The sequence below is a fragment of the Streptomyces sp. NBRC 109706 genome (assembly GCF_000974485.1).
Classification (GTDB): Bacteria; Actinomycetota; Actinomycetes; order Streptomycetales; family Streptomycetaceae; genus Streptomyces.
In genome coordinates this window covers 285563-400905 of sequence record NZ_BBOM01000005.1, presented here as the reverse complement: position 1 = coordinate 400905, position 115343 = coordinate 285563, and the positions used below count along the sequence as shown (strand labels likewise).

General features: G+C 72.1%; 99 protein-coding genes (2 of these 99 running past the window's edge). 64 read left to right on the top strand and 35 right to left on the bottom strand.

What is annotated here, in order from left to right:
- On the bottom strand, window positions 1-40 hold the 5' portion of the coding sequence (locus tag AOM46_RS06705; RefSeq protein ID WP_234313661.1) for a DUF6542 domain-containing protein. The gene continues 410 nt to the left of window position 1, outside the view; only the first 40 of its 450 coding nucleotides appear in the window; it begins with the start codon at window positions 38-40; the stop codon falls past the left edge of the window.
- A gap of 205 nt (window positions 41-245) precedes the next feature.
- Here AOM46_RS06705 and ychF point away from each other — a divergent pair, with 205 nt between their 5' ends.
- Window positions 246-1334 carry a redox-regulated ATPase YchF gene (gene ychF, locus AOM46_RS06700; RefSeq protein ID WP_062206989.1) on the top strand — a complete coding sequence of 363 codons (1089 nt, stop codon included), beginning with the start codon at window positions 246-248 and terminating at the stop codon, window positions 1332-1334.
- 162 nt (window positions 1335-1496) lie between these two features.
- On the opposite strand, the gene AOM46_RS06695 is transcribed toward ychF, so the two are convergent.
- Window positions 1497-2201 (bottom strand): sigma factor, encoded by a 705-nt coding sequence (locus AOM46_RS06695; RefSeq protein ID WP_062206988.1) that lies wholly within the window; start codon window positions 2199-2201, stop codon window positions 1497-1499.
- Window positions 2202-2382: 181 nt separating this feature from the next.
- Here AOM46_RS06695 and AOM46_RS06690 point away from each other — a divergent pair, with 181 nt between their 5' ends.
- The 3 genes from AOM46_RS06690 (at window position 2383) to AOM46_RS06680 (ending at window position 5468) form a co-directional block, all read left to right on the top strand.
- The gene (locus AOM46_RS06690; RefSeq protein WP_062206985.1) at window positions 2383-3135 is read left to right on the top strand and encodes a GntR family transcriptional regulator; all 753 of its coding nucleotides are present in this window, start codon (window positions 2383-2385) and stop codon (window positions 3133-3135) included.
- A 142-nt stretch (window positions 3136-3277) separates the two neighbouring features.
- On the top strand, window positions 3278-4087 hold the full coding sequence (locus AOM46_RS06685) for an ABC transporter ATP-binding protein (protein WP_062206983.1): 810 nt from the start codon (window positions 3278-3280) through the stop codon (window positions 4085-4087).
- 10 nt (window positions 4088-4097) lie between these two features.
- Complete coding sequence (locus AOM46_RS06680) at window positions 4098-5468, top strand: ABC transporter permease (protein ID WP_234313660.1); 1371 nt, start codon at window positions 4098-4100, stop codon at window positions 5466-5468.
- Window positions 5469-5496: 28 nt separating this feature from the next.
- Here the strand turns inward: AOM46_RS06680 and AOM46_RS06675 are convergent, their stop codons facing one another.
- Together AOM46_RS06675 and AOM46_RS06670 are read right to left on the bottom strand one after the other, a co-directional pair.
- On the bottom strand, window positions 5497-7974 hold the full coding sequence (locus AOM46_RS06675) for a SpoIIE family protein phosphatase (protein WP_062206979.1): 2478 nt from the start codon (window positions 7972-7974) through the stop codon (window positions 5497-5499).
- A gap of 86 nt (window positions 7975-8060) precedes the next feature.
- Window positions 8061-8288, bottom strand: coding sequence for an SPOR domain-containing protein (locus AOM46_RS06670; protein WP_062206976.1), 228 nt, complete (start codon window positions 8286-8288; stop codon window positions 8061-8063).
- Between the two features lie 418 nt (window positions 8289-8706).
- Between AOM46_RS06670 and AOM46_RS35800 the strand changes: the two genes are divergently transcribed.
- The 7 genes from AOM46_RS35800 to AOM46_RS06635 all read left to right on the top strand — a co-directional run bounded on the left by AOM46_RS35800 (window position 8707) and on the right by AOM46_RS06635 (window position 20298).
- Window positions 8707-11931: an ABC transporter substrate-binding protein gene (locus AOM46_RS35800; protein WP_062206974.1), complete on the top strand. Its 3225-nt coding sequence runs from the start codon at window positions 8707-8709 to the stop codon at window positions 11929-11931.
- A gap of 321 nt (window positions 11932-12252) precedes the next feature.
- The gene (typA, locus tag AOM46_RS06660) at window positions 12253-14121 is read left to right on the top strand and encodes a translational GTPase TypA (RefSeq protein WP_062206973.1); all 1869 of its coding nucleotides are present in this window, start codon (window positions 12253-12255) and stop codon (window positions 14119-14121) included.
- A 390-nt stretch (window positions 14122-14511) separates the two neighbouring features.
- Window positions 14512-16140, top strand: a complete 1629-nt coding sequence (locus AOM46_RS06655; protein ID WP_062206970.1) for an ABC transporter substrate-binding protein — start codon at window positions 14512-14514, stop codon at window positions 16138-16140.
- Window positions 16141-16231: 91 nt separating this feature from the next.
- Window positions 16232-17161, top strand: a complete 930-nt coding sequence (locus tag AOM46_RS06650) for an ABC transporter permease (RefSeq protein ID WP_062206968.1) — start codon at window positions 16232-16234, stop codon at window positions 17159-17161.
- Window positions 17154-18143, top strand: coding sequence for an ABC transporter permease (locus AOM46_RS06645; RefSeq protein ID WP_062206965.1), 990 nt, complete (start codon window positions 17154-17156; stop codon window positions 18141-18143). Before AOM46_RS06650 ends, AOM46_RS06645 begins: the two co-directional genes overlap by 8 nt.
- A gap of 27 nt (window positions 18144-18170) precedes the next feature.
- Entirely contained in the window at window positions 18171-19193 is a 1023-nt protein-coding gene (locus tag AOM46_RS06640; RefSeq protein ID WP_062206963.1) for an ABC transporter ATP-binding protein, read from the top strand.
- Window positions 19186-20298, top strand: a complete 1113-nt coding sequence (locus AOM46_RS06635; protein WP_062206961.1) for an ABC transporter ATP-binding protein — start codon at window positions 19186-19188, stop codon at window positions 20296-20298. The genes AOM46_RS06640 and AOM46_RS06635 overlap by 8 nt, the downstream gene beginning before the upstream one ends.
- 9 nt (window positions 20299-20307) lie before the next feature.
- Here AOM46_RS06635 and AOM46_RS06630 read toward each other — a convergent pair whose 3' ends face one another.
- Window positions 20308-21537, bottom strand: coding sequence for a hypothetical protein (locus AOM46_RS06630; RefSeq protein WP_062206959.1), 1230 nt, complete (start codon window positions 21535-21537; stop codon window positions 20308-20310).
- A 177-nt stretch (window positions 21538-21714) separates the two neighbouring features.
- Between AOM46_RS06630 and AOM46_RS06625 the strand changes: the two genes are divergently transcribed.
- The 14 genes from AOM46_RS06625 to AOM46_RS06560 all read left to right on the top strand — a co-directional run bounded on the left by AOM46_RS06625 (window position 21715) and on the right by AOM46_RS06560 (window position 37574).
- Complete coding sequence (locus AOM46_RS06625) at window positions 21715-23349, top strand: ABC transporter substrate-binding protein (RefSeq protein WP_062206956.1); 1635 nt, start codon at window positions 21715-21717, stop codon at window positions 23347-23349.
- Between the two features lie 33 nt (window positions 23350-23382).
- Window positions 23383-24306: an ABC transporter permease gene (locus tag AOM46_RS06620; RefSeq protein WP_062206954.1), complete on the top strand. Its 924-nt coding sequence runs from the start codon at window positions 23383-23385 to the stop codon at window positions 24304-24306.
- A complete protein-coding gene (locus AOM46_RS06615; protein WP_062206952.1) occupies window positions 24299-25243 on the top strand; it encodes an ABC transporter permease in 945 nt (314 codons plus the stop codon). The genes AOM46_RS06620 and AOM46_RS06615 overlap by 8 nt, the downstream gene beginning before the upstream one ends.
- 22 nt (window positions 25244-25265) lie before the next feature.
- Window positions 25266-26243: an ABC transporter ATP-binding protein gene (locus tag AOM46_RS06610; RefSeq protein ID WP_062206950.1), complete on the top strand. Its 978-nt coding sequence runs from the start codon at window positions 25266-25268 to the stop codon at window positions 26241-26243.
- Window positions 26236-27276, top strand: coding sequence for an ABC transporter ATP-binding protein (locus AOM46_RS06605; protein ID WP_199823930.1), 1041 nt, complete (start codon window positions 26236-26238; stop codon window positions 27274-27276). Before AOM46_RS06610 ends, AOM46_RS06605 begins: the two co-directional genes overlap by 8 nt.
- A 362-nt stretch (window positions 27277-27638) precedes the next feature.
- Entirely contained in the window at window positions 27639-28610 is a 972-nt protein-coding gene (locus AOM46_RS06600) for an ABC transporter permease (RefSeq protein WP_062206946.1), read from the top strand.
- A 31-nt stretch (window positions 28611-28641) separates the two neighbouring features.
- Complete coding sequence (locus tag AOM46_RS06595) at window positions 28642-30468, top strand: ABC transporter substrate-binding protein (RefSeq protein WP_062206944.1); 1827 nt, start codon at window positions 28642-28644, stop codon at window positions 30466-30468.
- Window positions 30469-30554: 86 nt separating this feature from the next.
- A complete protein-coding gene (locus tag AOM46_RS06590; protein ID WP_062206942.1) occupies window positions 30555-31532 on the top strand; it encodes an ABC transporter permease in 978 nt (325 codons plus the stop codon).
- A gap of 12 nt (window positions 31533-31544) precedes the next feature.
- A complete protein-coding gene (locus tag AOM46_RS06585; protein WP_078856545.1) occupies window positions 31545-32618 on the top strand; it encodes an ABC transporter ATP-binding protein in 1074 nt (357 codons plus the stop codon).
- Between the two features lie 77 nt (window positions 32619-32695).
- Window positions 32696-33808, top strand: a complete 1113-nt coding sequence (locus tag AOM46_RS06580; protein WP_062206937.1) for an ABC transporter ATP-binding protein — start codon at window positions 32696-32698, stop codon at window positions 33806-33808.
- A 166-nt stretch (window positions 33809-33974) separates the two neighbouring features.
- Window positions 33975-34169 carry a hypothetical protein gene (locus AOM46_RS06575; RefSeq protein ID WP_062206934.1) on the top strand — a complete coding sequence of 65 codons (195 nt, stop codon included), beginning with the start codon at window positions 33975-33977 and terminating at the stop codon, window positions 34167-34169.
- 40 nt (window positions 34170-34209) lie between these two features.
- Window positions 34210-35079, top strand: coding sequence for an N-acetyl-1-D-myo-inositol-2-amino-2-deoxy-alpha-D-glucopyranoside deacetylase (mshB, locus tag AOM46_RS06570; RefSeq protein ID WP_062206932.1), 870 nt, complete (start codon window positions 34210-34212; stop codon window positions 35077-35079).
- A complete protein-coding gene (locus tag AOM46_RS06565; RefSeq protein ID WP_062206930.1) occupies window positions 35076-35441 on the top strand; it encodes a DUF6113 family protein in 366 nt (121 codons plus the stop codon). The genes mshB and AOM46_RS06565 overlap by 4 nt, the downstream gene beginning before the upstream one ends.
- A 276-nt stretch (window positions 35442-35717) precedes the next feature.
- On the top strand, window positions 35718-37574 hold the full coding sequence (locus tag AOM46_RS06560) for a hypothetical protein (RefSeq protein WP_062206928.1): 1857 nt from the start codon (window positions 35718-35720) through the stop codon (window positions 37572-37574).
- Between the two features lie 106 nt (window positions 37575-37680).
- Here AOM46_RS06560 and AOM46_RS06555 read toward each other — a convergent pair whose 3' ends face one another.
- On the bottom strand, window positions 37681-38673 hold the full coding sequence (locus AOM46_RS06555) for a GNAT family N-acetyltransferase (RefSeq protein ID WP_078856544.1): 993 nt from the start codon (window positions 38671-38673) through the stop codon (window positions 37681-37683).
- 123 nt (window positions 38674-38796) lie between these two features.
- Here AOM46_RS06555 and fdxA point away from each other — a divergent pair, with 123 nt between their 5' ends.
- Both fdxA and dapC read left to right on the top strand, forming a co-directional pair.
- The gene (gene fdxA / locus AOM46_RS06550; protein WP_062206926.1) at window positions 38797-39123 is read left to right on the top strand and encodes a ferredoxin; all 327 of its coding nucleotides are present in this window, start codon (window positions 38797-38799) and stop codon (window positions 39121-39123) included.
- Between the two features lie 77 nt (window positions 39124-39200).
- Entirely contained in the window at window positions 39201-40301 is a 1101-nt protein-coding gene (gene dapC, locus AOM46_RS06545; protein WP_062206924.1) for a succinyldiaminopimelate transaminase, read from the top strand.
- A 61-nt stretch (window positions 40302-40362) separates the two neighbouring features.
- On the opposite strand, the gene AOM46_RS06540 is transcribed toward dapC, so the two are convergent.
- Together AOM46_RS06540 and AOM46_RS06535 are read right to left on the bottom strand one after the other, a co-directional pair.
- Window positions 40363-40623: a hypothetical protein gene (locus tag AOM46_RS06540; RefSeq protein ID WP_062206922.1), complete on the bottom strand. Its 261-nt coding sequence runs from the start codon at window positions 40621-40623 to the stop codon at window positions 40363-40365.
- A gap of 474 nt (window positions 40624-41097) precedes the next feature.
- A complete protein-coding gene (locus AOM46_RS06535) occupies window positions 41098-42018 on the bottom strand; it encodes a hypothetical protein (RefSeq protein ID WP_062206920.1) in 921 nt (306 codons plus the stop codon).
- Between the two features lie 57 nt (window positions 42019-42075).
- Between AOM46_RS06535 and dapE the strand changes: the two genes are divergently transcribed.
- A complete protein-coding gene (gene dapE, locus AOM46_RS06530) occupies window positions 42076-43209 on the top strand; it encodes a succinyl-diaminopimelate desuccinylase (RefSeq protein WP_062206918.1) in 1134 nt (377 codons plus the stop codon).
- Window positions 43210-43340: 131 nt separating this feature from the next.
- Window positions 43341-44120, top strand: a complete 780-nt coding sequence (locus AOM46_RS06525) for a TIGR00730 family Rossman fold protein (protein ID WP_078856543.1) — start codon at window positions 43341-43343, stop codon at window positions 44118-44120.
- A 129-nt stretch (window positions 44121-44249) separates the two neighbouring features.
- Here the strand turns inward: AOM46_RS06525 and folP are convergent, their stop codons facing one another.
- Window positions 44250-45110, bottom strand: coding sequence for a dihydropteroate synthase (folP, locus tag AOM46_RS06520; protein WP_062206917.1), 861 nt, complete (start codon window positions 45108-45110; stop codon window positions 44250-44252).
- Window positions 45111-45257: 147 nt separating this feature from the next.
- On the opposite strand from folP, the gene AOM46_RS06515 reads away from it, so the two are divergent.
- Window positions 45258-45611 (top strand): DivIVA domain-containing protein, encoded by a 354-nt coding sequence (locus tag AOM46_RS06515; protein ID WP_062206915.1) that lies wholly within the window; start codon window positions 45258-45260, stop codon window positions 45609-45611.
- A gap of 16 nt (window positions 45612-45627) precedes the next feature.
- Here the strand turns inward: AOM46_RS06515 and AOM46_RS06510 are convergent, their stop codons facing one another.
- Complete coding sequence (locus AOM46_RS06510) at window positions 45628-46413, bottom strand: enoyl-CoA hydratase/isomerase family protein (protein ID WP_062208588.1); 786 nt, start codon at window positions 46411-46413, stop codon at window positions 45628-45630.
- Window positions 46414-46631: 218 nt separating this feature from the next.
- Between AOM46_RS06510 and AOM46_RS31635 the strand changes: the two genes are divergently transcribed.
- Window positions 46632-46799: a DUF3117 domain-containing protein gene (locus AOM46_RS31635; RefSeq protein WP_019434894.1), complete on the top strand. Its 168-nt coding sequence runs from the start codon at window positions 46632-46634 to the stop codon at window positions 46797-46799.
- Window positions 46800-46916: 117 nt separating this feature from the next.
- On the opposite strand, the gene AOM46_RS06505 is transcribed toward AOM46_RS31635, so the two are convergent.
- Window positions 46917-47630 carry an O-methyltransferase gene (locus tag AOM46_RS06505; RefSeq protein WP_078856542.1) on the bottom strand — a complete coding sequence of 238 codons (714 nt, stop codon included), beginning with the start codon at window positions 47628-47630 and terminating at the stop codon, window positions 46917-46919.
- Between the two features lie 124 nt (window positions 47631-47754).
- Between AOM46_RS06505 and sigE the strand changes: the two genes are divergently transcribed.
- The 5 genes from sigE (at window position 47755) to AOM46_RS06480 (ending at window position 52570) form a co-directional block, all read left to right on the top strand.
- Window positions 47755-48564, top strand: coding sequence for an RNA polymerase sigma factor SigE (gene sigE / locus AOM46_RS06500; RefSeq protein ID WP_078856541.1), 810 nt, complete (start codon window positions 47755-47757; stop codon window positions 48562-48564).
- Window positions 48561-49436, top strand: a complete 876-nt coding sequence (locus AOM46_RS06495; protein ID WP_062206909.1) for an anti-sigma factor — start codon at window positions 48561-48563, stop codon at window positions 49434-49436. Before sigE ends, AOM46_RS06495 begins: the two co-directional genes overlap by 4 nt.
- 23 nt (window positions 49437-49459) lie before the next feature.
- Window positions 49460-51016, top strand: a complete 1557-nt coding sequence (locus tag AOM46_RS06490) for a S1C family serine protease (protein WP_078856540.1) — start codon at window positions 49460-49462, stop codon at window positions 51014-51016.
- Window positions 51017-51161: 145 nt separating this feature from the next.
- The gene (locus AOM46_RS31630) at window positions 51162-51755 is read left to right on the top strand and encodes a sec-independent translocase (protein ID WP_062206907.1); all 594 of its coding nucleotides are present in this window, start codon (window positions 51162-51164) and stop codon (window positions 51753-51755) included.
- Between the two features lie 131 nt (window positions 51756-51886).
- Window positions 51887-52570, top strand: coding sequence for a hypothetical protein (locus tag AOM46_RS06480; protein WP_062206905.1), 684 nt, complete (start codon window positions 51887-51889; stop codon window positions 52568-52570).
- 39 nt (window positions 52571-52609) lie between these two features.
- Here the strand turns inward: AOM46_RS06480 and AOM46_RS06475 are convergent, their stop codons facing one another.
- Window positions 52610-53785: an Mrp/NBP35 family ATP-binding protein gene (locus tag AOM46_RS06475; RefSeq protein WP_062208582.1), complete on the bottom strand. Its 1176-nt coding sequence runs from the start codon at window positions 53783-53785 to the stop codon at window positions 52610-52612.
- Between the two features lie 180 nt (window positions 53786-53965).
- Here AOM46_RS06475 and AOM46_RS06470 point away from each other — a divergent pair, with 180 nt between their 5' ends.
- Window positions 53966-54658 (top strand): hypothetical protein, encoded by a 693-nt coding sequence (locus tag AOM46_RS06470; protein WP_078856671.1) that lies wholly within the window; start codon window positions 53966-53968, stop codon window positions 54656-54658.
- Between the two features lie 18 nt (window positions 54659-54676).
- Here the strand turns inward: AOM46_RS06470 and AOM46_RS06465 are convergent, their stop codons facing one another.
- Entirely contained in the window at window positions 54677-55210 is a 534-nt protein-coding gene (locus tag AOM46_RS06465) for a hypothetical protein (protein WP_062206901.1), read from the bottom strand.
- 25 nt (window positions 55211-55235) lie between these two features.
- On the bottom strand, window positions 55236-56036 hold the full coding sequence (locus AOM46_RS06460; protein ID WP_078856539.1) for a ferritin-like fold-containing protein: 801 nt from the start codon (window positions 56034-56036) through the stop codon (window positions 55236-55238).
- A 383-nt stretch (window positions 56037-56419) separates the two neighbouring features.
- Between AOM46_RS06460 and AOM46_RS06455 the strand changes: the two genes are divergently transcribed.
- Together AOM46_RS06455 and AOM46_RS06450 are read left to right on the top strand one after the other, a co-directional pair.
- Window positions 56420-57988, top strand: coding sequence for a DEAD/DEAH box helicase (locus tag AOM46_RS06455; RefSeq protein WP_107080005.1), 1569 nt, complete (start codon window positions 56420-56422; stop codon window positions 57986-57988).
- A gap of 905 nt (window positions 57989-58893) precedes the next feature.
- Window positions 58894-59754, top strand: coding sequence for an alpha/beta fold hydrolase (locus tag AOM46_RS06450; RefSeq protein WP_062206897.1), 861 nt, complete (start codon window positions 58894-58896; stop codon window positions 59752-59754).
- Here AOM46_RS06450 and AOM46_RS06445 read toward each other — a convergent pair.
- From AOM46_RS06445 to AOM46_RS06415, 7 genes are all read right to left on the bottom strand, one after another.
- Window positions 59744-60586, bottom strand: coding sequence for a PHP domain-containing protein (locus tag AOM46_RS06445; protein ID WP_062206895.1), 843 nt, complete (start codon window positions 60584-60586; stop codon window positions 59744-59746). The genes AOM46_RS06450 and AOM46_RS06445 overlap by 11 nt on opposite strands.
- Before the next feature lie 31 nt (window positions 60587-60617).
- Entirely contained in the window at window positions 60618-61259 is a 642-nt protein-coding gene (locus tag AOM46_RS06440; protein ID WP_062206893.1) for a DUF6758 family protein, read from the bottom strand.
- Between the two features lie 43 nt (window positions 61260-61302).
- The gene (locus AOM46_RS06435) at window positions 61303-61911 is read right to left on the bottom strand and encodes a suppressor of fused domain protein (RefSeq protein ID WP_234313659.1); all 609 of its coding nucleotides are present in this window, start codon (window positions 61909-61911) and stop codon (window positions 61303-61305) included.
- Window positions 61880-62863 carry a DMT family transporter gene (locus AOM46_RS06430; protein ID WP_078856538.1) on the bottom strand — a complete coding sequence of 328 codons (984 nt, stop codon included), beginning with the start codon at window positions 62861-62863 and terminating at the stop codon, window positions 61880-61882. Before AOM46_RS06430 ends, AOM46_RS06435 begins: the two co-directional genes overlap by 32 nt.
- A gap of 130 nt (window positions 62864-62993) precedes the next feature.
- Window positions 62994-63221, bottom strand: a complete 228-nt coding sequence (locus AOM46_RS06425) for a DUF3107 domain-containing protein (protein ID WP_062206890.1) — start codon at window positions 63219-63221, stop codon at window positions 62994-62996.
- 138 nt (window positions 63222-63359) lie between these two features.
- The gene (locus tag AOM46_RS06420; protein WP_062206888.1) at window positions 63360-63986 is read right to left on the bottom strand and encodes a TetR/AcrR family transcriptional regulator; all 627 of its coding nucleotides are present in this window, start codon (window positions 63984-63986) and stop codon (window positions 63360-63362) included.
- Window positions 63987-64119: 133 nt separating this feature from the next.
- Entirely contained in the window at window positions 64120-64392 is a 273-nt protein-coding gene (locus tag AOM46_RS06415) for a hypothetical protein (RefSeq protein ID WP_062206886.1), read from the bottom strand.
- A gap of 148 nt (window positions 64393-64540) precedes the next feature.
- Here AOM46_RS06415 and AOM46_RS06410 point away from each other — a divergent pair, with 148 nt between their 5' ends.
- From AOM46_RS06410 to moeZ, 6 genes are all read left to right on the top strand, one after another.
- Window positions 64541-65500: an alpha/beta hydrolase gene (locus AOM46_RS06410; protein ID WP_078856670.1), complete on the top strand. Its 960-nt coding sequence runs from the start codon at window positions 64541-64543 to the stop codon at window positions 65498-65500.
- A 9-nt stretch (window positions 65501-65509) separates the two neighbouring features.
- Complete coding sequence (locus AOM46_RS06405; RefSeq protein WP_062206881.1) at window positions 65510-66667, top strand: DUF3152 domain-containing protein; 1158 nt, start codon at window positions 65510-65512, stop codon at window positions 66665-66667.
- A 211-nt stretch (window positions 66668-66878) separates the two neighbouring features.
- A complete protein-coding gene (locus AOM46_RS06400) occupies window positions 66879-67985 on the top strand; it encodes a DUF3492 domain-containing protein (protein ID WP_062206879.1) in 1107 nt (368 codons plus the stop codon).
- On the top strand, window positions 67982-69139 hold the full coding sequence (locus AOM46_RS06395; RefSeq protein WP_062206877.1) for a hypothetical protein: 1158 nt from the start codon (window positions 67982-67984) through the stop codon (window positions 69137-69139). The genes AOM46_RS06400 and AOM46_RS06395 overlap by 4 nt, the downstream gene beginning before the upstream one ends.
- Window positions 69140-69194: 55 nt before the next feature.
- On the top strand, window positions 69195-70145 hold the full coding sequence (locus AOM46_RS06390) for an NAD-dependent epimerase/dehydratase family protein (RefSeq protein ID WP_062206875.1): 951 nt from the start codon (window positions 69195-69197) through the stop codon (window positions 70143-70145).
- 143 nt (window positions 70146-70288) lie between these two features.
- Window positions 70289-71467 carry an adenylyltransferase/sulfurtransferase MoeZ gene (moeZ, locus tag AOM46_RS06385; protein ID WP_062206873.1) on the top strand — a complete coding sequence of 393 codons (1179 nt, stop codon included), beginning with the start codon at window positions 70289-70291 and terminating at the stop codon, window positions 71465-71467.
- Window positions 71468-71559: 92 nt separating this feature from the next.
- Here moeZ and AOM46_RS06380 read toward each other — a convergent pair whose 3' ends face one another.
- The 7 genes from AOM46_RS06380 to AOM46_RS06350 all read right to left on the bottom strand — a co-directional run bounded on the left by AOM46_RS06380 (window position 71560) and on the right by AOM46_RS06350 (window position 82218).
- Window positions 71560-73185, bottom strand: a complete 1626-nt coding sequence (locus AOM46_RS06380) for an alpha/beta hydrolase (RefSeq protein ID WP_062206871.1) — start codon at window positions 73183-73185, stop codon at window positions 71560-71562.
- A 2-nt stretch (window positions 73186-73187) separates the two neighbouring features.
- On the bottom strand, window positions 73188-74783 hold the full coding sequence (locus tag AOM46_RS06375) for an alpha/beta hydrolase (RefSeq protein WP_062206869.1): 1596 nt from the start codon (window positions 74781-74783) through the stop codon (window positions 73188-73190).
- An 88-nt stretch (window positions 74784-74871) separates the two neighbouring features.
- Complete coding sequence (locus AOM46_RS06370; protein ID WP_234313658.1) at window positions 74872-76464, bottom strand: alpha/beta hydrolase; 1593 nt, start codon at window positions 76462-76464, stop codon at window positions 74872-74874.
- An 894-nt stretch (window positions 76465-77358) separates the two neighbouring features.
- Complete coding sequence (locus AOM46_RS06365) at window positions 77359-78201, bottom strand: ABC transporter permease (protein WP_078856537.1); 843 nt, start codon at window positions 78199-78201, stop codon at window positions 77359-77361.
- On the bottom strand, window positions 78198-79052 hold the full coding sequence (gene modA / locus AOM46_RS06360) for a molybdate ABC transporter substrate-binding protein (RefSeq protein ID WP_234313657.1): 855 nt from the start codon (window positions 79050-79052) through the stop codon (window positions 78198-78200). The genes AOM46_RS06365 and modA overlap by 4 nt, the downstream gene beginning before the upstream one ends.
- A complete protein-coding gene (locus AOM46_RS06355; RefSeq protein ID WP_062206865.1) occupies window positions 79049-79450 on the bottom strand; it encodes a molybdopterin-binding protein in 402 nt (133 codons plus the stop codon). The genes modA and AOM46_RS06355 overlap by 4 nt, the downstream gene beginning before the upstream one ends.
- Before the next feature lie 86 nt (window positions 79451-79536).
- Window positions 79537-82218: a lysylphosphatidylglycerol synthase transmembrane domain-containing protein gene (locus AOM46_RS06350; protein WP_062206863.1), complete on the bottom strand. Its 2682-nt coding sequence runs from the start codon at window positions 82216-82218 to the stop codon at window positions 79537-79539.
- Between the two features lie 89 nt (window positions 82219-82307).
- On the opposite strand from AOM46_RS06350, the gene AOM46_RS06345 reads away from it, so the two are divergent.
- From AOM46_RS06345 to nudC, 4 genes are all read left to right on the top strand, one after another.
- Window positions 82308-82742, top strand: a complete 435-nt coding sequence (locus AOM46_RS06345) for an MGMT family protein (RefSeq protein ID WP_234313656.1) — start codon at window positions 82308-82310, stop codon at window positions 82740-82742.
- Between the two features lie 123 nt (window positions 82743-82865).
- Window positions 82866-86132: an ATP-dependent DNA helicase gene (locus AOM46_RS06340; RefSeq protein ID WP_062206861.1), complete on the top strand. Its 3267-nt coding sequence runs from the start codon at window positions 82866-82868 to the stop codon at window positions 86130-86132.
- 44 nt (window positions 86133-86176) lie between these two features.
- Complete coding sequence (locus AOM46_RS06335; RefSeq protein WP_062208571.1) at window positions 86177-89581, top strand: ATP-dependent DNA helicase; 3405 nt, start codon at window positions 86177-86179, stop codon at window positions 89579-89581.
- 9 nt (window positions 89582-89590) lie between these two features.
- A complete protein-coding gene (nudC, locus tag AOM46_RS06330; RefSeq protein ID WP_062206859.1) occupies window positions 89591-90538 on the top strand; it encodes an NAD(+) diphosphatase in 948 nt (315 codons plus the stop codon).
- 28 nt (window positions 90539-90566) lie between these two features.
- On the opposite strand, the gene AOM46_RS06325 is transcribed toward nudC, so the two are convergent.
- Window positions 90567-90821, bottom strand: coding sequence for a mycoredoxin (locus AOM46_RS06325; protein ID WP_062206857.1), 255 nt, complete (start codon window positions 90819-90821; stop codon window positions 90567-90569).
- A 183-nt stretch (window positions 90822-91004) separates the two neighbouring features.
- On the opposite strand from AOM46_RS06325, the gene AOM46_RS06320 reads away from it, so the two are divergent.
- From AOM46_RS06320 to AOM46_RS06305, 4 genes are all read left to right on the top strand, one after another.
- The gene (locus AOM46_RS06320; protein ID WP_107080004.1) at window positions 91005-93386 is read left to right on the top strand and encodes an ATP-dependent DNA helicase UvrD2; all 2382 of its coding nucleotides are present in this window, start codon (window positions 91005-91007) and stop codon (window positions 93384-93386) included.
- A gap of 141 nt (window positions 93387-93527) precedes the next feature.
- Window positions 93528-93845: a hypothetical protein gene (locus tag AOM46_RS06315; RefSeq protein WP_062206854.1), complete on the top strand. Its 318-nt coding sequence runs from the start codon at window positions 93528-93530 to the stop codon at window positions 93843-93845.
- A gap of 125 nt (window positions 93846-93970) precedes the next feature.
- Complete coding sequence (locus AOM46_RS06310) at window positions 93971-94321, top strand: WhiB family transcriptional regulator (protein WP_062206853.1); 351 nt, start codon at window positions 93971-93973, stop codon at window positions 94319-94321.
- The gene (locus tag AOM46_RS06305) at window positions 94318-94662 is read left to right on the top strand and encodes a hypothetical protein (protein ID WP_067225969.1); all 345 of its coding nucleotides are present in this window, start codon (window positions 94318-94320) and stop codon (window positions 94660-94662) included. Before AOM46_RS06310 ends, AOM46_RS06305 begins: the two co-directional genes overlap by 4 nt.
- A 78-nt stretch (window positions 94663-94740) precedes the next feature.
- On the opposite strand, the gene AOM46_RS06300 is transcribed toward AOM46_RS06305, so the two are convergent.
- Both AOM46_RS06300 and AOM46_RS06295 read right to left on the bottom strand, forming a co-directional pair.
- On the bottom strand, window positions 94741-96279 hold the full coding sequence (locus AOM46_RS06300) for an AarF/ABC1/UbiB kinase family protein (RefSeq protein ID WP_078856535.1): 1539 nt from the start codon (window positions 96277-96279) through the stop codon (window positions 94741-94743).
- Window positions 96280-96329: 50 nt separating this feature from the next.
- A complete protein-coding gene (locus AOM46_RS06295; protein WP_234313655.1) occupies window positions 96330-97415 on the bottom strand; it encodes a ThiF family adenylyltransferase in 1086 nt (361 codons plus the stop codon).
- Window positions 97416-97633: 218 nt separating this feature from the next.
- Between AOM46_RS06295 and AOM46_RS06290 the strand changes: the two genes are divergently transcribed.
- The 4 genes from AOM46_RS06290 to AOM46_RS06275 all read left to right on the top strand — a co-directional run bounded on the left by AOM46_RS06290 (window position 97634) and on the right by AOM46_RS06275 (window position 101433).
- On the top strand, window positions 97634-98236 hold the full coding sequence (locus tag AOM46_RS06290; RefSeq protein ID WP_062206849.1) for a M48 family metallopeptidase: 603 nt from the start codon (window positions 97634-97636) through the stop codon (window positions 98234-98236).
- 83 nt (window positions 98237-98319) lie between these two features.
- Window positions 98320-99969, top strand: a complete 1650-nt coding sequence (locus AOM46_RS06285; protein WP_062206847.1) for a TerD family protein — start codon at window positions 98320-98322, stop codon at window positions 99967-99969.
- 12 nt (window positions 99970-99981) lie between these two features.
- Complete coding sequence (locus tag AOM46_RS06280) at window positions 99982-100668, top strand: AIM24 family protein (RefSeq protein WP_062206845.1); 687 nt, start codon at window positions 99982-99984, stop codon at window positions 100666-100668.
- Window positions 100669-100683: 15 nt separating this feature from the next.
- Complete coding sequence (locus tag AOM46_RS06275; protein ID WP_062206843.1) at window positions 100684-101433, top strand: AIM24 family protein; 750 nt, start codon at window positions 100684-100686, stop codon at window positions 101431-101433.
- Between the two features lie 35 nt (window positions 101434-101468).
- Here AOM46_RS06275 and AOM46_RS06270 read toward each other — a convergent pair whose 3' ends face one another.
- Together AOM46_RS06270 and AOM46_RS06265 are read right to left on the bottom strand one after the other, a co-directional pair.
- The gene (locus AOM46_RS06270; protein WP_062206841.1) at window positions 101469-101993 is read right to left on the bottom strand and encodes an NUDIX hydrolase; all 525 of its coding nucleotides are present in this window, start codon (window positions 101991-101993) and stop codon (window positions 101469-101471) included.
- Window positions 101990-103459, bottom strand: a complete 1470-nt coding sequence (locus AOM46_RS06265; protein WP_062206839.1) for a zinc-dependent metalloprotease — start codon at window positions 103457-103459, stop codon at window positions 101990-101992. The genes AOM46_RS06270 and AOM46_RS06265 overlap by 4 nt, the downstream gene beginning before the upstream one ends.
- A gap of 154 nt (window positions 103460-103613) precedes the next feature.
- On the opposite strand from AOM46_RS06265, the gene AOM46_RS06260 reads away from it, so the two are divergent.
- The 4 genes from AOM46_RS06260 (at window position 103614) to AOM46_RS06250 (ending at window position 106639) form a co-directional block, all read left to right on the top strand.
- Window positions 103614-104777, top strand: coding sequence for an SDR family oxidoreductase (locus tag AOM46_RS06260; RefSeq protein ID WP_062206837.1), 1164 nt, complete (start codon window positions 103614-103616; stop codon window positions 104775-104777).
- 28 nt (window positions 104778-104805) lie between these two features.
- Window positions 104806-105279 (top strand): molybdenum cofactor biosynthesis protein MoaE, encoded by a 474-nt coding sequence (locus AOM46_RS06255; protein ID WP_062206836.1) that lies wholly within the window; start codon window positions 104806-104808, stop codon window positions 105277-105279.
- Window positions 105280-105342: 63 nt separating this feature from the next.
- A complete protein-coding gene (locus AOM46_RS34530; protein ID WP_199823929.1) occupies window positions 105343-105519 on the top strand; it encodes a hypothetical protein in 177 nt (58 codons plus the stop codon).
- 25 nt (window positions 105520-105544) lie between these two features.
- A complete protein-coding gene (locus AOM46_RS06250; protein ID WP_062206834.1) occupies window positions 105545-106639 on the top strand; it encodes a PDZ domain-containing protein in 1095 nt (364 codons plus the stop codon).
- Between the two features lie 60 nt (window positions 106640-106699).
- Here AOM46_RS06250 and AOM46_RS06245 read toward each other — a convergent pair whose 3' ends face one another.
- Entirely contained in the window at window positions 106700-107263 is a 564-nt protein-coding gene (locus tag AOM46_RS06245) for a PPA1309 family protein (protein WP_062206831.1), read from the bottom strand.
- A gap of 115 nt (window positions 107264-107378) precedes the next feature.
- Between AOM46_RS06245 and AOM46_RS06240 the strand changes: the two genes are divergently transcribed.
- Together AOM46_RS06240 and AOM46_RS06235 are read left to right on the top strand one after the other, a co-directional pair.
- Entirely contained in the window at window positions 107379-110351 is a 2973-nt protein-coding gene (locus AOM46_RS06240) for a UPF0182 family protein (protein WP_370592650.1), read from the top strand.
- Between the two features lie 350 nt (window positions 110352-110701).
- Window positions 110702-112354, top strand: a complete 1653-nt coding sequence (locus tag AOM46_RS06235) for a tetratricopeptide repeat protein (protein WP_062206829.1) — start codon at window positions 110702-110704, stop codon at window positions 112352-112354.
- An 889-nt stretch (window positions 112355-113243) separates the two neighbouring features.
- On the opposite strand, the gene AOM46_RS06230 is transcribed toward AOM46_RS06235, so the two are convergent.
- Complete coding sequence (locus tag AOM46_RS06230; RefSeq protein WP_062208564.1) at window positions 113244-113870, bottom strand: TetR/AcrR family transcriptional regulator; 627 nt, start codon at window positions 113868-113870, stop codon at window positions 113244-113246.
- 52 nt (window positions 113871-113922) lie between these two features.
- On the opposite strand from AOM46_RS06230, the gene AOM46_RS06225 reads away from it, so the two are divergent.
- On the top strand, window positions 113923-115343 hold the 5' portion of the coding sequence (locus tag AOM46_RS06225; RefSeq protein WP_062206827.1) for a carboxyl transferase domain-containing protein. Its footprint extends 196 nt past the window's final position; 1421 of the gene's 1617 nt are visible here — the first part of the coding sequence; it begins with the start codon at window positions 113923-113925; its stop codon lies beyond the right edge, outside the window.

Sequence of the window (115343 nt, the reverse complement as noted above, 5' to 3'; positions counted from 1 at the left end):
CCCGGGCCGAGGCCGGCGTCGCCCCTGCGGGTCGAGGCACCCGCCGGCGCGCCACGGCGGAATGTTGCCGAGGGTGCCGAGTTGTGTGCGTGCTGTGTTCCACCGGTCCAACGTAAGCCGCTGGTGGGGCCGCGCCTGGCGGGACACGCTTAACGGTCGATATGACCGCGCCCGGCGGGTGCTCCCCGGGGCGCCCGTAGACTGGTGAGCCGCGTCCACCCCTCACTCGTTCCGGGAAGTCTCACGTGTCGCTCACGATCGGAATCGTCGGCCTGCCCAACGTCGGCAAGTCCACGCTGTTCAACGCCCTGACCAAGAACGACGTGCTCGCGGCCAACTACCCGTTCGCCACCATCGAGCCCAACATCGGCGTGGTCGGCGTCCCCGACCCCCGGCTCCACAAGCTGGCCGAGGTGTTCTCCTCCCAGCGGGTGCTCCCGGCCACGGTGGACTTCGTCGACATCGCGGGCATCGTGCGCGGCGCCAGCGAGGGCGAGGGCCTGGGGAACAAGTTCCTGGCCAACATCCGTGAGTCGGACGCGATCTGCCAGGTGATCAGGGCCTTCCGTGACGAGAACGTGGTCCATGTGGACGGCAAGGTCTCGCCCAAGAGCGATATCGAGACCATCGACACCGAGCTGATCCTGGCCGATCTCCAGACCATCGAGAAGGTGCTGCCCCGGCTCCAGAAGGAGGCCAGGGTCAAGAAGGACAAGCAGCCGCTGGTCCGCGCGGTGGAGGAGGCGCAGGCGATCCTGGAGGAGGGGCGCACCCTCTTCGCCGCTGGCATCGCCCAGGGCAGCGAGCGCGCGGAGCCGCTGCGCGAGCTGCATCTGCTGACGGTGAAGCCGTTCCTCTATCTCTTCAACGTGGACGAGGACGAGCTGACCGACGAGGCGTTCAAGGAGGAGCAGCGGGCGCTGGTCGCGCCCGCCGAGGCGATCTTCCTCAACGCCAAGCTGGAGGCCGACCTCGCCGAGCTGGAGGAGGACGAGGCGCTCGAACTCCTCCAGACCGTCGGCCAGGACGAGCCGGGCCTCGCCACCCTGGCCCGGGTCGGCTTCGCCACCCTCGGCCTGCAGACCTACCTCACGGCCGGGCCCAAGGAGGCCAGGGCCTGGACGATCAAGCAGGGCGCCACCGCCCCCGAGGCCGCCGGCGTGATCCACACCGACTTCCAGAAGGGCTTCATCAAGGCCGAGGTCATCTCCTTCGACGACCTCGTCGAAGCCGGCTCCGTCACCGAGGCCCGCGCCCGCGGCCGGGCCCGGATGGAGGGCAAGGACTATGTGATGCGCGACGGCGATGTGGTGGAGTTCCGCTTCAACGTGTAGCGGGCGCGCGTCACCACCTCGCCGGTGCGGCGAACAGAGGGCCGTCAAGGGACTCTCCGGAACGGGCCGGTGCCGTCCCCCGGCGAACCCTCGACATGGGCACGGTCTTCCAGGACATGGTCGACCACCGAGGCGGCCTGCCTCCCTGCGAAGCCTGCGGCGTCATGCCGCGCCGTTGCCCTGGCCGGGGCGTTGTTTCTGCTCGTCGACCACGCCCAGTTCGAGCAGGGCGTATTCGTCCAGGAGCGTGCCCGCCGGGATGTCGTTGTGTTCCGTGGCCTGGATCTGCTGGAAGCCGAGGTAGCGGAAGGTCTCGGGGTCGAGGAGATAGGCGGACCGGGTGCCGGCCTCGGCGTCGGTGCGGGCCAGGCCCACGGCGGCGCGTCCCGCGGCGTCCTCGGTGTCCTCCAGCACTTCGATCCCCGGCACGCGGCCCAGCGCCTCGTAGACGCCGTCCTCGATGCCGGGCGGCAGCAGATCGGAGAACGCCAGGGCGCGGCGGGCCGCCGCCACCCGGCCGGCGTCCGTGATCCGGCCGACCACCTCGTCGGCGATGTCGGGCGCCGCCCGGGCGCTCGGCAACCGGGCCAGGGCGTGTTGGTAACGGCGTCTGGAACGCGAGGAGTTGCGCAGGGTGTTGAGGGCTGTTCCCATCAGCCAGGGGCGGAGGCTGGGGCCCTCGTCCCTGACCTGCTCGCGGAGCCGCCATGCCTCCAGGAAGGTCAGGGACACCACGTCCTCGGCCAGTGTCGGATCGCCGGTCGCGCGCAGGGCATAGCCGTCGATCAGCCGCGCATGAGCGCGGAACAGCTCCCGGAAGGCCTCCGGATCGCCGGCTCGTACGAGTGCGTGCTTCGTTGGTTCCACACCTGTACTTGTCCGCCCGGGGGATTGGCGTTACGCGTGACGTCGCGTCAGGTGTCCGGCTGCCGGACCGGCGGTCATCACTTCGAGTGAAACTCTGGCCGTCCCTTGCGGTTGGCAACTTTCTGTTGTCAAGCTGTTGCTGTTTGTCAGCATAAATCGGAAGCAACTGTGGGAGGGGCCTGTGTCATTCGGTGAACAGCCCGCGTATCTCCGGGTCGCGGACGACCTTCGGCAGCAGATCACCGACGGCAGCCTGCCACCACACACCCGGCTCCCCTCGCAGGCCAGCATTCGGGCCTCGTACGGGGTCTCCGACACGGTGGCGCTGGAGGCCAGGAAGGTGCTCATGGCCGAGGGCCTGGTCGAGGGGAGGTCGGGATCGGGCACCTATGTGCGGGAGCGCCCGGTGCCGCGCACCATCGCACGCAGCGGATACCGCACGTTGGGGGAGTGCTCGCCCTTCCGGCAGGAGCAGGCCGACGAGCGGGTGCGCGGCACCTGGGAGGCGCAGAGCGAGCGGGGCGAGGCCTCGCCAGGGGTCGCGGAGCGGCTGCGGGTGGAGCCGGGCGATCCGGTGATGTGCACGCGCTATGTGTTCCGGGTGGGGACGGAGCCGGCGATGGTCTCCACCTCCTGGGAGCCGCTGGGGCTCACCGGCCGCACGCCGGTGGTGCTGCCCGAGCAGGGCCCGCTCGCCGGGCGCGGGGTGGTGGAGCGGATGGCCGCGATCGATGTGATCGTCGACAACGTCGCCGAGGAGGTCGAGGCCAGGCCGGCCCTGGCCGCGGAGGCCCGGGTGCTGGGGGGCCTGCCGGGGCATCCGGTGCTGGTCATCCGCCGTACCTACCGGGCCGGCTGTCTGCCGGTGGAGACGGCGGACGTGGTGGTGCCGGCCGATCGGTTCCGCGTCGCCTACCACCTGCCGGTGCGCTGAGGGGTGGGCCCGGCCGGTCCCCGGCGGGGTGGTGCCAGCGCCACCCCGGTTCGGTGTCCGCCCCCATCGTTCCGGCCTCTGCCGCTCCGTAGCGTCAAGGGTGATGGCGCGGACGGGCGTTGTCAGAGCAGAGGAGTGGGCGATGTTCCGAGGAACGGACACGGGGGCGGCCGGTTCGGCCGAGGCGCTGCGCATGGTCTCCGTGCACAAGGTGTACGGCGGCCACGGCGCGGCCGGTACGGCGGTCAGGGCGCTGGACGGGATCACGCTGTCGCTGCCCACGGGAAGCTTCACGGCGGTGATGGGGCCTTCGGGCTCGGGGAAGAGCACGCTGCTGCAGTGCGCCGCCGGGTTGGATCAGCCGTCCGGCGGCCGGGTCGTGGTGGCGGGCGCCGAGTTGGCGGGCAGCGGCGAGGCGGAGCTGACCAGGCTGCGCCGGCAGCGCATCGGCTTCGTCTTCCAGCAGTTCAACCTGCTGCCCACGCTGACCGTGCTGCAGAACGTCACGCTCCCGCTGCGGCTGGCCGGCCGCAAGGTCGATCGGCGGCGGGCGGTGCGCACGCTGGAGCAGTTGGGCCTCGGGGAGCGGCTGCGGCATCTGCCCGCGCAGCTCTCCGGCGGCCAGCAGCAACGCGTCGCCATCACCCGGGCGTTGGTGACGGAGCCTGATGTGATCTTCGCCGACGAGCCCACCGGCGCGCTGGACACCCGTAGCGCCCGCGAGGTGCTCGGTCTGCTCGGCGAGGCGGTGCGGGTCCATGGCCGCACGGTGGTGATGGTCACCCACGATCCGGTGGCCGCCGCCTGTGCGGACCAGGTGCTCTTCCTCGCCGACGGCCGGCTGGTCGGCACGCTGGTCCGGCCCAGCGCCGAGGCGGTGGCCGAGCGGATGACGAGGCTCGGCGCCTGGGACGCGGCCGAGGCAGCCGACACGATCGCCGCGGGGGCCTGAGATGTTGCTGATGGCGATGCGTTCGCTGGCCAAGCGGCCCGGCGGCTTTGTCGCGGGGTTTCTCGCCGTGTTCTTCGGCGCGGCCATGGTGATGGCGTTCGGCTCCCTGCTGGACACCGCGGGCGGGCCCGGGGTGCCGGAGAGCAGCGTCGAGACGCTGGAGACGATGGCCTTTGTGGTCGGGGGCTACGGCCTGGCCCTGGTGATCTTCGCGGTCGTGTCCACCATGTCGCTGACGGTACGACAACGCGCCAGGGAGATGGCCCTGTTGAAGAGCGTGGGGGCCACCCCTGGCCAGGTGCGGCGGCTGATCGTGGGGGAGACGATGCTGCTGGCGCTGGCCGCCGTGGCGCTGGCGGTCCCCGCGTCGATGCTGTTGGGGCGGCTGCTCTTCGCGGCCCTGCGGGAGACCGGCCAGGTGGATGCGGGGATCGAGCATGTCTTCGGCCCGGCCGCGGTGTCCATGGGCGTGGCCAACGGGCTGACGGCGGCCCTGGTCGGCGCGCTGTTGACGGCCCGTCGGGCCACCCGGATGCGGGCCGTGGAGGCGATGGTCGACGCGGCGGGCGCCGGGGAAGCCGGGCCGTTGATGGGGCGGTGGCGCTGGATCGGCGCGCTGTTGGGCCTGGCCGCCACCGCCGGCGCCGTGGTGACCACGCTGACCGTGATGGACGGCGAGGGCGTGGACGTCTTCATGTCCGCCGGGCCAGGAGTGGTGGCCGCCGCGCTCACGGTGGCGCTGCTGGCGCCCGTGCTGCTTCGGGTGACGACGGTGCTGCTGGGCTGGCCGGTGCGGCTGCTGGGCGGCGTCAGCGGCCAGTTGGCGGTGGGCAACGTCCGCCGGCGCACGGGGGAGTTGGCCAGGGCGGTGATGCCGGTGACGCTGTTCACCACGGTCACGGCCGGCACGCTCGCCATGCAGCGGCTGGAGAACGTCCAGCTCAAGGCCGAGGGCGCGGTGGTGCTTGAGGAGAGCCGGACGATGGAGACGATGAACTATGTGGTGGTCGGCATCATCGCGGCCTTCTGCTGCATCATGCTGGTCAACACCCTGGTCGCGGCGACGGCCTTCCGCCGTCGGGAGTTCGGCCAACAGCGGCTGGCCGGGGCCACGCCCGGGCAGGTGCTGCGCATGGTGGGGGCCGAGTCCGCTCTGGTCGCGGGCGCGGGGGTGGTCTTCGGGCTGCTGGCCTCGCTGACGGCGCTGGTGCCGTTCGCCCATGCGCGGGCCGGCGTCTGGTTCCCGTCGGACGGCTGGGTCTGGGGCATCCATGGCGCGGTGGCTGGGTTCGCGGTGCTGATCACGCTGGTCGCCAGCGTGGGCACGGCGCGGCGGTTGATACGTCGCTCCTCGGCGGTGGAGGCGGTGTTGGCCGCCTGAGCCGGCCGGCTCAGGCCATGGCCATGGTTCAGGGCGCCGTGGTCAGTTCGAACCAGACGGTCTTCCCGGTGGATCCGCGCCTGGTGCCCCAGCGGCGGGCCTCCCGGGAGACCAGTGACAGCCCTCGACCACCCTCGTCCTCGGGGGTGGTCGTGCGTTCCCGTGGGGGGTCGAGCGCGGGGTCGGTGACCTCGATCAGCAGGGTTGAGCCGCGCACCACCCGCAGCTCCACCGGCCCGTGGGCATGGCGCACGGCATTGGTGACCAACTCGCTGACCAGCAGTTCTGCCTGGTCGATCAGGGCGTCCAGACCCCAGCCGCGCAGCGTCTCCACGACCACCCGGCGCGCCTCGCGCACCACCTGACGCTCCGCGGGGAACGTCCAGGAGGCCAGCCGGTCCGGCGGCAGGCCGCCGAGCCGGGCGATCAGCAGCGCGATGTCGTCCGAGTCGTGGTCCTTGACGTTGGGCCGCAGGGCCCCGATCAGATGGTCGCAGATCAGGCCGAGCGGGGCGTCCGATCCCGAGATGCGCTCCAGCAGCTCGCAGAGTCGCCCGACGCCGACGCCGAGATCCTCGTCCCTGGTCTCGATCAGGCCGTCGGTGTAGAGCACCAGCAGCGTGTCCTCGGGGACCTCGACGCGTGCCTCCTCGAACGGCATCCCGCTGACCCCCAGCGGCATTCCGGACGGCAGATCCAGCGGCTCGGCCCGCCAGCGTTCCGTTTTCGGGTCGTGGCTGACCAGCACGGGCGGGAGATGGCCCGCCTTGGCGATGGTGCAGATCCGGCTGGCGGGGTCGTAGACGGCATAGGCGCAGGTGGCCATCATCGGGTCGTCCGGGTGCTGGGCGATCTCCTTGCCCAGGTCGTTGATCCGGCGCAGCAGTTCGGCGGGCGCCAGATCGAGGGTGGCCAGGGTGCGCACGGCGGTCCGCAGCTGGCCCATGGTGGCGGCGGCGCGCAGCCCGTGTCCGGTGACATCGCCGATCACAAACGCCATCCGGCCGCCGGCGAGCGGGATCACGTCGAACCAGTCCCCGCCGATCTCGGCGCCACTGGCGCTGGGCACGTAGCGGTGGCTCACCGTGACGCCGGGCAGGTCGGGCAGCCACTGGGGCAGGAGGCTGCGCTGCAGCATCAGCGCGCCCTCGCGTTCCCTGGCGTAGAGGCGGGCGTTGTCCAGGAAGATCGCCGCCCGGGTGCCCGTCTCGGTGGCCAGCGCCAGGTCCTCGCGATCGAACGGGGTGCGTCGTTCGGCGCGGCTGATCAGCAGCAGGCCGAGCGTGGTGCCCCGGGCGCGGAGCGGCACGGTCAGCATGGACCGGATGCCCAGGCCCCGGACCGATTCGACCATCGGCGACTCCTCCGGCAGTCCCTCGGTGATCGTCTGCTGGTTGTCGGCCAGATGCGGGGAGCCGTGGGCCAGCACCGAGGCGAGGATCGGGGTGGGCGCGAAGGCCATGGTCTCGCCGACCTGCAGCAGGCGGTCGATGGTCGGGGTGTGGCGTTTGGCGGCGACGCCGAGCTGGACCAGCCGCACCGAGTCGAGATCGTCGACGGGTTCGGGTTCGTGGCCGTCGACGAGGGAGGCCAGCAGCAGCACGCTGGAGAAGTCGCCGAACCTGGGGACCAGTTGGCGGGACAGGGTCTCGGCGATCCGGCGCACGTCCAGCAGATCGCCGAGGGCGTTGCCGACGTCGTTGAGCAGGGCCAGCCGCTGCCGGGCGCGCTCGATCTTGGCAAGCGCCTCCCGTCGTTCGCTGATATCCATCACGGTGCATCCGACGCCCAGCGGCCGGCCCGTCCGGTCCGTCAGGCGGCCCAGCGAGACGGAGAGCGCGCCGTCGCCGCCGGGCGACGAGGTCACCAGGTCGATCACGGATCGGCCGGTGTCCAGCACCTCCCGCTGGAGCCGGTACAGCTCCTGGGCGGCGGGGCTCGGCAGCACATCGAGCACGGTCTTGTCCCGCAGATCCCGGTCGCCGAGGGAGTGGAGCCGGAGCAGGGCGTCGTTGACCCGGGCATAACGCAGCGAGGTGTCGAAGATGGCGACGCCGAGCGGGAAGGCGGTGAACAGCCCGTCGAGGGCCGCCAGGTCCTCCTCCACACCTCTGAGACGGTCCACTTCGACGAGATTGGCCAGAATGAGCGGGGTGTCGTCGGCACCCCGCAGCACGCTCGCCCGGCATTCGAGCGCGACGGTCCTGCCGTCCAGGTGACGCATCGGCAGCACGCCGTGCCAGTCGCCGGTTTCGAGCACATGACGGTGGCTGAGGAGGGGGCCGGAGTCCTCTTCGGGGGCCAGGAGTTCGGCCAGCCGGGTGCCTACGGTCTCCCGCTGGGAGCGGCCCAGGATCGCGTCGAGCGCTTCGCTCCACAGCACGACCCTGTCCGTGGAGTCCAGCGTCAGAAAACCGACCCGCAGCACGTCCAGCAGCGAGTGTTGACTGGCCCCGCCTGGGGAGGCCCTGAGCCGGCCTCCCGGGCGGGCAGGTTCTGTGTGCAACGCTCCATGTCCCCCGTCGGGTGCCTTCACCGGCCGGGTCCGGCAAAGCAGGGCTGAATGTCCCTTATACCCGATTGTGCATGGCGTCAGCGGCGCCCGCGCCCTCCGGCCTCAACGCGCTCGACCCGCTCGACGAGATAGCGCGCCTCCATCTCGGCCGGTATCGCCTCGGCCTCGATGGTCGCGCTCTCCGGACGTAGTCGCTTGATGAGCCGCTGGGCCTCGGCCCTGGTGGCGCAGTGGCCTATTCGGTAGCGGCTGCCGTTCTTGTCCTGACGGATCACCTGCCAGGGGTGCAGGTTGCTGCCGTTCATCACTCACCCCACCTCCGCATATGCCAGACCTTACGCCAGTGCCTTACCCAGCGCACACGGATCAGGCCATAGCGTTGGTGTTATGCGCCGGCGCACACAATGTGCTCCCCCTGTGCGCCGTTTCGGTGAGCCGGTTCCTTCGTTCTTCTTCCGGCGCGGGATCGGTGTGCGGGACCCGTGCGCCGGGCCGGGCCGCCGGCTCTTGGCGACGGCCGGCCACCCACCTTTTCTCGGACGGCCCGTCATCGGACGGCCCGTCACCGAACCTCGAACGGTGGGCCGGGCGGGTGGTCTCGCCGGGGTTTGGCATGCGCTCTCGCCGTGTCGTCACGGTCCTCGGGCTGCGGTCGCCTTGAGTGCTGGATACGTGTGATGAACGGGTAAGCGGATCGCGCCCGGTGGGTCGGAGGGACAATCGATGGCAGGCGTCGGCACGGGAACCGAGCACGCGGCGAGATGGAGCGGACACCCGACGGGACGCGCCCCACGCCCACGCGCCGCACCGTGGCTCGCGGCGCTCACCACCGGCGCGCTCCTCGTCCCCGCGCTGGCCGGCTGCGGCGGCGGCGCCACCCCCGATGTGCTCGCCGACGGCGCCGCCCAGTCGGTGGCCACCGCCCAACGCGCGGCGCTCCGCCAGGGCGGCAGCGCCGGCTGGGCGATCGACCGACTCCCCACCACCCTCAACGCGTTCCAGTACGAGGCCGACGAGGTCACCGAACAGATCGCCGCCGCCACCCTGCCGACCCTCTTCACCATCGACGCCCAAGGCCAGCCCCAGCGCAACCCCGACTATCTGCGCTCCGCCGAGATCACCGCCAGGGAACCCAAACAACAGGTCGTCTACACACTGCATCCCGATGCCGCCTGGAACGACGGAAAACCCATCACCGTCGACGATTTCATCGCCCAATGGAAGGCACTCAAAGGAGACGACCACGCCTACTGGTCCGCGCGCGCCCAGGGCTACGACCGCGTCGAGAAGATCGCCGAAGGCCCCGAGCCCCACCAGGTGGAGGTCACCTTCGCCCAGCCCTACGCCGAGTGGCGATCCCTCTTCAGCCCGCTCTACCCCGCCGGGGTGACCGGCGACCCCGAACGCTTCAACGAGGGCCTGCGCACCGAACTCCCCGTCTCCGCCGGCCCGTTCCGCATCGATTCGCTGGACGAGGAGGCCGGAACCGTCACCCTGGCCCGCGACGACGCCTGGTGGGGAGACCCGGCGCTGCTGGACGAACTCGTCCTCACCGCCGTCCCCCGCGCCCAGCGCCGCGCCGCCCTGCTGGACGGCACGGTGGACATCGCGGAGGTCACCCCCGCCGACGCCAACCGCATCGACGCGGCCGGCGCCGACCAGGACGACGACGGGAAGGGGGAGGGGCTGGGGGAGAACGACCTCGCCGCCGCCCAGGGACCCTCGACGGCGCTGGACGCGCTCCACGAGATGGCCACCGCCCGGCTCAGCGGCGAGGCCGACAGCGAGACGGCCGACCAGCGCTATGCGGCGGCCGTGGCCCGCGCCGAACAGACCCGAGAGCGCACCTTCGCGACCCGCGAGGAGGCGCTTAGGGAACAGCTGAGCGGCTTCACCGTGCATCGTGCCTACCATCCCAGCTACACCCAACTCACCCTCAACGGCAGCTCCGAACTGCTGGCGGACGAACAGGTCCGCTGGGCCGTCGCCCGCGCACTCGACCGCGAGAAACTGGCCAAGGACGTTCATGGCCCGGCGGGCCTCCCGGTACGGCCACTCGGCAGCCATGTGCGGATTCTCGGCCAACACGAGTACCAGGACAACAGTGAGGCGATCGGCGACGCGGGCGCCCGCCGACCGGCCGATCTGCTGGACGAGGTCGGCTGGCGCCACCAGGCGGCCGACGCGGCCGACCCGGCCACCGACGGCAAGTCCGCGTCCACCCCCACCCACGCCCAACCCCTGAGCCCCCGCCTCCCCACCGCCCACCAACGCGCCGCCCTCCTCCACCAAGCCGCCTCCTTCCTCCCCACCCCGCCCACCCCTGAAGGGGAGGCAACCCAACCCGCCGACCCGGCTGTTGCGCCGACACCAGCCGCGGCAGGGCTACCCGCCCAGGACGCCGCTGCGGCCGCCGGCACGGCGGCCGTGCCGGCGCGTGCCGCGTCCGGCGTGGTTGCAGTGGGTGGTGCCGCCGCCAACTGGGCGGCGAGCGCGGGCCCTTCGCCGGCCGCCAGCGGGATGGCCGGGGCAGCGCCTGCCGTTCCCGGGCCGTCCGGTCAGGACGCCGTTGTGGGGGCTGCGTTTCCTGGCGGCGCGACCTCGCCGGCCGCCGGCGCGGCGGCCGTGCCGGCGCGTGCTGCCTTCGCCGTCCCTGGGCGGTCCACCAGAGACGCCGCTGTGGGGGTTACCGCCATCGTTTCGCGGGGCGTTGACGTGGCGGCCGTGCCGGCGCGTGCCGCGTCCGGCGCGGTTGCCGAGGACGCTGCCGTGGGTGGTGCTGCCGCCAACCGGACGGTGAGCGCGGCCACTTCGCGGGCCGCCAATGTGACGGCCGCGTCAGCCGTTCCTGGGCCGTCCGCCGAGGGCGCCGTTGTGGGGGCTGCGGCCCCGGGCGGGGCGCCCGGCGGCGCCACTTCGCGGGCCGCCAATGCGGCGGCTGCGTCAGCCGTCCCTGGGCCGTCCGCCCAGGGCGCCGTTGTGGGGGCTGCCGCCCCGGGCGGCGCGCCCAGCGGCACCGCTTCGCCAGCCGCCAATGCGACGGCCGCGTCTGCCGTTCCCGGGCCGTCCGCCCCGAAGGCCGTTGTGGGAGCTGCGGCCCCTGGCGGCGTGACCTCGCGGGCCGCTGGCGCGACAGCCGTGTCAGCTTCTGCCGCCCCGGGCGAAGCGCCCAGCGCCAAGGCCGCGTCAGCGCTTGCCGCGTCCGAGTCGTCCGCCCAGGAGGCCGCTGAGGCCGCCGGCGGGGCGCCCGGCGGCACCGTTTCGTGGGCCACCAACGCGCCGGCCGGCGGCGCGGTGGACGTGCCTGCCGTGCCTGGGCCGTCCGCCCAGGACACCGCCCAGGACACCGCCCAGGACGTCGCTGAGGAGGCGGTGCGGGAGGTCGCGCGGTTGGAGGCGGCTGCTGCCGCGCCCGTGCGGGCCAAGGACGGGGAGGAGTTGAGCCTCCGCTTCGTGGTGCCGGACGGCGCCGACGCCGAGCCGTTGCGGCGGGTCGCCGGGCGGATCGCGGCGATGCTCGCGACCGCGGGGATCGGCACGGAGTTCGTCGAGGCGCCGGCCGAGGAGTTCTTCGACGGCTATGTCGTCTCCGGCGCGTTCGATCTGGCGCTCTACTCCTGGCCGGCCACCGCCTTCCCGGCGACCGACGCGACGCCGCTGTTCACCAAGCCGCAGTCCATCCCGGGTGGGCAGCTGCTGATCGAGCAGAACTACGCCCGGGTCGGCACCGACCATATCGACCAGCTGTTGGACCGGGCCGCGGGCGAGCTGGACGAGAGCGAGTACCACCGGCTGTTGGACCAGGCTGACGCCAGGATCTGGGCGGCGGCCGGCTCGTTGCCGCTGTTCCAACGGCCTCAGCTGGTCGCGGTCAACGGCGAGTTGGCCGGCGTGGGCGCGTTCGGTCTGGCCACCCCCAGGTTCCAGGACATCGGCTTCCGTGCCTGAGGACGGGCCTGAGGACGGGCCTGAAGGCGCACTCGGCGATATGCCTGTAGGCACAGTCGAGAACGCGCCGCGTCGGTGACGGAGAGCGGGTGCGGTCCCTCGTGGCTCTCCGTGGCTCTCCGTGGCCGGGGTGGACACCGGGGCCGTGCCCGGTCCGCCGGCCGGCGTGCCGCGCGGGTGGCGCGGCGGGCCCCGTACCATGGCAGTCGAGGCCGGAGCCACGGCCTGTCTGGTGCGGGGCTGGGGGGCCCAGCGGTTCGCCGGGCATGGCCCTTGTCTGCCGAGCCGTCTCAGCCACGAACTCGGGAGTACAGCCCAGCCATGCCTACGCGCCACGACATTCGCAATGTCGCCATCGTCGCCCACGTCGACCACGGCAAGACCACGCTGGTGGACGCCATGCTCCGGCAGGCGGGGGCGTTCGCCGCACACCAGCAGATGGACGACCGGATGATGGACTCCGGGGACCTTGAGCGGGAGAAGGGCATCACCATTCTCGCCAAGAACACCGCGGTCCGTTACCACCCCAAGGGCGGTGGCGACCCGGTGGTGATCAACATCATCGACACGCCCGGCCACGCCGACTTCGGCGGCGAGGTGGAGCGTGGGCTCTCGATGGTGGACGCGGTGGTGCTGCTGGTCGACGCCTCCGAGGGGCCGCTCCCGCAGACCAGGTTCGTGCTGCGCAAGGCGCTCCAGGCGCGGCTGCCGGTGATCCTGTGCATCAACAAGACGGACCGTTCCGACGCCCGGATCTCCGCGGTGGTGAACGAGACCTATGACCTCTTCCTGGATCTGGACGCGGACGAGGAGCAGATCGAGTTCCCCATCGTCTACGCCTGCGCCCGGGACGGCGTCGCCTCGCTGACCCAGCCGGCGGACGGCACCGTGCCGGACGACAGCGACAGCCTGGAGCCGTTCTTCACCACGCTGCTGGAGTCGGTGCCGGCTCCGGTGTACGAGGAGGACGCGCCGCTGCAGGCGCATGTCACCAACCTGGACGCGGACAACTTCCTCGGCCGGATCGCGCTCTGCCGGGTGCGGCAGGGCAGCCTCCGCAAGGGGCAGACGGTGGCCTGGCTGCGGCGCGACGGTTCCTCGTCCCAGGTGCGGATCACCGAGCTGATGATGACGGAGGCCCTTACCCGCAAGCCGGCCGAGGTGGCCGAGCCGGGGGACATCTGCGCCGTCGCCGGTATTCCGGACATCATGATCGGCGAGACCCTGGCGGACCCGGAGCGGCCCGAGGCGCTGCCGTTGATCACCGTCGACGAGCCGGCGATCTCCATGACCATCGGCACCAACACCTCGCCGCTGGTCGGCCGGGGCGGCAAGGGGCACAAGGTCACGGCGCGGCTGGTCAAGGACCGGCTGGACCGCGAGCTGGTCGGCAACGTCTCGCTGCGGGTGCTGCCGACCGAGCGGCCCGACGCCTGGGAGGTGCAGGGTCGGGGCGAGCTGGCGCTGGCCATCCTGGTGGAGACGATGCGCCGGGAGGGCTTCGAGCTGACCGTGGGCAAGCCCGAGGTGGTCACCCGGGAGATCGACGGGAAGGTGCACGAGCCCGTCGAGCGGATGACGATCGACGCTCCCGAGGAGCATCTGGGGGCCATCACCCAGCTGATGGCGTCCCGCAAGGGCCATATGGAGACGATGACCAACCACGGCTCCGGCTGGGTGCGGATGGAGTTCCTGGTGCCGTCGCGCGGGCTGATCGGCTTCCGGACGGAGTTCCTCACGGAGACCAGGGGCACCGGCATCGCGCACAGCATCTTCGAGACCCACGAGCCCTGGGCGGGCGAGCTGCGCACCCGGAAGAGCGGTTCGCTGGTGGCCGACCGGGCCGGTGTCGCCACCCCGTACGCGATGTTGAACCTCCAGGAGCGCGGCGTGATCTTCGTCGAGCCGGGCACGGAGGTCTACGAGGGCATGATCGTCGGGGAGAATTCCCGATCCGACGACATGGACGTCAACATCACGAAGGAGAAGAAACTCACCAATATGCGTGCCGCCGCCTCCGACACCACGGAGAACCTGGTGCCGCCGCGCCGTCTTTCGCTGGAGCAGTCCCTGGAGTTCTGCCGCGAGGACGAGTGCGTCGAGGTGACGCCGACGGAGGTGCGCATCCGTAAGGTGACGTTGGACCAGCGGGCGCGTGGCAGGGCCACGGCGCGGGCCAAGCGGCAGTGAGCCGGCGGCTGTTGAGCCGGCGTCGGTGAACCGGACGCCGAGAGCGTGTCGGCGGGATCCGCACATTGCGGGGCATCGGCGGCATTGGGCCGCACATGTCAAACGACTTTCTGGCCCGCTATGAGGTGGCTCGTCCGTTATCCGGACCATGGGGCGCGATTTACGTCACATCGGTCCGGATAACGGAGAGGTCCAGTGGGTGATTTGTCCGTTTTTGACCCCTATCCCCTTGCTATCTTCATCAAAATGAAATGGGGGGGCGGTGGTTAGCGCGGGGTTTATGCCCAATAGTTGTGGGCATTGCGAACCGGACGCGAGTGACGCGGGTAGACGTCTCCGTGATCCGGGCTTCTCAAGCAGTGACATTGAACTCCCAAGGAGGCAAAGCCCATGCGTGGTGCGCGTAGCGCCAAATGGGTCGCCAGTGCGATAGTCGTGGCTCTTGCCGCGACCGCCTGTGGTGGCAGTGACGACGACGACTCGACGAGCGATGGCGCTTCCGACGGGAACTCGGGAGGCGGCATCGTCCGGGTCGACGGCGGCGAGCCGCAGAACCCGCTGATCCCCTCCGACACCAGCGAGGCCTACGGCGGCCTGGTGATGGACAACATCTTCTCGAAGCTCCTGGAGTTCGACGACAGCGGTGAGATCGAGCTGCTCGCCGCCGAGTCGATCGAGCCCAACGAGGACGCCACGGTGTGGACCGTCACGTTGAACTCCGGCTGGACGTTCCACGACGGCACCGACGTGACCGCCCAGCACTACGTCAACGCGTGGAACTGGGCCGCCAACGTCGACAACAACCAGTCGTCGAGCTTCTGGTTCGCCGACATCGCGGGCTACGAGGACGTCCACCCGGAGGAGGGTTCGCCCACCGCCGAGGAGATGTCCGGTCTGAGCGTGGTGGACGATCTGACCTTCGAGATCGCCCTGTCGCACCCGGTCTCGTACTACAACTACAAGCTGGGTTACACCCCGTTCACCCCGCTGCCCGACAGCTTCTACGACGACCCCGAGGGCTTCGGCGAGGCCCCGGTCGGCAACGGCCCGTACCGGCTGGACGAGTGGAACCACAACACGTCCATCAAGCTGAGCACGTACGAGGACTACGCCGGTAGGAACGCGGCGAAGAACGACGGCGTCGAGATCATCGCCTACACCGGTCTGGACGCGGCCTACCAGGACCTGCTCTCGGACAACCTCGACGTCATCCGTCAGGTGGACCCGAAGGACCTGCCGGTCTACGAGACCGACCTCGGCGACCGCGCCATCTCCCAGGCGTACAACGGCATCCAGTCCATCGTCCCCGTCAAGTACGGCGACTGGGAGAACGTGGACCCGCAGGTCATCCAGGGCATCTCCAAGGCCATCGACCGGGAGACCATCACGCAGACCGTGCTCAACGGCTCGCGTACCCCGGCCGACAGCTTCGCTCCCCCCGGTGTGCTGGGCTACCAGGAGGGCGCCGACGGCGGCATCGCCGAGTACGACCCCGAGGCGGCGCGCGACCTGGTCGAGGCCGGCGGTGGCGTCCCGAACAACGAGATGGTGCTGCAGATCAACGGTGACGGTGGCCACCAGGAGTGGGCCGAGGCCGTCTGCAACAGCATCATCGACGCGCTCGACATCGAGTGCACGCTCGACATCAAGCCGGACTTCGACACCGACCTGGAGGCGCGTGCCGCCAACGAGGTCCAGTCGTTCTACCGCGGTGGCTGGCTCGCCGACTACCCGCTGAACGCCAACTTCATGAGCGAGCTGTACCACTCGCGCTCGTCCACCAACTACGGCCGCTTCGACAACCCCGAGGTCGACGCGCTGTTCGAGCAGGGTGACCAGGCCGCCTCGCTGGAGGAGACCGTCACCGCCTACCAGGAGGCCGAGCAGGTCCTCTGGGAGGAGATGCCCGCCATCCCGCTGTGGTTCCAGAACGTCAACGGTGGCTACTCCAACAACGTGGAGAACGTCGCCTTCGACACCGCCGGCATGCCGATCCTGACCGAGGTCACGGTCAAGTAAGGCCAGCACGACACCAGCAGTGCAAGGGGGCCGGCGGGCCACTCCGTCAAGGAGCGGCCCGTCGGCTCCGCCGACTTACCTGGAGGAACCCATGGGGCGCTATGTCGTGCGGCGACTGCTCCAGATGATTCCGGTGTTCATCGGTGCGACGTTCATCATCTTCATGATGATGTACAGCCTGCCCGGTGACCCGATTCGGGCCCTGTGGGGCGAACGCGCCCCGGACGAGGCCCAGATGGCCGCGATGAAGGAGAGCCTGGGGCTCGATCAGCCCATTCTCAAGCAGTACTGGGACTACCTGACAGGGTTGCTCCAGGGCGACTTCGGCACCCAGATAGCCAGCCGCCGCGAAGTCTGGGACGTGATCACGGAGGCCCTGCCGGCAACGGTCAGACTCACGCTTCTCGCCTTCACGATCACCGCGGTGGTGGGGGTCTCCATGGGCCTGATCGCGGGGCTGCGGGCCGGTGGCAAGATCGACCGCGTCATCCTCTTCGTCACGCTGCTGCTGATCTCGGTGCCGGTCTTCGTGATCGGTTACCTCTACCAGACCTACTTCGGGGTCCGCTGGGGGCTGGTCAAGCCCTCCGTGCAGGACTCCGAGAGCTGGGGGCAACTACTGCTCCCCGCCGTGGTGTTGGCGTCGCTGTCGCTGGCCTATGTGGCCCGGCTGACGCGCACCTCCATCGCGGAGAACAAGCGCGCCGACTACATGCGGACCGCCCGCGCCAAGGGACTCTCCAAGTCGCGCGCGGTGCGGGTGCACCTGCTCCGCAACTCGCTGATCCCGGTGATCACCTTCCTCGGCGTGGACCTGGGCAGCCTCTTCGCCGGTGCCATCGTCACCGAGGGCATCTTCAACATCCACGGCATCGGGCGCACCGTCTATCTGGCTCTCACCTCGCGCGAGGGAGCGACGGTGGTGGGGGTCGTCTCCTTCATCATCCTCGTGTATCTCGTCGTCACGCTGCTCGTCGACCTGCTGTACGCGGTCCTCGACCCAAGGATTCGCTATGCCTGAGTTCGAAGCCACCGAGGTCAGCACGTCCCTGAAGGCCGGAGTGCCGAAGCAGGTCGATGTCGGGGTCACCGCCGACGGCGAGCCGCCGGTCATGGCCGAGTCGGGGCCGGTGCCCGGCAAGCCGCGCAGCCTCTGGTCCGACGCGATCCACGATCTGGTGCGCAAGCCCAGCTTCCTGATAGCGGCGGTGATCATCCTCTTCCTGCTGGTGATGGCCGCCTTCCCCGGCTGGTTCACCAGTGTCAGCCCGCGCGCCGCCGACCTGCAGAACCGCTATCTGGAGAAGCCGCAGCTGACCCACTTCTTCCAGCCGGAGTGGCTGGGCTACAACCAGCAGGGCCAGAGCATCTACGCGCGGATGATCTACGGCACCCGCGCCTCGATCATCATCGGCATCTGTGTGACCGGGCTGGTGCTGATCACCGGCGGTCTGATCGGCATGCTCGCCGGCTACTTCGGCGGCTGGCTGGACGCGGTGCTCTCCCGGATCACCGACACCTTCATGGGCATCCCCTTCCTGCTGGGCGCCATGGTGATCCTGGTGTCGTTCGACACCAGGACCATCTGGACGGTGACGCTGGCACTGGCCTTCCTGGGCTGGACCACCATCGCGAGGGTGATGCGCGGTTCGGTGATCGCCATCAAGCAGTCGGACTATGTGACGGCGGCCCGTTCGTTGGGGGCGGGCACCTGGCGCATTCTGTTGCGCCATGTGCTGCCCAACGCGGCGGCGCCGGTGATCGTGGTGGCGATGATCGCGCTCGGCGGCTACATCACGGCCGAGGCGGTGCTCTCCTTCCTGGGCATCGGGCTCTCCGACCCGGCGATCTCCTGGGGCGGCGACATCAACCGGGCGCAGAAGCAGATCCGGGTGGCGCCGCATGTGCTGCTCTACCCGTCGATCCTGCTGAGCATCACCATCCTGTCCTTCCTGATGCTGGGGGACGCCGTGCGTGACGCCCTCGACCCCAAGCTGCGCTGAGTTGGAGATACGCGCGTGTCGATTGAAATGACCAAGGCGGATATCCCCGGCGTTCCGCTGCTCGAAGTCCGGGACCTGCACGTCGAGTTCCACACCAGGGAGGGTGCGGCCAAGGCGGTCAACGGGGTCAGCTACACGGTGGACGCGGGGGAGACCCTGGCGGTGCTCGGCGAGTCGGGCTCCGGCAAGTCGGTGACCGCGCAGACCATCATGGGCATCCTGGACATGCCGCCGGGGAAGATCACCGGCGGCGAGATCCTCTACCGCGGCCAGGACATGCTCAAGATGTCAGAGGACGAGCGGCAGTCGCTGCGCGGCGACAAGATCGCGATGATCTTCCAGGACGCGCTCTCCTCGCTCAACCCGGTGCTGAGCGTGGGCTACCAGCTGGGCGAGATGTTCCGGGTGCACCGGGGCGACAGCCGCAAGGTGGCCAAGGCCAAGGCCGTCGAGCTGATGGACCGGGTGCGCATCCCGGCCGCCAAGGAGCGGGTCAACGACTATCCGCACCAGTTCTCCGGCGGTATGCGGCAGCGAATCATGATCGCGATGGCGCTGGCCCTGGAGCCCGACGTGATCATCGCGGACGAGCCGACCACGGCGCTGGACGTCACCGTGCAGGCCCAGGTGATGGACCTGCTGGCCGAGTTGCAGCGGGACTTCCAGATGGGACTGATCCTGATCACCCACGACCTGGGCGTGGTCGCCGACGTCGCCGACAAGATCGCGGTGATGTACGCGGGCCGGATCGTGGAGACCTCCCCGGTGCACGAGCTGTACAAGCGGCCCGCGCACCCGTACACCAAGGGTCTGCTGGAGTCGATCCCGCGCCTGGACCACAAGGGCAAGGACCTCTACGCGATCCAGGGCATGCCGCCCAGCCTCACCGCGATCCCCGAGGGCTGCGCGTTCAACCCGCGCTGCCCGCTGGCGGAGGACATCTGCCGCGCGGAGGCGCCGCCGCTGTCCGAGGTCCTGGAGCAGGACGGCGGCCCGATCGGCGGCCGGCGGAGCGCGTGCCACTTCTGGAAGGAGACGATCCATGGCTGACCGGGGCGAGCCCATCCTGGAAGTGACCAATCTCGTCAAGCACTTCCCGCTGACCCAGGGCATCCTGTTCAAGCGGCAGATCGGCGCGGTCAAGGCCGTGGACGACGTCTCCTTCGAGCTGTACCAGGGCGAGACGCTGGGCATCGTGGGGGAGTCGGGCTGCGGCAAGTCGACGGTGGCGAAGCTGCTGATGAGCCTGGAGACGCCGACGTCGGGCACGATCCGCTACAAGGGCGAGGACATCGCCCGGCTCTCGGGGCGGGCGTTGAAGGCGGTGCGGCGGAACATCCAGATGGTGTTCCAGGACCCGTACACCTCGCTCAACCCGCGGATGACGGTGGGCGACATCATCGGGGAGCCGTTCGAGATCCACCCCGAGGTGGCGCCCAAGGGAGACCGGCAGGCGAAGGTGCGGGAGCTGTTGGACGTGGTCGGGCTCAACCCCGAGTACATCAACCGCTATCCGCACCAGTTCTCCGGCGGCCAGCGGCAGCGCATCGGCATCGCCCGTGGGCTGGCGCTCAACCCGGAGATCATCATCTGCGACGAGCCGGTCTCCGCGCTGGACGTCTCGGTGCAGGCCCAGGTGATCAACCTGATGGAGCGGCTGCAGAACGAGTTCAACCTCTCCTATGTGTTCATCGCGCACGACCTGTCGATCGTGCGGCACATCTCCGACCGGGTCGGCGTGATGTACCTGGGGAAGCTGGCCGAGGTCGGTACGGACACCGAGATCTACGACCACCCGACCCACCCGTACACCCAGGCGCTGCTCTCCGCCGTGCCGCAGCCGGACCCGGAGGTGCGGGAGGCGCGCGAGCGGATCATCCTGGCCGGCGATGTGCCGTCCCCGGCCAATCCGCCGTCCGGCTGCCGCTTCCGCACCCGCTGCTGGAAGGCGCAGGACCGGTGTTCCGAGGAGGTGCCGCTGCTGGCGGTGCCCGAGCGGTTCCGGCCCAAGGGCGCCGACGACGCCGAGGCGGCCGAAGGCTCAGTGGCCGCCGAAGGCTCCGGGGCCACCCTGGCGAAGGCCGACGAGCCGACCGGTGCCGCGCACCCTTCGGCCTGCCACTTCGCCGAGGAGCGGGACGTGGTGCACGTCTGACGGCGGGTCTCAGCCGGCGCCGCCGGGATCCCGTCCACCGAGGATCACGGTGCGCCAGGTGAACCCGTCGGCCGAGAGCCGGTAGTGCCCGGGTTGGCCCAGGTCGGTGAGGAGATGACCGGCCGGCGTCAGCTCGGGCAGCTCGGGCGGCGCGCCCTGCCGGGTGACGGCGAAGCTCAGCGCCCGGTCGGTGCTGGTGTAGATGGCGTCGAACGAGTAGACGGTGAGGCTGCCGTCGGCGCCGGCGATCGGGGTGCCCACCAGCGACTGCGGCCCCGGCCCCGATCCGGCCGACCAGGTCGGCCGCCAGCTGGCGCCCTCGTCGGAGCTGCGGTAGACGGTGAGCACGCTGGTGGTCAGCGCCGCGCCGCCGGTGCCGACCGCCGCGTTGCCGCTGGCCAGCACGTACCAGTCGGTGGGGCCCGCGGCCAGCACCAGGGAGTTGACGTCGTGTGGATGCGGCGTCGGGGCGGCGTCGAGCAGCCCGAGCCGCTGCCAGCCGCGTCCGGCGTCCCGGGTGACGGCGATATCCGGCTCCGCCGTCTCCGGATCGAGCCCGGCCACCCACCAGCCGCCGCCCGGCAGCGGTCCCGGGCGGCCCAGCTCGGTCAGCGGTGGCTGCTCCGCCAGCCGGCGTGCCTCGGCGGTCTCCGGCAGCAGCACTTCGAGGGCCCGGTCGTCGGCGCTCAGCCCGGCCGGTCTCGGCACGGCGCCAGGGGGGATCTCGGGAACGGTCTCCGGCGCGGTGGGCGGGGCGGGGGCCCAGTGCAGGCCGCCGTCGGTGGAGACCCAGTCCCGATCGCCGCTGGAGACCCGCAGCGCCCCGGTGCCCACCGCCTCCACGGTGTACAGGCTGCCGCCGCCCGGGGTGGTGGGCAGCGGGGTCTCCCTGATCCCCCAGCGGTCGCCTTCGAGAACGGCGACGCGGTAGACGCAGTGGCCCCGAGCGGCGGAACCGTTTTCCGGGCCGTCGGGGCCGTCGGTGCCGTCCGTGGGGGCGCAGTCGATCAGTAGGGCGGCGGCGTGGTCGGGTCCGGCGAGACTGAGCTGCGTCACCTGGCCGGAAAGCTCCGGCGCCGAGGGGATCGGCGGTGGGGTGCTGGACGGAACGGCGCGGGGCGTCGGGGTGGGCGCCTCGGATGCGGCGGGGTCGTCGGTCGGCTGTTCGGTAGCGGTGCAGCTCAGCAGTGCCAACGTGGCGAGCAGCAGCACCTTGGGGAGGGGGGACCTGCGTGCCATGGCCGGACGATAACGCAGCGGGCTGGTCCGGCATATGGGGGTTTTCGGGCAACACTCCGGGATGCTGCGCATCTGATTGGCTGTAAATAGGGATACAAGGGACGGACGCGGCGTGAACCCGGGAGTACTCCCCAGGGCGCCGGACAACCGCATTCACTCCCCTCGCAGGAGGCGCCCATGCCCGGCAGCATCCGTCTGCGCTCAGTCCTTGTCGCGGTGACGGCCATCGCGCTGGTCGCCACGGGTTGCGGCGGCGACTCAGGAGGCGACGGCGGCGGCTCGGGGGTGATCCGGGCCTCCTGGGGCGACCCGCAGCATCCGCTGGAGCCGGCCAACACCAACGAGGTGCAGGGCGGCAAGGTCCTCGACATGATCTTCCGGGGGCTCAAGCGCTACAACCCGGAGACCGGCGCGGCCGAGGACATGATGGCCGAGTCGATCGAGACCGAGGACCAGCGCACCTTCGACGTCACCATCAAGGAGGGCTGGACCTTCCAGGACGGCACCGAGGTCACCGCCGACTCCTATGTGGACGCCTGGAACTACGGCGCGCATCTGGACAACGCGCAGGTGGCCAGCTACTTCTTCCAGTTCGTCGAGGGCTATGACGAGGTCCACCCCGAGGAGGAGGGGGCCGAGGCCACCGCCGACACCCTCAGCGGCCTTGAGGTGACCGGCGAGCACACGTTCACCGTCCGGCTCACCGAGCCCTTCGCGCTCTGGCCGGAGACCCTGGGCTACGCCGCCTACGCCCCGCTGCCGAAGGCGTTCTTCGAGGACCACGACGCCTGGCTGTCCAAGCCGATCGGCAACGGCCCCTACCAGATCGACTCCTACCAGCGCAGCCAGCGGATGAACCTGGTCCGCTACGAGGACTACAGCGGGCCGGACGACGCGCAGAACGAGGGCGTCGAACTGCGGGTCTACACCGACAACAACACCGCCTACACCGACCTCCAGGCCGGCAACCTCGACCTGATCGACGATGTGCCGGCCTCCCAGCTGAAGAACGCGAAGTCCGATCTCGGCGACCGCTATATCAACCAGCCGGCCGGGATCATCCAGACCGTCAGCTTCCCGCTCTACGACGACGCCTGGTCGGGCGACGACGGGGTCAAGCTGCGCAAGGGCCTGTCGATGGCGATCAACCGGGAGGAGATCACCCAGCGGATCTTCCAGGACACCCGCACCCCCGCCAGCGATTTCACCTCCCCGGTGCTCGGCGACGCCGGCGGCTTCCAGGAGGGGCTCTGCGGCGAGGTCTGCGAGTACCACCCGGACCGCGCCAAGGAGTTGATCGAGGAGGCCGGCGGCCTGCCGGGCGGCCGGGTCACCCTCTCCTCCAACGTGGACACCGGCTCCCACCGACAGTGGCTGGACGCGGTCTGCAACAGCGTCAACAACGCCCTGGAGAGCGAGAACGCCTGCACCGTCAACCCGGTGCCGACGTTCGCCGACTTCCGCAACCAGATCACCAACCGCGAGATGACGGGGATGTTCCGCACCGGCTGGCAGATGGACTATCCGCTGATCCAGAACTTCCTCCAGCCGCTCTACTACACGGACGCCTCCTCCAACGACGGCGACTACAGCAGCGAGGAGTTCGACGCCCTGGTCGACGAGGCCAACTCGGCGGACAACGAGGACGATTCGGTGAGCCTCTTCCAGGACGCGGAGCAGGTGCTGGTGGACGATCTGCCGGCCATCCCGCTGTGGTACCAGAACGGCACCGCCGGCTACTCGGAACGACTGAGCGATGTGCGGCTGAACCCCTTCTCGGTGCCGGTCTTCACCGACATCACCGTCGGCTGACCACCGTCCGCCTCGCTCCCCATCGGAGGCCCCATGGGACGCTACGTCATCCGGCGCCTGCTCCAGATGATCCCGGTGTTCATCGGCGCCACCTTTCTGATCTTCCTGATGGTGTACGCGCTCGGCGATCCGGTGGCCGCGCTCTTCGGGGATCGGGGCCCCGATCCGGCCACCGCCGCCGCGCTGCGCGCCGAGTTCAACCTCGACAAGCCGGTGTGGCAGCAGTACGTGCTCTACATGGGCAAGATCTTCACCGGCGACTTCGGTACCGCCTTCAACGGTGAGCCGGTGACCGATCTGATGGGACGGGCCTTTCCGATCAGTGCCCGACTGATGCTGGTCGCGCTCACCTTCGAAGTGATCATCGGCATCACCCTCGGCGTCATCACCGGACTGCGGCGCGGCCGTTCGCTGGACACCTCGGTGCTGGTGCTGACCCTGGTGGTGATCGCGATCCCGACCTTTGTGCTGGGCACCACGCTCCAGTACTTCCTCGGGGTCGAGTTCGGCTGGATCAACCCGGCGGTGGGGCCCGAGGGCCGGTTCGACGAGCTGATCGTGCCGGGGCTGATCCTCTCGCTGGTCTCGCTCGCCTATGTCACCCGGCTGACCAGGACCTCGGTGGCGGAGAACGTCCGCGCCGACTACATCCGTACGGCCGTGGCCAAGGGGCTGCCGAGACGGCGGGTGACCGTGCGGCATCTGCTGCGCAACTCCCTGATCCCGGTGGTGACCTACCTCGGCGCCGACATCGGCAACCTGATGGCCGGCGCCATCGTCACCGAACGGATCTTCAACATCCAGGGCGTCGGCTACCAGCTCTTCCAGGGCATCCTCCGGCAGAACTCCCCGACCGTCGTCGGCTTCGTGGTGGTGCTGGTGCTGATCTTCCTGCTGGCCAATCTGCTGGTCGACCTCCTCTACGCCGTGCTCGACCCGAGGATTCGCTATGCCTGAACCCACGTCGCAACCACCGTTCGGGGGCCAGGAGGACGCGGGGGCCAAGGCGTTGGGGGTGACCGGCGTCGAGCCGGTGCCGGAGGGGGCGCGCAGCCTCTGGTCGGACGCCTGGCACGATCTGCGGCGCAACCCGATCTTTGTGGTCTCGGCGCTGCTCATTCTCTTTCTGGTGCTGATCTCCCTGTGGCCGTCCCTGATCGCCTCGCGCAGTCCGGTCCACTGCCAGCTGGGCCGCTCCCTCGAAGGACCCAGCGCGGGACACTGGTTCGGCTTCGACACCCAGGGCTGCGACGTCTACACCCGCACCGTCTACGGCGCCCGAGCCTCGATCGCGGTCGGGGTCTGCGCCACGCTCGGCGTCGCCCTGGTCGGCGCGGTGGTCGGCAGCCTGGCCGGCTTCTACGGCGGGTTCTGGGACACCCTGCTCTCCCGGCTGACCGACGTCTTCTTCGGCATCCCCATGGTGCTGGGCGCCATCGTCTTCCTGAGCATGATCACGCTGCGCGGGATCTGGCCCGTGGTGCTGGTGATCGCCGCGCTGGGCTGGCCACAGATCGCCCGCATCGCCAGGGGTGCCGTGATCACCGCCAAACAGAACGACTACGTGCAGGCGGCCCGCGCGCTCGGCGCCAGCAACACCAGGATGCTGCTGCGGCACATCATGCCCAACGCGATCGCCCCGGTGATCGTGATGGCGACCATCATGCTGGGCACCTTTATCGCGCTGGAGGCCACGCTCAGCTATCTGGGCGTGGGCCTGCGGCCGCCCACGGTGTCCTGGGGCGTGGACATCTCGGCCGCCTCGGACGGCATGCAGTTCCGCAACGCGCCCCACATCCTGCTCTATCCGGCCGCCGCGCTGAGCATCACGGTGCTGGCCTTCATCATGCTGGGCGACGCGGTGCGCGATGCCCTCGATCCCAGGCTGCGCTGAGGGGCGAAGGAAAGGGAACGCGATGCTGCTCGAAGTCCGCGATCTGCGCGTGGAGTTCCAGACCAGGGACGGGCTGATCCAGGCGGTCAACGGGGTCAGCTACTCGGTGGACGCCGGCGAGACCCTGGCGGTGCTGGGGGAGTCGGGCTCGGGGAAGTCCGTCACCGCGCAGGCGGTGATGGGCATCCTGGACTCGCCGCCGGGCCGGATCGCCGGCGGTGAGGTGCGCTTCCAGGGCCGGGACCTGCTCACCCTGCGCGCCGAGGAGCGGCGCCGGATCCGGGGCGAGAAGATCGCGATGATCTTCCAGGACGCGCTCTCCTCGCTCAACCCGGTGCTGACGGTCGGCTACCAGCTGGGCGAGATGTTCCGGGTGCACCGGGGCGCCGACCGCAAGGAGGCCAAAGCCAGGGCGATCGAGCTGATGGAACGGGTGCGCATCCCGGCGGCCAGGGAGCGGGTCAACGACTATCCGCACCAGTTCTCCGGCGGTATGCGGCAGCGGATCATGATCGCGATGGCGCTGGCCCTGGAGCCCGAGCTGATCATCGCGGACGAGCCCACCACGGCGCTGGACGTCACCGTGCAGGCCCAGGTGATGGACCTGCTGGCCGAGTTGCAACGCGAGTTTCGGATGGGACTGATCCTGATCACCCACGATCTGGGGGTGGTCGCGGGAGTGGCGGACAAGATCGCGGTGATGTACGCGGGCCGGATCGTGGAGAACGCCCCGGTGCACGAGCTGTACAGCCGGCCGGCGCATCCCTACACCAAGGGGCTGCTGGAGTCGATCCCACGCCTGGACCACAAGGGCGGCGAGCTGCGCGCGATCAAGGGGCTGCCGCCCAACCTGGCGCGCATTCCCGCCGGTTGCCCCTACCACCCGCGCTGTCCGCTGGCCAGGGACGTCTGCCGGGAGGATCCCAGGCCGCCGCTCTACGAGGTCGGCCCCCGGCGGTCGAGCGCCTGCCACTTCTGGAAGGAGACCGTCGGTGAGTGAGCCACATGGCGAGCCGATCCTGGAAGTGACCGACCTTGTCAAGCACTTCCCGCTGACCCAGGGCATCCTGTTCAAGCGGAACATCGGCGCGGTCAAGGCGGTGGACGGGGTGTCGCTCTCCCTCTACCCGGGGGAGACGCTGGGCATCGTGGGGGAGTCGGGCTGCGGCAAGTCGACGGTGGCGAAGCTGCTGATGAACCTGGAGTCCCCCACCTCGGGCACGATCCGCTACAAGGGCGAGGACATCTCCCGGCTCTCGGGGCGGGCGTTGAAGGCGGTGCGGCGGAACATCCAGATGGTGTTCCAGGACCCCTACACCTCGCTCAACCCCCGGATGACGGTGGGCGACATCATCGGGGAGCCGTTCGAGATCCACCCCGATGTCGCGCCCAAGGGAAGCCGACGGGCCAGGGTGCGGGAGCTGTTGGACGTGGTCGGGCTCAACCCCGAGTACATCAACCGCTATCCGCACCAGTTCTCCGGCGGCCAGCGCCAGCGCATCGGCATCGCCAGAGGTCTGGCCCTCAACCCGGAGATCATCGTGGCCGACGAGCCGGTCTCCGCGCTGGACGTCTCGGTGCAGGCCCAGGTGATCAACCTGATGGAGCGGCTGCAGAACGAGTTTGGCCTGTCGTATATGTTTATCGCCCATGATCTTTCGATTGTTCGACATATCTCGGACCGCGTCGGCGTGATGTATCTGGGGCGGGTGGTGGAAATCGGCAGCGACGAGGAGATCTATCGGTTTCCGACCCATCCGTACACCCAGGCGCTGCTCTCGGCGGTGCCGGTGCCCGATCCGGTGGCGAGCAGTCGGCGGGAACGGATCATTCTCGCCGGAGATGTGCCTTCTCCGGCCAATCCGCCCTCCGGCTGCCATTTTCGTACCCGGTGCTGGAAGGCCCAGCAGAAGTGCGCGGATGTGGACCCACCGCTGGTGGTTCCCGGGCATCTGCTGGCCGAGGGGCCGCCCGTGGCGCATCCTTCGGCCTGTCACTTCGCGGCCACCAAACCCGAGGTCAGGGCGGACTGAGCCACCGAACACCCCTGTGGGCGCGGCGAGTTCGGGTACCGAGGCGGTGCGGTCCCATGGCCGCACCGCCTCGGTCTACGGCACCCGCACGGCCGTACCGCCACAGTCTGGGACGTAGGGATATCGGCGCCGGGTCGGGGGCGTTGCCGCCTTGTTAACAGGTCCACTCCCGCCTTATCCGTACATTTCTGATTGTCTCTGATCGAGTCAAGCGCCAACTGGCTTCAATTCGCATAATGTTGGCTCACTCATATACCTTCAGAGGTTTATACCTTTGTTATCCCTTGACGGGAAACTCCACCCCTTGCCACAGTCGCGCTCTACACGCATCGCACGCGAGCGCGCCACCGGGGGGCCAACTGATGTCCAGCGATACCCAGGTCGTCGGCACCGAGTTGGTGGGCCGGTCCCCTGGGCAGCTGATGTGGCGCCGATTCCGTCGTGACCGGGTCGGGGTCGTTTCCGCCTGTATCGTGCTCTCGTTCTTTCTTGTGGGACTGCTGGCGCCCGTCATCTCCTGGCTCTACGGAAAGGATCCCTACACCCGGTACGGGCAGAAGGATCCGAGCCTGCTGAACGAGTTCGGCTATCCGGTCAAGCCCAACGGCGGGATCGACGGGGAGTTCTGGTTCGGCCTCGAACCCGGCCTGGGCCGGGACGTGCTGACCCAGCTGGTCTACGGGATTCGCACCTCGTTGCTGATCGCGCTCGCCGTGACCGTGCTGGCCACCCTGACCGCGATCGTCCTGGGCATCGCCGCCGGCTATCTGGGCGGCCGGACGGACTTTCTGATCAGCCGGTTCATCGACCTGCTGATGGCCTTCCCCAACCAGCTGTTCTTCGTGGCCTTCCTGCCGATCGTGACCACGCTCTTCGTGGACCCGAGGGAGGAGACCCCCACCTATGTGCGGGTGGTCTCGATCGTCGTGGTGCTGTGGGTGCTGGGCTGGATGACGCTCGGCCGCATCCTGCGCGGCGCCACCCTGGCCCTGCGGGAGCGGGAGTTCGTCGAGGCGGCCAAGGTGAGCGGGGCCTCGCCCTGGCGGATCATCCGCAAGGAACTGCTGCCCAACGTCGTCTCGCCGATGCTCGTGCAGTCGACGTACATGTTGCCCAACTTCGTGACCACGGCCGCCGCGCTCTCCTATCTCGGCGTGGGCCTGGTGGAGCCCACCCCCGACTGGGGGCGGATGTTCGCCATCGGTGCCGAGGTCTACCGCGCCGACATCACCTACATGTTCTTCCCCGGAGTGTCGCTGGTGGTCTTCGTGGTCGCCTTCAACCTGCTCGGGGACTCGGTGCGGGACGCGTTCGACCCCAAGACCATCCGCTGACACAACGAAACGGGCAGGTGCGTAAGAACCCATGAGCAAGAGATCACTGCGCCAGGTGCGCCTGACGGGGGCGGCCATCGCCCTGACCGGCGCGCTGGTGCTCAGCGCGTGTAGCAGCGGCGGGGGCGGTGGCGGCGGAGACGGCGGCAACGGCGGCCAGGAGGGCGGCGGACCGGTCGCCGAGGCCCCGGAGGAGATATCCTTCGCCGACGTCGAGGCGTCCACCGGACCCGCCGAGGAGGTGCCGGGCGCCACTCCCGGCGGCACGGTCTATGTGCTCCAGGAGGTCTCGCCCAACCATCTGGACCCGGGACAGATCTACACCGCGGCCGAGTCCACCATCGCCTCCCTGATCCACCGCGGCCTGACCACCGTCCGGATGGACAACGACGGCAACTACTCCGTGGTCGGCGATCTGGCCACCGACGCCGGCACCGTCTCCGAGGACGGCCGCAGCTGGACGTACACCCTCAAGGACGACATCCACTTCAGCGACGGCACGCCGATCACCTCGGCCGACGTCCGCCACACCATCGAGCGCACCTTCGCGCCCTTCGTCACCAACGGCCCGACCTTCGTCCAGCAGTGGCTGGCCGACGCGGAAGGCGCCGAGTACCGCGAGCTGCTGCCCGAGGGGCCCTACGAGGGCGACCACCTGCCGGACACGGTGCTGGAGACCCCGGACGACAAGACGGTGGTCTTCCACTTCGCGCAGCCGCAGACCGACCTCCCCTACGCGCTGGCGCTGGTCGGCTACGCGCTGGTCTCCGAGGACGGGGACACCCGGGAGACCTACGACCAGGAGCCGTTGGCCACCGGCCCCTACACCATCGACGACTTCCGGCCCGACCGCTCGATGACGCTGGTGCGCAATGAGCACTGGGACCCGGCGAGCGACGCGGCGCGCAACGCCTACCCGGACCGGTTCGAGATCACCTTCGGGCACAGCGCGGACGACTCCACCACCCGGCTGATGGCCGACAACGGGGACGACCGCTACGCCCTCTCCTTCAACAACAGCGTGGACCCGGGCAACGCCCCCGAGGTCTCGTCCAATCCGGAGTACCAGGAGCGACTGGTCCAGGGCTACCAGCCCTATGTCGCCGCCCTGGCGATCAACACCGACCGGGTCACTGATGTCAGGGTGCGCCAGGCCATCGCCCACGCCATCCCGTTGAACGGCGTGCTCAACGCCTACGGGGGCGCGTTCGCCGGCGAGTACGCCGGTGGTCTGCTCAGCCCGCTGCTGCCCGGCTACGAGGAGGGCTACGACCCGTACGGGAAGCTGGCCAACCCGCAGGGCGATCTGACACGGGCCAGGGAGTTGCTGGAGGAGGCGGACGCCGTCGGCTACGAGCTGAACTACGTCCACCACACCAACAACGAGGACGCCAGGGCCGCCGTGGCCGTGGAGGACGCGCTGGAGGAGGCCGGCTTCACGGTCAACCGCAGCGATGTGCCACAGACCTCCTACTACGACACGATCGGCGTGGTGGACAACGGCTACGACCTCTACCGCAGCAACTGGGGCCATGACTGGCTCTCCAGCGCCACGGTGATCCCGCCGCAGTTCGACGGCCGGCAGATCCAGGACCAGGCGAGCAACTACACCCATCTCAACGACGAGCACGTCAACGCGGAGATCGACCGCATCCGGGAGATCACCGACCCGGCCGAGGCCGCGGCCGAGTGGTTCGGGCTGAACGAGTACCTCGTCGAGGATCTGGCGGCCCAGATACCGCTCTACTACTACAAGATGAACATCCTGCACGGCTCCCTGATCGGCGGTGCCGACTTCAACGCCAACCAGGGCACCGTGGACATGCAACGCATCTATGTGATCCAGGACGAGAGCTGACGGTCGCTGACCTCCGGGGCGTCCACCGACACGGTGGGCGCCCCGCCCGGACCCCGGCCGACCGATCGTAAAAGGGCTGCTACCCGATGCTCCGATTCCTGCTGCGGCGATCGCTCGGCGCCATCGCCATCCTGCTGATCATCAGCGCCGTCACGTTCTTCCTGTTCTACGCGATCCCGCGCAACCCCGCCCTGCTGGCCTGCGGAAAGACCTGCACGCCCGACCAGTTGGCGATCGTGGAGCACAACCTGGGCATCGACAAACCGGTGCCCACGCAGTACTGGGAGTACATGGTCGGGCTGTTCACGGGCCGGGACTTCCCGGCCGGCTCCTGTCCCGCGCCCTGCCTCGGCTTCTCCTTCACCGACAACCGTCCGGTGCTGGACACCATCCTCGACCGGCTGCCCACCACCCTCTCGCTCTCCATCGGCGGCGCCGTGGTCTTCCTGATCGTCGGCCTCGGCCTGGGCATGCTGGCCGCCTGGCGGCGCGGCACCCTGCTGGACAAGACGGTCAGCTCCGCCTCCCTGGTGCTCAGCTCGGCGCAGATCTACTTCCTCGGCCCGCTGGCCCTGGCGCTGCTGGTGCACAACACCCAGATCCTCAGCCAACCCAAGTACGTGCCGCTCACCGACGATCCGATGGGCTGGTTCAACGGGTTGCTGCTGCCCTGGCTGGTGCTCGCCACCATCTTCACCGCCAACTACACCAGGATGTCCAGGGCGGCCCTGATCGAGCAGCTGCGCGAGGACCATGTCCGCGCGGCCAAGGCCAAGGGCATGTCCCGGCCGACGGTGTTCTTCCGCTACGCCTGGCGCGGCTCGTTGATCCCGATCGTCACCATCTTCGGCATCGACCTCGGCTCGCTGTTCGGCGGCGCCATGATCACCGAGTTCACCTTCAACCTGCCGGGGCTCGGCAGACTCGCCGTGAACTCCGTGACCGAGTCCAACCTGCCCATGCTGATGGGCGTGATGCTCTTCGCCGCGCTGATGATCGTGCTGTTCAACATCCTGGTGGATGCCTGTTACGCGCTGATCGACCCGCGTGTGCGGCTGGCCTAGGAGTGCTTGAACATGACTGCTACCGGCTCAACAACCGGCTCGGAAACCGGCTCCGCAACCGGCTTGGAGACCAGCCCCTTTCTGACCGTGGACGATCTGCGGGTGCACTTCACGACCGAGGACGGCGTGGTCAAGGCCGTCGACGGGCTCTCCTTCGAGGTCGAGCGCGGCCGGACCCTCGGCATCGTCGGCGAATCGGGCTCCGGCAAGTCCGTGGCCACCCAGGCCGTACTGGGCCTGCACGGCCAGTCCACCACCGCCATCTCGGGCCGGATCACCCTGGACGGCGAGGAGTTGACGACGGCGCCCGAGCGGCGTCTGGAACGGCTGCGCGGCAACACCGCGGCCATGATCTTCCAGGACCCGCTCACCGCGCTCTCGCCCTACTACACCGTCGGCCGCCAGATCGGGGAGCCGTACCGCAAGCACCGGGGCGCCTCCCGCCGGGCGGCCAGGGCGCGGGCCATCGAGATGCTGGGCAAGGTGGGCATCCCCAACCCGGCCCGCCGGGTGGACGACTACCCGCACCAGTTCTCCGGCGGGATGCGCCAGCGGGTGATGATCGCCATGGCCCTGATCTGCGACCCCGACCTGCTGATCGCCGACGAGCCGACCACCGCGCTCGACGTCACCGTGCAGGCCCAGATCCTGGACCTGCTGATGGAACTCCAACAGGAGTTCGGCTCGGCGATCATCATGATCACCCACGATCTGGGCGTGATCGCCGGCGTCGCCGACGATGTGCTGGTGATGTACGCGGGCCGCGCGGTGGAGCGCGGCACCGTGCGGGAGGTGCTGTCCGCGCCCCGACACCCCTACACCTGGGGCCTGCTCACCTCCATGCCGCGGCTGACCACCGATGTGGAGAAGGAACTGGTGCCGATCGCCGGCACCCCGCCCAGCCTGCTCTCCCCGCCGCCCGGCTGCCCGTTCGAACCGCGCTGCCGTTTCGTGGCCGAGGTGGCCGACGGGCGTTGCGCCGGCGAACGTCCGGCGCTGCCGGAGGGACGCGGCGCCGCCTGCCATCTCACCGACGAGCAGCAACGGACGCTCTACCGCGAACGGATCCGGCCCGAGCTCGCCTGAGCCCGGCAGCGCACCACCCCCGGGCGGCACCGGCCGGCCGCAGCCAGCGTGAGGCATGAGGCAGAGGACAACCATCCATGAGCACCGTCAGCACATCCAGGGAAGAGCGCGAAGCGCCCCCCGGGGACGCCCTGATGACCGTCGAGGGGCTGACCAAGCACTTCCCGGTCAAGGGCGGCTTCCCCTTCAAACGGACGGTCGGCGCCGTCCGGGCCGTCGACGGCCTCGACTTCACCGTGCACGCCGGGGAGAGCCTCGGCCTCGTCGGGGAGTCGGGCTGCGGGAAGTCCACCACCGGACGGCTGTTGGCCCGGCTGCTGGAGCCGACCGCCGGCCGGATCGTCTACCGCGACCGGGACATCACCCGGGCCGGCCGACGCGAACTGGCCCCCGTCAGGTCCGAGATCCAGATGATCTTCCAGGACCCCTACTCGTCGCTCAACCCCCGGCAGACCGTGGGCTCCATCGTGGGCTCCCCGCTGGAGGTCAACGGCGTGCACCCGCCCGGCGGCCGGGAGGCCAGGGTCCGCGAGCTGCTGGAGACGGTCGGCCTCAACCCCGAGCACTACAACCGCTTCCCGCACGAGTTCTCCGGCGGCCAGCGGCAACGGATCGGCGTGGCCAGGGCGTTGGCGCTGGAACCCAAGCTGATCGTCGCCGACGAGCCGGTCTCGGCGCTGGACGTCTCCATCCAGGCCCAGGTGATCAACCTGCTGCGGCGGGTGCAGCGCGAGCACGGGATCGCGTTCCTCTTCATCGCCCACGACCTGGCCGTCGTCCGGCACTTCTCCCAGCGGGTCGCGGTGATGTACCTGGGCAAGATCGTGGAGGTCGGGGACCGCGAGGCGATCTACGAACGCCCCCGCCACCCCTACACCCACGCGCTGCTCTCCGCCGTGCCCGAGGCCGAGGTGGCACCGGCCGACGACCCGCCACCGACCGAGGCGGGCGACGCGACCGAACCCCAGGTTTCCGCGACCCCGGGTCCCGGACGGGAGCGCATCCGCCTTGAGGGGGACGTCCCCTCGCCCATGGCCCCGCCCTCGGGCTGCCGCTTCCGCACCCGTTGCTGGAAGGCCCAGGACCGCTGCGCCAGCGAGGAACCGCCGCTGGTCCGGCTGGACGGCGACGCCCAAGGGCACCTGACCGCCTGCCACTTCCCGGAGCGGGGCGGCGTTCCGACGGGGTGAGCGGGGGGCGTGCGCCCCTGGTCTGCTCCTGTGCTCCGCGCCATGCGAGGGCCACGGAACGTTATGATCCGTGGCGCATGGCGAGAAGGCGTGTCCTCCTGACGACGGGGGACGCGCCGTCTCACCGTGCCCTGAACCAGGCACGATTCCATGGAGGTGATCTCGGGTGGCGCTCTCCGTCTCAGCGGTGTTGCTGCTTCTGGTCATTGTCGTTCTGCTGGTCAGGCGAGCGGGGCTGAAGGTGTTGCACGCGGTGGTCTGCGTGCTTCTCGGCTTCTACCTCGCCAGCTCCAACATGGCCCCGACCATCGACAACTTCAGCAGCGGCGTCGCCGACATGATCAACTCACTCAGCTTCTGAGCGGCCCCTGGGCCCGTAGGGGGAACGTAGGCTGCCCCCCATGAGTTCCGGTCAGCCCGGCGTGCTGCTGGTGCACGCGCACCCCGACGACGAAACGATCACCAACGGCGTGACCATGGCCGCCTGCGTCGCGGCGGGCGCCAGGGTCACCCTGGTCACCTGCACCCTGGGCGAGGAGGGGGAGGTCATCCCGCCCTCGCTCGGGCATCTCGTCGCCGACCGCGACGACACCCTCGGCGGTTACCGGGCCGGCGAGTTGGCGGCCGCGATGGCCGCCCTCGGCGTCACCGACCACCGACTGCTCGGCGGCCCCGGACGCTACCGGGACTCCGGCATGATGGGCCTGGCCGGCAACGACCGCCCCGACGCCTTCTGGCAGGCCGACCTCGACGAGGCGGCCGACGCCCTCGCCGACATCGTCGTCGAGACCCGCCCCGACGTGCTGATCACCTACGACCCCGGCGGCGGCTACGGCCACCCGGACCATATCCAGGCCCACCGCGTCGCCATGCGCGCCGTCCAACGCGCCGCCGACCGCCACCGGGTGGCCCGGGTGCTGTGGAACTGCCTGCCGGCCGGCGAGGCCGAGGCCGGAACGGCCCGGCTGCGCGCCGAAGGCCCCGGACCCTTCGCGGGCGTGGCCGACGTCCGCGACCTCCCCGGTGTGACCGACGACGCCTCGGTGGCCGTCTCGGTGCGCGGCACGCCCGCCGCCTATGCGGCCAAACAGGCCGCGATGGCGGCCCACGCCACCCAGATCGAGGTCGCGGGCGACACCTTCGCGCTCTCCAACGGGCTGGCCCAACCCCTCTGGGATACGGAGTACTTCCGTCTCGGCGCGGGCCAACCCCCGCCGCCCGACGCCCGGGACGACATCTTCGCCGGACTCGACCAGGGAGCGTCACGATGAGGATCGCCGGCTATCTGGGCCTCGGCCTGCTCGGTCTGGTGGCCGGCATCGCCGGCTCGCTGGTGCAGGGCGGCTGGTTCCCGCTGGGCGCGCTCCTCGCCCTGGCCGGCTGCGGCGGGCTGTTCTGGGGCGGCGCGCTGCTCACCCGCACCCGGATCGGGGCCGCCGCCCCCGCCGGCGGCTGGATGCTGGCGGTGCTGCTGCTCACCGTCAGCCGCCCCCAGGGGGACTTCGTCTACGCCGCCGGCGCGTCAAGCTACCTCTATCTGCTCGGCGGTATGACCATCGCCGTGCTCTGCGCCACCCTGGCCCCCACCGAACGCCCCATGTTCGCCGTGCCCGAGACACGTTCCCCCAGGTAACGGGCGCGTCGGCGAAGGATGTCGGGCACGGGTACGGATGTGCCAATCCTGTGGTGAGGGCGTGGCGACTGTCCGACCCCAGTATCGTGGGGCCAGCCGCCGTCCCCGGTAGTGTCCGGGCCGGCTGGTGAAGCCCAACCGGGAGATCCTGCCTTGAGTCGTGAAACTGACAATCCGCCCAACCCCCGGGGATGGGGTGACCCCCACCGCAACGAGGGGGACGGAGAGGCCCGTCCGGGGACTCCGCCGGCGGAGGAGAAGAAGACCGAGACCACGATGACGACCCGCGCGCGGATCAACATCCCAGGTTCCCGGCCTATTCCCCCGATCGTGGTGCGGGAGACCGTGGACGAGGAGGCGGTGCGCTCCGCTCCGCCCCCGCCCCTGCCGACCCGGAAGAAGTCGGCCTCCGGACCCCGCGCCGACGCGGCCGGCCGCCCCGCCCAGGGCGCCCAGGCGCCGACGGCCGGCGGCGCCGGCGATCCGGGCAAGAAGACGAGTTCCTGGTTCGAGCCGCGCAAGCCGCCGGCGACCGGGGCCATGCCCCAGGTCGACGCGCGGGGCCGCCAGGAGTCGCCGTCCGACGAAGGACCCGCCACCCCGCCCGGCGGGCATCCGCATGTCGCGGACACGCCGCCGGACGGCATGCCGGGAGTGCACCAACAGTCCGCCCCCCCGGCCTGGTTCGCCGGCTCGCCCGAGTCGCAGGGCGACGTGCCGCCGGCGGTCACCCCGCAGGGCCCGCTGCCGCCCCGGCCCGTCGGGCCGACCACAGGACCCGCGCCCGGCACCATGTCGGTGCCACCGGCGCCGCAGCAGGCCGTCACCCCGCAGGGGCTTCCGCCGGACGCGCCGGCGCCCCGGCCCGGGGGCATTCCCCCGCAGGGCGCCGGGCATCCGCAGGTCGCGGGGCATCCGCCGCTCGTCGACGACCCCGCGGGCACCACGATGGACCTCGGCGGTCCGTTCCCGCCCGCGCCGCCCAAGGGCCTGGGCAGCGAGAGCGATCTCGCCGCCACCGGCACGCTGCCCAGCCCGTTCGCGGCCGGCGGCGATCCGGCCGCATCCGGCGCGGGGCCGGCCGTCCCGCCGCCGGGGCCGCGCCCCGAGCCGGGCGCCGAGGGCGAGCGGCCCCCGGCCGAGCCGAAGGCGGCCAAGGCCGCCCCGCGCGGCAGGTCCAAGCTGAAGCTGCTGGCCGTCGCCGTGGTCGGCCTGGGCGTCGTCGCCTATGGCGCGGGGCTCTTCCTCAACCCGGAGGACGTCTCCAAGGGCACCACGGTGCTGGGCGTGGACATCGGCGGGATGAGCACCCAGGAGGCGCAGAGCCAGCTGGAGTCGCGGCTGGACGCGGCCAACAACGATCCGCTGATCCTGCTGGTCGACGGCCAGGAGGTCGAGTTGAAGCCCAGCGTGGCCGGTCTCGCCGTGGACACCGAGGCCACCGCGCGCGCCGCCTCGGGCACGGACTACAGTCCGGTCGCCGTCATCGGTTCGCTCTTCGGCTCCTCAACCGAGGTCGAGGCGGTCTTCTCCGTGGACCGCGAGAAGTTGACGGTGGCGCTCGCCGACCTGACCACGGGGGCCGGCGGCAACGGGCCGGTCGACGGCACCGTCGTCTTCGAGAACGGTCAGGCCATCGGCCGTGCGGGGCAGGCCGGTTCGGCCATCGACCCGCAGGGCGCGGCCGACGCCGTGGAGGCGGCGTTCCGGGAGCGGGCGGCCGGCGGCGGCGACTCCGTCGTCGAACTGCCCGTCACCACGCAGGAGCCGCTGGTCGGCGAGGAGCAGGTGGCGCAGGCGCTGGAGGAGTTCGGCGAGCCGGCGATGTCCGGCTGGGTCTGGCTCTCCGCCGCCGGCATCGAACTGCCCATGAGTCCGGACACGTTGACCCGGGTGCTCAGCATGGAGCCCAGCGACCAGGGCAATCTCCAACCGGTGATCGACACCGACGAGTTGGCCCTGGTGTACGGCGACACATTCAACGGGGTGATGATCGACGCCGGCAGCGGTCTGGTGGAGATGACCCCTGAGCACGCGGCGGCGGCGCTGATCCCGGCGCTGCGCGAGACCGCCGTGGTCGACAACGGCCCGGATCGGCGGGTCGCCGAGGTCGAGGGCGCCACCTTCGGCTGACGTTCCGCTCGCGCCTCCCGCACCTCTCGCACGACGAGGCGGCGTCCACCCTTCCCCGGGTGGGCGTCGCCTCGTTCGTCGTCGGGTCCGGGGCCGCGGGGCCCGGTCAGGCGTCGGGGGCGGTCCGGTAGTGGTAGTGGTGGTGCTCGGCGAAGCCGAGACGGTCGTAGAGCGCGGCGGCCGCCCGGTTGTCGTGCGTCACCTGGAGATAGGCCGCCGAGGCGCCCTCGGCCAGGGCGGCGCGGGCGAGTTCCGCCATCAGCGCGGTGGCCAGCCCCCGGCGGCGGTGTTCGGGCGCCACCTCGATCGCGGCGAAGCCGGCCCAGCGGCCGTCCACCACACAGCGCCCCACGGCCGCCGGCGGTTCGCCGGCCCCGGCCGGCACCAGCGCGAACCAGACGGAGGGGCCGGCGCCCAACACCCGGCGGGCCGTGTCCCGATCGCGCAGCGCCGACGGGTTCGCGGCCAGCCACTCGTCGGTCAGCTCCCGGCCGACACGCACCCGGGGATCGGGCTCCCGGTCCGCCAGCGGCGCCAGCGCGCCGACCCGCAGCGCGGTGAACGCGTCGCCGTGCCACCCCCGTTCCGCCAGCCGCGCCACCAGCGCCTCGTCGGCGTCGGCGCCGCCCGTGGTCAGTTGGACGCGGGGCGGCAGACCGCGGTCCCGGTACCAGGCGCACAGCCGCTCCAGGTCCGGCGCGTCCGGGCCCAGCGGCACCGCCGAGTTGGCCCGCCTGGTCCAGCCGGCGCCGGCCCGCAGCAGCCAGTCGCCTTGTCGTTCGGTCTCCGGCGCCGGCCAGCTCCTGGCGGCGACGGCGACCAACTCGCGCACCCCGGCCGCCGGTATCCCGCGACGTCTGGCCGGCGTCGGGGGCACCACCTTTCCGGCGACCAGCGCGGACTCCGACAGCCGTACCGAGCGCCCCGTTCGGTGTGTGACGTAAAGCACACCGGATCTCCACGCGGTGAGCACGCCCAGGGTGTCCGTGAATCGCCCGGAACGGCCGTCAGGCTCCGCAAGCGTCCGAATCGAGACGCGTTTCCCCACGTCAGCGGGGGTGATACGGACTTCGAGCCGAGCCCCGACCGGGAATTCCATCGTGTGAGCCAACCCCTCAGGTGTGCGCATGGGCCTCAACCGGCGATACTAGGTGCCGAGCATCAGCGGCACCGCGCCATGTGCGCCCGGCGGACCGCCGCCCCAACGAGGAGGACTGACAGCGTGACCTATGTGATCGCCGAGCCTTGTGTCGATCTCAAGGACAAGGCATGCATCGAGGAATGCCCCGTCGATTGCATCTACGAGGGGCAGCGCGCTCTCTATATCCACCCCGACGAGTGCGTGGACTGCGGTGCCTGCGAGCCCGTCTGCCCGGTCGAGGCCATCTTCTACGAGGACGACGTCCCGGAGGAGTGGAAGGACTACTACAAGGCCAACGTCGAGTTCTTCGACGAGCTGGGTTCCCCCGGCGGCGCCAGCAAGTTGGGTCTGATCGAGCGGGACCACCCGCTGGTCGGCGCGCTGCCGCCGCAGAGCCACGACGAGTGAGGCGTGGCCTCGGGTGAGCGCCCGGGGCCCCATGTCACCCTGAGCACCCGATCTCGCACGATCTAGGAGATCCATCCGTGTCGCCCGCCGTCTCCCCCCGACTTCCGGTGTTCCCCTGGGACCGCCTTGAGCCCTACAAGGCGACCGCCGCGGCGCACCCGGACGGGATCGTGGATCTCTCGGTCGGCACCCCGGTCGATCCCGTTCCCGAGCTGATCCGGCGGGCGTTGGCCGAGGCCGCCGACAGCCCCGGCTACCCCACCGTCTGGGGCACGCCCCGGCTGCGGGACGCGCTGGTCGACTGGTGCGCCCGCCGCACCGGCGCGGTCGGCCTCGGGCACCGAGGCGTGCTGCCGGTCATCGGCTCCAAGGAGCTGGTGGCGTCGTTGCCCGCGCAACTCGGCCTCGCCGCCGGGGACCGGGTGGCGTTCCCCGAGCCGGCGTATCCGACCTACGAGGTCGGTGCGCGGCTGGCCGGGGTGGAGCCCGTTCCCTACCGGGGGTCGCCCACCGCGCTGGATCCCGCCGGGCTGCGGCTGCTCTGGCTCAACTCCCCGGCCAACCCCACCGGACGGGTGCTGGGCGTCGCCGAGCTGCGCGCCGTCGTGGACTGGGCGCGCGCGCACGGCGTGCTGGTGGTCAGCGACGAGTGCTATCTGGAGCTGGGCTGGGAGGCCGAGCCCGTCTCGGTGCTGCACCCCGAGGTGTGTGGCGACAGCCATCAGGGCCTGGTCGCCGTGCACTCGCTCTCCAAGCGGTCCAATCTGGCCGGCTATCGGGCGGCGTTCCTGGCCGGCGATCCGGCGGTGCTGGGCGAGCTGCTGGCCGTCCGCAAGCACGCCGGGATGATGCTTCCGGCCCCGGTGCAGGCGGCGATGGTGGCGGCGTTCGGCGACGACGAGCATGTCGTCGAGCAGCGGGCCCGGTACGCGGCCAGGCGGGCCGCGCTCCGCGAGGCGCTGCTCGGCCGTGGCTTCACCATCGAACACAGCGAGGCGTCGCTCTATCTGTGGGCGACCCGGCAGGAGCCCTGCTGGGACACGGTGGCCGAGCTGAGCAAGCTGGGCATCCTGGTCGCCCCGGGGGACTTCTACGGCCCGGCGGGCGAGCGCTTTGTGCGGGTGGCCTTCACCGCCACCGACGAACGCGTCGCCGCCGCGGTGGCCCGCCTCTCCTGAAACCGCCGTACGTCTCCTCGACGACGCCGGGCACGGTCGACGACCGTGCCCGGCGTCGGGGTCAGCGGGTGGTCAGGGCGGCGAGGGCCCGGCCACCTTCGGAGAGCCGGGGCGCCACATCGGCGCCGGCCTCGTTCACCACGCCGACGGCGGCCCGGCCGACGCCGTTCACCGTGTCGGCGAGCACATCCGTGTCGCCGCTGCTCGCGGCCGGCCGGCTGTCGGCGGCCTGGGCCGTGGCCGCCGTGCCCAGCAGGCTCGCGGCGCCGGCGGCGCAGCAGAGGGCGACCCTGGCCAGGGTGTGACGTGCGGGATGCGACATGGGGAATCTCCTTTGCCGGCCGGGCGCGCGCGAAGGCGCTTCACGGCCGCGGGCGTGGCGGGGGCGAACGGGCCCCCGTGGACGCCGTGCCTATCGTCCGTCGTCGGCGATCGGTTGCGGTCGTGACGGGTAAAGAATGCGTAATGCGCCGTACGGCCGAGTGGACGTCCGTCGAAAAAAGACACAACCCCGACTGTTCTCACGGTATTTGACTTCCTGTCAACCGATCGATTCAACGTATCGGGGGAGGAACGGCGCTTTGGCAAGGGCCGGGTAAGGACAAGCCGGGGACAAGTCAAGGGCGTGGAGAGGAGATTCGCGAAGAATCCCGTGCGCACACCGGAAAAAACACGGTCCGACGTTCGGAGTTGACGGATCGGCGCCATGGAATGCGAAGCCGCTGCCTCTCAAGGGCTCGTCGCGTTCGCCAACCGTTCACGCGCCGTCGGACCCCCCGGCGCGCCGGGGCGGATGTCAGAGAGCGGGGAAAAGCGAAAGCCGCACGCCCGACGGGGAATTGGCCGCGGAATCCCCGGCCTCGGCGGAATCCCCCGGTATCGGGCGCCAGCCGTCGTCGGACCGCGCCGACTCCCAGACCTGCCCGTCCCAGGCGATCCGTTCGATGCCCAACTCCGCCGCCCTGGCCACCGACCAGTGCGCGATCCGCCACCCCGGCTCGGCCGAGTCGCCGTCCGGCACCGGCAGCCACAGCTCGTCCTCCTCCGCGTCGCCGACCCGCTCCACCACCAGCTCGGCGCCGAAGTCGCGGACCAGCAGCCGCTCCAGCTCGGCGGCGTCCCCCGCGACCCGGTCGTTGCCCGTGGTGCAGTTGAGCCCGGCCGCCACCCGCCCGGTCAGCGCCCCGGAGAGCAGCGTCGCGTTGGTCTCGTGCTTGGCGTACTCGTCGGGGTGCGCGCTGCGCTGCACCTCCTGCGCCGCGACCGTCAGCGGCAGCGTCAGATAGTCGGGGACCTCGAGCAACACGTCGTAGAACGCGGCCGACGCGTACACCGGGTCGGTGACCTGCTCGGGGGTGCCCCAGCCCATCGAGGGACGCTGCTGGAAGAGGCCCAGCGAGTCCCGGTCCCCGTAGTCGATGTTGCGCAGGCTGGACTCCTGCATCGCGGTGGCGATCGCTATCGTCACCGCCCGCTCCGGTAGCTCGCGCGCGGTGCCGACGGCGGCGATGGTCGCGGCGTTGGCCGCCTGGACCGGGGTGAGCGTATGGCGTGCCTCGTCGTCCTCGGCGCCACGGACCGCGCAGTGCGGCTCACTTCGGGAACCCGACTCGTACTGGAGGGCGACATAGCCGCCAACTCCCAGCAGCACCAGGGTGGCCCCGGCGCCACGCGCCAGGCGCCGTCGTCGCGGTGTGGCGCTCGTCCGTTCGGGCACCCGACGAGGGTAACGGCTGCGTCGAGTCCCACAAGCCACGCGGGTACCGTGACCCCCATGGAACGACCGGCAGCCACCCCCAGCGACCTCGTCCCCCCGCCGGGGACGGCCCAAGCCCCGCGCCTCGACCTGCGGCTCGACGCCGCCGCGCTCACCGCGCGGCTGGTCGACATCCCGTCGGTGAGCGGCACCGAGGGCCCGCTGGCCGACGCGGTCGCCGAGGCGCTGGACGCCGTGCCCTGGCTGCGCGTCGACCGGTTCGGCGACAACGTGGTGGCCCGCACCGAGCTGGGCCTGGCCGAACGGGTCGTGCTCGCCGGCCATCTGGACACCGTGCCGGTCGCCGACAACCTGCCGTCCCGGCTCGACGACGACGGCGTGCTCTGGGGCCTGGGCACCTGCGACATGAAGTCGGGCGTCGCGGTCCAACTGCGCCTCGCCGCCACCCTGCCCCGGCCCAACCGCGATCTGACCTTCGTCTTCTACGACAACGAGGAGGTCGAGGCGGAGCGCAACGGCCTCGGCCGGCTGGCCGGCGCCCACCCCGACTGGCTCGCCGGGGACTTCGCGGTGCTGCTCGAACCGTCCAACGGGCAGGTCGAGGGCGGCTGTCAGGGCACCCTGCGGGTCCTGCTGCGGCTGCCCGGCCAACGTTCCCACTCGGCGCGCTCCTGGATGGGCGTCAACGCCGTCCACGCCGCCGCGCCGGTGCTGACCAGGCTCGCCGAGTACGCCCCCCGGCGGGTGGAGATCGACGGCCTGGAGTACCGCGAGGGCCTGAACGCCGTCCGGATCGAGGGCGGTGTCGCCGGCAACGTGATCCCGGACTCCTGCGTGGTCACCGTCAACTACCGCTACGCCCCCGACCTGGACGAGGAGCGGGCGCTCGCCCATGTGCGGGAGGTCTTCGACGGCTGCGGCATCGCGGAGTTCGTGGTCGACGACCATTCGCCCGGCGCGCTGCCGGGACTCTCGCACCCCGCCGCCCGCGCCTTCGTGGACGCCGTCGGCGGCCGACCGATGCCCAAGTTCGGCTGGACGGACGTCTCCCGGTTCAGCGCCCTCGGCGTGCCCGCCGTCAACTACGGGCCCGGCGATCCCAACCTCGCCCACCGCCAGGACGAACGCGTCGCCACCGAGGCCGTGTTGGCCTGCGAGGAGCGGCTGCGCGCCTGGTTGACCGGCGGCTGACCGCCGCCCGCGCGCGGCCGGCGCGCACAACCCGAGCACCCGCGGGCCACACAGGCCATGCACGTCACACAGGCCACGCGGGCAACGCAACGCACAACGCACCAACAGCGACGACAGGTGAGGAGCGCGCCATGAGCAGCAGCGCGGAGACCACGGGTGGGGACCCGGGAGACCAGCGGCGTTCGGCCGTCGACGAGCCGCCCGAGCAGCGGCTCGGCCCGGTGGTCCGCCGACGGGCCCAGGTGACGGTCGGCACCGCCGACCAGCGGCTGCTGGACTCCAGGGGGCCGTCGGACTGGGTCCACCAGGACCCCTGGCGGGTGCTGCGCATCCAGTCCGAGTTCGTGGAGGGCTTCGGCGCGCTCGCCGAACTCGGCCCGGCCGTCTGCGTCTTCGGATCGGCCAGGACCAGGCCGGGGGCGCCCGAGTACGAGACCGCGCGGCAGATCGGGCAGGGCCTGGTCGAGGAGGGCTTCGCGGTGATCACCGGTGGCGGCCCGGGCGCGATGGAGGCGGCCAACCTGGGCGCCAGCGAGGCCGGCGGGGTCTCCGTCGGCCTGGGCATCGAGCTGCCCTTCGAACAGGGCCTCAACCCCTATGTGGACATCGGGATCAACTTCCGCTACTTCTTCGTCCGCAAGACGATGTTCGTCAAGTACGCGCAGGGCTTCCTGGTGCTGCCCGGCGGCCTTGGCACCATGGACGAGCTGTTCGAGGCGCTGACCCTGGTCCAGACCCAGAAGGTGACCCGCTTCCCGATCGTCCTCTTCGGCTCGGCCTACTGGGGCGGCCTCGCCGACTGGCTCCGGGACACCGTGATCGCCCAGGGCAAGGCGTCCGAGCGCGACGGGGAGCTGTTCCGGATCACCGACGACGTGGCGGAGGCCATCAGCCTGGTCACCAACCCCTGAGCCCACCCGACCGGGCGGCCTGACGTTGTCGGTTGGGGCCGTTCGGGGTCGTTCGGGGCCGTTCGGGGTCGTTCGGGTCGTTTGGGGTCGCTTGGGGGCGCGTGTGATCGCGTGGGGTTTCGCTTGTGATCAGGCGAGACCGCGTCTGGCCACCGCCGGCGGCCGGTGGCCGGCGATCGAGGCCACCATCTCCAGCACCTGCCGGGTCTCGGCCACCTCGTGCACCCGGTAGACCCGGGCGCCGAGCCAGGCCGAGATCGCGGTGGTCGCCAGGGTGCCGATCAGCCGCTCCTTGACCGGCCGATCCAGCGTCTCCCCGACGAAGTCCTTGTTGGAGAGCGAGACCAGCACCGGCCACCCGGTGGCCGTCATCTCGTCCAGCCGCCTGGTGGCCTCCAGGGAGTGGCGCGTCGACTTCCCGAAGTCGTGCCCGGGATCGATCAGCACCCCGTCCCGGCGCACCCCGAGCGCCACCGCGCGCTCCGCCAGGCCGACGGTGACCCGCAGGATGTCCGCCAACACGTCGTCGTACCGCACCCGGTGCGGACGGGTACGCGGCCGGGCGCCGCCCGCATGCGTGCAGACCAGCCCGACGCCGTGCCGGGCGGCGACCTCGGCCAGCTTCGGATCGACGCCGCCCCAGGCGTCGTTGAGCAGATCGGCGCCGGCGGCGCAGGCGGCGTCCGCCACCTCGTGCCGCCAGGTGTCCACGCTGATCACCACGTCGGGATGCCGGCTCCGCACCTCGGCGACGAAGCCCGCGGTGCGGCGGATCTCCTCCGCCGCGTCCACCTCGGCGCCCGGACCCGCCTTGACCCCGCCGATGTCGATGATCGCCGCGCCCTCGTCCACCGCGCGGTCGACCCGCTCAAGGGCGGCTCGCTCCTGGAAGGTGGCGCCCTGGTCGTAGAAGGAGTCGGGCGTCCGGTTGACGATCGCCATGATCACCGGCTCTTCGGCGGCGAACTCCCGCTTCCCCAGGCGCAACATGCGGCTCAGCTCTCCCTCGTTCCGGGTCTCCCGGCTCGGCGCCCCAGGGGTCCTTCCCGCGGGTGCCCGACCTCCGAACCTACCCGGCCCGCGCTGTCAGTGCCCCATGGGAGACTCCGTAGGGAGGCACTCACAGGGGAGATCACGGTGTTCTGGTTCTTGATGGTCGCGATGGTCGTGGTGATCGCGGCGGTGACGCTGGCGGTGCTCAGCAGCGGCGACGGCACGGGCGCGCCGGCCACCGGCGGGCTGCGGGACGCCGATCCGGACCGGCCGGCCGATCCGCTGCCGCTCGACCGGCCGGTGGCGCCGGCCGATGTGGTGCGGGTCCGCCTCCCGGTCGCCCCGCGCGGCTACCGCATGGTCGAGGTGGACGACGTCCTCGACCGGCTCGCCGCCGAGCTGGCCGAACGCGACGCCAGGATCGCCGATCTGCAACAGGCCCTCGCCCGGGCCAGATCCGCCCCCCAGCCGACCCAGGGCCCCGATCCCGGGCCCTGACCGACGCGGTGCCGGTTCAGCCGCCCTCGAAGGTGGGCTGCCGCTTGGCGAGGAAGGCGGCGACGGCGGCGCGGTGGTCCCGGCTGGCGCCGAGCGCCGACTGCAGTTCGGCCTCCTTCGCCAGGCTGGCCGCCAGATCGTGTTCGGCCGTGAAGTCCAGCGCCTCCTTGATCGCCGCATGGGCGAGCGTCGGCCCCCGGGACAGCGCCACCGCGATGCCGCGCGCGCTCGCCGCCAACTCCTCGCCGGGCACCACCCGTTGCGCCAGGCCGAGCTGTTCGGCCTCGGCCGCGTCCACCGCCCGGGGGAAGAGCAGCAGCTCCGTCGCCCGCGCCCGGCCCACGGCGCGCGGCAGCGTCCAGGAGAGCCCGGAGTCGGCGGCGAGGCCGATTCCCGCGAATGCGGTGTGAAAAGAGGCACCCATCGCCATCACCCGGTAGTCGGCGGCCAGCGCGAAACCGAAACCGGCGCCCGCCGCCACTCCGTTGACCGCGGCCACCACGGGTTTCCGCATTTCGATGAGCGTCCGCGCGATCGGCGAGTAGTGCGCGTCGACGGTGGCCAGTGGGTCGCCCTCGGCGTCGAGCGCCGCCGCGTGTTCCCTGAGGTCCTGTCCGACACAGAAGGCGCGCCCGTTTGCCGCGAGCAGAACCGCCCGCACCCGCGAATCCGCCGCCGCCTCGGTGAGCCTGTCGCGCAGCGCCTCCTTGGTCTCGTGATTGAGGGCATTCATCGCCTCGGGGCGATTCAGTGTGACAGTCGCCAGACTCTCGGTCACCTCGTAGAGCACCGTCTCCGTCATGCCGCTCAGCATGACGGGCGGAACACCTCGGGAGAACCCTGCCGGAGCGGGCGATTGCCGAATTGAGTGGTTTTGCGTGTTTGCGTTGCCGAAGGGAGACCGCCCAATGTTGGTCATGGGACCCATTCATGCGGGATAATGAAGTCAAGCAATGTGTTCGACGCCGACGGCGCTCGCGTCATCGGCTGCGACGAGCTGGTTCAGGAAGGGGAACGAGCATGGCGGCCATGAAGCCGCGGACGGGCGATGGTCCGCTTGAGGTGACCAAGGAGGGGCGGGGCATCATCATGCGCGTTCCGCTCGAAGGCGGTGGCCGACTCGTTGTCGAGCTGACCCCTGACGAGGCGGTCGCACTCGACGAGGAGCTGAAGAAGGTAACCGGCTGACGCCGCGCCGTTCCGCGTTGATCCTGTGGCGCCGCCCCGGAGCATGTCTCCGGGGCGGCGCCGTTTGTCGTGCGCCTCGCCCGGGCGCGCGGAACCTTCGTGAAAACTTCACGCGGCTCAGCGGCGGGCGGCGCACAGCAGCCCGTCGCCGACCGGCAGCAGCGCGGGGGCCAGCCGCTCGCTCTCCCGGACGGCGCGCAGCAACTCCCGCAGCCGGCGCACCTCGGTCGGCTGCGCCGCCGAGTCCACGGTGCGCCCGCCGGCGAAGACCCCGGCGAAACAGACCAGTCCGCCGGAGCGCAGCAGCCGCAACGATTCTGCGAGATAGTCCAGGTACTCAAGGCGGTCCCCGTCGCAGAACACCAGGTCGTAGCCGCCGTCGGTGAGCCGGGGCAGCACATCGAGGGCGTGCCCCGGGATGATCCTGGTGCGGTTGGCGGGGAAGCCGGCCAGCCGGAACGCCTGCCGGGCGAACTGCTGCCGGTCGGGCTCGGTGTCCACCGTGGTGAGCACCGCCTCCGGACGCATCCCGGTCAGCAGATGGATGCCGGAGACCCCGGTGCCGGTGCCGATCTCGACCACCGCCCGCGCACCCGAGACCATGGCCAGCAGCCGCAGGGCGTCGCCCGTGCCGGGGGAGACCGCGCGCACCCCGGCCTCCAGCGCCCGCTCACGGGCCCAGGCCAACGCCGTGCCCTCGGCGCTTTCGGCGTCCGGTGCGCCATACGCCTCGGCGAACGCCCAGCTCGTCAGCCGGTTGCCGGTAATGGCCCTCTCCTGTCCCCGTCTGTCACGCGCCTTGACTGTATCGACTTCGGCGGGGAACGGGATGCCCGCCTCTGACGTTGGTCAGGGCAGTTGGTCTGTGGACACACGGTCCTCCGGGCGGTCGTCCGGGGGCTCCACGGAAAAGCAGGCCAAAAATGCTTATCCGGAGCTAACGGGCGAGGTGGCTATGGTAGGGGCTCCACTGGACACCACCAGAGCCGACAGGGGAGGTGCGGCCGCGTCCACCGGCCAGGGAGTGTTCGCGCGCTTCCGGTGGTCCTTCGGCGGGCCGAATTCCGTGACAGACAACGCTGACAGCGACCGAGTGCACAGCACCACCGAGACCGCCGACGGCACCACCAACGCCGTGGCCACCTTCAGCACGGGCGCTGACAGCCAGGGGTGGGCTCCCCCCAGCTGGGAGGAGATCGTCAGCACCCACAGCGCTCGGGTCTACCGCCTGGCCTACCGGCTCACGGGCAACCAGCACGACGCCGAGGACCTCACCCAGGAGGTCTTCGTCCGGGTCTTCCGCTCGCTGTCCACCTACACCCCCGGCACCTTCGAGGGCTGGCTGCACCGCATCACCACCAACCTCTTCCTGGACTCGGTGCGCCGCAAGCAGCGCATCAGGTTCGACGCCCTCGGCGACGACGCGGCCGACCGGCTGCCCAGCCGGGAGCCCACGCCCCAACAGCACTTCAACGACACCCACTTCGACGCCGATGTGCAGCAGGCGCTGGACACGCTCGCCCCCGACTTCCGCGCCGCCGTGGTGCTGTGCGATATCGAGGGGCTGAGCTACGAGGAGATCGCCACCACCCTCGGCGTCAAGCTGGGCACGGTCCGCAGTCGTATCCACCGGGGCCGGTCCCATCTGCGCAAGGCGCTGCGCCACCGCTCGCCGGGGGAGCGCGCCGCGCGGGAGTCCGCGCCCGATCCGGTTCTCGCCGCGGCCCCCGGAGCCTCGGGAGCGACGGAAGGCGCGATGGAGTGACCGCTGCCCCCGAGTCCGGCCCGGACCGTCATCTGGGAGAGAGCCTCGCCGCCCTGGTGGACGGCGAGCTGTCCCATGACCGCAGAGACCGCGTGCTGGCCCATCTCGCCACCTGTGCGCACTGCAAGACCGAAGCCGAGGCGCAGCGCCGGCTGAAGAGCGCCTTCGCCGCGAGTCCGCTCCCCGCGCCGTCCGCCGGCCTGCTGGCCAGGCTGCAGAACGTGCCGGCCGAGAGCGTCGAGCCGCGGCGGCCCCTCGGCGACGACCCCCCGCCGCCCGGCGAGGACGGCCCCCCGTCCGCCGGCACCCCTCCCAAACGTTCGAGCGCGTTCCGGCTGGATCTGCTGCCCGGCGGCCGGGGCCGCTCCTCGTTCCTGTCCCCGGCGGGTCTCGGCGGGGAGCGTGGCTTCCGGATACACGAGTCGCCGGCGCTGAGCCGGACGCATCGCGGCCATCGGATCGCCTTCGCCGCCGCCGGCGCCGTATCGCTCGCGGCCTTCGCGATCGGCGGTGCGGTGAGCAACGCGGGCAGCGGCACCCCGACGGCCGTCGCCTCCGCCCCCAGCACGGTCACCGCCGGCAGCGGTGTCGCCCCCGGTGGCGCCGGGCCGCGCCCAATGACGGCGCGCGCCGACGAGGAGGGCCAGGCGGCCGGGGCGCTGCGCGCCCAGCCGGTCGCCGACGGCGGCGCCGGGCCGTCGGGCTCCCCGCTGCGGCACTTCACCCTGCTGGGCAGCAGCCTGCCGGCGGACCACGGCCCCTCCCCGGTGCCCGAGGCCACCCCGCCGGTCACCACGGCCACGCCGCTGATAGGCCCGCTGCGCCCGGAGCCCACGCCCCCGAGCGCGCTCGGTGCCGTGAGTCCGCGCTGAGATCGCCCGATCGACCTGGTTGAATGCAGCCCGGGGAAGAGGACGGCGCGGACACGATGGGGACGGCGGCCATGGACAAGGGGAACGGCGTCGAGCGGCGGGACGGCTCAGGCCCCCCGTGGGACTCGCCGGACCAGGCCGAGCGCGGCGCGGCGTCCCCGGCGGTGCCGAGTTCCGGCGCCGCCTCGGGTGCCGCCGGCGACATCGAGGACCCCTACAGCACGCCGCCCTACGGCCAGCCGGGGCCCTGGGCGCCGGCGCCGCCCGTGCAGCGCCCCGATCCGACGCCGCCGGCCGGCGTCCGCCTGCCGCCCCCGGCGGATGGCGGCAGCCTCGGCGGCGCGGCCCCGTTGACCGCGTCGGGCGGCGCCGTGCCGTCGCCCGAGGCGCCGTCCGCCCGTTACAACCCGTGGTCCGCCTCCGTTCCCGCGCCCGTCCCGGCACCGCAGGCGCCGTCCGCTTCCCTGGCCGCGCCCGCGGGGGAGCGGCCGCGCTCCCGTGGCCGGGCCGTCAGGCTGGTGCTCGGCGCGGCGCTGTTGGCCCTGCTGGCCGGTGCGCTGGGCGGCGTGGTCGGCGTCCAGCTGGAGCGGAACGGCACCTTCAGCGAGGTGCGGCTGCCGCAGACCTCGGGCGAGGCGGTCGCCGCGCCCGACGGCAGCATCGCCGCCATCGCCAACGCGCTGCTCCCCGGCGTGGTCACGCTGCACGCCTCCGGCGGCCGTTCCGGCACCGGCTTCGTGCTGGACGACCGCGGCCATATCCTCACCAACTCGCATGTGGTCGCCGGCGCTTCGGGCGCCGGCCGGCTGGTCGACGTCACCTTCAGCAGCGGGGACACGGTCAGCGGCGAGGTGGTCGGCGGGCACAGCGGCTACGACCTGGCCGTGGTCAAGGTCTCCGACGTGTCCGGGCTCACCCCGCTGGAGCTGGGCGATTCGGATCTGGTGCGGGTGGGCGATCCGGTGGTGGCCATCGGCTCCCCGTTCGGCCTCGCCGGCACGGTCACCTCGGGGATCATCAGCGCCACCGAGCGCCCTATCACCGCCGGCGGCGAGCAGGGCGACGGCTCCGACATCAGCTATGTGAACGCCCTCCAGACGGACGCCCCGATCAACCCGGGCAACTCCGGCGGCCCGCTGGCCGACGCCAACGGCCGGGTGATCGGCGTCAACAGCGCGATCCGCAGTGTGGACAACGGCGGCGCGGAGGCGGGCAGCGTCGGCCTCGGCTTCGCCATCCCGATCAACCAGGCGAAGGACGTCGCCGAGCAGCTCATCAACACCGGGCAGGCCACCCACCCGGTGATAGGGGTCACCCTGGACACCCGCTACACGGGCGAGGGCGCCCGGGTCGGCAGCTCGACGGACGATCCCTCGGTGGTGCCGGACAGCCCGGCCGACCGGGCCGGCGTCCGGGACGGCGATGTGATCACGGCGGTGGACGGCCAGCGGGTGCTGGGCGCCGACGAGTTGATCATCAAGATCCGCAGCCACCGCCCGGGGGACCAGCTGACGCTGACCATCGAGCGCGGCGACCGGGAGCTGACCCTGGATGTGGTGCTCGGCGAGTCCGCCGGCTGAGGGGGTGGCCGACGGGGGCGGTGCCCCGCTCACCCCGAGCTGTCCGAACCGTCCCTTTACCCGTTGCTGGTTCCGTTGGTCTCCCCCCGGCCAGGCACCCCGGGGTACCGTGGCCATCTACTCGTTTGCGTGAGGGAGCTGTCCGGTGTTCTTCGATATAGGGTCCCTAGAGTTCATCACGCTGATCATCCTGGCCATCCTGGTCTTCGGCCCGGAGAAGCTGCCCAAGATGATCCGCGAGGTGGTCCAGTTCATCCGGAAGATCCGGGAGTTCTCCGACAACGCCAAGCAGGACATCCGCTCGGAGCTGGGCCCTGAGTTCAAGGATTTCGAGTTCGAGGACCTCAACCCGAAGACCTTCGCCAAGAAGCACCTGATGGACAACGACGATCTCGGCCTCCGCGAGCTGGCGAACGATCTCGATGTGCGCAAGGAGCTGCGGGAGGTCACGGACGCGGTCAACGGCCGCACCACCCCCCAGCGCAACAAGCCGGGCGGGGCCCGCCCCACCACCAGCCTCGCCAAGCAGCGCACGCCGTCGACCGGCGAGGGCACGGGACCGGCCAAGGCCGGTGGGAGCGCGGACGGCGCCGTCAAGCTCGCCAAGACCGGCGAGGAAGCGGCCACCACGGTCAAGCTCGCCAAGGACACCACCGCTTCGGACGCACCGCGGGCCGCCGCCTCGGCCGGCGACGCCGCGCCCGCCGAGGCCCCGGCGTTCGACATCGACGCCACCTGACTGGATCGGACCCCTTTGGGGCATATGCCGGCCCCCGCTCACCGGGCGCGCCCGACAGCGCGGAGCGGGATGGCTATCCTCCCTATGTCCGGGGTGTGCCCAGGACGAGGGCAATGAGGAGGCGTCGGCACATGGAGACGACGAGTCGGGCGGAGCCGCACGACGCGACAGGTGACGATTCCGGTAGCGGGGGCAAGGTCCGGGGTGTGCCGGGGGCCCGGCCGGTGCTCGCGGGCTATCTCGCCGCCGATTTTCCCTGGTACGGGCTGGACGACGCGTTCACCGGCCCCCGTTGGCTGACCCAGGTCGGCATGGCGGCCGACGGTTCGGTCGAGCACGGCGCCACGGGCCATGGCCAGGAGCCCACGCTGCGCGCCGAACTCGGCCACGAGGACCAGCGGTTCACCGCCGTGGTCACCGTCGCCGGACGGCCGGTCCGGCGCAGCCCCGACGGCCATGGCGTGCTGGAGGCCACCTCACCGGCCTCGGCGGCCTGGCTGGCCGGCTCGGGCCTGCTGGCCTGCACCTGGCCGGCCCAGATGGAACGGGCGCTCCGCCAGGACTGGCTGGAGCAACAGACGTCCATCGCCTGGGAGTTGGCCGACGATCTGGGGAGCAGCGGCTGGAGCGAGCTGTCCCTCCCGGTGGACGGGGTGCCCACCTCGTTCCACTACCGCGAGTCGGAGTACGGCTGGGTGCTCGCCGGCGCCGCGCCGCACGGCGTGCATATCGGCGCCTACGGTCGGGGCATGAGCGCCTATGGCCTCGGCTTCGCGGTGATCAAGGACATCGAGAGCTACTCGGTGCGCGGCTGATCGCGCTGGGCCGGGCCGGGGCCCGGCCCAGGCGGACCGTCAGAACTTCGCGCGCGGGGTGATCCCCAGCGACATTCCGGCCAGGCCGCGCTGCCGCGCCCCCAGCGCCGAGGCGATCGAACGCAGCGCCACGCCCGCCGGCGATTCCGGGTCGGACAGCACCACGGGCCGGCCGTCGTCGCCGCCCTCCCGCAGCCGCACATCGATCGGGATGCTGCCCAGCACCGGCACCTTGGCGCCCGTCGTCCGCGTCAGGCCCTCGGCGACCCGCTCGCCGCCGCCGGTGCCGAAGACATCCACCAGCTCGCCGCAGTGCGGGCACGGCAGGCCCGCCATGTTCTCCACCACGCCGACGATCTTCTGGTGGGTCTGCACCGCGATGGAACCGGCCCGCTCGGCGACCTCGGCGGCGGCCTGCTGTGGCGTGGTCACCACCAGGATCTCCGCGCCCGGCACCAGCTGGGCCACCGAGATCGCGATATCGCCGGTGCCCGGCGGCAGATCGAGCAGCAGCACGTCCAGATCGCCCCAGAAGACATCGGCGAGGAACTGCTGGAGCGCCCGGTGCAGCATCGGACCGCGCCACACCACGGGCGCGTTGCCCGGCGTGAACATCCCGATGGAGATCACCTTCACGCCATGCGCGGTGGGCGGCATGATCATGTTCTCCACCTGGGTCGGCCGCGCCTCCGTGCCCAGCATCCGGGGCACCGAGTGGCCGTAGATGTCGGCGTCCACCACGCCGACCTTCAGCCCGTCCGCCGCCAGCGCCGCCGCCAGGTTGACCGTGACCGACGACTTGCCGACGCCGCCCTTGCCCGAGGCCACCGCGTAGACCCGGGTCAACGAGCCCGGCTTGGCGAACGGGACCTCCCGTTCGGCCTGGCCGCCCCTGAGCGTGGTGGCCAGCTCCTTGCGCTGCTCGTCGCTCATCACGTCCAGCTCGACCCGAGCGTCCCGCACCCCGGCGACGCCCCGCACCGCCTCCGTCACCTCGGCGGTGATGGAGTCGCGCATCGGGCAGCCCTGGATGGTGAGATAGATCGCCACCGTGACGACGCCGTCCGCGTCGATGGCGATCGACTTCACCATGCCGAGGTCGGTGATGGGACGGTGGATCTCCGGATCGTTCACCCGCCCCAGCGCGGCCCGCACATCGTCCTCGGTGGGCAGGGTGCCGGTGGCGCCGGGCGCTGGGGGAATATCGGTAGCCATGCCCCCGATGGTACGGCGCACCGGACGGGCACAAGGACCGCCCCTTTCCCCGCGTCGCGGGGAGCCCGGTACGCTGCCGCCACACCAGCCCCCATGGGACGAGAGGCAGCCACCGTGATCGCTCGCGCGTCCGCAACACATCCCCGGTGGCGCAGGGTTCTGGCGGGTGTGGTGTCCGGGGTGACACTCCTTGTCGGCTCGGTCGCCTGCACCCCCGAGGGCGAGCCGCCGGAGGAGACCAACGGCGTGGACGAGCTGCCGCCGGAGGAGATAGAGGAGGCGGCCAGGACGGCGGCGGCCGAGGCCACCAGCGTGCGGCTCTCCGGCACCGTGCTCGCCGACGGCGCCTCCTACCGGTTGGACATGCGCCTCGGCCCCGAGGGCGCCGTCGGCGAGGTCTCGGCCGAGGGCGCCACCTTCGAACTGCTGCGGGTCGGCGACGAGATGTACATGCGGGCCGACGCCGCGTTCTGGGAGACCGAGGGCATCCCCGAGGAGCTGGACTCCGACCCCACGCAGAAGCTCGACGGCAAGTACGTGCTGGTCGTCACGGACGATCCGGCCTATGCCGAGCTGAGCGGCTTCACCGAGAAGGACGGCCTGCTGGAGGCGCTGCTCGCCCTGGAGGGCACCAGGGCGGTCGGCGAGCAGAACGATGTGGACGGCGTCCGCACCATCCAGCTCCAGGCGGCCGAGGGCGCCGGCGGCATCATGGACGTCGCCCTGGACGGCACGCCCTATCCGCTGCGGCTGCGCAGGGGCGGCGGCGCGGGCGATCTCAAGCTGACCGACTGGGGCGAGGACTTCACCCTGCACCCGCCGGCCGACGACGAGATCGTCGACTACGGGGACGCGCTGCTGCCCCGTGAATGACCCGGCGTACGGGCCTGGTCAGCGCTTGCGGCGCTGCCGACGGCGGGTGGGCAGCCCGGTCGGGGTGGGCACCCGGGTGCTGGCCGGCGTGGGCAGCGGAGCGGCTGCGCCGCCGTCCTCCGGCATCGCGCCGGGGCGCTGGCTGGTCCCGCCCACCGGCGTGAACCGCAGCACCCGGCACTCCGCGTCCCACCGACTCGCCAGGGCGGCGGTGTCGGGGGCGTTGAGCCGCTTGGCGGCCAGCTCGGCCACCGCCGCCGCCCGCCCCGGATCGTCGCTCGCCGGCTCGGCCACCGCCGCCGGCCAGACCACCAGCCGGCCGCCCTTGTCCTTGCTGCGGCAGCTCACCGTGGCCCGCGCCCCCTCGACCAGGCCGAGACCGTCCAGCGGCTGCTCCCCCGGGCCGCCGACCAGCCAGACGGCGCCCTCGTGCCAGACATGCCACAGCGCGCGCGGCGGCCCCTCGGGGCCGCGCACCCACACCAGCGCGGACTTCTTCGCCGACTCCTCGATCAGGGCCCGGTCGAAGCCGGGTTCAGCCGCTGTCGCCATGGCGCGACTCTAGCCGCGCCGGCCGCTACGCCGACAGGCCGAGAGCGGCCATCCGCTTGGTGTGCGCCTCGGTGATCCGGGAGAACATCCGGCCGATCTCGGCCAGATCGAAGCCGTCGGCGACGCCGCCGACCAGCATGGTGGAGAGCGCGTCCCGGTCCGCGACCACGCGCTGCGCCTGCGACAGCGCCTCGCCCATCAGCCGCCGCGCCCACAGCGCCAGCCGGCCGCCCACCCGTGGTTCGGCCTCGATCGCCGAACGGACCCGCTCCACGGCGAACGAGGCGTGCCCGGTGTCGTCCAGCACCCCCATCACCAGCCGACGGGTGTCGGAGTCGAGACGCGAGGCCACCTCACGGTAGAAGTCGGCCGCGATGGCGTCCCCCACATAGGCCTTGACCAGGCCCTCCAGCCAGTCCGACGGGGCGGTCAGTCGGTGGAACTCGTCGAGCGGGGCGGCGAACGGGCGCATCGCGTCCGTCGGGTCCTCGTCGATCTCCCGCAGCCGCTCGGTCAGCTGCTCGAAGTGCTGGAACTCGGCCGTCGCCATCCGGGCCAGGGCCGCCTTGTCGGTCAGCCCGGGCGCCAGCTTGGCGTCCTCGGCCAGCCGCTCGAACGCGGCCAGCTCCCCGTAGGCGAGCGCGCCCAGCAGATCCACGATGGCCGCCCGGTATCTGGGGTCGGCGGACGCCTCGGCCCAGTCGGTCGCGGCGATCCCGCCCGGTCCCGCCGCGTCCTCCACGGCTGGGTCGGCTGTGGCAGCCGGGTCGACGGCTGGGTCTGCTGAGTCGGCGGCTGGGTCGGCGGGGTTCTGCGGCGTCTCCATGGCCAAGGAGAATAGTCCCAGGGCAGGGAACCGAGGAGCCGGGGAAGACGGCCTCCGAAACGGGGCCTGCCATATGTGCGTGGTTCCGAGGTACAGTGCTATAGAGGCTCGCCCGGACGCGGTGGGTCCCATCCCAAGCTGGAGTTTCCTGGGCCCGGAACACGCGGAGCCCCAGGGCCCCTGCGGATGTCCGGTCGGTGGCCCGATCGGCTCCGACTTGACCAGCCCTCACGCGGATCGTGCGCCCCGCACGAAACGCGGCACGAGGGACCCGCTCGCGCGGTGCTTGCGCTTGAGCGAGACGACCGGGTCCCGCGCCGACTGGCCGGCCCCCCAAGGCCGCCCAGGCAACGACGCGGTACGCAGACCCGCCTCGCCGCCGTGTGCCGCGTCACACAGAAGAGGCAACCACGCTGTCCGCTACCACGACATTTCGAGATCTCGGCATCCTCGCCGAGACCGCCGAGGCTCTTGAAGCCGTCGGCATCACCAGCCCGTTCCCCATCCAGGAGATGACGCTTCCCGTCGCCCTGGCGGGCAAGGACGTCATCGGGCAGGCCAAGACCGGCACGGGCAAGACCCTCGGCTTCGGCCTGCCGCTGCTGGAGGCCGTCACCGTCCCCGCCGATGTCGAGGCCGGCCGTGCCACGGCCGACCAGCTCACGGACGCTCCCCAGGCGCTCGTCGTCGTCCCCACCCGTGAGCTGTGTCAGCAGGTCACCAACGACCTGCTCACCGCGGGCAAGGCCCGCAACGTCCGGGTGCTCTCCATCTACGGCGGCCGGGCCTACGAACCGCAGGTCGACGCGCTCAACAAGGGCGTCGACGTGGTCGTCGGCACCCCGGGCCGGCTGCTCGACCTGGCGGGACAGCGCAAGCTGCGGCTCTCCCAGGTGCGCAGTCTGGTGCTGGACGAGGCCGACGAGATGCTCGACCTCGGCTTCCTGCCGGACGTCGAGAAGATCATCGAGCAGCTGCCGGCCAAGCGGCAGACCATGCTCTTCTCGGCCACCATGCCGGGCCAGGTCATCGCCCTCGCCCGCCGCTACATGAACCAGCCCACCCACATCACGGCCACCGCGCCGGATGACGAGGGCGCCACTGTGGCGAACACCACCCAGCATGTCTACCGGGCCCACTCGATGGACAAGCCGGAGATGGTGGCCAGGATCCTCCAGGCCGACGGCCGTGGCCTGGCCATGGTCTTCTGCCGCACCAAGCGGACGGCCGCCGATGTGGCCGACCAGCTCGCCCGTCGTGGCTTCGCCTCCGGCGCGGTCCACGGCGACCTCGGCCAGGGCGCCAGGGAGCAGGCGCTGCGCGCCTTCCGCAACGGCAAGGTCGACGTCCTGGTCTGCACCGATGTCGCCGCCCGTGGCATCGACGTGGACGGCGTCACCCATGTGATCAACTACCAGACGCCCGAGGACGAGAAGACCTACCTCCACCGCATCGGCCGCACCGGCCGCGCGGGTGCCGCCGGCATCGCGGTCACCCTGGTGGACTGGGACGACATCCCGCGCTGGCAGCTGATCAACAAGGCGCTGGCGCTGTCGTTCCCCGACCCCCCGGAGACGTACTCCACCTCGCCGCACCTCTTCGCCGAGCTCGGCATCCCCGAGGGCACCCGAGGCACCCTGCCGCGCGCCGAGCGCACCAGGGCGGGCCTGGCCGCCGAAGAGGTCGAGGACCTGGGCGGCCCCCAGGCCAAGCGGGGCGGCCGGCGCGGCCAGAGCGCGGCGGCCGAGGCGCCGGCCAAGCGGCCGGCCCGGCCCAAGCGGCAGCGGCGGCGCACGCGCGGCGGCGAGCCGCTGGGCGAGGCGTCCGCCCCGGCGGAGGGCACGGTCCCGGCTCCGGCGGCTGCCCCGGCGGCGGAGGGCGACGCCCCCCGCGCGCCCAGGCGACGTCGCCGCCGCACCCGAGGCGGCGCCGGCACCCCGGCCGGCAGCTGATCGCCTGGCCGGCGGAACGGCACCACGACCTGACCTGTCCGGTCATCGGCCCCCGGGCCGACGACCGGACAGCGGCGTCTCCGGCACCGGCCGGGCTCCGGTCGCCCCGCTTCCCTGCCGTCAGCTGCCCGCCGGCACGTTGAGCGTGCGCGCGGTAGGGCGCTCCGCGCCCGCCAGCCGGCGTTGCGCCCGGCCGCGCCGGCGGCTCGGTCTCGCGATCGGCGCCGTCGCGCTTCGGGCCGGTAGCCGGCCGCCCGCTTCGGCCGTCGCCGGCACGTGCCGGGCCTGTCCGGTTGCCTGTTGTTCGTTGCTTTCCCGGCGGTTGCCGGCCGCGTCTGCCGGTCCGAGTCGCTGCTTCTCCGGCGGTCGCCGGGCGCGGGCGTTGCCCACCCGGGGGTGCGGTCTGCGTTCCCGGGCTCGCGCGTCCTCCGGGGCGCCGGCTTCGGCCGTCCCTGGCGTGCCGCGTCGTGGCTCCGTGCCCTCGCTCCTCCCCGCAGTCGCCGGGCGTCCGTTTCGGTCGCCGTTGGGCGCTTCTTGTCGCCCAGCCCGGTGGCTGGCCGGACGCAGCCGGGGTGCCGGCATGCGTGTCCGGCCCGCGCCCGCCGTTCGGTGTTGTTGTTTCTCCGGTGGCAGTCGGGCGCCGCGCGGCCTGCGTTCCCGGGCTCGCGCGTCCTCCGGGGCGCCGGCCGCCCGGTGCGGCCGTGCCTCCGGTCGGTCGCCGGCCGCCCGCTTCGGCCGTCGCCGGCGCGTGCCGGGCCTGTCCGGTTGCCTGTTGTTCGTTGCTTTCCCGGCGTCTGCCGGTCCGAGGCGCTGCTACATCTGCGGTCGCCGGGCGTGCCGCGTGGCCCAGTCCGGTGGGTGGCTGGACGCAGCCGGGGTGCCGGCATGGCGGTACGGTTCTGGGCGTGAGTAGACCGCCGTTTCTGGTGCCGCCGTCGGGGGTGCGGGCGTATCCGCTGGCCACTCGGCGGGGCGAGTTCGCCGTGTTGGACATCGAGCCCGGCGGGCCTCCGGCCGGGACCGCGCTGTTGGTGCCGGGGTTCACCGGCAGCAAGGAGGACTTCATCGCGCTGCTGGAGCCGATCGCCGCCGCCGGCTACCGGGCGGTGGCGGTGGACGGGCGCGGCCAGTACGAGTCGACGGGGGACCTGGCGCGCCGTTCCTACGGTCTTGGCGCGCTCGCCGAGGACGTGTTGGCGCAGGCCGAATCGTTGTCGGGGGCGGGGTCGGTGACCGCGCCGCATCTGGTGGGGCACTCGTTGGGCGGTCTGATCGCCCGGGGCGCCGTGCTGCGGTCGGCGGCGGCCGGGCGGGTGCCGTTCGCCTCTTTGACCCTGATGGCCTCGGGGGCCGGCCGGGTGGCCGCCGGTCAGCGGTGGCGGGCGCGGGCGCTGTCCTTCGGGCTGCCACTGCTGGGGCAGCGGCGGCTGTGGGGGCTGCTCCAGCCGAAGGCCGACACCTCGGAGTCCTGGGAGTTTCTGCGCCGCCGCTGGCTGGCCAACTCGCCGGCGCAGCTGCGGCACACGGGCCGCACCCTGCGGTACGAGCCGGACCGGGTGGCCGCGCTGGCGGCGACCGGGCTGCCGGTGCATGTGCTGTCCGGGGAACGGGACGCGGCCTGGCCGGTGCCCGAGCTGGATCTGATGGCGGAGCGGCTGCGGGCGCGCCGCACCGTGATCGAGGGCGCTGAGCATTCACCGAACGCGGAGCGTCCGGCGGCCACGGCCGCCGCGCTGGCCGCGTTCTGGGGCTCCGTCAGCGGGTGATCGGGGTGCCGCCTGAGGCGCGTTCCAGCAGGGCGGCGTAGGTGTCGGGGGCCGTGGTGTTGAGGCCGAGCGGGCAGGGCTTGCGGGTGCCGTGGTAGTCGCTTGAGCCGGTGGCCAGCATGCCGACGTCGGCGGCCATCGCGTGCAGCCGGTCGCGGGTCGCCGGATCGTGGTCGTAGTGGTCCGCCTCCACGCCGTCCAGGCCGGCCTCGGCCAGCAGCGGGATGGCGCTCTCCGGGACGCATCGGCCGCGTTTGACGGCGAGCGGATGGGCGAAGACGGCGACGCCGCCGGCCTGGTGGATTAGCCGGATCGCCTCGAAGGCGTCCAGTTCGTGCTTGCCGACATGGGCCCGGCCCCCGTCGCCGATCCACTCCAGGGTGAACGCGGCGGACACGTCCTCGATCACTCCGGCCTCCACCATCGCCGCAGCGATATGCGGCCGGCCGACCGAACCCCTGGCCAGCTCGCGGACCCGCTCCCAGGTGATCGGGACGCCGCGTTCCTGGAGGCGGCGCACGATGGCCTGCGCGCGGGGCACCCGGTCGTCGCGCAACAGCTGGCGTTCCTTGGCGAGTTGGGGCTCGTCGGGGTCGAAGAGGTAGGCCAGCATGTGGAGGCTGACGCCGTCCAGGCGGCAGGACAGCTCGGCGCCCGGCACCAGGGTCAGCCCCCGGGGCAGCGCGGCGGCGGCCTCGGCATGGCCGGCGACGGTGTCGTGGTCGGTGAGGGCCACGACATCGAGCCCCGCCGCGGCGGCCGCCCGCACCAGCTCGGCGGGGGAGGCCGTGCCGTCGGACGCGGTGGAATGGGTGTGCAGGTCGATGCGCACGGGGCTCAGGATAGCCGCCGGACGGGTGGGGTCACTCCAGCAGCCGGGGGGAGAGCGCCCCGCAGGGGACCAGGTCGAGATCGGAGCCCGCCTCGCGCAGATCGGCCAGGACCAGTTCCTCGTGGAGGGTCAGCCCGGACCGCTCGGGCCAGATCACGGCCCAGAGCCGGACGCCCTGGGACTCTCCGACGAAGACCGTCCGGTCGTCGGGGGCGCCGGGCGGCTGACGCAGCGTCATGGGGCGACCGGCGGCCACCACCCTGACCTCGCGGAACGCCTCGTCGTCGGCGGGGGCGCGGCCCGCCGCCGGCTCCGGCACGCCGGCGAAGCGGGCGCCGAGACCGACGCCGAACTCCTCGGCCACCAACAGCAGTTCGCCCGAGCCGCCGAGCGGCCCCGGGCCCCGACAGGCCAGCACCGTGGCCCGGGCCCCGGCGCCGTCCGAGCCGGCGCCGGCGACCCCGGTGAAGAGCCAGCCGACCGGCAGCGGCCAGGGCATCCAGACGGGGACCCGGCTGCGGTTGGCCACCGCGCCGAGCGAGGGCGCGCTGGGCGGGACCACGGGTTGCAACGGGTGGACGGCGCCGTGCGAGGCACACTGCCACGAGTCGGCGAAGAGTCCGGGCGCCCGCACCCGGCCCCCGCACTTCGGGCAACTCGGTTCCCCCCTCATGAGCAACTACAGTCGCGCCGCCGCGCGCCCCCGTCAAGCTGGTTCACTCAGCGAGCGAAACCGCCATTCGGGTGGGATCTCTGAGATCCGTGCCCTGGGAGAGCCAACGCTCCTGCAGCGCCTCCGCGCCGCGCGCCCGTTTCCAGGCCGCCTCGTTGGGCGTCATCGGCAGCAGCGGCAGGAACCGCACGGGGGAGAGCGGCGCCGGCAGTTCGAGATCGGGCACCAGCCCGCCGCCCTCGCCGACCAGCACCGAGTGGAACGGGGCGTCGGGCCAGAGCGGCTGGCCCAGGTCGAGCGAGCCGCCCGGGGCCACCACCACGCCCTCGACCTGGGGCGCGGCGGCGAACGTGGCCAACGCGCGCAGCGCCTGGTCGGTGGGGGCGAGCCCACCGCGCAGGGTCAGCAGCAGCTCGGCGCGCGGGCCGACCTCGGGATCGGCGACCATCGACGTCGGATCGGCCATCGGCGCCGCCGACATGCCGAGCGTGGCATAGCGGACTAGGCCGGCCGAGGCGTCCGCGAAGCGCAGCACCTCGATCCGCTCGGTGCCGAGGAAGGTGACCGAGGCGCTGGCGTCCGGCTCGCCGAGCGCCGAACGCAGCCGCGCGGCCACCAGGTCAAGCGGGGGTGCGGGGGGTGGTGTGGGCACGGGGCGGCTCTCTCGACGGAACGGGCTGGTCGGTGCCGGCAGCGGGGTCGCTGCCGGCGCGTTCGGCCCTGATGACCAGGGTCAGGCCGAGCAGGATCACGGTCAGCGCGGGATAGGCGGCGAGCGGCGGCGACTGGCCCAGCCAGATCGCGGCTATCAACGCCGCCCCTGGCGTCTCCAACAGGATCGCCGTGGAGGTGATCGAGGGGCCGAGGCCGCGCACCACCCGGTTGAGCAGCGAGTGGCCGAGCAACTGGGAGGCGACCGTCAACAGCAGCAGCTTGCCCCAGGTCTCCGCCGAATAGCCGCCCAGGGAGACGCCGGTGGCCAGGGCGGCGACCAGCAGCGGCAGCGCGGCGGAGGTGTAGCAGAGCAGGGTGTAGCTGGCCGTACTCGTGGTGCGGCGCACCTCGGCGCCGATCAGCACATAGACGGCGCCCGCCATGCCGCCGCCCAGGGCCAGCGCGTCCCCGGCGAGCGCCCGCCCGGATATCCCCAGATCGACGCCGGTGAGCAGCAGTACCCCGGAGAAGGAGAGCAGCGTGCCCCACCACACCAGCCGGGGCGGGCGGTGGCCCAGCAGCCGCAGCAGCACCGTGGTCCAGATCGGGGTGGTGGTGACCAGCGCCACCGACGAGGCCACCGAGGTCAGCCGGAGGCTGGGCAGCCAGAGCGCGAAATGCGCGGCCAGCGCGCCGCCGGCGGCGGCCGACAGCAGCACCGTGCGTCGGCTCAGCCGGCCGAGCTCCCGCCGGATCGAGCCGCGCAGCAGCACCGGCGTCAGCGAGGCGACCGCCAGCGCGTTCCGCCAGAAGGCTATGGCCAGCGCCGGCGCGGCCACCGTGGCGATCAGGGGCCCGGAGAGGGAGATCCCGACGATCGCCGTCGCCAGCAGCAGACCATCCAGCGTATGCCCGCCGGCGAGGGGCGCCCGGGCGGCGATGGGACGCATCCTTCCTCCTCAACGCTCGGGATCTCGACGGCTCGGAGACGACCACGTTCAGCGTAAGCGGGGCCACTGACACACCGGACGGCGGTGGCCGGACCATCGGGCCCGGCCACCGCCGTCCGGCGTCGTCAGCTCAGAGCGCTCCGAAGCCCACCCGACGGGCGGTCGGCCGACCGATCTCCACATAGGCGAGGCGATCCCCGGGGATCACCACCTTGCGGCCCTGCACATCGACCAGGGTGAGCAACTTGCCGGTGCCGGAGAGGGCGTCAGCGACCGCGCTCTCCACCTCCTCGGCAGACTGTCCGCTGTCAAGAACGATCTCGCGCGGCGTGTGCTGTACGCCGATCTTGATCTCCACGGCTTGTCCCTCCGCTGGTCATCCACGTGCGCGATGGTCCGCGCCGTTCTGCAGCACAGGTTAGCCGCGTCAACCCGATGGCCGTCGCGGATCTGCCACGCCCTGAGCGAACAGTTGCGCCGCGCGCCGGCGCCCGCCTCAGTGCTGGATGGGGAAGCCGGCGATGCCGCGCCAGGCGAGGGAGGCGATCAGCCCGTGGGCCACCTCGCGCGGCACCTTCTGCCCGGTGCTCAGCCAGTGCCGCGCCGTGACCTGTGCCATCCCGCAGAGGCTGACCGCCAGCAGCATCGCCTGCTCGTGCGGCAGATCGGTGTCCTCCGCGATCACCACGCAGACCAGCTCGGCGCAGTCCAGGGAGACCTGGTCCACCCGCTCGCGCACCGAGGGCTCGTTGGTCAGGTCCGACTCGAAGACCAGCCGGAAGGCGCCGCCCTCGTGCTCGACGAAGGCGAAGTAGGCGTCCACGGCGGCGGCGACCCGCAGCTTGTTGTCGTTGGTCGAGGCCAGGGCCTGCCGCACCGCGGCGACCAGCGCCTCGCAGTGCTGGTCGAGCAGCGCCAGATACAGCTCCTGCTTGCCCGGGAAGTGCTGGTAGAGGACCGGCTTGCTCACTCCGGCCCGCTCGGCGATGTCGTCCATGGCCGCCGCGTGGTAGCCCTGCGCGACAAACACTTCCTGCGCCGCGCCCAACAGCTGGTTGCGGCGGGCTCGGCGCGGCAGGCGGGTGCCACGCGGGCGCGCCTCGGTCTGCTCAGTGGCTGTCACGCCGCCTCCCGGGCTGCTTCTGTGTTGGCGCGCTTGGCGCCGTTCGTGTGGTACCCCGTGCTGTCATCGTACGTTCGAGTCGTCGCACAGCGTGCATCGTGTGGGGATGATTTCACTCTGTGGACACCCTGGCTCAGCGGTACTCGTCATCTCCTGGGTCCACGACGCGCGACTGTTCGGCGGCGTCGGCCGGATCGCTCTCGGCGGTGCCGCGCTCGGTGAGCGGGGTGTCGCGCAGCCGCAGCAGCTCAAGGCGCTGCTCGGCGGCGTCCTCGGCTGGCGTCTCGTCGGAGAGGTCTCCCGAGAACGCTTCGAGTGCGTCGTAACTGTCCCGGTAGCTGTCCCGGTCCGGTGTCTCGTCGAGAAACTCGTCCAGGGACTCGGGGTCGGTTGGCTCCTGGGTCATGGCTCGTCACCTCCGGATGACCGACGGGTAACTCCAGCCTAGGCGCGTGCGGGCCGAGGGGCGAACGGGGAGACCGGGCCGGTTCGACGCGCCAGGCGCCCAACACCGACGCGTGTCATGGGGGATGGGGGCTCGTACTATGGCGTCCATGCCATCCACCGAGGAGCAGCGCGTCGAGGCGGCACTCGCCGCAGCAGAGGGTTGGCCCGGGGTGCGCGCCGGGGAGACCATCAGAACCGTGACGCTGCCAGGGATGACGCTGGCGGTGCGGCGTCGGGCGGCCACCGCCGACGGTCTGGAGCCGGCGCTCCTGGTGCACGGCCTCGGCGGCTCGTCGCGCAACTGGTCGTCGCTGATGGAGCTGTTGGCCGGCGATCTGGAGTGCGAGGCCCTCGACCTGCCGGGGTTCGGTGCCTCCCCGCCGCCGGACAGCGGCGACTACTCGGTGATCGGCCATGCCAGGGCGGTGCTGCGCGAGTTGGAGGCGTCCGGGCGTGGCCCGGTGCATCTCTTCGGCAACTCGCTCGGCGGCTCCGTGGTCACCCGGGTCGCCGCCCTCAGGCCCGATCTGGTGCGCACCCTGACGCTGGTCTCGCCGGCGCTGCCCGAGCTGCCGCCGCAGCGCACCGCGTTGCCCACCGCGCTGCTGGGCGGACCCGGGATGGGACGCCTCTTGCGGCGTATGACGCGCGCCTTGTCGCCGGAGCAGCGTGCCCGTGATGTCCTACATCTGTGCTACGGAGACCCATCGCGGATCACGCCCGAGGAGTTCTCGGCCGCCAAGGCCGAGCTGGAGCGTCGTCAGTCCCTGCCGTACTTCTGGGACTCGCTCACCCGCTCGGCCAGGGGCCTGGTCAACGCCTACACGCTGGGCGGCCAGCAGTCCCTGTGGCGCCAGGCCGAACGGGTCATGGTGCCCACGCTGTTGGTGTACGGGGTGCGGGACCGGCTGGTCTCCTACCGGATGGCCAGGCGGGCCAGCCGGGCGTTCGGCGCCTCGCGTCTCGTGGTGCTGCCCGAGGCGGGGCATGTCGCCATGATGGAGTTCCCCGACCTGGTGGCCGACGCGTTCCGCGAGTTCCGCGCGGCCACCACGCGGGAGGGCTGAGGGCACCGGATGGAACGCCGTGACGGCCGAGTGCCCGCTCCCGACCGGCCCCGGGGTGGGCTTGGCCCCGCCGGAGGACCTGCCGAGGGCCGCGCCGGGGGACCCGCCGGGCCCGGCCGTCCGGGTCCGCGTCAGGACTATCTGGACGCCTTCGACGCCTTTGACGCGTTCGACACCTATGACCCGCTGCGGAAGTCGGCCGAGTCGGCGGATGCCCCCGAGCGGGCGCCCACCGTTCCCGGGCAGCGCTCCGGCGGCCGTCGGGCGCGCCCGGTGAGCCCGGCCGCGTCCGGCAAGGGTCCGGGCCACGGCAGGTCCCGGCAGGGACGGGCGCGTTCGCTGCTCGGGGTGACATCGGCCGCGCTGGTCACGGTGCTGGTGGTGCTGTTGGCCGGGCAGTTGGCGCGTCCGGACGAGGAGGACGCCCCCGGCCGGGCGGAGCGCTTCGCGCTGGAGCCGGACGGTGGCGCGGACGCGCGACCGATGCCGACGGAAGGCGACGACGAGGGGGAGGCGGGCGAGGCGGGCGGCGGCGGTGACGTGGTCGAGGACGAGCCGGAGCCCGACTACGACGAGCTGATGGAGACGACCTTCCCGCTCGACCCCGACCTCACCGGATCGGGTGAGCTGGTCCCCGTGGCGGGGTCCGAGCCCGCATCCGATCCGGAGGCGGTCACCCTGCTGCGCTACCGGGTGGACGTGGAGGAGGGCCTGGGCATCGACGCGGAGTTCTTCGCGGAGGTGGTGCACCGCACCCTGAGCGACGAGCGCAGCTGGGGCAACGCGGGCGAGCGTGGCTTCGCCCGGGTCTCCGAGGGCGACTACGACTTCGTGGTCACCCTGGCCAGCCCGGGCACCACGGCCGACTGGTGTGCCCGCTCGGGGCTCGACACCACCGAGGACAACGTCTCCTGCAACTCGTCCAGCACCGATCGGGTGATGATCAACGCCTGGCGGTTCGCACAGGGGTCGGAGACCTATGGCGACGAGATCGCCGACTACCGCAGGATGCTCGTCAACCACGAGGTCGGCCACCGGCTGGGCTACGGGCACGCGCTGTGCCCGGGCGAGGGCGCGTTGGCGCCGGTGATGATGCAGCAGACGAAGTTCCTCACCATCGACGGCGTCACCTGCGAGGCCAACGCCTGGCCGCATCCCGGCAACTGAGCCGGCGTCGGCCCGGGCACCCGGATTCGTGCAAACGAGTGAACACCTGCGAAGTCACGATTATTCACCCCTTCTGATGGCGTGGCGGACAACCGTCCGGCGAGCCTCGCCGTCCCGGACATAGCGTCTCAGTCGCCGAGGTCCTTCTCTCACGAGGTCCTCACGGCCCGTCGAGATCCTTCCTCCAGAGACGATGTCAGGGGGTGCGCCGGTGCGCGTGGCACTGCTCACCGAGGGTGGCTATCCGTATGCCCAGGGCGAGTTGGTCGGTTGGACCGACCAGCTGGTGCGCGGTCTGCCCTGGCACGACTTCGAGGTCCGCGCGCTCAGCCGGGGCCGGCAGCAGGCCCGCGGGCCGCGCTGCCCCACGCCGCCCCAGGTCAGGCTGGTGCGCACCGCTCCGCTCTGGGGTCCGCCGCCGGGCGACCGGCCGGGGCGTGCCGTGGCCCGTGGCTACGCGGCGGCCTTCGAGGAGTTAACGGTCGGCCTCGCCGAGGAGGAGCCGAGCGGTCCCCACGTCCTGAGGGACCGTTTCACCAACGGTCTGCTCGGGCTCGCCGAACTCGCCGCCGAGCACGGCGGTCTGCCCCGCTGGCTCGCCTCCGACCAGGCGATCGCCGTCCTGGAGAGCGGCTGCCGGCGGCCGGGCGCGCCGCGCGCCGCCGTGGGCGCCGGCGTCGGGGATCTGCTGACCGTCGCCGAACGGCTGGAGCGCGCGCTCCGCCCGCTCTCGCTCGACTGGTACGGCGGCCCTGGCATCGCGCCCGGGCTCGACGCCGTCGATCTCTGCCATGCCGTGGGCGGCGGTCCGGCCGCGCTGCCCGGGCTGCTCGCCCGGCATCTGCACGGCACCCCGCTGCTGGTCACCGAGTTCCGGGTGCGGCTGCGGGAACACCATCTGACCGCCCTGGCCGGCGCCGGCGCCGGGCATGCCGTCTCGCCGTCCGCCGCGCGGGCGCCGGTGCGGGCGCTGCTGGCGGCCTTCCAACTCCGCCTGGCCAGGGCCGTGTACGCCGCCGCCGAGCTGATCACCCCGGGCGACGCACGGGCCGGCCGCTGGCAGCGGCGGTGCGGCGCCGATCCGGCGCGGCAGCGGCCCGTCCGGCAGGGCATCGACCCCGGCCCGCTGCTGGCCGCCGCCTGCCTCGCGCTGCTGCGCGATCCGGGCCGCCGCGCGCTGCTGGGCGCCCGCGCCAGGGCCAGGGCGCTGGAGCTGTTCACCGCCGAGGGCGGCATCGCCGCCGTGGACGCCGGCTATGCCGAGGCCGCGCGCGACGCGCCGCCCGCCGTCGTGGCCGCCGCGGAGGAACGGTCATGAACGCGCCGGCCGATCCGGTGCGCGCGCTGCTGCGCGAGCACGGCGAGCTGTGCGCCCGGGCCGTCGACCCGCTGGAGATCGCCGCCGGCCTTGAGGCGCGCGGCGTCGACGAGGCGACGGCCGCCCGCTGCCGGCACCGCGATGTGTTCTCGCTGGCCGAGGAGTTGCACGCGCGGGCGCCGCGCGCCTCAGGGCCGCCGGCGCCGCCGCCCGCCGGGCGGCGCCGGGGCCCGGCCCTGCTGCCGCCGCTGCTGTTGCCGTTGCTGCCCGGCGCGCTCACCGTGGCCGGGCTCGCGCTGCTGGCCCGGCTGCCAGCCGAGGCCGCCCCGGGACGCGGTGCGTTGACGCTGGCCACCGGGGCGTTGACGGTGCTGGTCGTGCTGGCGCTGCTGGCGCGCCGCTCCCCGCCCGGGCTCGCCGGTCTGCTGTCGCTGCCGCCGGTGGCCTATGCGCTGGCGGGCGACGGGCTGTTGGACGAGCTGCTGCCCGGCCGGCAGCAGGAGACGGGCCCGGCGGCGGCCACCGCGCTGCTGCTGGCGCTGGCCGTGGCGCCCGTCGTCTGGTGTCGGGACGGCTTCGGCCCCCGGGCCGGCCGGCTGCTGGAGCGGCGCCGGCTGCGCGAGTTCCGGGTGGGCGCCAGGGCGCTGTTGGCGCGCACCACCCTGCTGCTGGTCGCGGGGTTGGCCGTCGCGGCCGGGGTGGTGTGGCGCGCGCCCGCCGCGCTCACCGGCGGGGCGCCGTCGAGCCCGGGCCTGCTGGCCGGGGCGGCCCTCGGGCTGCTGCTCGGCCTGGCCGCGCTGCTCGTCGGGCACGGCCGGCGGCGGCTGGCCGCCGGCGGCCTCGCGCTGACCTGCGCGGCCGAGGCGTCGGCGTTGGCGCTGGCCAGCGCCTCCTGGGTGCCGGGGCTCGGCGTGTTGGCCGATCCGGTGGCCGGTCCCGTCGAGGCCGTCGGCCCGGCGGCCGTTCCGCTGCTGTCCTGTCTGGCCGGTTGCTGCTGGCTGCTGGCCGGTGCCGCCGTGGTGCTGCCCCGGGCCAGCACGCATCGCGCGCGGCTGCCGAGGGCGCCCGCGGCGCCCGGCGCGCGTCCATCCGAGCTTTTCCTTCCCACGGCTACGGCCGAACCGTTCACATGCGAGGAGCACGACAAGCGATGACCGCACCACCCCCCACCGCCGTCCCGACCCCCGTGGGTTCTCGGGAGGTCGGCCGATGAGAGTGCTGTTGCTGGGTGCCGGCGGGTATCTGGGCCGCTTCGTGGCCGACCGGCTGTTGGCCGATCCCGCTGTGCAGCTGACCGCGCTGGGGCGCGGCGACGACGCGGATGTCCGTTTCGACCTGTCCACCGGGAGCCCGGGGGCGCTCACCCGTTTTCTCGACGCGGTGCACCCCGGGGTGGTGATCAACTGCGCGGGCGCGATCCGTGGCACGGCCAGCGAGCTGGCCAGGCACAACACGGTGGCCACCGCGACGCTCTGCGAGTCGATGCGGCGCAGCGGCTGCCGGGCGCGCCTGGTGCATGTGGGCTGCGCCGCCGAGTACGGGCCCTCGCAGGCGGGTTCCTCGATCGCGGAGGACGCGGTGGCCCGCCCCGGCGGCCCCTACGGGGTGAGCAAGCTGGCGGCCACCGAGCTGGTGCTCGGCTCCGGGCTCGACGCGATCGTGCTGCGGGTGTTCTCGCCGACGGGCCCCGGCACGCCGGCCGGTTCGCCGCTCGGTCGGCTGGCCGACTCGCTGCGCCGGGCGATGCAGCACGGCGACAGCGAGCTGAAGCTGGGCGGCCTGGGTGTCCAGCGGGATTTCGTCGATGTGCGGGATATCGCCAGGGCGGTGCACGCGGCGACGCTCTCCGCCGCCCAGGGGGTGGTCAACATCGGCACCGGACACGCGGTGCGGTTGCGCGAGGCGGCGGCGGCGCTGGCCCGCATCTCCGGGTACGGCGGCACCCTGCTGGAGTTGGAGGGGCCGCCGGTGCCCCGGCAGCAGCCGGTCGCCGAGGCGGCCGGTGGCCTGCCGTCGCCGGCCTCGCCCTATCCGGACGGCTGCGGCGGCTGGCAGCAGGCGGATGTGCGCACCGCGCGGGACCGGCTGGGCTGGCGGGCCAGGATCGGCTTCGAGGAGTCGCTGGCCGATATCTGGATGGAGGCCGCCTGCCGGATGTGAGGGCCCGGCGGCCCGGCTCGGCCGCCGGGTGCCCGCCCGGTGGCCGAGCCCGTCTCGCGTGCTGGGACCGGTGTCTTGGAATGAGACCGTCCGTGGCAGTGTTGAAGGCAGAACGAGTGTCCCTATGACCATACGGAGTCCCCGTGTCGCTGCCCCCGCTGGTAGAGCCGGCCGCCGAGCTAACCGTCGATGAGGTCCGCAGGTACTCCCGCCACCTGATCATTCCCGATGTGGGGATGGCGGGCCAGAAGCGGCTGAAGAACGCCAAGGTGCTCGCCGTGGGCGCCGGCGGGCTCGGTTCGCCCGCGCTGATGTATCTGGCCGCGGCGGGCGTCGGCACGCTGGGCATCGTCGAGTTCGACGAGGTGGACGAGTCCAATCTGCAGCGGCAGATCATCCACAGCCAGTCGGACATCGGCCGCTCCAAGGCCGAGTCGGCGAAGGACTCCGTGCTGGGCATCAACCCGTATGTCCAGGTCAACCTGCACCAGGAACGTCTTGACTCCTCCAATGTGATGGAGATCTTCGCCCAGTACGACCTGATCGTGGACGGCACGGACAACTTCGCCACCCGCTATCTGGTCAACGACGCCTGTGTGCTGCTGAACAAGCCCTATGTCTGGGGCTCGATCTACCGCTTCGACGGTCAGGCGTCCGTGTTCTGGTCCGAGCACGGCCCCTGCTACCGCTGCCTGTACCCCGAGCCGCCGCCGCCCGGCATGGTGCCCTCCTGCGCCGAGGGCGGGGTGCTCGGCGTGCTGTGCGCCTCGGTCGGTTCGATCCAGGTCACCGAGGCGATCAAGCTGCTGGCCGGCGTGGGCGACCCGCTGGTCGGGCGGCTGATGATCTATGACGCCCTGGAGATGAACTACCGCCAGGTCAAGGTCCGCAAGGACCCCAACTGCGCGGTCTGCGGGGAGAACCCGACGGTCACCGAGCTGATCGACTACGAGGCGTTCTGCGGCGTGGTCTCGGACGAGGCGCAGGCCGCGGCCCAGGACTCGACGATCACTCCCGGGCAGCTCAAGGAGTGGATCGACGGCGACGAGAAGATCGACATCATCGATGTGCGGGAGCCCAACGAGTACGAGATCGTTTCGATCCCGGGCGCGCGGCTGATCCCGAAGAACGAGTTCCTGATGGGCACCGCGCTCAGCGAGCTGCCGCAGGACCGGCGGATCGTGCTGCACTGCAAGACCGGCGTCAGGTCGGCCGAGGTGCTGGCGGTGCTCAAGAACGCGGGCTTCGCGGACGCGGTGCATGTCGGCGGCGGGGTCATCGGCTGGGTCAACCAGATCGAGCCGGAGAAGCCCGTCTACTGAGAAGCCCGTCTACTGAGACGCTCGTCCGGAAGCCGCCACGGCCCGGGACCTCGGCATGAGGTCCCGGGCCGTGGCGCGTTCGGGGGGCTCCTTCAGCCCTGGCAGACCAGGCCGTCCTCGGGGACGTCGCCCGTCAGCAGATGGGCGTTGACCGCCTCCACCACACAGGGGTCGCCGCCGGTGTAGGCGCCGTGGCCCTCGCCGTCGTAGGTGAGCAGCGGCGCGATCCCGGGGCCGCCCATGGCGTCCTGCATCCGCTCGGCGCCGGAGTGCGGGGTCGCCGGATCGCCCGTGGTGGCCACCAGCAGGATCGGCTCGGCCGCCCCCGTCGCGTCGTAGTCCTGCGGCTCGGCCGCCTCCGTCACCGGCCAGTGCTCGCCGCAGCCGGCCAGCCCCCACACCATGTAGCGGCCGAAGACCTCCGAGGTCTCGATGAACTCGTCCTCGTACGCGAGTAGTTCCTCCTCCGACATGCCGCCGGGCCGGTCGGCGCAGCGGATCGCGACAAAGGAGTCGTTCTGGGAGGAGTACTCGCCGGTCGCCGGGTCACGGCCATCGTAGAAGTCGGCGAGGTAGAGCAGCAGGGAGCCGGTGCCCCGCTCCCGCACCTCGTTCAGGCCCATGGTGAGGTACTCCCAGGTCTCCTCGGAGTAGAGCGCGGAGACGATGCCGGTGTAGGCCAGCAGCGAGTTGAGCAGCCGTCCGTCGGGGTCGTCCGTGGGCAGCGGCTCCTCCTCCAGCTCGTCGAGCAGCTGGCTGAGCCAGCGTGCGCCGGCGGCGACATCGTCCCCGGCCGGGCAGCTCGCCCGGTCGACGCAGTCCGCGAGGTAGTGGTCGAGGGCCAGTTGGAAGCCCTCGGCGTCCAGCAGGCTCTGGTGCACCGGATCGGGGTCGGGGTCGACGACCGCGTCCAGCACGGTGCGGCCGACCCGGTCGGGGAAGAGGTTGGCGTAGGCGGCGCCCAGCTGGCTGCCATAGGAGATGCCCACGTAGTTCAGCCGGGTGTCGCCCAGCACATGACGGATCAGATCCAGGTCACGGGCGGTATTGGCGGTGGTGACATGGGGCAGCAGATGCCCCGAGTCGGCGACGCAGCCTTCGACGTACTCCCGGTCCTGGCGCTCGGCGACGGCCCGTTCGGCCTCGGTGTCCGGTATCCCGGTCAGCTCCTGGGAGGCGGCGTCCCTGGCGGGTCCGTCCAGGCACTCGATGCCCTCGCTCTCGCCGACCCCGCGCGGATCGAAGCTCACCAGGTCGAAGCCGCCGGCGCGCAGCTCCTCGTAGTCCTCGGCGGCCAGCGGCAGGGTGGCGACGCCCGAGCCGCCGGGGCCGCCGAAGTTGAAGAGCAGCGAGCCGATCCGGTCCTCGCTCGGGACGGGGGAGACGGCACGGTTCAGGGCCAGCTCGATGGTGTCGCCCTCCGGCTCCGCGTAGTCCAGCGGAACGGTGAGGTCCGCGCACTCCCAGCCGGTGCCGTCCGGCAGGTCGTCCGGCGGCGCGGTGGCCATCGGATCCTGCGAAGGGGACGGGGTGGGGCAGTCGGACCAGTCGAGCGTCTGGGTGCCCAGGGCATCCGGCAGTTCGGGATAGCTGCCCGGCCGCTCGACGTCCGCGCGTGCCGGCGGCCGGCCCGAGCCGTCCGAGCTGCAGGCGGCGGTGAGCACGAGCAGGGTGGTCGCGGCCACGCCGACGGATATGGACTTCCGCGAAATCATCATCGTCAACACACGGTACCGTCGGCCGGCGTGGTGCCGGCGAGCAGATGTGCGAGCACCGTGTCCGTCACACAGCTGTCGCCGCCGCCGAACGCGCCATGACCCTCGCCCTCGTAGGTCACCAACACGCCGACGCCCTCGCCCAGTTCCTCCCGCATCCGCTCGGCGCCGACATACGGCGTCGCGGGATCGCCCGTGGTGGCCAGCAGCAGGATCGGCCGCGCCCCCTCGGCCGCCACCGGGGGCTGCTCCCGTTCCCCGACGAACGGCCAGTCGGCGCAGCTCAACAGCCCCCACACCAGACGTTCGCCGAAGACGGGGGAGGCGGCGAGAAACGCGTCCCGCTGTTCGTGAACGGTCTCGACGGTGGGGCGGGCGGAGAAGTCCGCGCAGTTCACGGCGGTGTTGGCGGAGCCCAGATTGCGGTAACGGCCCTCGCTGTCCCGCCCGTTGTACCGCTCGGCGGCGCGCAGCAGCAGATCGCCCCGGCCGTCCTCCCGCGCCTGGCGGATCGCGTCGGTGAGATAGGACCAGGAGCCCTTGGAGTAGAGCGCCGACAACACCCCGGTGATCGCCAGGTCCTGGGTGAGGAACCGGCCCGAGTCGGTGGGCAGCGGCGCCTCCCGCAGCCCGTCGAAGAGCGCGGTCAACGTCGCGTACCCGGCGGGGCCGCCCTCGCCGGTCGGGCAGTCGGAGACCACGATGGCGCAGTGGTCCAGATAGTTGTCCAGCGCGAGTTGGAAGCCCTCGGCCTGGAGCAGCAGCCGCTCCGGGTGGTCCCTGGTGGGATCGACCACCGCGTCCAGCACGGTGCGCCCCACCCGGCGTGGGAAGAGATGCGCGTAGGCCGCGCCCAGCCTGGTGCCGTAGGAGACGCCGAAGTAGTGCAGCTGCTCCTCGCCCAGCGCGCGGCGCAGCAGATCCAGGTCACGGGCCGCGTCGACGGTGCCGACATGCGCCAGCAGCTCGCCGTTGCGCTCGGCGCAGTCGGTGGCGTAGTCGCTGTTGGCCGCCAGCAGCGCCCGCTCCTCGTCCGGGGTGCGCGGCGGCCCCGGGTACTCCTGCGCGGCCCGGTCCAGCTCCTCGTCGTCCCGGCAGACCACGCCGGCGCTCTCACCGACCCCCCGTGGATCGAAACTGACCAGATCGTAGGCGACCCCGATCGCCTCGTACCGGTCCGCCGAACGCGGCAGGGTGGCGACGCCCGAGCCGCCGGGGCCGCCGAAGTTGAAGACCAGCGAGCCGATCCGGCTGCGCTGATCGGTGGCGGGCGCCATGATCAACGCCAACTCGATGGTGTCGCCCTCGGGTTCGGCGTAGTCGACCGGCACCGTCAGGGTGCCGCACCGCCACGGGTCGCCCGGCGGATCGCCCGAGCCCTGCAGCGGCGAGGGCGCCGGGCAGTCGCCCCAGTCCACGGTCTGCCTGGTCAACCGTTCGGGGAGCGGCGGCAGGCCGCCCTCCGGCTCGGGGCTGCCCGGCGCCGCGTCCGGTGGCGTGTGTGTCGGGGCCGGCGGGGTCGGCGAGCCGGAAAAACAGCCCCCGACCAGCAGCGCGGTCAGGGTCAGTGGGACGACCGCACGTATCCCGCCCCCGCGCATACGCCAACTCCCTGTCTGTTACCACCAGTTTTGACCTCCTTGGAGGCTACCCGCCCGACCGGCCCTCGGGCATGGGCGGGCGGGGCGGTCAGTCGCAGGTGGTGTCGTCGTCCGGCACCTCGCCGTCCAGCAGATAGGCGTTGGTGGCGTCCCGGACACAGCTGTTGCCGCTGTTGTAGGCGCCATGGCCCTCGCCCTCGTAGGTCAGCTCGACCGCCACGTCGTCGCCCAGCGCCTCCGCCATCCGCGCGGTGCCCTGATAGGGGGTGGCCGGATCGCCGGTGGTGCCGATCAGCAGAACGGGATCCGCGCCGTCCGCCGAGACATCCGGATGCGCGGCGGCGCCGTCCACCGGCCAGTACGCGCAGTTGAGCAGCCCCCACGCCATCGGCGGGCCGAACACCCGCGACGACTCCTCGAACTCCTCCAACGCGTCCCGCACATCCCCCTCGGTGTGCCGGCGGTTGGAGTCGGCACAGCCGATCGCGGTGAGCGACGACTGGAGCGTGGTGTAACTCCCGTCCGGGTTACGCCCGTTCATCGCGTCGCCGAGTGCCAGCAGCACCGTGCCGTCCGGCTCCTCGTCCGCCAGCGCGTCGTCCAGGCCCTGGGCGAGATAGGGCCAGAAGTCCTCGGAGTAGAGCGCCTGGGCGATGCCGCCCCAGGCCAACGCCTCGGTCAGCTCCCGACCGTCCGGGTCCTGGGTGGTCAACGGCCGGTCGCGCAGTTCGGCGAGCAGCTCCGCCAGCCGGTCCTCGGCCTCGTCCCGGTCGCCGCCGAGCGGGCAGTCGTCGGACTCGGCGCAGCTGTCCAGGAAGTTCTCCAGGGCCAGTTGGAAACCCTCGGCCTGCCCCCTGGCCCCCTCCTCGGTGCTGCCCGACGGGTCCACCACGGCGTCGAACACCGCCCGGCCCACCCGACGCGGGAACAGATGCGCGTAGACCCCGCCGAGTTCGGTCCCGTAGGAGATGCCGAAGTAGTACAGCCGGTCGTCGCCGAGCACCGCGCGCATCAGATCCAGATCGCGGGCGGTCGCCGTGGTCGTCAGATGCGGCAACAACTCGCCCGACCGCTCCTCGCATCCCTCGGCGAACCGGCGCAGCCGATCCGTGTAGGCGCGCTCGGCCGCCCGGCCACGCGGGGCCAGCTCGGCGGCGAAGTACTCGTCCAACTCGGCGTCGTCCAGACAGCGCACGCCCTCGCTGTCCCCGACGCCCCTCGGGTCGAAGCTCACCAGGTCGAAACGCTCGCGCAGATCGGCGTACTCCTCGCCGAACGCCGGCAGGGTGACCACCCCGGAACCGCCGGGGCCCCCGAAGTTGAACAGCAACGAGCCGATCCGGTCCTCGCCGTCCGCCTCGCTGCGCGCCCGGACCAGGGCCAGATCGATGGTCTCCGCCTCCGGCTCGGTGTAGTCCAACGGCGCGGTCATGGTGGCGCACTCCCATTCGGCGCCGTCCGACAACGGGGTCGGCGTGGCCGCGTCGTCGCCCTGCGAGGTCTCCGGCGGCGGACAGGGCTCCCACCGCAGCCGCTGGTCGGTGAACGACGCCGGTAGGTCGTCGGTGTCGACGGCCCCGCCGTCCCCCTCGTCCTCGGCCTCGGCGCTGCCGCCGGCACAACCGACCAACAGGGCGCCGGCGGCTAGCGCCGCGGGAACGAGCAGGCGGGCACGGATCATGGTGACGGCTCCCATCGCACGCTTCCGACGGCTCCCACGCTGGGCCCCTCGCCGGGGAGGCGCACGCGGACCTCGTTCATCCGAGTGACGCCGCCCCGGCGGCCGCCGGAGCCGGCCCGCCGCCCGAGCCGGTTCGTCGGGGCGGGTTGGGTGGCGACGGTGGCCCGATGGCCGGGTGTTGGTGGCATCGGTCAGCCTTTGCTCGGCGCAGGGGGCAACGCGGCCCTGCCGGTCTTCCGGGCCGGGGTGGGTTTGGTGGATGCCGGCGGCGACTCGGACACGGCCGAGGGCGGTTCCACGGCGGGTCGTGCGGCCACCGCTCGCGGGCTCCCGACCAACTGGCCACCTGCCGGGGGCCTCCTGCTCCCGCCGGGCCTCCGGCCGCCGTTCCCGCCGATGGGTCGGACGGTGGCTGTTCGGGCCGTCCGGTTCTGCGGGTTTCCGCTTCCCGCTTCTGCCGGGTCCGGCCGGCCCGTGCCCGTCCCCCCGCTCAGGCCAGCTGGCCTCCGGCTTCCCGTTCCCGCTCAGACCGGCCGGGCCCCCGGTTTCCCGTTCCGGCCCCGGGCTGCGGGTTCTCGCTCTGGCCAGCGTCGCCCCTGGTTTCCTCTTCCTGCTCGGGCCGCCCGGGCCTCCAGTTTCCCGTTCCCGCCCGGGCCAGCCGGGTCCCCGGCTGTCCGTTCCTGCTTGGGCTGGCCGGGCCTCCGGCTGTCCGTTCCCGCTCAGGCCAGCGTCGCCCCTGGTTTCCTCTTCCCGCCCGGGCCAGCCGGGTCCCCGGCTTCCCGTTCCCGCCCAGGCCAGCCGGGTCTCCGGCTGGCGCCTCCCGCTCAGGCCGGCGTCGCCCCTCGCGTCCTCTCCCCGCTCAGGCCAGCCGGGCCTCCGGCTCCGCTGGAGGGGTCAGCCCCCGCCCCGTTCCGGCCTGCGGCCGCCGCGTGGGGCAGCCGGGCTTCCGGCATCGGTGAGGGCGCCCACCCAGCGGCCGCGGAGGGCGATGAGCACCGCCGCGGCGATGGCCAGCAGCAGCAGGGAGACGGCCGTCGCGCCGGCCGGGTCGCCCTGGAGCAGCAGGTACACCTTGAGCGGCAGGGTCTGCGTCACCCCGGGCAGGTTTCCCGCGAAGGTGATGGTCGCGCCGAACTCGCCCAACGCCCTGGCCCAGCAGAGCGCCGCGCCGGCGGTCAGCGCCGGCCGCAGCATCGGCAGCGTCACCAGCCGGAGGGTGCGCAGCGCGCCCGCGCCCATCGTCGCGGCGGCCTCCTCGAAATGCGGGTCGAGGCCGCTGAGCGCGCCCTCCAGGCTGATCACCAGAAACGGCATCGCCACGAAGACCGCCGCCACCACGGCGCCCGCCGTGGTGAACGACAGCTGTACGCCGAACCGTTCGAGGTGTTCGCCCAGCACGCCACGTCGCCCGAAGCCCTGGGAGAGCGCCACGCCGGCCACCGTCGGCGGCAGCACCAGCGGCAGGATCACCAGGCACCGCACCAGCGTGCGCCCGGGGAACTCGGTGCGGGCCAGCAGCCAGGCCAGCGGCACCCCCAGCAGCAGCGAGATCAGCAGCGCCCAGCCCGAGACCAGCAGCGAAAGCCGCAGCGCCTCCGTGACGGCGGGCTCGGTCAGCCGCTCGACCAGCTCTCCCCAGGGCGCGTCGACCAGCACGCCCAGCAGCGGGACCAGCAGGAACGCCACCGCCAGCAGCGCCGGCAGGGCCAGCGTCAGCGGCGGGCGGCGTCGTCTCACGGGGCCAGGAAGCCGGCCGCGCCGAGCAGTTCCTGGGCGGTCACCCCGGTGAGCCAGGCGACGAAGTCCTCGGCGGCCGCCAGGTTCGCCGCGTCGTTCAGCGTGGCCGCCGGATAGAAGGCCGTCACGTTCTGGTCCTCCGGGATGGGCACCACCGCGACCTCGTCGCCGGCGACGGCCGCGTCCGTGACATACACCAGGCCGGCGTCCGCCTCGCCCAACTGCACCTTGCCCAGCACGGAACGGACGTTGACCTCAAGCGAGTCCGGCTCCGCGTCGATGTTCTCCGCGGCCAGGATCTCCTGGCCGTACCGGCCGGCGGGCACCTCGGGTGCCGCAAGCACCAGCCGCAGCCCGGGATCGGCCAGGTCCGCGAGGCCGGTCACCCCGGCGGGGTTGTCCGGCGGGGTGACGATGGTCAGCTCGTTGCGGGCGATCACCTCGGGCTCACCCGTCAGTTCGGCGACGCCCTCCATCGTCTGGGTGTCGGCGGTGACCAGCACATCGCCCGGGGCGCCCCCGTTGAGCTGGGCGACCAGCTCCTGGGAGCCGGCGAACGAGAACCGCACGGTGGTCCCGGGGTTGGCCGCCTCGTACTCCGCGCCGGCGGCCTCGAAGACATCGGTCAACGAGGCGGCGGCGAGCACCGTGAGCGTGACCTCGGGCTGGTCACCGCCGCCACCGCCGCTCCCGCCCGCGCCGTCGGCCGCGTCCGATCCGTTGTCTTCCGAGCCGCAGCCCGCCAGGCCGATCAGCAGGGGCAGCAGCAGCGCGGCGGACAGCGCGCGGCGCCGTCCACGGGCCGGGGAGGGGCGGGAGGTTCTGGAGGAGAAGGACACGGTGACTCTCACATCCGATCGATATGCACGCTGGTGGCCTTGACCCGCGCGACGGCCTCGTGCCCCACGGCCAGCCCCAACTCCTCGACGGCCTCGCGGGTGAGCAGCGAGACCAGCCGGTGCGGACCGGCCTGGATCTCCACCTGAGCGGCGACATCGCCGACGGTGACCTTGGTGATGATGCCGGGGAAGGCGTTGCGAGCGCTGGTGTAGGGATCGCCCGGCTCGCCCCCGGAGGGTGACTCCGCGGCCAACTCGACGGCGAACGCGGCCAGATCGTCGCCGGCGACCTGCCGTTTGCCGGCCTCGTCCCGTCGGGTGGGCAGCCGACCGGCGTCGGCCCAACGCCGCACCGTGTCCGCGCTCACCCCGAGCAACCGCGCCGCGCGCCCCATGCTGTAGAACCGCATATGCGGGACCGTACGGCCATTCGAGCCGCATCCGCAAGTGAACTCCGGCTATCTGCCTCGTATCTGCCGGCCGAGAGGCGGATGCCTCAGACCTGTTCCTTGCGGGTGAGTTGGGTGAACGCCAGCCAGCCGGGGAGGACGGGCAGCCAGAAGGTCATCAGCCGGAACAGCAGCACCGCGCCCAACGCCACCTGCGGGGGCACCTGGAAGGCGGTCAGGCCCGCGCTCAGGGTCAGCTCGATGGCGCCGATGCCGCCGGGGGTCGGCGCGGCCGAGCCCAGCGCGTTGCCGGCGAGGAAGACCACGGCGATCGTCGGATAGCTCAGCTCGTGGCCGAACGCGCGCAGCGAGGCGTCCAGGCACATCACGAAGGCGAGCGTCATCAGCAGCATCCCGCCGATGCCGGCGAGCAGCTTCTTGGGCCGCTGCACCACGTCCAACATCCGGGGCACCACCCCGGCGAACAGGGTGCGCACCCGCTCCAGGATGGCCTTCCGCAGACTGGGCACCGCGGTCACGATCAGCGCCGCGACGGCCACCGTCAACAGGCCGGCGATCACCGTGCGGGAGGGGGAGAGGTTGGGGGTGTGCTCGGTGCCGGTGAGATAGCCGAAGGTGAGCAGCAGCACCACATGGCTGCCCAGGCCGAACAGCTGGGACGCGCCGACGCTGGCCACCGCATGGCCGGGACGCAGCCCCTGCCGTTGCAGATAACGGGCGTTGAGCGCGGCGCCGCCGATCGCCGCCGGCGCGACCAGCTTGACGAAGGAGCCCGCCACCTGCGCCATCACCGTGCGCAGATAGTTGACCTTCTCGGGCACGAAGCCCAACAGGCTGAGCGCCGCGGCAAAGTAGGTGAGCGCGGAGAAGCCGGCGGCCACGATCACCCAGCCCCAGTTGGCGTCGTCCCAGACCCGCTGGAACTCGGGGTTGATCAGCTGGCTGATCAGGAAGTAGCCGGCGAAGACGGCGGCGATCAGGCTGACCAGCGTGCGCGGTCTGATCCGTTCGATGCGGGCGGGCTCTATCGGCGCCTGCGGCCGGATCAGCAGCACCTGTTGGCGGATGAGCGCCAGCAGATCCGGCTCCCTGGCGTTCTCCAGGGCCTCCTCCATGACCTGCTTCTCGGCCTGTTTCGCGGCCTTGACGGTCTTGCGGTCGGCGTTCTCCGGCAGGCTGCCGCGCGCCTCACGGTAGGTGCGGGTGGCGTCCAGCACGGCCTGCCGCTCCCGCTGGGCGCGCTCCTTGGAGAGCTGCCGCAGGGTGGCCCTGGTGGTGCGGCTGAGCGCGATCGGCTGCAGCAGCGGCAGGCTGTCGGCCACCGCGTCCGGGCCGAGCACCGTGACGGCGGCGGCCACCGCGCGTTCGGCGCCGACCCGCAGCCCGAAGGTGGTCAGCAGCTGCGCCACATCCATCCGCAGCAGCAGATCGCCCGCCGCGATCTCGCCGCCGCGCAGGCTGGTGAGGTAGACCGTGCCGGCGCGGTCGACCAGCAGCGCGCGGCCGTCCAGCCGACGGTGCGCGATCCGGCGCGACTGGAGCGCGGTGACCTGCCGCCAGGCCGCCTCCATCAGCGCGTCGCTGACCTCGTCGTCCGGCAGCGAATCCAGATCGCGGCCCGGGATGTGCTCGTAGACCAGCATCACCGCGTCCGGGCCCAGCTCCGAAGTGGCGATCAGCTTGGGCGCGTTGGCGCCGGCGGCGATCGCCGCATAGGCGAGCAGGGCCTCCTGCTCCAGGGCCTGGCGCAGCGACGGCAGGCTGCGCCGCTGGGTGATGCCGCGCAGCGCGAGCCGACGCCAGGCGCGGTAGAAGAAGCCCCTGGCCTGCTGGGCGCGGTCGACCACCGTGACGTCGAGCGGTGGCCCCGACTCCAGCGTCACCAGATAGCGGCGGGTCGGCTCGTTGCCGCGCTCCCGTTCGCCCTCGTCGGATCCCGGCGGCTCCTCGGCGCGCAGCGCGGTGACCGGGCGGAAGCCGACATGCCGCAGGCCGGCGAGCAGCTGCTGTCCGGTGGCCCTGACGTTGGGCGAGCCGACGGCATAGAGCGTGGCATAGGCGATGGTCCAGCCGATCAGCACCGTGACGACGATGGCGAACGGTGTGGTGTAGCCGGCGACCAGCACGGCCAGCGCGTCCAGCGCCACCACCGACCACATGACCAGCCGCCAGCCTGGGCGATGAGTCATGCCGACGGCCGTGGCGTAGGCGATCACCGGCGCGAGATAGCCGTGCACCGGCTCCGTGAGACCGGCGCCGGGCGCGTCCCTGATCAGCGCGTCCCGCACGGACTCGGGCGCCATCCTGGCGACCCAGAGGCTGAACGACAGCGAGACCCCGTGCGCCAGCACGGCGGCCAGCACCCCGTCCGCGATGCGCAGCCCGTCCCGGCGCATCAGCCGCTCGATGGCGAAGGCCATGGGCACGATCAGGACGGCCACGGCGGAGGCGAAGCCGGCGAAGTCGATCAGCAGCGAGGGTGCCTGCTCGGAGCCCTTGTGGACGTCCCGCTCGATGCCCTCGGTGGTGCCGATCGCGAAGGTGGCCACCGCCAGCAGCGCGCCGATGGCCAGCAGCCCGAGCAGGGTGCGCAGCAGATCGGCCGGCCGGTGCACCCGGGCGGTGAGGATCGGATCGTCCACCTCGACCAGCTCGCTCCTGGTCGGGTCGGCGCGTTCCAGCGCTTCGAGCGGAGGCGGCGCCGCCTCCGGCTGTTCCTCCTCCGAACGCTGGGTCCGGTCTTCCTCGCCCCGTATCACTGGCCGCATCCCTGGAAACGATCTAGCGCTGGAGCGACTGCCACCGACCAGCTCTCCCCCGTACGGGGACGATACTTGCATGAGACACCGACAACGCGGTGCTCTCCGTGAGATACGGCACCATGGTCGGCATGGTCCCCGCCACCCAGGAACCCGCCCCGAAGCCCGCGTCCGAGCCGCGCCGAAGGCCCGGTCGGGCCCCGGCCACCAGCTCCGCGCACCGGTTGACCGACTACGCCGACACGGTGCTCGGCCTGGTGGAACGCATCCCCGAGGGCAGCGCGCTGACGTACGGGGACATCGCCGGTCTGGTCGGCGTCGGCGGGCCACGACAGGTCGGCACCGTGCTGGCCAGATACGGCGGCGCGGTGCCCTGGTGGCGCGTGGTGCGCGCCGACGGGCGGCCGGCGCCGGGGCACGAGCGGCGCGCGCTGGAGCACTACCGCGCCGAGGGCACCCCGTTGCGCCCGGGCTGGGACACCGGCAGCGTCCGGCTGGATCTGCGGCGGGCCCGCTGGGACGCCGCGTCCTGAGCCGCGCGCCGCCGCCGGGCGGCCGGCCCCGAGGGGCCCTGCGGATCGGAAGGATCCGACGAAACGCCCCACCCCGACCGCGCACTGGCGTACCGTCTTCCCCAACCTCCACGAGAATCCGCGATGCACGTGAGCCTCTCCGTCCCGTCAACCGACCGGCCGCCGTCCGCCCCGGGAGCGTACCGACTGGTGCGCACCCCGATCGCCGACGCGCGCGACACCGCTGTGGACGCGAGCCAGCGCGCGGTGGTTGATCACCCCGGCGGTCCGCTGCTCGTACTGGCCGGTCCGGGAACGGGCAAAACGACCACTCTGGTCGCCGCCGTGGCCCGCCGGGTGCGCGCCGGAGCCGATCCGGAGCGGCTGCTGGTCCTCACCTTCAGCCGCAAGGCGGCGACCGAGCTGCGGGACCGGCTGACCGGCGCGCTCGGCGGGCGCGCGCCCCAGGCCACCACGTTCCACTCGTTCGCCTACGCGCTGGTGCGCGCGCACCAGGACCGCGAGCTGTTCGCCGAGCCGCTGCGTCTGCTCTCCGGGCCCGAACAGGACCTCTATCTCAGGGAACTGCTCGCCGGGCACCAGGATCTGGAACGCTCGGGGCGCGGCGTGCGCTGGCCGGACGAACTGCGCGCCTGCCTGACCACCCGGGGGTTCGCCGACGAACTGCGCGCGGTGCTGGCGCGCAGCCGCGAGCTGGGCCTCGGCCCCGACACCCTCGCCGCCTTCGCCCGCCGCACCGGACGCCCCGACTGGGAGGCCGCGGCGCGCTTCATGGCCGAGTATCTGGACGTCACCCAGGCACAGGGCGTCCTGGACTACACCGAACTGCTGCGCGACGCGGTACGGCTCACCGAACAGCCCGACCACACCTCCCGGATCAGGGCCCGCTACGACGCGGTCTTCGTCGACGAGTACCAGGACACTGACCCGGCCCAGGTCGCGCTGCTGCGCGCCATCGCCGGCGACGGCCGGGACCTGATCGTCTTCGGCGACCCCGACCAGTCCATCTACGCCTTCAGGGGCGCCGATCTCAACGGCATCCTCGGCTTCCGCGACGCCTTCCCCACCGCCACCGGAGCGCCGGCGCCCGTCGTCGCGCTCGGCGTGGCCCGCCGCTCGGGCGCGACGCTGCTGGCCGCGACCAGGACGCTGGCCGCCCGGATGCCGCTGGCCAGGCTGCCGGCCGAGGCGGTGCGCCGACACCGGACGCCGAGCGCCACCCGCGAGGGCGGCCGGGTCGAGGCGTTCACCTACCCGTCGGCCGGCGCCGAACTCGCCAACATCGCCGATCTGCTGCGCCGCGCCCATCTGGAGGACGGCCTGCCCTGGGGCGAGATGGCGGTGCTGGTCCGCGCCGGAGCACACACCATCCCGGCCGTCCGCCGCGCCCTGACCGCGGCCGGTGTGCCCCTCGAAGTCGACGGCGACGATCTGCCGCTGCGCCGCGAGCCGGCCGTCGCGCCGCTGCTCACCGCGCTGCGCGTGGTCGCCGAACCACGCGCCGACGACGAGCCGCTCGATCCGGAGACCGCCGCCCGGCTGCTCACCTCGCCGCTCGGCGGCATGGACGCGGCCGATCTGCGCCGCCTCGGCCGCGCCCTGCGCAACGAGGAACGCGCCGCCGGCGGCGGGCCCCCGCCCGCGTCCGACGCGCTGATCGCCCGCGCGCTGGCCGAGCCCGAACGGCTGGTCACCCACGAGCCGAGCTATGCCGCCGGCGCCCAGCGGCTCGGCCTGCTGCTGCGCAAGGCGCGCGAGGCCCTGGCCGGCGGCGGCACCGCGGAGGAGGCCCTGTGGCTGCTGTGGGACGGCACCGGCTGGCCGGGGCGCCTGGAGCGCGCGGCCCGACGCGGCGGCGCCGCCGGGCGCAACGCCGACCGTGATCTGGACGCGGTCTGCGCCCTGTTCGACGCCGCCGCCAGGGCCGAGGAACGGATCGGCGGCCGGGGGGCGCTCAACTTCCTCTCCGAGCTGGAGGCGCACGACATCGTGGCCGACACCCTGGCCGCGCGCCCCACCCGGCTGGACGCGGTCCGGCTGATGACGGCGCACCGCGCCAAGGGCCTTGAGTGGTCCCTGGTGGTGGTCGCCGGCGTGCAGGAGGGGGTCTGGCCCGATCTGCGCCGCCGCGGCTCGCTGTTGGAGGCCGACCGGATCGGCCGGGACGGGCTGGCCGAGCCGCTGAGCCCCGGCGCGCTGCTCGCCGAGGAACGCCGGCTGTTCTATGTGGCCGCCACCCGGGCCAGGGACCGGCTGGTGGTGACGGCCGTCAGGGGCACCGACGACGGCGACCAACCGTCCCGTTTCCTCTCCGAGCTGGGCGTCGAGCCGGTCGAGATCAGCAGCCGTCCGCACCGTCCGCTGTCGCTCTCCGCGCTGGTCGCCGAGCTGCGCGCCACCACCGTCGACCCGGCGGCCTCGCCCGCGCTGCGCGCCGCCGCGGCCGAACGGCTAGCCCGGCTGGCCGCGCTCCGCGACGACGAGGGCCATCCGCTGGCCCCCGCCGCGCATCCGGAGCGCTGGTGGGGGCTGCGCGAACCGACCCGCTCCCAGACCCCGCTGCGCGATCCCGAACGCCCGGTCGCGCTCACCGGAAGCGCCCTTGACCAGCTCGTCAACACCTGCTCCCTGCAGTGGTTCCTGGGCCGCGAGGCGCATGCCGAGGGGCCGCCCAGCACCGCCCAGGGCTTCGGCAACGTGCTCCATGTGCTGGCGGACGAGGTCGCCTCCGGCACCACCCCGGCCGATCTCTCCGTCCTGATGGCCCGCCTCGACACCGTCTGGGACTCCCTCGCCTTCGAGGCGCCCTGGCAGTCCCGCCGCGAACAGGCCGAGGCCAGGGCCGCGTTGGAACGCTTTCTGCGCTGGCATGTGCTGCGCTCCGAAGCGGGCGGCGAACCCCTCGTCAGCGAGCGGGAGTTCGAGGTAACGCTGCCGGCCGGGCCGCACCAGGTGCGGGTGCGGGGCGTGCTGGACCGGGTCGATCGGGACGCCGAGGGCCGCGCCTATGTGGTCGACTTCAAGACCGGCCGCACCCGCCCCACGGCCGACGCCGTCGCCCACCACCCCCAGCTCGCCGTCTACCAGCTCGCCGTCCGGCACGACGAGACCGTCGCCGGGCCCGACGCGGAGCTGGCCGGCGCCGCCCTCGTCCAACTGCGCCAGGGCGCGGCCAAGAAGGACGGCGGCGACGCGCTGCCCGTCGTCCAACGCCAGGACCCGCTGACGGCGGGCGCCGACGGCGCCGACTGGGTCGGCGAACTGCTGGCCGAGGCGGCCGGCCGGGTCCTCGACGAACGCTTCACCCCGCGCACCGGGAACCACTGCGGCGCCTGCGCGTTCAAGGGCTCCTGCGCCGCGCGCCCCGAGGGCCGGCACACCGTGGAGTGAACGCGCCGCGCGGACTGTCGGTGCCGGCGACTACCCTCACCCGGGTGCCAGCGCGACTCAACGATCCCGAGCGGCTCAGCGAGCTGCTGGGGATTCCGTTCACCCCGGAGCAGCTGGCCTGCGCCACCGCACCGCCGGCGCCGCAGGCCATCGTCGCCGGCGCCGGCTCCGGCAAGACCACGGTGATGGCGGCCCGCGTGGTCTGGCTCACCGGCACCGGGCAGATCGCCCCCGACCGGGTGCTCGGCCTCACCTTCACCAACAAGGCCGCCGGCGAGCTGGCCGAGCGGGTCCGCGCCGCGCTGGCCAAGGCCCGGATCGACACCGCCGAGACGGGCGAGCCCACCATCTCCACCTACCACGCCTTCGCCGGCCGGCTCCTCGCCGAGCACGGGCTGCGGCTCGGCATCGAACCCGCCTCCCGACTCCTCGCAGACGCCGGCAGATTCCAGCTGGCCGCCGAGGTGCTGCGCGGCGCCCCCGCCGACTTCGAGCCGCCCAGCCCCGGCTTCACCACCCTGGTCACCGACCTGGTCGCGCTGGACGGCGAGCTGTCCGAGCATCTGGTCCCCCCCGACCGACTGCGCTCCTTCGACCGGGAACTCCTCGACGAGCTGGCCGGGGCCAGGCTGACCAACGCCGCGCTCCGCCAGGTGCCCCTGGCCGCCGAGGGGCGCCAGGCGCTGCTCGGCCTGGTCGAGGAGTACCGGGCCCGTAAACGCGCCCGCGATCTGCTGGACTTCGGCGACCAGATCGCGCTGGCCGCCGCCCTGGCCAGGGAGCGGCCCGAGGTCGGCCAGGCGCTGCGCGAACAGTTCGGCGTGGTCCTGCTCGACGAGTACCAGGACACCTCCGTCGCCCAACGCGTGCTGCTCGCCGGCCTCTTCGGCGACGGCACCGGCCATCCGGTCACCGCCGTCGGGGACCCCTGCCAGGGGATCTACGGCTGGCGCGGCGCCTCCGTGGCCAACCTGGACGACTTCCCCGAGCACTTCGCCACCCGCGACGGCGCCCCCGCCCGGGTGCTGCGGCTCAGCCAGAACCGCCGCAGCGGCGGCCGGCTGCTCGCCCTGGCCAACGCGCTGGCCGCGCCGCTGCGCGAGCGGCATCCGTCCGTCGCCCCGCTGCGCCCCGCCGAGGACGCCGAGGGCACCGGGCTGGTCCGCTGCGCGCTGCTGCCCACCCACGCCGAGGAGCTGGCCTGGCTGGCCGACGCCGTGGCCCACCAGGTCCGCACCGGCACCGAGCCCGGCGAGATCGCGGTGCTCTGCCGCACCGCGACGGACTTCCCCCTGATCCAGAGCGCGCTGGTCGCCCGCGATGTGCCGGTCGAGGTGGTCGGCCTCTCCGGGCTGCTGCACCTGCCCGAGGTGGCCGATCTGGTGGCGGTCTGCGAGGTGTTGGCCGACCCCACGGCCAACGCGGCGCTCGTCCGGCTCCTCACCGGTCCGCGCTGGCGGATCGGGCCGCGCGATCTGGCGCTGCTGGGCCGCCGGGCCCGGCTGCTGGTCCGCCGGGTGCGCGCCGGGGAGGCGGACGAGCCGGGCGGCGAGGCCGCCGCGCTGGCCCGGCTCGCCGACGCGGTCGCCGGCACCGACCCGGCCGAGGTGGTCTCGCTGGCCGACGCGCTCGACACCTTCGTCGGCAGCGGCGGGGGCTCCGGCGCCGACGCCGGCTCGGCCGAGCCCGACGACCGGCTGCCGTTCTCGCCCGAGGCCCGCGTCCGATTCGCCCACCTCGCCGCCGAACTGCGCGATCTGCGCCGCTCGCTGGGCGATCCGCTGATGGACGTCCTGCACCGGGTGCTCACCCACACCGGCCTTGATGTCGAGCTGTCCGCCTCGCCGATGGCCCTGGCCGCCCGCCGCCGGGAGACGCTGGGCGCCTTTCTCGACGTGGCGGCGAGCTTCGCCGCCGGGCGCGCCGGCACCGCCGTGCACGGCGACGCCACCCTTTCGGCCTTTCTCGGCTTCCTGCGCGCGGCCGAGAGCTTCGACCGGGGCCTGGACGGCTCGCTGCCCAGCGGCGGGAACGCGGTGCAGGTGCTCACCGCGCACAAGGCCAAGGGCCTGGAGTGGGACGTGGTCGCGGTGCCGGGCCTGTGCGCCGGCCTCTTCCCCGCCGTCCGCTCCCGGGACTCCTGGCTGCGGCAGGCCAGAACGCTCCCGCACCCGCTGCGCGGCGACGCCGAGACCCTGCCGCCGACCCCGGAGTGGACCGCCGCCGGCTACCAGCGGTATCTGGCCGAGACCGCCGGCGAATTGGCGCTGGAGGAGCTGCGCCTCGGCTATGTCGCGGTCACCCGCCCACGCCGGCTGCTGCTCGGCTCCGGGCACTGGTGGGGGCCCAGCCAGAAGAAGCGGCGCGGCCCGTCCGACTTTCTGACCGCGCTGCGCGAGCACTGCGAGCGCGACCCGGGGCACGGCGAGGTGGAGCACTGGGCCGAGCCACCGCCGGAGGACGCGGAGAACCCGGCGCTGGCCAGGGACGAGGAGGAGCTGGCCTGGCCGCTGCCGCTGGACAGCGAGGCGCTGGCCCGCCGCCGCGAGGCGGCCCTCGCGGTGCTGAACCGCCTGCACCGGATGCCGTCCCCCCGCCCCGAGCAGCCGGCCGCCGAGCCACCGCACCCGGACGAGCCCCCGTACCCCGACCCGGACGAGGCGCCGTATCCGGACGAGGCGCCGGACGTCGGGTCCGCGCCGGACGCCGCCGAGCTGACCCCGGAGGAGCGCCGCACCATGGCCTCCTGGGACCGCGATCTCACGGTGCTGGCCGGCGAGCTGCGGCAGGCCAGGGCCGGGGTGCGGGAGGTGCCGCTGCCCGTCTCGCTCTCGGCCACCCAGCTGCAACGGCTGGCCACCGACCCGGACGGCTTCGCCCGCGAGCTGGCCCGCCCCATGCCCCGCCCGCCCCAGCCGGCCGCCCGCCGGGGCACCCGTTTCCACGCCTGGGTCGAGTCCCGTTTCGACTCGGTGCCGCTGCCCATGCTCGGCCCCGAGGAGCTGCCGGGCGGCGATCCCGACGAGGACGCCGAGATCCGCGACGAACGCGAACTGGCCGCGCTCAAGGAGGCGTTCCAACGCACCCCGTACGCCGACCGCCGCCCCTACCGGATCGAGACGCCGTTCCAGCTCACCCTCGCCGGGCGGGTGATCAGGGGGCGGATCGACGCCGTCTACCGCCTGCCACCCCGCCCGGGGACGGACGGCGAACGCTGGGAGATCATCGACTGGAAGACCGCGCGCCGCCAGGACGCCGACCCGCTGCAGCTGGCGATCTACCGCCTCGCCTGGGCCGAGCGCCACCAACTGCCGCTCAGCCGGGTCACCGCGGCGTTCCTCTATGTGCGCAGCGGCGAGCTGGTGCGCCCCAGCGTCCTGCCCGGGCGCCGTGGCCTGGAGCGACTGCTGATGGGGGAGGACTCCTGGGAGCCGAACGATCCCGGTTAGGCTTTCGGTATGAGTACCACCCCGGCCATCAAGGACAGCGTCGTCCAGCCGATCCCCCTCACCACCCCCGGCGGCATCGACCGGGCCGCCGGTCACCGCATGGACGAGGCGTGGTTGGGGGCGGCCTGGAGCCACCCCAGCACCCGGGTCTTCGTGGTCTCGGGCGGCCAGGCACTGATCGAGGAGACCCCGGACGGCCGCACCGAGCTGGTGATGATGCCGTCCTTCGACGCCCCGCTCACCGAGGCGCACCGCTACTTCCTGGGCATCGACGCGGACGGCGTGCGGTACTTCGCCCTCCAGAAGGACGCCCTCCCGGGACGGATGGACGCCGCCGCCCGCCCGGCCAGCCTGCGGGAGGCCGCGGCCCTGCTGTCCGACCGGGACAACGAGCTGCTGGTGCATGCCGTCGCCCTGGAGAACTGGCAGCGACTGCACCGGTTCTGCTCCCGCTGCGGCGAGCGCACCGTGATCGCGGCGGCCGGCCATATCCGCCGCTGCCAGGCGTGTGGCGCCGAACACTACCCGCGCACCGACCCGGCCGTGATCATGCTTGTCCTCGACGACGACGACCGGGCCCTCCTCGGCCGCCAGCTGCACTGGCCCAAGGGCCGTTTCTCCACCCTGGCCGGCTTTGTCGAGCCGGGGGAGTCCATAGAGCGGGCGGTGGTCAGGGAGGTCGCCGAGGAGGTCGGCGTGGCGATCGGCGAGGTCGAGTACGTGGCCAGCCAGCCATGGCCTTTCCCGTCCAGCCTGATGCTCGGCTTTGTGGCGCGCGCGACCTCGACCGAGGTCACGGTCGACGGCGACGAGATCGACGAGGCCCGCTGGTTCAGCAGGGACGAGCTGCGGGAGGCCATGGCGTCGGGCGAGGTCCTGGCCCCGTCCGGCGTCTCCATCGCCTCCCGCCTGGTCGAACGCTGGTACGGCGAACCGCTGACCACCTCGATCTGGTGACCGAAGGCGCCGCCTGCCACGCCAGCGCTCAGGCGGCCAGCGCTTTCTTGACATCGGCCAACGAGGGGTTGGTCATGGTGGTCTCGGTGCCACCGCCGCCGGTGACCACCACGGTGGGCACGGTCTGGTTGCCGTTGTTGGCGGCCTCGACGAGCTTCACGGCCTCCGGATCCTGCTCGATGTCGATCTCCGTGAAGGCGATGCCCTCGCGGTCCAACTGGCTTTTCAACCGACGGCAGTAGCCGCACCAAGGGGTGCTGTACATCGTCACGTTGCCCTGCATGGGATGACTCCTTCGTAGCTTCACAGCTTCATGACCGGTGTCCGGTACATACAACCCGGTACATACAACGGTGCCTGGTACCCGGTACCCGGCGTCCACAGAACATCGGGCGCGGTATGAGTAATTCCACGGGCTGTGGACAGCTCGCCCCACGCGCCCCGGAGAACCTGGCAGCATGGCGGGGTGACATCAGCACCGCACGCCTCAGCCAACCCGCCGGAGGGCTTCCCGCCCGAGAGCTTCCCGCCGGAGAGTCGAGCGGGCGGCGGCCAGCACGGGACGCTACCGCATGGCGCCTTCCCCGAGCCGCCCAGCACGGCGGACGCCGTCCTCGACGGCCTCGACCCGGAGCAGCGCACGGTCGCCACCACCCTGCAGGGCCCGGTCTGTGTCCTGGCCGGCGCCGGCACGGGCAAGACCCGTGCCATCACCCACCGCATCGCCTACGGGGTGCGCGCCGGTGTCTACCAGCCCAACACCGTGCTGGCGGTTACGTTCACGGCCAGGGCCGCCGGCGAGATGCGCGGCCGGCTCCGGCAGCTCGGCGCCGGCGGCGTGCAGACCCGCACCTTCCACGCCGCGGCGCTGCGGCAGCTGCAGTTCTTCTGGCCCAAGGCGGTCGGCGGGGAGTCGCCCAGGCTGCTGGAGCGCAAGGTCCAGCTGGTGGCCGAGGCGGGCTCCCGCTGCCGGATCCGGCTGGAGCGGCTGGAGCTGCGCGATGTGATGGGCGAGATCGAGTGGGCCAAGGTCACCCAGATCACCCCGGAGGACTATCCGGCCGCCGTGGTCAAGGCCGGCCGGGACGCGCCGCGCGACCCGGCCGAGACCGCCCGGATCTACGCCACCTACGAGCAGCTCAAACAGGACCGTGGCGTCATCGACTTCGACGATGTGCTGCTGCTGATGGTCGGCATCCTCAGCGACCGCCCGGACATCGCGGACACCGTCCGCCGCCAGTACCAGCACTTCACCGTCGACGAGTACCAGGACGTCAGCCCGCTGCAGCAGCGCCTGCTCCAGCTCTGGCTGGGCGACCGGGACAGCGTCTGCGTGGTCGGGGACGCCAGCCAGACGATCTACTCCTTCACCGGCGCCACCCCCGACCACCTCCTCAACTTCCGCACCCAGCACCCGGACGCCACCCTGGTGAAGCTGGTGCGCGACTACCGCTCCACACCCGAGGTGGTGCATCTGGCCAACGGGCTGCTGTCCCAGGCCAGGGGGCGGGCCGCCGAGCACCGACTCGAACTGATCTCCCAGCGCCCCTCGGGGCCCGATCCGCACTTCTCCGAGCACCCGGACGAGCCGGCCGAGGCCGAGGCCACGGCCAAGCGCATCAAGCAGCTGCTCACCCCCGTCGCCCAGGGCGGCTCGGGCGTCCCGGCCAGCGAGATCGCCGTCCTCTACCGGGTCAACGCCCAGTCCGAGAGCTATGAGCAGGCGCTGGCCGACGCCGGGGTGCCCTACCAGCTGCGCGGCGCCGAGCGCTTCTTCGAGCGGCAGGAGATCCGCCAGGCCGGCCTGGCGCTGCGCGGTGCCGCGCGCGCCGGCGGCAACGACGCCGCCCTCGACGGCGCCCAGGGGCTGGCCGGCGAGGTCGGCGCGGTGCTGGCCACTCTCGGGTGGACGCATCAGCCCCCCGCCGGCTCCGGGGCGGTGCGCGACCGCTGGGAGTCGCTGCGGGCCCTCGTCCGGCTTGCGGAGGACTTCCAGCGGGCCCGCCCGGATGCCGTCCTGGCCGATTTCGTCGCCGAGGTCGACGAGCGCGCCGCCGCCCAACACGCGCCCACCGTCGAGGGCGTCACCCTTGCCTCGCTCCACACGGCCAAGGGCCTGGAGTGGGACGCCGTGTTCCTGGTCGGCCTCACCGACGGGATGCTGCCGATCACCCACGCCAAGACGCCGGAGCAGATCGAGGAGGAGCGTCGGCTGCTCTATGTGGGGGTCACCAGGGCGCGGGCGCATCTCTCCCTCTCCTGGGCGCTGGCCCGTTCGCCCGGCGGCCGCGCCAGCCGCCGGCCCAGCCGCTTCCTGGACGGGCTGCGCCCCGGCTCGGCCTCGGACGCGGCGCGCACGCGTGGCGGAGCCGGCGGGGTGGAGCGCGGCGGCACCAGGGGGCGCAAGCCGCGCGGCCCCGTGCCCTGCCGGGTCTGCGGGCGCACCCTCACGGAGGCCACCGAGCTGAAGCTCCGCCGCTGCGCGGACTGCCCCTCGGACATGGACGAGGAGCTGTACGAGCGGCTGCGGGAGTGGCGGCTTGAGCGTGCCCAGGAGCTGGGCCGGCCCGCCTATGCGGTGTTCACCGACGCCACCCTGATGGCCATCGCCGAGCAGGTGCCGGGCAGCGAGCGCGAGCTGGCCAGGATCTCCGGCGTCGGCCCCCACAAGCTGCGCCAGTTCGGCCCCGACATCCTGGCGCTCTGCGCGGGCGAGGAGCTTCCGGAGGCGGCCGAGGAGTCTTCCGAAGAAGGTCCGCCCGAGGACGCCGACGCCTTCTCCGCACGGGACGATGAGCAACTCCCGTCGGCCGATGGGGAATTTTCCGAAGAGGACCCCGAAAAATAGATTGCGTGCGCGTGAGACATCCGCATAGCGTGCTGCACGTGGCGCTGAGGGAGGGTTTCCCTTCCCCCAAAGCCATGTTGTACTGAGAGAACATCCCGGGTAGGAGTGCCTGCCCCCGAGACGCTGAAGGAGGCGATCCCTGTGGTCACGTTGAAGCAGAACAAACTGTCCGGCCCGGCCTTCGCCTGCCATCAGGCTCTCGGTGCGGCGCGCCCGTTTGCCGTGGTCATGCCGTCCGTCCCGTCCGAGCGCCCCAAGTCCGCAGCCCGGGATCTCTCCCGTGGTGAGCGAACGATGTCGGCGCCCGAGCTGGCCGTAGCGGCAGCAGCCGTGGGAGTGGACGCATATGCGACCACCCCGAATCTCGTCGGCGCCGGACACCAGATTTTCGGACAGCAGAGCAAGTCTCACTCGATGTGGGCCCTCCGCGGGCTCGAACCCTGGAGTGATCCCACCTGATCGGCGAGATCAGGTCGGCACCTTCCAGGGCCGCGGAACCCACACCGGGTTTCGCGGCCCTTTTGCTTTCCGCCGCCCGACGACCGTCGAGCGGTTCGACAACTACACGACACGAGGACAACACCGTGCCACTCGCGCCGTACGCCCGACCTGACCTGAACCCGCCACCCGATCCGGAGACTTCTGTGACCCCGCTGTTTACGCTGAACGAGCTCGATGAGGCCATCGAGCGTCTCGGCGAAGGCGTGCCCTGCCGTTCGTACGACCCCGAGGTGTTCTTCGCCGAGTCCCCCGCGGACGTCGAGTACGCCAAGTCCCTCTGTCAGACCTGTCCGTTGCGTGAGGCGTGTCTGGCCGGCGCCAAGGACCGTCGGGAGCCCTGGGGGGTGTGGGGCGGCGAGCTGTTCGTCCAGGGCGTGGTGGTGCCGAGGAAGCGGCCCCGTGGCCGTCCCCGCAAGAATCCGGTCTCGGCATGAACACCCACGGAACCATCGGCCGGCCGGCTCCCTACGGGCCGAGACGGCACAGCCAACTGATCATGAACGACTCCAGCACGGAAGCGGCCACCCGCCGCCGACCTGCCGATGTACGCAAGGCCCGGCAGGAACAGAACAGGACCAGGAAGTTGCAACTCATCCCAGAAGCCATGGCGCGTTCCCATATGGCGGAACGCGCTCGTGAAGCCGAGTCCCAACGGGTCGCCGGCCGTGTCGTTGAGGCTCAGCGGCTCGCTCGCCGGTCCGACCGGCTCCAGCGGCGAGCGGAGCGCGCCTCCCAGCGCGCCCGCCGGGCGCTGGCCAGGGCGGTCATGCACTGATCGCCTGATCGGCTTCCCCGATGTCCCCGCCGCCGGTCGGCCGGGTCGCCTCAGGCGGCCCAGGCCGACCGGCGGCTCTCATATGCCCGGCCGGGCATCGCCCTCGCCGTCGCTCTTGCTCTTGCTGAGATCGGCCTTCCCGCTTCCCCTCGCCGGGGCGGCCCCCTTGGCGGCCTTCTTCGCCGAGGGCGGGCTCCTGCGCTTCGTCTCGGCCACCTTCCTCCCCGGCGCCGAACGCTGAGCCGGCCCGGCCCCGGCAGCCCCGGCGGCCCCGGCGGGCGCGGGCGGCTCCGCGAAACCGGGGAGCCCCGCGGCCATCTCCTCGCGGAGCCGCACTGTCGCACCCAGCTGACAGAGCACTCCGACGATGCTCAGCGTGACGCGGTGGATCAGGAGATACGCCGGCGGCAGATTGAGCTGGCGACCCAACTGGTGTGCCTCGGAGCGGGGATCGGCTATCCGGGCGGCCTGGCCGCGCAGCCACTCCCGACTGAAGGTGAACTCCTCCGCGCGGGCCGGCTCGATGATCGGCGCGAGATACCTCTGCACCTCCTGCGGATCCAGCTCCCTGGACTCGGTGATGAACCCCTCGGCGCGCAGCCGGGCGTACACCTCGTCCGCCGAGTCGTCCAGCGACAGCCGGAGGGCCTGCCCGATGGCCGGCGGCAGCCCGTCGGGCAGCTTGCTGACCGCGCCGAAGTCCAGCACGCCGAGCCGCCAGCGCTCCACCGGCTCGTCCGGGGTCGGCACCAGCCGGAAGTTGCCCGGGTGGGCGTCCGCGTGGAGCAGACCCGTACGGCTCGTGCCGGAGAAGAGGAACCGCGCCAACAGCTGTCCCGCACGATCCCGCTGAGGCTGGTCGCCGTCCGCGATCACCTCGGAGAGCGGTATGCCGGACAGCCAGTCGGTGATCAGCACGCCCTCCCGTTGGAGGACGACATCGGGCACCAGCACATCGGGGTCGTCCCGGAACTCGGCGGCGCAGATCCGCTGGGACGCCGCCTCCAGGGCGTAGTCCAGCTCCTCGGCGACCCGATCCCGCATCTCCTCGACCAGCGGTTTGATCTCCAGGCCCGGCGCCCAGGTGGCCAGGACCCTGGCGAGCCGGCCGAGCTGGGTGAAGTCGGAGAGCAGGGCATCGCCGGCTCCCGGATACTGGATCTTGACGGCCACCTCCCGACCGTCGGCCCAGACCGCCCGGTGCACCTGGCCGATCGAGGCGGCGGCGGCCGGCCGCTCGTCGAACTCCAGAAACAGCTCACGCCAGTCCGGGCCCAGACGGTCGGTCAGCGTTTTGTCGACCGAGGCGGCCGGCATCGGGGGCGCGGCCTCCTGAAGCTTGGTCAGTGCGCCGCGGTAGGGGCCGGCGAAGGCCTCCGGCAGGGCCGACTCGAAGACGGAGAGCGTCTGGCCCACCTTCATGGCGCCGCCCTTCAACTCGCCGAGGACGGAGAACAACTGCTCCGCCGTGCGCTGGCGCAGCTCCTGGCCGACGAGCTCGGCCGAGCGCCCGCCGAGCCTCTTGCCCAGGCCCCAGGTGGCGCGGCCGGCGAGACTCAGCGGCAGAGCGGCCAGCTTGGCCGTTCTCGTCACCGCCTTACGGGGTAGGTCAGACATGTCCCCTCCAACTCCCAGCGAACGCACGGCGAATGCCCTCGGTACGGCTCTCATTGTGGACCCGTTCGGGCGGGGGGCGTGGGGTGTGGGGAGCGCGACCGCGCGGCGCCACAGGGGCAGTCCGGATGGGCGTCGAAGGTGTGGCTCGTCATGGTGGGTCCTGGCAGGACCAGCTCCGTGCGGGTGTGTGGGCTCTGCGGACCGTGGCCGTCGATGAAGGCCAACGCGCTGCAGGCCGTCAACCCGGCCACCGCAGTGGCCAGGGCGCTGTCGCAGGCCGGGACGCCGGGAGCGCGGCCGTTGCGCCACTGGGCGACCAGCAGCGGCCAGGCGGGCTCCCGATCCGTGAGCGTCATCAGCAGGCAGTTGGCGCAGGTGGTGGCGCCGGGGATGACCAGCGGGCCGACGAATCCCGTGGCCTCGACCACCCCTGCGTACAGATGTGGGGTGCCCTCGGCCATCAGCTGCTCGGCGCGCACCGGATCGGGGACATAAGCGGCCAGCCCCTCACGCGGGGCGAGGATCACCAGCCGTGGGCCCGTCGCCTCCTCCCGGCCAGGGGCTCGGCGCCAGGGGGTGACCGCTCGCACCACCGCCCGGGCGGCCGAGGCCCGGCGCTCGTTCACGTTGTCGGGCCGGACCCCGCCGTGCGCGGTGTCCACCGGGGAGATCCGGCCCCCGTCCGCGACCTCGACCCGGCCCACCCCGGCCTGGGCCAGGGCGCCGGCGATGGCCGAGCCGACCCGGCCGGCACCCCGCACCAGGACCTGCGCCGAGCGGCGTGCCAGCAGGGCGCGCAACCCGCCGCCGGGCTTGGAGTAGAGCAGGGAGAGCGAGGCGAGATCGGGGCGCATCGGCTCCGTGACCTGGCTGGCGGCCTCCCGCTCGGCCGTGGCGTCCTCCAGCACGCCGGCCTCCTCCAGCCGTCGCGTCACCCGGTCCGCCGCCTCGGCGCCGAGGCCGAGGGCGGCCGCGGCGTCCCGCAGCGCCGGCAGGCCACGCGTGCCGTCGAGGAGGGACAGGAAATTCTCCGTGGCGTTGTCCAGCGGGCCGAAGAGCACGGAGTGTGCCGGCGTCACTCCATAGCGCACGGTCTCGCGGTCACGCCAGCCGCGGCGGAGCGATGGCTTGATCATCGGATGCATGGGATGAACCCCCCTCGGTCCGTGAGGACCTTCGACGAACTGTCGGGGCTCATCATGACGGGAACGGAGCGGGCGTGTGTGATGTTATCCACAGGAAGCGGAGAAAATAATATAAATGGTGCATTCCTCGGGGTGGTTGACTTTTCACGCCCCCCGTCCGCTGAACGGCAGGCGGGACATATCCGGCTCGTACCGGGTAACGTCGACATGTGCCCGCCGAACCGCTGAACAGCGCCGGCCCGTCGCAGCGAGGTTCCTCGGCGGGACGCACGGTGCTGAACGGAGACAGGTCCGAGCGCGTCGAGGTCCGCCGCAGCTCGCGCCGGCGTCGCACGGTCTCCGCCTATCGCGAGGCGGACCGCACCGTGGTGCTGATCCCCGCGCGGATGACGGCGGAGGAGGAGCGGCGCTGGGTGGCCGTGATGCTGGAGAAGCTGGCGGCCCAGGAGGAACGGCGCGTACTGGACGACAAGGACCTCGCCCGTCGGGCCGAGGAGCTGTCCGCGCGCTACTTCGAGGGGAGCGCGCGGCCGGACAGCGTGCGCTGGGTGACGAATCAGAACGCCCGTTGGGGCTCCTGCACGCCCGCCCTGGGCACCATCAGGCTGTCGCACCGGCTGCAGGGCATGCCGGAGTATGTGATCGACTACGTGCTGTTGCACGAGCTGGCGCATCTGTTGGTGCCCGGCCACGGCCCGGGTTTCTGGGCCCTGTTGGAGCGCTATCCGCGCACGGAGCGCGCGCGGGGCTTCCTTGAGGGCGTCGTCGCTGCTGAGCGGCTTCCGCACAGCCGTTGCCCTCAGGGAGAGTGACGGCGGAGCTACCGCTGTCGGAGGTATTGGCTAGTCTGGCGCAGCAGAACGCGCGGCTAGTGGATGGGGGACGGTCGTTACCAATGGTGACGCATTTCAAAAAGGGGCAGAAGTCTCGACTCAGCGATCTGACCCTGGGCACGGACCTGTATGTGGGTGTACAGATCTCCGGGCCAGGGATGGTCTTCGACATCAGTTGCTTCGGGCTCGACGCGGCCGAACAGCTCTCGGACGACCGGTACTTCATCTTCTACAACCAGCCCAAGTCCCCTGAGGAATCGCTCCAACAGCTGGGCGCCCAGGCGGGGGACACGGAGTCCTTCCGGGTCACCCTCGACCAGGTGCCGGCGAGCATAGACCGGCTCGCCTTCACCGCGACCATCGACGGCGCGGGCACGATGTCGCAGGCCGCGCCGGGGTATCTGCGGATTGTCGCGGGCGGTGAGGAGGTCGCTCGGTACGCGTTCGACGGATCGGAGTTCTCCTCCGAACGCGCGCTGATGATAGGCGACTTCTACCGGAAGGACGGCTGGCGTTTCGCCGCGGTCGGGCAGGGCTTCGACGGTGGTCTGGAGGCGCTGCTCCGTCACTTCGGCGGAGAGGTCGAGGAAGAGGAAGCCCCGGCCCAGCCGGCCACCACCGCGGCGCCCGGCTTCGCCCCGCCCGGCGGCGAGCCGGCGGCGCCGCCGGTGTTCGCGCCCCCCGGTGGCGCGCCAGCCGCACCCGCCGCCCCTGCCCCGCCGCCGGCGCCCGAGCCCACACCGCCACCGGCGCCCGTCGTGCCGACTCCCGCACCGGCTCCCGTCCCTGAGCCCGCGGCGTCCGCACCGCCCCCGGCGCCCGTTCCTCCTGTTGCGCCGCACGCCCCGGGGCAGTACGGCCAGCCTCCCGAGCAGTTCGGGCAGCCGGCGCCAGGGCAGTTCGGGCAACAGCCACCCGGGCAGTTCGGGCAGCCGGCCCCCGCGCAGTTCGGGCAGCAGCCCGGGGCCCCGCAGGCTCCGCCGTTCGGGCAGGTGGCCATGCCTCCGCAGCAGGGCGGCTATGCCGCGCCCCCCGTCCCGCAGACGGTCGGTGACCTCGGCAGCGTTCTCGGTGCCTTCGGGACGGCCGTCGAGGGCCAGCGGTGGAGCTTGCAGAACGCCCAGCTGGTCCGCGCCGATCTGGGCACGGACGGTCAGCCGGTGATGGCCAGGCTCGGGTCCATGGTGCTCTACGAGGGCGATGTCGAGTTCGGCTTCAAGGGGGCCGGGTTCAAGCGCCGGATGGTCGCCGGAGCCACGGGCGAGGGTTTCCCCTCGTTGATGCGCTGCACCGGCAGCGGCCGGGTCTATCTCGCGGAGGAGGCCACTCGGCTGTTCCCCGTGGAGCTGCAGGGCGACGCCATCTGCGTCTCGTCCCAACACGTGCTGGCCTTCGACGAGTCGCTTGAGTACGACGTGCGGCGGATCGACGGCCATGGCCTGCCGGGCGGCAGCCTTTTCGCGCTGCAGTTCTCCGGTCACGGCACCCTGGTGCTCACCGCGCACGGTGAGCCGCTGGTCATGCCCGTCACGGCGATGACCTTCGCGGACGCCAACGCCCTGGTCGCCTGGTCGGCCGCCGCGCAGGTGCTGGTGGCCAACCAGGTCAGGCTGCGCCGACAGCCGTATCCGGGCCATACGGGGGAGACCACCCAACTCCAGTTCCGTGGCGCCCCGGGGAACTTCGTCATCGTCCAGCCCTACGAGATCTGACAGGAGCCCGTGATGGACCAGCGGATGACCGCGGGCTACGCCCCGACCGCCCCCGCGGCGCGGATGGAGAACCACGGCCCCACCATGGCCAAGGTGGCCCTGCGGACCGGGCAGGACGTGCTCGCCCGAAGCGGCTCCATGGTGGCGTACGAGGGATTCGTCCAGTACGAGTCCAACCCCTCCGCCCTCGGGCGTGCCGTCGCCGGCCGCCTGTCGGGGGAGAGCGTGCCCCTGATGCGGTGTCACGGCGACGGCCAGCTCTATCTCGCGGACTACGGCGCCCATGTGGTGTGCCTCCCGCTCAACGGGGAGAACATCTCGGTCAACGCCACCAATGTGCTCGCCTTCGACGCGCATCTGGAGTGGGGCGTGCAGCGGGTCAAGGGCATGGCCAAGTTCGCCGGGCAGGGACTGTTCAACATCGGCATCACCGGCACCGGATGGGTCGCGATCACCAGCCGAGGCACCCCCGTCGTCGTGGACTGTGCCCGCACGCCCGGGGAGACCTATGTGGACCCGGACGCGCTCGTGGCCTGGTCCACCAACCTGGAGGTGCGGGGGAAGCGCAGTTTCAAGGCCACTTCGCTGATCGGGCGAGGCAGCGGTGAGGCCTATCAACTCGGCTTCTCCGGCCAGGGGTTCGTGATCGTGCAGCCCAGCGAGGACAGCGTCGAACGCCTCAGCGGCAAGCAGAACTGACGGGGGAATGGCCAGATGCAGAGCGTGATCTTCAACAACGCGTCCCAGCAGACCGCCGAGCGGTTCTCCAAGCAGGGCGCCCATATGCTGCGGGTCGGCCTCCAGGACGGGGACGACGTGGTGGCCAGGGCGGGCAGCATGGTCGCCTTCGAGGGCATCGTCGAGTTCGACGGCGAGTACCAGTCGCAGCGGCAGCACCACAGCCAGCACATGACGGGCGAGGTACTGCCGCTGATGCGCTGCTTCGGGCAGGGCACGGTCTATCTCGCCAACCTCGCCCAGCACGTTCATGTACTGGACGTCGACCACGAGGGGCTTACCGTCGACAGCTCCTATGTGCTGGCCATGGACGCCCATCTGCACTGGGACGTCGTCTCCGTGGAGAGCCAGTACGGCATCCCGGGGGTGGGCGCCTACAACACCCTGATCACCGGTCAGGGGAAGGTCGCCATCACCACCTCGGGCAGCCCGCTCGTGCTGCGGGTGACGCCGCAGCAGTTGTGCAGCGTGGACGCCGACGCCGTGGTGGCCTGGTCGTCCTCGCTCCGGGTGCAGATGCAGGCGCAGACCAGCAGCAAGTCGATCTGGCGCCGTCGGGGCAACACCGGCGAGGGCTGGGAGCTGAACTTCATGGGCGACGGACATGTGGTGGTGCAGCCCAGCGAGATGCTGCCACCCCAACAGACGTCCTTCGGCCAGCGGTTGCAGTTCCAGCAGGGCGCGGGCCCGGGGCTCGGCCAGGGCGGAGCCTGGGGGCCGCGCTGACGCCGGGCCTCAGGCGGCGGGCCGCGCGGTGCGCCTCAGAGCACCGCGCGGGCCCCGACCACCAGGGCACGCACCGAGGCGTCCGGCAGCCGTTCCGCCTCGTCGAAGTCGAACCACCGCAGGGCCAGGGACTCCTCGCTGATCACCGGGGCGGCGTCGGCCGGCGCCAGCGCCGCGTACTGCACGTCGAGGTGGGTGGCGCAGGGCGTTTCGTGCCGATCGAGACGGACCGGCGCCGCCAGCAGCCGCAGCCCGTCGATCCCTGACTCCTCGCTCGCCTCGCGCAGCGCGGCATCGGCCAGCGAAACGTCCGACGGCTCGCAGTGCCCGCCGGTCTGGAGCCAGCGGCCGAGCTTGGCGTGCAGGGTGAGCAGCACCCGGCCGGCCGTCCGGTCCACCACCAGCGCGCTGGCCGTGATGTGGCCGGCGGCGCAGCGTTTCCACACCCCGTCGGGGTGCGCCGACAGATGCGCGACATAGGCGGCGCGCAGCTCCTCCTGCCGCTCGTCGGGCGCCGGCCAACCGCGCAGCACCCGAGCGGCGTCCTCGTGCAGACTCACGCGCCGCGCCCGCCACCGTCCTCGGGGCCGGCGTCCTCGTCCTTGCCGTCTTCGTGCGCTGAGCCGCCCTCCTTCGCGGAGCCGGGCTCGCCCTGGGAGCCGCGCTCCTTGTCGAGGCGGGGGGACGAACCACCGGCCGCGTCGCCCAGCAGCTGGTCGAGCTCGGAGAAGTCCAGCTGCTCGCGGTGCACAAAGCCGTCCGGATCGTCCAGATCCTGGGCCGTGGGCAGCATGTCGGGATGCGTCCACAGGGCATCCCGGCCCTGCGAACCCCGGGCGTCCGTGAGCGAGGCCCACAGCCGGGCCGCGTCCCGCAGCCGGCGCGGACGCAGCTCAAGGCCGATCAGCGTGGCGAACGTCTGCTCGGCCGGGCCGCCGGAGGCGCGACGCCGGCGCAGCGTCTCGCGCAGCGCGGACGCGGACGGCAGATGCGGCTGGGCCGCCGCGTGCACCACCGCGTCCACCCAGCCCTCGACCAGTGCCAGGGCCGTCTCCAGACGGGCCAGCGCGGCCTTCTGCTCCGGGGTGTCCTCGGGCTCGAAGAGGCCCTGCTGAAGCTTCTCCTGCAACTCCTCGGGGCGACCGGGATCGATCTGCCCGACCAGGCCCTCCAGCTTGCTGGTGTCCACCTGGATGCCCCGGGCGTAGCCGTCGACCGCGCCGAACAGATGGGAGCGCAGCCACGGGACATGGGCGAACAGCCGCTGGTGTGCGGCCTCCCGAAGGGCCAGATACAGCCGGACCTCGTCCTGGGGAACGCCCAGGCCCTCGCCCAGGGCCGCGATGTTCTGCGGCAACAGCGCGGCCTTGCCCGCCGGGCCGAGCGGCAGCCCGATGTCCGTGGAGCCGATGACCTCGCCGGCCAGCGTGCCGACGGCCTGGCCGATCTGGGTGCCGAACATGGCGCCGCCCATGGAACGCATCATGCCCATCAGCGGGCCCGCCATGGCCCGCATCTCCTCGGGCAGCACCTGCCCCATGGCGGCGCCGACCCGCTCGGCCACGGGATCGACCAGCTCACGCCAGACCGGCAGCGTCGCCTCCACCCACTCCGCGCGGCTCCAGGCGACGGCGGATCCGGCGCCCGAGGGCAGCGAGGTGACGCCGTCCAGCCAGAGATCGGCCAGCCGCATCGCCTCCCCGACCTGGGACGCCTCCTGGCTGTTCACCGAGCGGTCGCGGGAGCCGTCGGGCGCGCCTTGGGCCACCGTCTGCCGGGCGACGTTCTGCGCCAGATCCCAGTTGACCGGGCCGCTGTCGTTCGACAGCAGCTGGCCGAGCTGCTGGAACGCCGCCCCCAGATCCTGCGCGTTCATGCCGCCGCCGGCCCCGAACAGGGCGGACAGCGGGTTGTCGGCCGGGCCCCGGCCGCCGGCGTTGTTGCCCGGGTTGTTACCGGATTTGCTGCCGGAATCGCCGTCCTCCGGCTCCTGCGGGAGGCCGAATCCGAATGGGAAGTCACTCACGGGAATCCTCGGGTCTTGTCATCGGATGTCCTCGGACGCTGGCGGAACGGAGCGGACGCGCCGGCCATTCGCTGGTCTCTGCCCCAAGCCTAGACACCTCTCAGGCAGGATGGGCGTGCGCACGTCGTACTGAAACAACCGCTGGAGAGGTCCTGTGAGTTCCCCGGAACCAGCCGTTCGCGCAACGCGAAACGGACCAACCACCCCACTGACCGTCGCGGTGACCGGTGCGGCGAGCGGCCTCGGAGCGCTCCTCACCGAGCGGCTGCTGGACTCCGCCGGGATCAGGCGGGTGCTCGCCCTGGACGAACGGCTGGGCGAGGCCAGGGGCGCCGAGTGGCACACCCTGGACATCCGCGACCCCGCCATCGCCGATCTGCTGCGCACCTCCGGCGCCGCCAGGGACGCCGAGGCCGACGGCGCCCGCGGGACCGAGCCGACCGAAGGACCGGTCGATGTGCTGGTGCACCTCGCACTGGACCTCGATGTCGAGTCCGATCCCGCCGCACGCACCGCGCTCAACGTGCGGGGCACCCAGACCGTGCTCACCGCCGCCGCGGCCGCCGGCGTCCGCCGGGTGGTGCTGTGCACCTCGGCCATGGTCTACGGCGCGCTGCCGGACAACGATGTGCCGCTGGCCGAGGACGCGGAACTGCGCGCGACCGAGGACGCCACCTGCGTCGGCGACCTGCTGGAGATCGAACGGCTCGCCCAGCGCGCGCCCCGCGCGCACCCCGGGCTCAATGTCACCGTGCTGCGCCCCGCCGTGCTGGTGGGCGGCGTCGACACCGCGCTGACCCGCTACTTCGAGTCGCCCCGGCTGCTGGTGGTCGCCGGGTCCCGGCCGAGGTGGCAGTTCTGCCATGTGGAGGACCTGGTCAGCGCGCTGGAGTTCGCGGTGCACGAGAAGGTCGACGGCGAGTTGGCGGTCGGCTGCGACGGCTGGCTGGAGCAGGAGGAGGTGGAGGAGCTGTCGGGGATCCGGCGGATGGAGCTGCCGTCCTCCGTGGCGCTCGGCGCCGCCACCCGCCTGCACCGACTGGGGCTCACCCCCTCGCCCGCCGGCGATCTCGCGTTCACCATGCATCCCTGGGTGGTCAGCGGCAGCAGGCTCTACGAGGCGGGCTGGCGGCCGAGTTGGAGCAACGAGGAGGTGCTGGCCGAGCTGCTGGCCGAGGTGGCCGGCCGACACACCGTCGCCGGGCGTCGGTTGGGCCGCAAGGACGCCGCCACTACCCTGGGCGCGGCGGGCGCCACGGTCGCGCTGGTGGGCACCGCGGCACTGGTGCGGCGCGCTCGGCGGGCCCGCCGCCGTTGACCCGACGGCCATGGGGGATCATGGCGGCATGACGACCGGTGACCCGATTCGGCTGCTGGCCATCCGTGACACACCCCTGTCGGTGGACGAGGTCCGCCTGGCGGTCGGCGACGCGGCGGCCGGCGCCACCGTGCTCTTCGTCGGCACGGTCAGGGACCACGACGGGCACGCCGACGGCGCCGCCGTCACCTCGCTGGAGTATTCGGCCCATCCGACCGCCGAGGCGGAGCTGCGGCGGGTCGCCGAGCAGGTCGTGGCCGAGTTTCCCGGGTGCGCGGTCGCGGCCACGCACCGGGTGGGCGAGCTGGTGGTCGGCGATCTCGCGGTGGTGGTCGCGGTCTCGGCCGGCCATCGGGGCGAGGCGTACGAAGCCTCCCGGCGGCTGATCGACGAGCTCAAGCGGCAGGTCCCGATCTGGAAGCACCAGTGCTTCGCCGACGGAAGCCACGAATGGGTGGGCGCGGACGCGGGCTGTTCGGCGGGCACTACTCCGGTTGCGTAACTCGTACGCGCGGCTGAGCGTTGGAGTGACAACGCCGTGGTGGGCGCAGGTGGGAGGTAGGACATGGCCGTTCTCGTGTGGTTGTTGATCCCGGTCGCCGGGGGCGTGGTGGCCGGCATATGGAGCGCCTGGGCCACCCGACGTGGCAACAGCGGCGGGCGTAACGTGCGGGACAGCGTGGGGGTGCGCGGGTACGAGGCGTTCCGGGCGGCGATGGAACGAGCCCCGGCGGACGGCTGACAGTGCCGTCACGTAATGTCAAGACATGCCACGCCGCACCGCGACACTGCTGACGTCGATCCTGTTGTTGATCGGCATGCTCTGCGCCGGAGTGCTGATCCAGGTGCCCTATGCGGAGATGTCCCCCGGCCCCACGGTGAACACCCTGGGCGAGCACGACGGTGAGCCGGTGTTGTCCGTCGAGGGCGAGGAGACGTTCGACGCGGCCGGGCATCTCAACATGACGACCGTCAGGGTCACCGGGATCAACTACCGGATGAACCTGCTGGAGGCGATGCACGGCTGGCTGGCGGAGGACCGCGCCGTGGTTCCGCACGAGACGCTCTATCCGGACGATGTCTCGGCCGACCAGGTGGAGGAGCGCAACGCCGAGGAGTTCACCCAGTCGCAGGAGAGCGCCAAGGTCGTGGCCCTGCGCGAGTTGGGGTACGAGGTGCCCGAGCAGACGGTGGTGGCCGCAGTCGTGGAGGGCAGCCCGGCGCAGGGCCTGCTGCACGCCGGGGACGCCGTCATGGCGGTGGACGGCACCCCGGTCACCGATCCCGGCCAGGTCGCCGAGTTGGTGACCAGACACCAGCCGGGCGAGGACGTGGTGTTCAGCGTGGTGCCGGCCGAGGAGGCCGAGGTGGCGATGAGCGGCGGCGGTGAACTCCCGGACGAGACAACGGATGTCACGATCACCACGGCCGCCGCCGAGGACGACCGGCGGGCGATCGTGGGCATCCAGGCGGGGCTCGCCTACTCGCTGCCCTTCGAGGTGGAGATCAAGCTGGCCGATGTCGGCGGCCCGAGCGCCGGCCTGATGTTCGCGCTCGGCCTGATGGATCGGCTGACCGAGGAGGACCTGACCGGCGGCGAGTTCATCGCCGGCACCGGGACGATCGACAACTCCGGCGTTGTCGGCCCGATCGGCGGGGTGTCGATGAAGATCATCGCGGCCAGGGAGGCGGGCGCCGAGTACTTCCTGACGCCCGAGGAGAACTGCGCGACGGCCGCCGAGCATGTGCCCGACGGCCTCACCCTGGTCGAGGTCGGCACACTGGACGACGCCCTCGAAGCGCTCCGGCTGATACGCGAGGGCGACACGGACCAGCTGACCACGTGTGACGCCGCCGGCTAGCCGGCCGGCCGTGCCGCCTCCGGTGCCGTGCCCCCCGTCGCGCGGCCAGGGCCCCGGCGGCTACTCCTCGAACGTGGCCGCCAGCGCCCGGGCCAGGCCCGGCACCAGGTCGGGGCCGGTGAGCACCTCGGTGTCGGAGTCCTTCTCCCGCCGGCGCACCGCCGACTCCCGCGCCCCGTCGCGCAGTACGGCCACGGTGAGGCGGACCTCCTGCCGCTGCGGATGCTCGGAGACCCAGCGGGTCAGCTCGCTCTCGCTCAGCCCCTCGGGCACCGCGCCCTCGACGGACGGCGGCAGCATCAGCCGTTCCAGGGTGAGCGCGCAGCCGGCGACCGCGTCCGGCCAGGCGATGGTGGCAAGGAACTCGTCGAGCGGCACGCCCGGCGGCAACTCGTCCTGCTCGACGGGGGTGAGGCCCTCCTCGGCGGTCTCGTCGAGATCGAGGCGTTCGGCCAGGCCGGGCTCCTCGACCCGCAGTCGTGCCGTGTCCACCAGCGCGAACAGCTGGGCGGGCCGGTCCCAGCCGAGGCCGGCGACATAGGAGTCGATCTCCAACACGGTTCGGGTGAGGGGCTGGGCGGCCAGGTGAGCAGAGGCGGGTACGTCGGGGGGAGTGTTGTCCATGGGCATATCGTGCCGTCTCATACCCCGAAAACGGGAACCGAGTAAAGGTTGAGTAAGTTAGTTCAGTGGGCCGTTCCCAGGATTGGCCCGGATTCAGATCCCGCGAATCTTTGAGGTGCGCACCTTGGCTTTCCAGATGCCGGACCGGGGCTCGGGCTCGGGCCGCCCCAACGGTCCGAACGGACCCAGAGGACCAAGAGGCCCTGGCGGGCCGAGGTTCAGCGTCGGGCGCCCGTCCCGAGGCGCGAAGTCCCTGCTGATCACGGCGGCGATCCTGGCCGCGTTGGCGATCCTGTTCGCGATGTTCGCGGGGTTCTGGACGGATTGGTTGTGGTATCGCTCGGTGGATTACACCAGCGTGTACCGCACCCAGATGCTGACCAGGGCCGTGATGTTCGTGATCTTCGGCCTGCTGATGACGCTCGCGGTCGGGTTCAACATCTGGCTGGCGCATCGGCTCCGTCCGCCGCTGAGCGCGATGTCGATGGAGCAACAGAACCTCGACCGGTACCGGATGGGTATCGCCCCCTTCAAGAAGTGGGTGGTGCTGGCGGTCTCGGTGGTGGTCGGCCTGATCGCCGGTGGTTCGGCCTCCAGCCAGTGGCGCACCTGGCTGCAGTGGGTCAACGGCGAGTCCTTCGGGGTCACCGATCCGCAGTTCAACATGGACGTGGGCTTCTTCGCCTTCGACTACCCCTTCTACCGGTTCCTGCTGGGCTTCGGCTTCGCCGTCGTGGTGCTCTCCACACTGGCCGCCGCGCTCACCCACTACCTCTACGGCGGGGTCCGGCTCACCACCCCCGGCAGCCGGATCACCACCGCGGCCACCGGGCATCTGTCGGTCCTGGTCGGTCTCTTCGTGGCGCTGAAGGCCGTCGCCTACTGGCTCGACCGCTACGGGCTGGCCCTCAAGAGCGGTGACTTCCGGGACAACGAGGGCTGGACGGGTCTGCGTTACGTGGACGCCAACGCCTATCTGCCGGCCAAGACGATCCTGGCCATCATCGCCGCGATCTGCGCGGTGCTGTTCTTCGCCACCCTCTGGCGGCGGGTCTGGCAGCTGCCGGTGATCGGCCTGGGCCTCATGGTGCTCTCCGCCGTGCTGATCGGCGGGGTGTACCCGGCGCTGGTCCAGCAGTTCCAGGTCAAGCCCAACGAGGTGGCCAAGGAGACTCCGTACATCCAGAAGCACATGGAGTCCACCACCCAGGCGTACGACATCGACGACGCGCAGTTCGAGGACTACACGGGCACCAGCGACGCGGATCCGGAGGAGCTGCGGAACGCGGTCTCCGACACGGCGAGCATCCGGCTGCTGGACCCGAGCGTGGTCTCGCCGGCGTTCCAGCAGATCCAGCAGGTGCGTGGCTACTACCAGTTCGCCCCGACGCTGGACGTGGACCGGTACGCCATCGAGGGTGACGACCGGGACACCGTGATCGGCGTTCGTGAGATGAACGTCAACAATGTGCCCGAGCGGAACTGGATCAACGACCACTTCCGGTACACCCACGGCTTCGGCATGGTGGCCGCCAGCGGCACCGAGATCCAGTCCAACGGCCAGCCGGACTTCCTGGAGCGCGACCTGCCGCCGGAAGGCGATCTGGGCGACTACGAGCCCCGGATCTACTTCGGCGAGTACACCACCCAGTACTCGATCGTGGGCGGCCCCCAGCAGGAGATCGACTACGCGGGCGAGGACGGCGAGGTCGAGTACAGCTACTCGGGCGACGCCGGCGTCAACCTGGACAACTACTTCAACCGGGCGGCGTACGCGCTGACCCTGGGCGAGCCGCAGATCCTCTACTCCGGCGCCATCGGCGAGGGTTCCCGCATCCTCTACAACCGCACGCCCAAGGAGCGGGTCGAGGCGGTGGCCCCCTGGCTGACGATCGACGGGGACCCGTACCCGGCGGTGGTGGACGGGCGCGTCCAGTGGATCGTGGACGCCTACACCACGACCAACGGCTATCCGTACTCCTCGCGCACCACGTTGGGCGACGCGACCGAGACGTCGTTGACGGAAAACCAGGGCGAGGTGATCGCCCAGGAGAACAACGTCAACTACATCAGGAACTCGGTCAAGGCCACGGTGGACGCCTATTCGGGTGATGTCGTGCTCTACGAGTGGGACACCGAGGACCCGGTCCTGAAGACCTGGCGCAGTGCCTTCCCCGGCACCGTGGTGGACCGTGAGGAGATCAGCGACGAGTTGCTGGACCACCTGCGGTACCCGCAGGACCTCTTCAAGGTGCAGCGCGATCTGCTCCAGCGCTACCACGTGGACAACGCCGGGCAGTTCTACAGCGGTTCGGAGCGTTGGGCGGTGCCCGACGATCCGACGCACGGCGACCAGTCGGTGCCGCCGTACTACCTGAGCATGAAGATGCCCGACCAGGACGAGCAGGTCTTCTCGCTCACCACCACGTTCACGCCGCTCAACCGCGACACCCTGGCGGCCTATATGGCCGTCGAGGCGGACGCGAGAAGCGACGGGTACGGCACGATGAGAATCCTGACCCTGCCGTCCAACACGACGGTCTGGGGTCCACAACAGGTGCAGAGCCGGTTCAACTCCGATCCGACGATCGCCGAGAGCATCAACCTGCTCTCCAGAGGCGACTCCGAGGTCGAGTACGGCAACCTGCTCACCGTGCCACTGGAAGGCGGTCTGCTCTACGCGGAGCCCGTCTTCGTCCGCGGCGCCGGCACCAACTACCCGCTGCTGCGGCGGGTGCTGGTGACCTACGGCGAGAAGACAGCCTTCGAGGACACCCTTGAGGAGGCCCTGGACGTCGTCTTCGGGGTCACCGAATCCGGTGAGGAACCACCTGAGTCCCCGCCACCGGGAGAGGGCGAGGAGGAGCCGCCGCCGGACGGCGCGGGGACCGTCGAGGAGGCCATCGCCGAGGCGCAGGAGGCCTGGGACGACAGCCAGGAGGCGCTGCAGAACGGCGACTGGGAGGCCTTCGGCGAGGCGCAGGCCCGCCTTGAGGAGGCGTTGGAGCGGATGCAGCAGGACGACGCCGCGCGCAACGAGGAGGAGGAGACGCCGCCGGACGAGGAGCCGGCGGACGTCAACTCCTAGCCACGACCGGGGCGTTCCCAGCGCCCAGCGAGGCTCGTCATCCGAGGGCCCGATGCCGTCACCGGCATCGGGCCCTCGGCCGTTCCCGACCGGAGGGGCGTCGGCGCGGGACGGCTTTCGGAGTGGACGCGGCGTCAACCCTGGGCGTGTGTTCGGCGGTTGGCCCGGAACGGCGCTGGCCGGCACTGTCAGTGGGAGGGGCCATACTGCGACACGATTCTCGATAACTCGGCATGTCCAACGGCGTTTGGGTGTATCCATATCGGGAAGTCGATAAACCGCTGAAGTGACTTCACTGGCTGCGGTATACCAGGTGTACGCAGGTTTCAGGTGGTGCGACTATGGACCTTATGGGGGACAAGGCCAGGTTCGGGAGCAGTCGAGCCGCCGCTCGGGAGGGCGCGCGGCTGCTGCGTCTCGGTGACCTGGACGGTGCCGAGGGGCCGCTGCGCGAGGCGGCGGCGGACGGCGAGCGGTCGGCCGCCAACAATCTGGGGGTGCTGCTGCTCCAGTCGGGGCGTTCCGGCGAGGCCGCCGAATGGTGGCGGATCGCCGCGGTCGCCGGCTCGGCGCCGGCGGCGCACGCGCTCGGCCGGTACTGCCGGGAGCGCGGGGACGAGGCGGCGGCCGAGTTCTGGCTGCGCCACGCGGCCGAGTCCGGGCACGCGTCCGGCGCCTACGCGCTGGCCGATCTGCTCGACCACCGGGGGCACGAGGACGCCGCGGCCTGGTTCCTGAAGGCGGCCGAGCGCGGGCACCGCGAGGGCGCCTACCGGCACGCCTGCCTGCTGGCCCGTCAGGACGAGACGGCGGCCGAGCCCTGGTTCCGGCAGTCGGCGGCGCGCGGCCACCGCAGGGCCGCGCTGCGCCTCGGGGCGCTGCTGGAGCGGCGCGGTGAGACGGCGGAGGCCGGCCGCTGGTATCTGGAGGCGGCCGAGGCCGGCGAGGTGCGGGCGGCCAGCGCGCTGGGTTTCCTGCTCCGCGATTCGGGCGACGAGACCGGCGCCGAGCAGTGGTGGCGGAGCGCGGCCCAGAACGGCGACGGCCCCGCGGCCAACGCGCTGGGCGCGCTCTACGCGGAGCGCGGCGAGCGGCAGGAGGCACAGCGCTGGTACCGCGCGGCGGTCGAGGCGGGCGATATCAACGGCGCCTTCAACCTCGCGCTGCTGAGCACCGGTCAGGGCCGCACCGCGCAGGCCGAGCAGTGGTATCGGCGCGCCGCTTACGCGGGGCATCGGGAGGCGGCCAACGCGTTGGCCGTGCTGCTGCTGCAGCGGGGCGACGCCGATGGCGCGGAGCCGTGGTTCTCCAAGGCCGCCGAGGCCGGCAGCGTGGACGCCGCGTTCAACCTGGGCATCCTGCACGCCGGTCGGGAGCAGCCGGAGGCCGCCGAGCGGTGGTACCGGCGCGCCGCCGAGGCGGGGCACGCCGAGGCCGCGCTGCAGCTGGCCGTCGGTCTGCTGCGGTCCGGCACCACGGAGGACGAGCAGCGGCTGGCGGAGAAGTGGCTGCGGCAGGCCGCCGAGGGGGGCAGCGTCGAGGGCGCGTTCCGGATGGCGGTGCTGCTGGAGCGGGACGCCGAGGCGGCCGGGCCGGGCGACGAGCCGCCCGAGTACGAGCGCTGGTACGCCGCCGCCGCCGAACAGGGGCACCGCCGGGCGCAGGTGCGGCTCGGCATGTGCGCGGCGAGCCGCGACGACGTCACCACGGCCGCGCGCTGGTACCGCGAGGCGGCCGAGGCCGGCAGCCCCAACGGAGCGTTCAACCTGGGGCTGCTGCTGGCCCGTGAGGGGAGCGAGCCGGAGGCCGCGCTCTGGTGGCGGCGGGCGGCGGAGGCCGGACACGGCCGCGCCGCGCTGCGGCTGGCGCTGCTGGCCTCGCGGCGCGGGGACCTGGCGGAGGGCGGCGCCTGGTGCACGCGGGCGATAGAGCTGGGCCCGGAAGAGGTCGCCACCCGCGCGGCCCGCCTCCGCGACGCGCTGGTCCAGGAGCTGACGGCCTGACAGCCGACGGTGGCCTGCCCGGCCCGGGTTTGGCGACGGCCTCTGGCCCGGCTGCGGCTTGGGTGCGGACGGGCGTTCGGGTTCGGCCGTGGCGGTGGCCTGCCCGGCCGGGGTTCGGCGACGGCCTCTGGCTTGGGGCGGGGCGGGCGTCGGCTGCTTCGGCGAACGGCCCGCCGGGGCGCTGCCCGGGCTTCGGCGGCCTTCCGGCCTGGGGCCGCCGAAGGCCGGCTTGGGGCGGACGCGGCACGGGCCAGGCGGGCGTGCCCGGCCGGGCACACTGGCCTTCCGGCCGGGGCCCCGGGCCTGAACCGACGAGTGTTCGGTCGGGGACGGCTTCCGTCCGGAGCCAGGGGTATGTCCGGCGTCGGCCAGCGAGGTTGGGCCCGCGGGCCGACGGCGACCCGGTCGCGTGCCGACGGGAGTTCGGTGTGGCGCGGGTGGGGTCCGGCTACGCGCGAGTGGTGGTCCGGTTGTGTGCCGACGGGGGGCCGGCTGCGCGCCAACGGTGGTCCGGGTACGTGCCGGCGGCAGTTCGGTGTGGTGCCGGCGGTGGTCTGGCTACGCGCCGGCGGGAGCTCTGTCTGGCGCGGGCGGGGTTCGGTTGCGCGCTGACGGTGGTCCGGTTGCGCACGAACGGGAGTTCGGTGTGGCGCGGGTGGGGTCCGGCTACGCACGGGTGGTGGTCCGGTTGTGTGCCGACGGGGGGCCGGCTGCGCGCCAACGGTGGTCCGGGTACGTGCCGGCGGCAGTTCGGTGTGGTGCCGGCGGTGGTCTGGCTACGCGCCGGCGGCGGTGGCCCGGCCACGTACCGACGGTGGTCCGGCTACGCGCTGACGGCGGCCCGGTTGCGCACGAACGGCAGCTCGGTGTGGTGCCGGCGGTGGGCCGGTTATGCGGCGGTGAAGGCGGCTAGGGCGAGGCGGTGGAGGAGTTCGGCGGTTTCGGATCTGCTGGGCAGTGCGCTGGGGCGGGAGAGGTGGCGGGTGGAGTTGAGCAGGCCGAAGACCGCGTGCACGGCGGCGAGGGCCCGTTCCTGGGGCAGCTCGGGACGGACCTCGCACAGCACCTCGACCCACAGCTCCACATACTGCCGTTGCAGCTGCCGCACCTGCTTGCGGTCCGCCTCACGCAGCCGGTCCAGCTCGCGGTCGTGCAGGGTGATCAGCGCGCGGTCGTCCAGGGCGAAGGCGATATGGCCGGCGATCAGCGACTCCAGGGCTGCCGACGGCGGCTCCCCGGCGGCGCGGGCGTCCGCGACGCGGCGTCGGCCGCCGTCCCTGAGCCGGGTGCTGATGCCCACCAGCAGTTCGGTGAGCATCGCGTCCTTGCCGGCGAAGTGGCGGTAGAGCGCGGGGCCGCTGATGCCCACGGCGGCGCCTATCTCGTCCACCCCCACGCCATGGAAGCCGTGCGCGGCGAACAGCCGCGAGGCCTCCCGGAGGATCTGCTCACGGCGCGAGGGGGCCGGCGATCCCGAAGCGCCCGGAGAGGCTGACGAACTGGACGTAGCGTGCATGCCCATAAAGGTATTGTAGACACGGTGGTTAGCGGGCGTTAACCTGACGGCTATGCGGCAGGCACCGACGCTGAGCAGCACGGCCGATCCGACCTCCGAGGCGTTCACCGCCAACGAGGCGGTCCATCGAGAACGCGCCGCCCGACTGCGCGAGAGACTGGCCACGGCCCGCCTCGGCGGCGGGGAGCGCGCCCGCGCCCGTCATCTGGCGCGCGGCAAACTCCTTCCACGGGACCGGGTGGACGCCCTGCTCGATCCCGGCTCGCCCTTCCTTGAGCTGGCCCCACTGGCCGCCGAAGGGCTCTACGACGGCCAGGCCCCGGCCGCCGGGGTGATCGCCGGGGTGGGCCGGGTCAGCGGGCGGGAGGTGATGATCGTCGCCAACGACGCGACGGTCAAGGGCGGCACCTACTACCCGATGACGGTCAAGAAGCATCTGCGCGCCCAGGAGGTCGCGCTGGAGAACCGCCTCCCCTGCCTCTATCTGGTGGACTCGGGCGGTGCCTTCCTGCCGATGCAGGACGAGGTCTTCCCCGACCGCGACCACTTCGGGCGCATCTTCTACCACCAGGCCCGGATGTCCGCCGAGGGCATCCCACAGATCGCCGCCGTGCTCGGTTCCTGTACGGCGGGTGGCGCCTACGTTCCCGCGATGAGCGACGAGGCGGTCATCGTGCGCGGTCAGGGCACGATCTTTCTGGGCGGGCCACCGCTGGTGAAGGCGGCCACCGGGGAGGTGGTCACCGCCGAGGAGCTGGGCGGCGGCGAGGTGCACGCGCGGGCCTCCGGGGTGACCGACCATCTGGCCGAGGACGACGCGCACGCGCTCCGCATCGTGCGCACCATCGTCGCCACCCTGCCCGCGCGCGGCCCGTTGCCCTGGCAGGTGGCGCCCGTCGAGGAGCCGGCGCTGGATCCGGCCGGCCTCTACGGGGTGGTGCCGGCCGATCCGCGCACCCCCTATGACGTACGCGAGGTGATCGCGCGGCTGGTGGACGGCTCGCGGTTCCAGGAGTTCAAGGCCGAGTTCGGCGGCACGTTGGTGACCGGTTTCGCCCGGCTGCACGGTCATCCGGTCGGGATCGTGGCCAACAACGGCATTCTCTTCTCCGAGTCCGCGCAGAAGGGCGCGCATTTCATCCAGCTCTGCGACCAGCGCGGCATCCCGCTGCTGTTCCTGCAGAACATCTCGGGGTTCATGGTGGGCCGGGCCTACGAGGCGGGCGGCATCGCCAAGCACGGCGCCAAGATGGTCACGGCCGTGGCCTGCGCCCGGGTGCCCAAGCTGACGGTGGTCATCGGCGGCTCCTACGGCGCGGGCAACTACTCAATGTGCGGCCGGGCCTACTCCCCCCGGTTCCTGTGGATGTGGCCCGGCGCCAAGATCTCCGTGATGGGCGGCGAGCAGGCGGCCGCGGTGCTGGCCACCGTCAAACGGGACCAGTTGGCCGCGGCCGACCAGGAGTGGTCGAC

Coding starts and splice junctions, on each gene's coding strand:
- AOM46_RS06685 (WP_062206983.1), top strand. CDS start 3,278: ATGTTCCGAGGAACGGACACGGGGGCGGCCGGTTCGGCCGAGGCGCTG.
- AOM46_RS06680 (WP_234313660.1), top strand. CDS start 4,098: ATGGCGATGCGTTCGCTGGCCAAGCGGCCCGGCGGCTTTGTCGCGGGG.
- AOM46_RS06670 (WP_062206976.1), bottom strand. CDS start 8,288: ATGAACGGCAGCAACCTGCACCCCTGGCAGGTGATCCGTCAGGACAAG.
- AOM46_RS35800 (WP_062206974.1), top strand. CDS start 8,707: ATGGCAGGCGTCGGCACGGGAACCGAGCACGCGGCGAGATGGAGCGGA.
- typA (WP_062206973.1), top strand. CDS start 12,253: ATGCCTACGCGCCACGACATTCGCAATGTCGCCATCGTCGCCCACGTC.
- AOM46_RS06655 (WP_062206970.1), top strand. CDS start 14,512: ATGCGTGGTGCGCGTAGCGCCAAATGGGTCGCCAGTGCGATAGTCGTG.
- AOM46_RS06650 (WP_062206968.1), top strand. CDS start 16,232: ATGGGGCGCTATGTCGTGCGGCGACTGCTCCAGATGATTCCGGTGTTC.
- AOM46_RS06645 (WP_062206965.1), top strand. CDS start 17,154: ATGCCTGAGTTCGAAGCCACCGAGGTCAGCACGTCCCTGAAGGCCGGA.
- AOM46_RS06640 (WP_062206963.1), top strand. CDS start 18,171: ATGACCAAGGCGGATATCCCCGGCGTTCCGCTGCTCGAAGTCCGGGAC.
- AOM46_RS06635 (WP_062206961.1), top strand. CDS start 19,186: ATGGCTGACCGGGGCGAGCCCATCCTGGAAGTGACCAATCTCGTCAAG.
- AOM46_RS06630 (WP_062206959.1), bottom strand. CDS start 21,537: ATGGCACGCAGGTCCCCCCTCCCCAAGGTGCTGCTGCTCGCCACGTTG.
- AOM46_RS06625 (WP_062206956.1), top strand. CDS start 21,715: ATGCCCGGCAGCATCCGTCTGCGCTCAGTCCTTGTCGCGGTGACGGCC.
- AOM46_RS06620 (WP_062206954.1), top strand. CDS start 23,383: ATGGGACGCTACGTCATCCGGCGCCTGCTCCAGATGATCCCGGTGTTC.
- AOM46_RS06615 (WP_062206952.1), top strand. CDS start 24,299: ATGCCTGAACCCACGTCGCAACCACCGTTCGGGGGCCAGGAGGACGCG.
- AOM46_RS06610 (WP_062206950.1), top strand. CDS start 25,266: ATGCTGCTCGAAGTCCGCGATCTGCGCGTGGAGTTCCAGACCAGGGAC.
- AOM46_RS06600 (WP_062206946.1), top strand. CDS start 27,639: ATGTCCAGCGATACCCAGGTCGTCGGCACCGAGTTGGTGGGCCGGTCC.
- AOM46_RS06595 (WP_062206944.1), top strand. CDS start 28,642: ATGAGCAAGAGATCACTGCGCCAGGTGCGCCTGACGGGGGCGGCCATC.
- AOM46_RS06590 (WP_062206942.1), top strand. CDS start 30,555: ATGCTCCGATTCCTGCTGCGGCGATCGCTCGGCGCCATCGCCATCCTG.
- AOM46_RS06585 (WP_078856545.1), top strand. CDS start 31,545: ATGACTGCTACCGGCTCAACAACCGGCTCGGAAACCGGCTCCGCAACC.
- AOM46_RS06580 (WP_062206937.1), top strand. CDS start 32,696: ATGAGCACCGTCAGCACATCCAGGGAAGAGCGCGAAGCGCCCCCCGGG.
- mshB (WP_062206932.1), top strand. CDS start 34,210: ATGAGTTCCGGTCAGCCCGGCGTGCTGCTGGTGCACGCGCACCCCGAC.
- AOM46_RS06565 (WP_062206930.1), top strand. CDS start 35,076: ATGAGGATCGCCGGCTATCTGGGCCTCGGCCTGCTCGGTCTGGTGGCC.
- AOM46_RS06560 (WP_062206928.1), top strand. CDS start 35,718: ATGACGACCCGCGCGCGGATCAACATCCCAGGTTCCCGGCCTATTCCC.
- AOM46_RS06555 (WP_078856544.1), bottom strand. CDS start 38,673: ATGGAATTCCCGGTCGGGGCTCGGCTCGAAGTCCGTATCACCCCCGCT.
- AOM46_RS06540 (WP_062206922.1), bottom strand. CDS start 40,623: ATGTCGCATCCCGCACGTCACACCCTGGCCAGGGTCGCCCTCTGCTGC.
- dapE (WP_062206918.1), top strand. CDS start 42,076: ATGGAACGACCGGCAGCCACCCCCAGCGACCTCGTCCCCCCGCCGGGG.
- AOM46_RS06525 (WP_078856543.1), top strand. CDS start 43,341: ATGAGCAGCAGCGCGGAGACCACGGGTGGGGACCCGGGAGACCAGCGG.
- folP (WP_062206917.1), bottom strand. CDS start 45,110: ATGTTGCGCCTGGGGAAGCGGGAGTTCGCCGCCGAAGAGCCGGTGATC.
- AOM46_RS06510 (WP_062208588.1), bottom strand. CDS start 46,413: ATGACGGAGACGGTGCTCTACGAGGTGACCGAGAGTCTGGCGACTGTC.
- AOM46_RS31635 (WP_019434894.1), top strand. CDS start 46,632: ATGGCGGCCATGAAGCCGCGGACGGGCGATGGTCCGCTTGAGGTGACC.
- sigE (WP_078856541.1), top strand. CDS start 47,755: ATGGTAGGGGCTCCACTGGACACCACCAGAGCCGACAGGGGAGGTGCG.
- AOM46_RS06490 (WP_078856540.1), top strand. CDS start 49,460: ATGCAGCCCGGGGAAGAGGACGGCGCGGACACGATGGGGACGGCGGCC.
- AOM46_RS06480 (WP_062206905.1), top strand. CDS start 51,887: ATGGAGACGACGAGTCGGGCGGAGCCGCACGACGCGACAGGTGACGAT.
- AOM46_RS06475 (WP_062208582.1), bottom strand. CDS start 53,785: ATGGCTACCGATATTCCCCCAGCGCCCGGCGCCACCGGCACCCTGCCC.
- AOM46_RS06465 (WP_062206901.1), bottom strand. CDS start 55,210: ATGGCGACAGCGGCTGAACCCGGCTTCGACCGGGCCCTGATCGAGGAG.
- AOM46_RS06460 (WP_078856539.1), bottom strand. CDS start 56,036: ATGGAGACGCCGCAGAACCCCGCCGACCCAGCCGCCGACTCAGCAGAC.
- AOM46_RS06440 (WP_062206893.1), bottom strand. CDS start 61,259: ATGAGGGGGGAACCGAGTTGCCCGAAGTGCGGGGGCCGGGTGCGGGCG.
- AOM46_RS06430 (WP_078856538.1), bottom strand. CDS start 62,863: ATGCGTCCCATCGCCGCCCGGGCGCCCCTCGCCGGCGGGCATACGCTG.
- AOM46_RS06415 (WP_062206886.1), bottom strand. CDS start 64,392: ATGACCCAGGAGCCAACCGACCCCGAGTCCCTGGACGAGTTTCTCGAC.
- AOM46_RS06410 (WP_078856670.1), top strand. CDS start 64,541: ATGCCATCCACCGAGGAGCAGCGCGTCGAGGCGGCACTCGCCGCAGCA.
- AOM46_RS06405 (WP_062206881.1), top strand. CDS start 65,510: ATGGAACGCCGTGACGGCCGAGTGCCCGCTCCCGACCGGCCCCGGGGT.
- AOM46_RS06395 (WP_062206877.1), top strand. CDS start 67,982: ATGAACGCGCCGGCCGATCCGGTGCGCGCGCTGCTGCGCGAGCACGGC.
- AOM46_RS06390 (WP_062206875.1), top strand. CDS start 69,195: ATGAGAGTGCTGTTGCTGGGTGCCGGCGGGTATCTGGGCCGCTTCGTG.
- AOM46_RS06380 (WP_062206871.1), bottom strand. CDS start 73,185: ATGATGATTTCGCGGAAGTCCATATCCGTCGGCGTGGCCGCGACCACC.
- AOM46_RS06375 (WP_062206869.1), bottom strand. CDS start 74,783: ATGCGCGGGGGCGGGATACGTGCGGTCGTCCCACTGACCCTGACCGCG.
- AOM46_RS06370 (WP_234313658.1), bottom strand. CDS start 76,464: ATGATCCGTGCCCGCCTGCTCGTTCCCGCGGCGCTAGCCGCCGGCGCC.
- AOM46_RS06355 (WP_062206865.1), bottom strand. CDS start 79,450: ATGCGGTTCTACAGCATGGGGCGCGCGGCGCGGTTGCTCGGGGTGAGC.
- AOM46_RS06350 (WP_062206863.1), bottom strand. CDS start 82,218: ATGCGGCCAGTGATACGGGGCGAGGAAGACCGGACCCAGCGTTCGGAG.
- AOM46_RS06340 (WP_062206861.1), top strand. CDS start 82,866: ATGCACGTGAGCCTCTCCGTCCCGTCAACCGACCGGCCGCCGTCCGCC.
- nudC (WP_062206859.1), top strand. CDS start 89,591: ATGAGTACCACCCCGGCCATCAAGGACAGCGTCGTCCAGCCGATCCCC.
- AOM46_RS06325 (WP_062206857.1), bottom strand. CDS start 90,821: ATGCAGGGCAACGTGACGATGTACAGCACCCCTTGGTGCGGCTACTGC.
- AOM46_RS06305 (WP_067225969.1), top strand. CDS start 94,318: ATGAACACCCACGGAACCATCGGCCGGCCGGCTCCCTACGGGCCGAGA.
- AOM46_RS06300 (WP_078856535.1), bottom strand. CDS start 96,279: ATGTCTGACCTACCCCGTAAGGCGGTGACGAGAACGGCCAAGCTGGCC.
- AOM46_RS06295 (WP_234313655.1), bottom strand. CDS start 97,415: ATGATCAAGCCATCGCTCCGCCGCGGCTGGCGTGACCGCGAGACCGTG.
- AOM46_RS06285 (WP_062206847.1), top strand. CDS start 98,320: ATGGTGACGCATTTCAAAAAGGGGCAGAAGTCTCGACTCAGCGATCTG.
- AOM46_RS06280 (WP_062206845.1), top strand. CDS start 99,982: ATGGACCAGCGGATGACCGCGGGCTACGCCCCGACCGCCCCCGCGGCG.
- AOM46_RS06275 (WP_062206843.1), top strand. CDS start 100,684: ATGCAGAGCGTGATCTTCAACAACGCGTCCCAGCAGACCGCCGAGCGG.
- AOM46_RS06255 (WP_062206836.1), top strand. CDS start 104,806: ATGACGACCGGTGACCCGATTCGGCTGCTGGCCATCCGTGACACACCC.
- AOM46_RS34530 (WP_199823929.1), top strand. CDS start 105,343: ATGGCCGTTCTCGTGTGGTTGTTGATCCCGGTCGCCGGGGGCGTGGTG.
- AOM46_RS06250 (WP_062206834.1), top strand. CDS start 105,545: ATGCCACGCCGCACCGCGACACTGCTGACGTCGATCCTGTTGTTGATC.
- AOM46_RS06245 (WP_062206831.1), bottom strand. CDS start 107,263: ATGGACAACACTCCCCCCGACGTACCCGCCTCTGCTCACCTGGCCGCC.
- AOM46_RS06235 (WP_062206829.1), top strand. CDS start 110,702: ATGGGGGACAAGGCCAGGTTCGGGAGCAGTCGAGCCGCCGCTCGGGAG.
- AOM46_RS06230 (WP_062208564.1), bottom strand. CDS start 113,870: ATGCACGCTACGTCCAGTTCGTCAGCCTCTCCGGGCGCTTCGGGATCG.